This window comes from Amycolatopsis sp. NPDC051903, from assembly GCF_044452505.1.
GTDB lineage: Bacteria > Actinomycetota > Actinomycetes > Mycobacteriales > Pseudonocardiaceae > Amycolatopsis.
In genome coordinates this window covers 1-112742 of record NZ_JBITBT010000029.1, presented here as the reverse complement: position 1 = coordinate 112742, position 112742 = coordinate 1, and the positions used below count along the sequence as shown (strand labels likewise).

Annotated in this window: 111 protein-coding genes; 58 read left to right on the top strand and 53 right to left on the bottom strand. The window is 71.9% G+C overall.

Annotated features, from left to right (window positions below; translation table 11 throughout):
- Positions 1-180 precede the first annotated feature (180 nt).
- Positions 181-1086 carry an SDR family oxidoreductase gene (locus ACIA77_RS38770; protein ID WP_395891104.1) on the top strand — a complete coding sequence of 302 codons (906 nt, stop codon included), beginning with the start codon at positions 181-183 and terminating at the stop codon, positions 1084-1086.
- Here ACIA77_RS38770 and ACIA77_RS38765 read toward each other — a convergent pair.
- Positions 1053-1514 carry a winged helix-turn-helix transcriptional regulator gene (locus ACIA77_RS38765; protein WP_395891103.1) on the bottom strand — a complete coding sequence of 154 codons (462 nt, stop codon included), beginning with the start codon at positions 1512-1514 and terminating at the stop codon, positions 1053-1055. The two genes, ACIA77_RS38770 and ACIA77_RS38765, sit on opposite strands and share 34 nt — an antisense overlap.
- Positions 1515-1596: 82 nt before the next feature.
- Between ACIA77_RS38765 and ACIA77_RS38760 the strand changes: the two genes are divergently transcribed.
- Together ACIA77_RS38760 and ACIA77_RS38755 are read left to right on the top strand one after the other, a co-directional pair.
- On the top strand, positions 1597-2304 hold the full coding sequence (locus tag ACIA77_RS38760; protein ID WP_395891102.1) for an SDR family oxidoreductase: 708 nt from the start codon (positions 1597-1599) through the stop codon (positions 2302-2304).
- Between the two features lie 183 nt (positions 2305-2487).
- Entirely contained in the window at positions 2488-3516 is a 1029-nt protein-coding gene (locus ACIA77_RS38755) for a phenylacetaldoxime dehydratase family protein (RefSeq protein ID WP_395891101.1), read from the top strand.
- Between the two features lie 49 nt (positions 3517-3565).
- Here ACIA77_RS38755 and ACIA77_RS38750 read toward each other — a convergent pair whose 3' ends face one another.
- Genes ACIA77_RS38750 through ACIA77_RS38740 form a run of 3 tightly spaced genes read right to left on the bottom strand, consistent with a single transcriptional unit; the run spans position 3566 to position 6488 of the window.
- A complete protein-coding gene (locus ACIA77_RS38750; RefSeq protein WP_395891099.1) occupies positions 3566-4795 on the bottom strand; it encodes an amidohydrolase family protein in 1230 nt (409 codons plus the stop codon).
- A 31-nt stretch (positions 4796-4826) separates the two neighbouring features.
- Positions 4827-5588, bottom strand: a complete 762-nt coding sequence (locus tag ACIA77_RS38745; RefSeq protein WP_395891098.1) for an alpha/beta fold hydrolase — start codon at positions 5586-5588, stop codon at positions 4827-4829.
- 21 nt (positions 5589-5609) lie between these two features.
- Entirely contained in the window at positions 5610-6488 is an 879-nt protein-coding gene (locus ACIA77_RS38740; RefSeq protein WP_395891096.1) for a fumarylacetoacetate hydrolase family protein, read from the bottom strand.
- Positions 6489-6636: 148 nt separating this feature from the next.
- Here ACIA77_RS38740 and ACIA77_RS38735 point away from each other — a divergent pair, with 148 nt between their 5' ends.
- From ACIA77_RS38735 to ACIA77_RS38725, 3 genes are all read left to right on the top strand, one after another.
- Positions 6637-7299, top strand: coding sequence for a FadR/GntR family transcriptional regulator (locus ACIA77_RS38735; RefSeq protein WP_395891095.1), 663 nt, complete (start codon positions 6637-6639; stop codon positions 7297-7299).
- Between the two features lie 78 nt (positions 7300-7377).
- Positions 7378-8901 (top strand): catalase, encoded by a 1524-nt coding sequence (locus ACIA77_RS38730; RefSeq protein WP_395891094.1) that lies wholly within the window; start codon positions 7378-7380, stop codon positions 8899-8901.
- A 68-nt stretch (positions 8902-8969) separates the two neighbouring features.
- On the top strand, positions 8970-10589 hold the full coding sequence (locus ACIA77_RS38725; protein ID WP_395891093.1) for an ABC-F family ATP-binding cassette domain-containing protein: 1620 nt from the start codon (positions 8970-8972) through the stop codon (positions 10587-10589).
- A 143-nt stretch (positions 10590-10732) separates the two neighbouring features.
- On the opposite strand, the gene ACIA77_RS38720 is transcribed toward ACIA77_RS38725, so the two are convergent.
- On the bottom strand, positions 10733-11122 hold the full coding sequence (locus ACIA77_RS38720) for a hypothetical protein (protein WP_395891092.1): 390 nt from the start codon (positions 11120-11122) through the stop codon (positions 10733-10735).
- Between the two features lie 37 nt (positions 11123-11159).
- Between ACIA77_RS38720 and ACIA77_RS38715 the strand changes: the two genes are divergently transcribed.
- Both ACIA77_RS38715 and ACIA77_RS38710 read left to right on the top strand, forming a co-directional pair.
- A complete protein-coding gene (locus ACIA77_RS38715) occupies positions 11160-11600 on the top strand; it encodes a hypothetical protein (RefSeq protein WP_395891091.1) in 441 nt (146 codons plus the stop codon).
- 173 nt (positions 11601-11773) lie between these two features.
- Positions 11774-12322, top strand: coding sequence for a TetR/AcrR family transcriptional regulator (locus ACIA77_RS38710; protein WP_395891090.1), 549 nt, complete (start codon positions 11774-11776; stop codon positions 12320-12322).
- A gap of 142 nt (positions 12323-12464) precedes the next feature.
- On the opposite strand, the gene ACIA77_RS38705 is transcribed toward ACIA77_RS38710, so the two are convergent.
- The 7 genes from ACIA77_RS38705 to ACIA77_RS38675 are packed head-to-tail and all read right to left on the bottom strand — an operon-like array spanning position 12465 to position 21353.
- Positions 12465-13697 (bottom strand): amidase, encoded by a 1233-nt coding sequence (locus tag ACIA77_RS38705; protein ID WP_395891089.1) that lies wholly within the window; start codon positions 13695-13697, stop codon positions 12465-12467.
- A gap of 5 nt (positions 13698-13702) precedes the next feature.
- Positions 13703-15517 (bottom strand): hydantoinase B/oxoprolinase family protein, encoded by a 1815-nt coding sequence (locus tag ACIA77_RS38700; protein ID WP_395891088.1) that lies wholly within the window; start codon positions 15515-15517, stop codon positions 13703-13705.
- Entirely contained in the window at positions 15514-17625 is a 2112-nt protein-coding gene (locus tag ACIA77_RS38695) for a hydantoinase/oxoprolinase family protein (protein WP_395891087.1), read from the bottom strand. Before ACIA77_RS38695 ends, ACIA77_RS38700 begins: the two co-directional genes overlap by 4 nt.
- Positions 17622-18443, bottom strand: a complete 822-nt coding sequence (locus ACIA77_RS38690) for an aldolase/citrate lyase family protein (RefSeq protein WP_395891086.1) — start codon at positions 18441-18443, stop codon at positions 17622-17624. Before ACIA77_RS38690 ends, ACIA77_RS38695 begins: the two co-directional genes overlap by 4 nt.
- Entirely contained in the window at positions 18440-19606 is a 1167-nt protein-coding gene (locus ACIA77_RS38685) for an acyl-CoA dehydrogenase family protein (protein WP_395891085.1), read from the bottom strand. The genes ACIA77_RS38690 and ACIA77_RS38685 overlap by 4 nt, the downstream gene beginning before the upstream one ends.
- The gene (locus ACIA77_RS38680) at positions 19591-20823 is read right to left on the bottom strand and encodes a CaiB/BaiF CoA transferase family protein (protein ID WP_395891084.1); all 1233 of its coding nucleotides are present in this window, start codon (positions 20821-20823) and stop codon (positions 19591-19593) included. Before ACIA77_RS38680 ends, ACIA77_RS38685 begins: the two co-directional genes overlap by 16 nt.
- Complete coding sequence (locus tag ACIA77_RS38675; RefSeq protein ID WP_395891083.1) at positions 20820-21353, bottom strand: MaoC family dehydratase; 534 nt, start codon at positions 21351-21353, stop codon at positions 20820-20822. The genes ACIA77_RS38680 and ACIA77_RS38675 overlap by 4 nt, the downstream gene beginning before the upstream one ends.
- Before the next feature lie 164 nt (positions 21354-21517).
- Here ACIA77_RS38675 and ACIA77_RS38670 point away from each other — a divergent pair, with 164 nt between their 5' ends.
- Both ACIA77_RS38670 and ACIA77_RS38665 read left to right on the top strand, forming a co-directional pair.
- Positions 21518-22237: a FadR/GntR family transcriptional regulator gene (locus ACIA77_RS38670; RefSeq protein ID WP_395891082.1), complete on the top strand. Its 720-nt coding sequence runs from the start codon at positions 21518-21520 to the stop codon at positions 22235-22237.
- A gap of 52 nt (positions 22238-22289) precedes the next feature.
- The gene (locus tag ACIA77_RS38665) at positions 22290-23675 is read left to right on the top strand and encodes an MmgE/PrpD family protein (protein WP_395891081.1); all 1386 of its coding nucleotides are present in this window, start codon (positions 22290-22292) and stop codon (positions 23673-23675) included.
- A gap of 44 nt (positions 23676-23719) precedes the next feature.
- Here the strand turns inward: ACIA77_RS38665 and ACIA77_RS38660 are convergent, their stop codons facing one another.
- A complete protein-coding gene (locus ACIA77_RS38660; RefSeq protein WP_395891079.1) occupies positions 23720-24013 on the bottom strand; it encodes a hypothetical protein in 294 nt (97 codons plus the stop codon).
- Positions 24014-24063: 50 nt separating this feature from the next.
- On the opposite strand from ACIA77_RS38660, the gene ACIA77_RS38655 reads away from it, so the two are divergent.
- Positions 24064-25236: a cysteine desulfurase family protein gene (locus tag ACIA77_RS38655; RefSeq protein ID WP_395891078.1), complete on the top strand. Its 1173-nt coding sequence runs from the start codon at positions 24064-24066 to the stop codon at positions 25234-25236.
- Here the strand turns inward: ACIA77_RS38655 and ACIA77_RS38650 are convergent.
- Complete coding sequence (locus ACIA77_RS38650) at positions 25200-26144, bottom strand: NAD-dependent epimerase/dehydratase family protein (protein WP_395891077.1); 945 nt, start codon at positions 26142-26144, stop codon at positions 25200-25202. The genes ACIA77_RS38655 and ACIA77_RS38650 overlap by 37 nt on opposite strands.
- 64 nt (positions 26145-26208) lie before the next feature.
- On the opposite strand from ACIA77_RS38650, the gene ACIA77_RS38645 reads away from it, so the two are divergent.
- The 4 genes from ACIA77_RS38645 (at position 26209) to infA (ending at position 29136) form a co-directional block, all read left to right on the top strand.
- A complete protein-coding gene (locus tag ACIA77_RS38645) occupies positions 26209-26658 on the top strand; it encodes a MarR family winged helix-turn-helix transcriptional regulator (protein ID WP_395891076.1) in 450 nt (149 codons plus the stop codon).
- Between the two features lie 254 nt (positions 26659-26912).
- Positions 26913-28037, top strand: coding sequence for a hypothetical protein (locus tag ACIA77_RS38640; protein ID WP_395891075.1), 1125 nt, complete (start codon positions 26913-26915; stop codon positions 28035-28037).
- Between the two features lie 176 nt (positions 28038-28213).
- Entirely contained in the window at positions 28214-28918 is a 705-nt protein-coding gene (locus ACIA77_RS38635) for a GNAT family N-acetyltransferase (RefSeq protein ID WP_395891074.1), read from the top strand.
- A complete protein-coding gene (gene infA / locus ACIA77_RS38630) occupies positions 28918-29136 on the top strand; it encodes a translation initiation factor IF-1 (protein ID WP_395891073.1) in 219 nt (72 codons plus the stop codon). Before ACIA77_RS38635 ends, infA begins: the two co-directional genes overlap by 1 nt.
- Before the next feature lie 56 nt (positions 29137-29192).
- Here infA and ACIA77_RS38625 read toward each other — a convergent pair whose 3' ends face one another.
- Positions 29193-32489: an error-prone DNA polymerase gene (locus ACIA77_RS38625; RefSeq protein WP_395891109.1), complete on the bottom strand. Its 3297-nt coding sequence runs from the start codon at positions 32487-32489 to the stop codon at positions 29193-29195.
- A gap of 214 nt (positions 32490-32703) precedes the next feature.
- Between ACIA77_RS38625 and ACIA77_RS38620 the strand changes: the two genes are divergently transcribed.
- Complete coding sequence (locus ACIA77_RS38620) at positions 32704-33192, top strand: hypothetical protein (RefSeq protein WP_395891072.1); 489 nt, start codon at positions 32704-32706, stop codon at positions 33190-33192.
- Positions 33193-33214: 22 nt separating this feature from the next.
- Here the strand turns inward: ACIA77_RS38620 and ACIA77_RS38615 are convergent, their stop codons facing one another.
- The 3 genes from ACIA77_RS38615 to ACIA77_RS38605 are packed head-to-tail and all read right to left on the bottom strand — an operon-like array spanning position 33215 to position 35012.
- Positions 33215-33577 (bottom strand): DUF3037 domain-containing protein, encoded by a 363-nt coding sequence (locus ACIA77_RS38615; protein ID WP_395891071.1) that lies wholly within the window; start codon positions 33575-33577, stop codon positions 33215-33217.
- Complete coding sequence (locus tag ACIA77_RS38610; protein WP_395891070.1) at positions 33574-34362, bottom strand: HipA family kinase; 789 nt, start codon at positions 34360-34362, stop codon at positions 33574-33576. The genes ACIA77_RS38615 and ACIA77_RS38610 overlap by 4 nt, the downstream gene beginning before the upstream one ends.
- Complete coding sequence (locus tag ACIA77_RS38605; RefSeq protein ID WP_395891069.1) at positions 34359-35012, bottom strand: TetR/AcrR family transcriptional regulator; 654 nt, start codon at positions 35010-35012, stop codon at positions 34359-34361. Before ACIA77_RS38605 ends, ACIA77_RS38610 begins: the two co-directional genes overlap by 4 nt.
- Before the next feature lie 105 nt (positions 35013-35117).
- On the opposite strand from ACIA77_RS38605, the gene ACIA77_RS38600 reads away from it, so the two are divergent.
- Together ACIA77_RS38600 and ACIA77_RS38595 are read left to right on the top strand one after the other, a co-directional pair.
- A complete protein-coding gene (locus ACIA77_RS38600; RefSeq protein ID WP_395891067.1) occupies positions 35118-35705 on the top strand; it encodes a TetR/AcrR family transcriptional regulator in 588 nt (195 codons plus the stop codon).
- Complete coding sequence (locus ACIA77_RS38595; RefSeq protein WP_395891066.1) at positions 35702-35995, top strand: putative quinol monooxygenase; 294 nt, start codon at positions 35702-35704, stop codon at positions 35993-35995. Before ACIA77_RS38600 ends, ACIA77_RS38595 begins: the two co-directional genes overlap by 4 nt.
- Before the next feature lie 60 nt (positions 35996-36055).
- Here the strand turns inward: ACIA77_RS38595 and ACIA77_RS38590 are convergent, their stop codons facing one another.
- A complete protein-coding gene (locus tag ACIA77_RS38590; protein WP_395891065.1) occupies positions 36056-37600 on the bottom strand; it encodes a UbiD family decarboxylase in 1545 nt (514 codons plus the stop codon).
- Between the two features lie 343 nt (positions 37601-37943).
- On the opposite strand from ACIA77_RS38590, the gene ACIA77_RS38585 reads away from it, so the two are divergent.
- The 5 genes from ACIA77_RS38585 to ACIA77_RS38565 are packed head-to-tail and all read left to right on the top strand — an operon-like array spanning position 37944 to position 42086.
- Complete coding sequence (locus tag ACIA77_RS38585; protein WP_395891064.1) at positions 37944-39302, top strand: MFS transporter; 1359 nt, start codon at positions 37944-37946, stop codon at positions 39300-39302.
- A gap of 32 nt (positions 39303-39334) precedes the next feature.
- Complete coding sequence (locus ACIA77_RS38580) at positions 39335-40270, top strand: ABC transporter substrate-binding protein (protein ID WP_395891063.1); 936 nt, start codon at positions 39335-39337, stop codon at positions 40268-40270.
- Positions 40267-41076, top strand: a complete 810-nt coding sequence (locus ACIA77_RS38575) for a carbon-nitrogen family hydrolase (protein WP_395891062.1) — start codon at positions 40267-40269, stop codon at positions 41074-41076. The genes ACIA77_RS38580 and ACIA77_RS38575 overlap by 4 nt, the downstream gene beginning before the upstream one ends.
- Entirely contained in the window at positions 41073-41711 is a 639-nt protein-coding gene (locus ACIA77_RS38570; RefSeq protein WP_395891061.1) for a DUF2848 family protein, read from the top strand. Before ACIA77_RS38575 ends, ACIA77_RS38570 begins: the two co-directional genes overlap by 4 nt.
- Before the next feature lie 27 nt (positions 41712-41738).
- The gene (locus ACIA77_RS38565) at positions 41739-42086 is read left to right on the top strand and encodes a cupin domain-containing protein (protein ID WP_204089790.1); all 348 of its coding nucleotides are present in this window, start codon (positions 41739-41741) and stop codon (positions 42084-42086) included.
- A 152-nt stretch (positions 42087-42238) separates the two neighbouring features.
- Here the strand turns inward: ACIA77_RS38565 and ACIA77_RS38560 are convergent, their stop codons facing one another.
- Together ACIA77_RS38560 and ACIA77_RS38555 are read right to left on the bottom strand one after the other, a co-directional pair.
- Positions 42239-43717 (bottom strand): 4-hydroxyphenylacetate 3-hydroxylase family protein, encoded by a 1479-nt coding sequence (locus ACIA77_RS38560; protein ID WP_395891060.1) that lies wholly within the window; start codon positions 43715-43717, stop codon positions 42239-42241.
- Positions 43714-44277 carry a flavin reductase family protein gene (locus tag ACIA77_RS38555; RefSeq protein ID WP_395891059.1) on the bottom strand — a complete coding sequence of 188 codons (564 nt, stop codon included), beginning with the start codon at positions 44275-44277 and terminating at the stop codon, positions 43714-43716. The genes ACIA77_RS38560 and ACIA77_RS38555 overlap by 4 nt, the downstream gene beginning before the upstream one ends.
- Before the next feature lie 121 nt (positions 44278-44398).
- Between ACIA77_RS38555 and ACIA77_RS38550 the strand changes: the two genes are divergently transcribed.
- Positions 44399-44935, top strand: coding sequence for a MarR family winged helix-turn-helix transcriptional regulator (locus tag ACIA77_RS38550; RefSeq protein ID WP_395891058.1), 537 nt, complete (start codon positions 44399-44401; stop codon positions 44933-44935).
- A gap of 65 nt (positions 44936-45000) precedes the next feature.
- Positions 45001-45546, top strand: coding sequence for a MarR family winged helix-turn-helix transcriptional regulator (locus tag ACIA77_RS38545; RefSeq protein ID WP_395891057.1), 546 nt, complete (start codon positions 45001-45003; stop codon positions 45544-45546).
- A gap of 88 nt (positions 45547-45634) precedes the next feature.
- Here the strand turns inward: ACIA77_RS38545 and ACIA77_RS38540 are convergent, their stop codons facing one another.
- The 3 genes from ACIA77_RS38540 to ACIA77_RS38530 are packed head-to-tail and all read right to left on the bottom strand — an operon-like array spanning position 45635 to position 47992.
- The gene (locus tag ACIA77_RS38540) at positions 45635-46399 is read right to left on the bottom strand and encodes an ABC transporter permease (protein ID WP_395891056.1); all 765 of its coding nucleotides are present in this window, start codon (positions 46397-46399) and stop codon (positions 45635-45637) included.
- Positions 46389-47165, bottom strand: coding sequence for an ABC transporter permease (locus ACIA77_RS38535; protein ID WP_395891055.1), 777 nt, complete (start codon positions 47163-47165; stop codon positions 46389-46391). The genes ACIA77_RS38540 and ACIA77_RS38535 overlap by 11 nt, the downstream gene beginning before the upstream one ends.
- A complete protein-coding gene (locus tag ACIA77_RS38530) occupies positions 47162-47992 on the bottom strand; it encodes an ABC transporter ATP-binding protein (protein WP_395891054.1) in 831 nt (276 codons plus the stop codon). The genes ACIA77_RS38535 and ACIA77_RS38530 overlap by 4 nt, the downstream gene beginning before the upstream one ends.
- 234 nt (positions 47993-48226) lie before the next feature.
- Between ACIA77_RS38530 and ACIA77_RS38525 the strand changes: the two genes are divergently transcribed.
- From ACIA77_RS38525 to ACIA77_RS38515, 3 genes are read left to right on the top strand one after another with little or no spacing between them, the layout of a single operon-like run.
- A complete protein-coding gene (locus ACIA77_RS38525) occupies positions 48227-49189 on the top strand; it encodes an ABC transporter substrate-binding protein (RefSeq protein WP_395891053.1) in 963 nt (320 codons plus the stop codon).
- Positions 49190-49203: 14 nt separating this feature from the next.
- Positions 49204-50139, top strand: a complete 936-nt coding sequence (locus ACIA77_RS38520; protein WP_395891052.1) for an alpha/beta fold hydrolase — start codon at positions 49204-49206, stop codon at positions 50137-50139.
- Between the two features lie 17 nt (positions 50140-50156).
- Positions 50157-51344, top strand: a complete 1188-nt coding sequence (locus tag ACIA77_RS38515) for an FAD-dependent oxidoreductase (protein WP_395891051.1) — start codon at positions 50157-50159, stop codon at positions 51342-51344.
- 136 nt (positions 51345-51480) lie between these two features.
- On the opposite strand, the gene ACIA77_RS38510 is transcribed toward ACIA77_RS38515, so the two are convergent.
- The 6 genes from ACIA77_RS38510 to ACIA77_RS38485 all read right to left on the bottom strand — a co-directional run bounded on the left by ACIA77_RS38510 (position 51481) and on the right by ACIA77_RS38485 (position 57440).
- Positions 51481-52287, bottom strand: a complete 807-nt coding sequence (locus ACIA77_RS38510) for a thioesterase family protein (RefSeq protein WP_395891050.1) — start codon at positions 52285-52287, stop codon at positions 51481-51483.
- Positions 52288-52374: 87 nt separating this feature from the next.
- Positions 52375-53217, bottom strand: a complete 843-nt coding sequence (locus ACIA77_RS38505; RefSeq protein ID WP_395891049.1) for an amidohydrolase family protein — start codon at positions 53215-53217, stop codon at positions 52375-52377.
- On the bottom strand, positions 53214-54251 hold the full coding sequence (locus ACIA77_RS38500) for an Ldh family oxidoreductase (RefSeq protein ID WP_395891048.1): 1038 nt from the start codon (positions 54249-54251) through the stop codon (positions 53214-53216). The genes ACIA77_RS38505 and ACIA77_RS38500 overlap by 4 nt, the downstream gene beginning before the upstream one ends.
- Positions 54248-54994, bottom strand: coding sequence for an MBL fold metallo-hydrolase (locus ACIA77_RS38495; protein ID WP_395891047.1), 747 nt, complete (start codon positions 54992-54994; stop codon positions 54248-54250). The genes ACIA77_RS38500 and ACIA77_RS38495 overlap by 4 nt, the downstream gene beginning before the upstream one ends.
- On the bottom strand, positions 54991-56346 hold the full coding sequence (locus tag ACIA77_RS38490) for an MFS transporter (RefSeq protein ID WP_395891046.1): 1356 nt from the start codon (positions 56344-56346) through the stop codon (positions 54991-54993). The genes ACIA77_RS38495 and ACIA77_RS38490 overlap by 4 nt, the downstream gene beginning before the upstream one ends.
- A gap of 14 nt (positions 56347-56360) precedes the next feature.
- Positions 56361-57440 carry an isocitrate/isopropylmalate dehydrogenase family protein gene (locus ACIA77_RS38485; protein WP_395891045.1) on the bottom strand — a complete coding sequence of 360 codons (1080 nt, stop codon included), beginning with the start codon at positions 57438-57440 and terminating at the stop codon, positions 56361-56363.
- Between the two features lie 180 nt (positions 57441-57620).
- Between ACIA77_RS38485 and ACIA77_RS38480 the strand changes: the two genes are divergently transcribed.
- Positions 57621-58793: a citrate/2-methylcitrate synthase gene (locus ACIA77_RS38480; protein ID WP_395891044.1), complete on the top strand. Its 1173-nt coding sequence runs from the start codon at positions 57621-57623 to the stop codon at positions 58791-58793.
- Positions 58794-58803: 10 nt separating this feature from the next.
- On the opposite strand, the gene ACIA77_RS38475 is transcribed toward ACIA77_RS38480, so the two are convergent.
- Both ACIA77_RS38475 and ACIA77_RS38470 read right to left on the bottom strand, forming a co-directional pair.
- Complete coding sequence (locus ACIA77_RS38475) at positions 58804-60642, bottom strand: bifunctional sugar phosphate isomerase/epimerase/4-hydroxyphenylpyruvate dioxygenase family protein (RefSeq protein ID WP_395891042.1); 1839 nt, start codon at positions 60640-60642, stop codon at positions 58804-58806.
- Positions 60629-61501, bottom strand: coding sequence for a shikimate dehydrogenase (locus tag ACIA77_RS38470; RefSeq protein WP_395891108.1), 873 nt, complete (start codon positions 61499-61501; stop codon positions 60629-60631). The genes ACIA77_RS38475 and ACIA77_RS38470 overlap by 14 nt, the downstream gene beginning before the upstream one ends.
- Positions 61502-61649: 148 nt before the next feature.
- Here ACIA77_RS38470 and ACIA77_RS38465 point away from each other — a divergent pair, with 148 nt between their 5' ends.
- Complete coding sequence (locus ACIA77_RS38465; protein ID WP_395891041.1) at positions 61650-62312, top strand: TetR/AcrR family transcriptional regulator; 663 nt, start codon at positions 61650-61652, stop codon at positions 62310-62312.
- A gap of 5 nt (positions 62313-62317) precedes the next feature.
- Here the strand turns inward: ACIA77_RS38465 and ACIA77_RS38460 are convergent, their stop codons facing one another.
- From ACIA77_RS38460 to ACIA77_RS38435, 6 genes are all read right to left on the bottom strand, one after another.
- The gene (locus ACIA77_RS38460) at positions 62318-63085 is read right to left on the bottom strand and encodes an N-acyl homoserine lactonase family protein (protein ID WP_395891040.1); all 768 of its coding nucleotides are present in this window, start codon (positions 63083-63085) and stop codon (positions 62318-62320) included.
- Complete coding sequence (locus tag ACIA77_RS38455) at positions 63082-64440, bottom strand: MFS transporter (RefSeq protein WP_395891039.1); 1359 nt, start codon at positions 64438-64440, stop codon at positions 63082-63084. Before ACIA77_RS38455 ends, ACIA77_RS38460 begins: the two co-directional genes overlap by 4 nt.
- Before the next feature lie 174 nt (positions 64441-64614).
- Positions 64615-66543 (bottom strand): S9 family peptidase, encoded by a 1929-nt coding sequence (locus tag ACIA77_RS38450; protein WP_395891038.1) that lies wholly within the window; start codon positions 66541-66543, stop codon positions 64615-64617.
- A 10-nt stretch (positions 66544-66553) separates the two neighbouring features.
- Positions 66554-68008, bottom strand: a complete 1455-nt coding sequence (locus ACIA77_RS38445) for an amidase family protein (protein WP_395891037.1) — start codon at positions 68006-68008, stop codon at positions 66554-66556.
- Positions 68005-68769 (bottom strand): putative hydro-lyase, encoded by a 765-nt coding sequence (locus tag ACIA77_RS38440; RefSeq protein ID WP_395891107.1) that lies wholly within the window; start codon positions 68767-68769, stop codon positions 68005-68007. Before ACIA77_RS38440 ends, ACIA77_RS38445 begins: the two co-directional genes overlap by 4 nt.
- A 28-nt stretch (positions 68770-68797) precedes the next feature.
- Complete coding sequence (locus tag ACIA77_RS38435) at positions 68798-70030, bottom strand: NRAMP family divalent metal transporter (RefSeq protein ID WP_395891036.1); 1233 nt, start codon at positions 70028-70030, stop codon at positions 68798-68800.
- 92 nt (positions 70031-70122) lie between these two features.
- On the opposite strand from ACIA77_RS38435, the gene ACIA77_RS38430 reads away from it, so the two are divergent.
- From ACIA77_RS38430 to ACIA77_RS38415, 4 genes are read left to right on the top strand one after another with little or no spacing between them, the layout of a single operon-like run.
- On the top strand, positions 70123-70947 hold the full coding sequence (locus tag ACIA77_RS38430) for a creatininase family protein (RefSeq protein ID WP_395891035.1): 825 nt from the start codon (positions 70123-70125) through the stop codon (positions 70945-70947).
- A gap of 3 nt (positions 70948-70950) precedes the next feature.
- Positions 70951-71736: a GntR family transcriptional regulator gene (locus ACIA77_RS38425; protein ID WP_395891034.1), complete on the top strand. Its 786-nt coding sequence runs from the start codon at positions 70951-70953 to the stop codon at positions 71734-71736.
- Positions 71737-71746: 10 nt separating this feature from the next.
- Positions 71747-72991 carry an MFS transporter gene (locus tag ACIA77_RS38420; RefSeq protein WP_395891033.1) on the top strand — a complete coding sequence of 415 codons (1245 nt, stop codon included), beginning with the start codon at positions 71747-71749 and terminating at the stop codon, positions 72989-72991.
- Between the two features lie 22 nt (positions 72992-73013).
- Complete coding sequence (locus ACIA77_RS38415) at positions 73014-74006, top strand: LLM class flavin-dependent oxidoreductase (protein ID WP_395891032.1); 993 nt, start codon at positions 73014-73016, stop codon at positions 74004-74006.
- Here ACIA77_RS38415 and ACIA77_RS38410 read toward each other — a convergent pair.
- From ACIA77_RS38410 to ACIA77_RS38400, 3 genes are all read right to left on the bottom strand, one after another.
- Complete coding sequence (locus tag ACIA77_RS38410) at positions 74003-74434, bottom strand: nuclear transport factor 2 family protein (protein WP_395891031.1); 432 nt, start codon at positions 74432-74434, stop codon at positions 74003-74005. The two genes, ACIA77_RS38415 and ACIA77_RS38410, sit on opposite strands and share 4 nt — an antisense overlap.
- Positions 74435-74566: 132 nt before the next feature.
- A complete protein-coding gene (locus ACIA77_RS38405) occupies positions 74567-75394 on the bottom strand; it encodes an NAD(P)-dependent oxidoreductase (protein ID WP_395891030.1) in 828 nt (275 codons plus the stop codon).
- 68 nt (positions 75395-75462) lie between these two features.
- On the bottom strand, positions 75463-76263 hold the full coding sequence (locus tag ACIA77_RS38400; RefSeq protein ID WP_395891029.1) for a helix-turn-helix transcriptional regulator: 801 nt from the start codon (positions 76261-76263) through the stop codon (positions 75463-75465).
- Between the two features lie 145 nt (positions 76264-76408).
- On the opposite strand from ACIA77_RS38400, the gene ACIA77_RS38395 reads away from it, so the two are divergent.
- The 5 genes from ACIA77_RS38395 to ACIA77_RS38375 all read left to right on the top strand — a co-directional run bounded on the left by ACIA77_RS38395 (position 76409) and on the right by ACIA77_RS38375 (position 79962).
- Positions 76409-77275, top strand: coding sequence for an oxidoreductase (locus ACIA77_RS38395; RefSeq protein ID WP_395891028.1), 867 nt, complete (start codon positions 76409-76411; stop codon positions 77273-77275).
- 60 nt (positions 77276-77335) lie between these two features.
- Positions 77336-77830 carry a DUF664 domain-containing protein gene (locus tag ACIA77_RS38390; RefSeq protein WP_395891027.1) on the top strand — a complete coding sequence of 165 codons (495 nt, stop codon included), beginning with the start codon at positions 77336-77338 and terminating at the stop codon, positions 77828-77830.
- 41 nt (positions 77831-77871) lie between these two features.
- A complete protein-coding gene (locus ACIA77_RS38385; protein ID WP_395891026.1) occupies positions 77872-78267 on the top strand; it encodes a YciI family protein in 396 nt (131 codons plus the stop codon).
- Positions 78267-79481 carry an RNA polymerase sigma factor gene (locus tag ACIA77_RS38380; RefSeq protein WP_395891025.1) on the top strand — a complete coding sequence of 405 codons (1215 nt, stop codon included), beginning with the start codon at positions 78267-78269 and terminating at the stop codon, positions 79479-79481. The genes ACIA77_RS38385 and ACIA77_RS38380 overlap by 1 nt, the downstream gene beginning before the upstream one ends.
- 94 nt (positions 79482-79575) lie before the next feature.
- Positions 79576-79962: an Imm1 family immunity protein gene (locus tag ACIA77_RS38375; RefSeq protein ID WP_395891024.1), complete on the top strand. Its 387-nt coding sequence runs from the start codon at positions 79576-79578 to the stop codon at positions 79960-79962.
- Between the two features lie 351 nt (positions 79963-80313).
- On the opposite strand, the gene ACIA77_RS38370 is transcribed toward ACIA77_RS38375, so the two are convergent.
- Positions 80314-80712 (bottom strand): YybH family protein, encoded by a 399-nt coding sequence (locus ACIA77_RS38370; RefSeq protein WP_395891023.1) that lies wholly within the window; start codon positions 80710-80712, stop codon positions 80314-80316.
- Positions 80713-80729: 17 nt separating this feature from the next.
- Positions 80730-81749 (bottom strand): alcohol dehydrogenase catalytic domain-containing protein, encoded by a 1020-nt coding sequence (locus tag ACIA77_RS38365; RefSeq protein ID WP_395891022.1) that lies wholly within the window; start codon positions 81747-81749, stop codon positions 80730-80732.
- Between the two features lie 313 nt (positions 81750-82062).
- On the opposite strand from ACIA77_RS38365, the gene ACIA77_RS38360 reads away from it, so the two are divergent.
- On the top strand, positions 82063-82788 hold the full coding sequence (locus ACIA77_RS38360; protein ID WP_395891021.1) for a hypothetical protein: 726 nt from the start codon (positions 82063-82065) through the stop codon (positions 82786-82788).
- Between the two features lie 50 nt (positions 82789-82838).
- On the opposite strand, the gene ACIA77_RS38355 is transcribed toward ACIA77_RS38360, so the two are convergent.
- Together ACIA77_RS38355 and ACIA77_RS38350 are read right to left on the bottom strand one after the other, a co-directional pair.
- Entirely contained in the window at positions 82839-83195 is a 357-nt protein-coding gene (locus tag ACIA77_RS38355; RefSeq protein WP_395891020.1) for a DUF2568 domain-containing protein, read from the bottom strand.
- A 65-nt stretch (positions 83196-83260) separates the two neighbouring features.
- On the bottom strand, positions 83261-84424 hold the full coding sequence (locus ACIA77_RS38350; RefSeq protein ID WP_395891019.1) for an MFS transporter: 1164 nt from the start codon (positions 84422-84424) through the stop codon (positions 83261-83263).
- Positions 84425-85243: 819 nt separating this feature from the next.
- On the opposite strand from ACIA77_RS38350, the gene ACIA77_RS38345 reads away from it, so the two are divergent.
- Entirely contained in the window at positions 85244-85438 is a 195-nt protein-coding gene (locus ACIA77_RS38345) for a hypothetical protein (RefSeq protein ID WP_395891017.1), read from the top strand.
- A gap of 32 nt (positions 85439-85470) precedes the next feature.
- On the opposite strand, the gene ACIA77_RS38340 is transcribed toward ACIA77_RS38345, so the two are convergent.
- The 4 genes from ACIA77_RS38340 to ACIA77_RS38325 are packed head-to-tail and all read right to left on the bottom strand — an operon-like array spanning position 85471 to position 91199.
- On the bottom strand, positions 85471-87303 hold the full coding sequence (locus tag ACIA77_RS38340) for an ABC transporter substrate-binding protein (protein ID WP_395891016.1): 1833 nt from the start codon (positions 87301-87303) through the stop codon (positions 85471-85473).
- Positions 87300-89369 (bottom strand): dipeptide ABC transporter ATP-binding protein, encoded by a 2070-nt coding sequence (locus ACIA77_RS38335; protein ID WP_395891015.1) that lies wholly within the window; start codon positions 89367-89369, stop codon positions 87300-87302. Before ACIA77_RS38335 ends, ACIA77_RS38340 begins: the two co-directional genes overlap by 4 nt.
- A gap of 4 nt (positions 89370-89373) precedes the next feature.
- The gene (locus tag ACIA77_RS38330; protein ID WP_395891014.1) at positions 89374-90255 is read right to left on the bottom strand and encodes an ABC transporter permease; all 882 of its coding nucleotides are present in this window, start codon (positions 90253-90255) and stop codon (positions 89374-89376) included.
- Positions 90255-91199 carry an ABC transporter permease gene (locus ACIA77_RS38325; protein WP_395891013.1) on the bottom strand — a complete coding sequence of 315 codons (945 nt, stop codon included), beginning with the start codon at positions 91197-91199 and terminating at the stop codon, positions 90255-90257. Before ACIA77_RS38325 ends, ACIA77_RS38330 begins: the two co-directional genes overlap by 1 nt.
- Positions 91200-91489: 290 nt before the next feature.
- Here ACIA77_RS38325 and ACIA77_RS38320 point away from each other — a divergent pair, with 290 nt between their 5' ends.
- From ACIA77_RS38320 to ACIA77_RS38310, 3 genes are all read left to right on the top strand, one after another.
- Positions 91490-92740, top strand: a complete 1251-nt coding sequence (locus ACIA77_RS38320) for a hypothetical protein (protein WP_395891106.1) — start codon at positions 91490-91492, stop codon at positions 92738-92740.
- A gap of 147 nt (positions 92741-92887) precedes the next feature.
- A complete protein-coding gene (locus tag ACIA77_RS38315) occupies positions 92888-93658 on the top strand; it encodes a S1 family peptidase (RefSeq protein WP_395891011.1) in 771 nt (256 codons plus the stop codon).
- A gap of 98 nt (positions 93659-93756) precedes the next feature.
- Positions 93757-93951, top strand: a complete 195-nt coding sequence (locus ACIA77_RS38310) for a ferredoxin (protein ID WP_395891010.1) — start codon at positions 93757-93759, stop codon at positions 93949-93951.
- Between the two features lie 6 nt (positions 93952-93957).
- Here ACIA77_RS38310 and ACIA77_RS38305 read toward each other — a convergent pair whose 3' ends face one another.
- The 3 genes from ACIA77_RS38305 to eno form a co-directional block, all read right to left on the bottom strand.
- Positions 93958-94857 carry a LysR family transcriptional regulator gene (locus ACIA77_RS38305; RefSeq protein WP_395891009.1) on the bottom strand — a complete coding sequence of 300 codons (900 nt, stop codon included), beginning with the start codon at positions 94855-94857 and terminating at the stop codon, positions 93958-93960.
- Between the two features lie 6 nt (positions 94858-94863).
- Positions 94864-95418, bottom strand: coding sequence for a PadR family transcriptional regulator (locus ACIA77_RS38300; RefSeq protein ID WP_395891008.1), 555 nt, complete (start codon positions 95416-95418; stop codon positions 94864-94866).
- Positions 95419-95495: 77 nt separating this feature from the next.
- Positions 95496-96770, bottom strand: a complete 1275-nt coding sequence (gene eno / locus ACIA77_RS38295; protein ID WP_395891007.1) for a phosphopyruvate hydratase — start codon at positions 96768-96770, stop codon at positions 95496-95498.
- A 575-nt stretch (positions 96771-97345) separates the two neighbouring features.
- Between eno and ACIA77_RS38290 the strand changes: the two genes are divergently transcribed.
- The 14 genes from ACIA77_RS38290 (at position 97346) to ACIA77_RS38225 (ending at position 112114) form a co-directional block, all read left to right on the top strand.
- Entirely contained in the window at positions 97346-98305 is a 960-nt protein-coding gene (locus ACIA77_RS38290; RefSeq protein ID WP_395891006.1) for a phosphate/phosphite/phosphonate ABC transporter substrate-binding protein, read from the top strand.
- On the top strand, positions 98302-99102 hold the full coding sequence (gene phnC / locus ACIA77_RS38285; RefSeq protein ID WP_395891005.1) for a phosphonate ABC transporter ATP-binding protein: 801 nt from the start codon (positions 98302-98304) through the stop codon (positions 99100-99102). The genes ACIA77_RS38290 and phnC overlap by 4 nt, the downstream gene beginning before the upstream one ends.
- Positions 99099-100745, top strand: a complete 1647-nt coding sequence (gene phnE, locus ACIA77_RS38280) for a phosphonate ABC transporter, permease protein PhnE (RefSeq protein WP_395891004.1) — start codon at positions 99099-99101, stop codon at positions 100743-100745. Before phnC ends, phnE begins: the two co-directional genes overlap by 4 nt.
- A 97-nt stretch (positions 100746-100842) precedes the next feature.
- Positions 100843-101592 carry a GntR family transcriptional regulator gene (locus tag ACIA77_RS38275; RefSeq protein WP_395891002.1) on the top strand — a complete coding sequence of 250 codons (750 nt, stop codon included), beginning with the start codon at positions 100843-100845 and terminating at the stop codon, positions 101590-101592.
- Positions 101585-102019 carry a phosphonate C-P lyase system protein PhnG gene (phnG, locus tag ACIA77_RS38270; protein WP_395891001.1) on the top strand — a complete coding sequence of 145 codons (435 nt, stop codon included), beginning with the start codon at positions 101585-101587 and terminating at the stop codon, positions 102017-102019. Before ACIA77_RS38275 ends, phnG begins: the two co-directional genes overlap by 8 nt.
- Positions 102016-102606, top strand: coding sequence for a phosphonate C-P lyase system protein PhnH (gene phnH / locus ACIA77_RS38265; protein ID WP_395891000.1), 591 nt, complete (start codon positions 102016-102018; stop codon positions 102604-102606). Before phnG ends, phnH begins: the two co-directional genes overlap by 4 nt.
- Positions 102606-103721 carry a carbon-phosphorus lyase complex subunit PhnI gene (locus ACIA77_RS38260; protein ID WP_395890999.1) on the top strand — a complete coding sequence of 372 codons (1116 nt, stop codon included), beginning with the start codon at positions 102606-102608 and terminating at the stop codon, positions 103719-103721. The genes phnH and ACIA77_RS38260 overlap by 1 nt, the downstream gene beginning before the upstream one ends.
- A complete protein-coding gene (locus tag ACIA77_RS38255) occupies positions 103721-105538 on the top strand; it encodes an alpha-D-ribose 1-methylphosphonate 5-phosphate C-P-lyase PhnJ (protein WP_395890998.1) in 1818 nt (605 codons plus the stop codon). Before ACIA77_RS38260 ends, ACIA77_RS38255 begins: the two co-directional genes overlap by 1 nt.
- Before the next feature lie 5 nt (positions 105539-105543).
- Complete coding sequence (locus ACIA77_RS38250; protein WP_395890997.1) at positions 105544-106281, top strand: ATP-binding cassette domain-containing protein; 738 nt, start codon at positions 105544-105546, stop codon at positions 106279-106281.
- A gap of 34 nt (positions 106282-106315) precedes the next feature.
- Positions 106316-107521 (top strand): alpha-D-ribose 1-methylphosphonate 5-triphosphate diphosphatase, encoded by a 1206-nt coding sequence (locus tag ACIA77_RS38245; RefSeq protein ID WP_395890996.1) that lies wholly within the window; start codon positions 106316-106318, stop codon positions 107519-107521.
- Positions 107518-108339, top strand: a complete 822-nt coding sequence (locus tag ACIA77_RS38240) for an inositol monophosphatase family protein (protein WP_395890995.1) — start codon at positions 107518-107520, stop codon at positions 108337-108339. The genes ACIA77_RS38245 and ACIA77_RS38240 overlap by 4 nt, the downstream gene beginning before the upstream one ends.
- Positions 108336-108872 (top strand): HD domain-containing protein, encoded by a 537-nt coding sequence (locus tag ACIA77_RS38235; protein ID WP_395890994.1) that lies wholly within the window; start codon positions 108336-108338, stop codon positions 108870-108872. Before ACIA77_RS38240 ends, ACIA77_RS38235 begins: the two co-directional genes overlap by 4 nt.
- Before the next feature lie 242 nt (positions 108873-109114).
- Positions 109115-110674 (top strand): purple acid phosphatase family protein, encoded by a 1560-nt coding sequence (locus ACIA77_RS38230; protein WP_395890993.1) that lies wholly within the window; start codon positions 109115-109117, stop codon positions 110672-110674.
- Between the two features lie 219 nt (positions 110675-110893).
- Positions 110894-112114 (top strand): cytochrome P450, encoded by a 1221-nt coding sequence (locus tag ACIA77_RS38225; RefSeq protein WP_395890992.1) that lies wholly within the window; start codon positions 110894-110896, stop codon positions 112112-112114.
- Here ACIA77_RS38225 and ACIA77_RS38220 read toward each other — a convergent pair.
- Positions 112095-112490, bottom strand: a complete 396-nt coding sequence (locus tag ACIA77_RS38220) for a TIGR03618 family F420-dependent PPOX class oxidoreductase (protein ID WP_395890991.1) — start codon at positions 112488-112490, stop codon at positions 112095-112097. The two genes, ACIA77_RS38225 and ACIA77_RS38220, sit on opposite strands and share 20 nt — an antisense overlap.
- Positions 112491-112742: the final 252 nt, after the last annotated feature.

Here is a 112742-nt window from a genome sequence, read left to right as displayed (position 1 = left end):
CGGTGGTCGATCTCGGCCACGTCCTGGTCGGGTTCGGTCGTGTGGTGGTGGTTGTGGTCGGGGCGTGGCAGGGGTGGTGCTGGCGTGGGCGGGCGCGTGATTGTGCGGACTAGGGGTGTCGGATCGAGAACGCCGGGCGTGCGTCAACTCACCATGTAGTCGTTGACTACTATCTAGACGATGACTACATTGGTCGTCATGAAAACGTGGTTCATCACCGGCGCTTCCGCCGGTATCGGGTTTGAAGTCGCCAGGCAGTTGCTCGGGGAGGGGCACCGGGTGGCGGCCACGGCGCGGGCGGGCGGTGGGAAGTGGGAGGTGTTGCGAAAGGACCATGGTGATCGGCTGTGGACGGCCGATCTGGATGTCGGACGGGCGGGGGCGGTCCGGGACGTGGCGGACAGGGCGTTCGGGGAACTCGGGCGGATTGATGTCGTGTTTTCGAACGCCGGGTTCGGGACACTCGGGGCGGTCGAGGAGCTCAGTGAGGAGCACGTCGCGCGGCAGTTGGGCGTCAACCTCGCCGGGCCGATTCACCTGGTGCGCGCGGTGGTGCCGTGGCTGCGGAAGCAGGGTGGGGGCCGGATCATCCAGATGTCGAGTTCGGGTGGGAGTGTGCCCGACCCGGGGATGAGCGTGTACAACGCGTCGAAGTTCGGGGTGGAAGGGTTCTTCGAGGCGGCGGCGATCGAGCTGGCCGCGTTCGGGATCGAGGTCACAATCGTGGCGCCCGGAGGGACGCGGACGGGGTTCACCACGAACCTCACGCAAGCCGATCCGCTCCCCGTGTATGAAGCCGGCATTCTCGGCCAGGTCCGGCGTGCGCTGAACGGGGGCATGGACGCCGAAACCCTTCGGCACGCAGTCGCCGGGGATCCGGTGAAGATCGCGCGGGAGATCATCACCTCGGCCGGCACCGTGCCGGCCCCGCGGAAGCTGGTGTTCGGCGCGGCGGCGTACGACAGCATCGCCGCCGCCCTGAGAGGACGGCTCGGTGAGCTCGAAGCGCAGCGGGAACTCGCGCTGAGCACCGACGCCGACGACGTGCGGGCTCAGTCGCCGATGTCGCCCGGGCCGCGGCGGTAGGCGACGTTCTCCGGGTCGACGACGGTGCCGTCCGCGTCGACGAACGCGAGGTGGACCGGGCGCTCGTCGGTGGTGTCGACGTAGACCGTCGAGGGTTCGTGGCCGGTGGGGAGGTGCTCATCGCCCCACTCGGACAGAGCGGCGAGCACCGGGAGGAGGTCCTCCCCCACCGGCGTGAGCACGTACTCGACGCGCGTGCGCTGCCCGGGCTGCTGGTACGGCCGCCGCGTGAGGACGCCGGCGTCGACGAGCGCCTCGAGGCGCGACGCGAGGAGGTCCGTCGGCACACCGATCTTCTGGAACTCGGCGAAGCGCGTGCGCCCGCGGAACGCCTCGCGGACGATCAGCAGGCTCCACTTCTGCCCGAGCACCTCGAGGCTGCGCGCGATCGAACAGCGGTTGTTCGCCGGGAGCTCCATGGCCTTCATGCAATCCATCATACGTCACACTTGGCAATCCGGAGTCAGCTTGCTAACTTGGTTATTCCAAGCAAGAGAGCTGGAGGTTGTCATGACTTCACTGCAGAACGCCGTCGTCCTGGTCACCGGAGCCAACGGCGGACTCGGCCTCGAGTTCGTCGACCAGGCGCTCGCCCGCGGGGCGAAGCGCGTGTACGCCACCGCACGCACCCCGCGCGAGTGGGACGACGAGCGAGTGGTACCCCTCGCCCTGGACGTCACCGACGAGGTGTCGGTCAAGGCCGCCGCCGCGGCGGCCGCCGACACCACCGTGGTGGTGAACAACGCCGGCGTGAGCGGGCGTCACAGCCTGCTGACCGCGCCGCTGGCCGAGGTGCGCGCGCTGTACGAGACGAACGTCTTCGGCGCGCTCGCCGTGGCGCAGGCCTTCGCGCCCGTGCTCGCGGCCAACGGCGGCGGCGCGCTCGTGGACATCCACTCGGCGCTGAGCTGGCTCGCCAAGTCGGGCGCGTACTCGTCGAGCAAGGCGGCGCTGTGGCAGATCACCAACTCGCTGCGCCTCGACCTCGCCGGCCAGGGCACGCAGGTGCTCGGCGCCCACCTCGGCTACACGGACACGCCCATGACCAAGGCCCTGACCGTCGACAAGGAGGACCCGCGCGACATCGTCGCCGCGATCTACGACGGCCTGGAGGCGGGCGCCCACGAGGTGCTGGCCGACAAGACGTCGCGCGAGATCAAGGAAAACCTGTCCGGCCCGCTCGAGGCGCTCTACCCCGAGCTCGCCGCCACGGTCTGACGCCGGACCACTGTGGACCGTGCACTCTGCAGCAATCCCCGGTGCACGGTGGAGCAAGTCGGCGATCGCCTGCGCGGTTACGTTCGCCCGAACCGGCCGGCCCCGCGGCACCGGAGCCGGCCGCCGTCGGTACGACTGCCCCGGAGGCCACCATGACCCACCACGAACCGGCGGTGTGACGCCGTGGAATCCGCGATCGCCGAGCACCTGCGCGTCGAACGGGTCCACCCGCGCCGCAAGCCGGACACCTTCCACCCGCCGTACCCGTCGTTCTCCGCGCGGTTCGACCCCGCCGTCGAGCAAGTCGTGATGGCCTACCTCGGCGTGCAGTACCGCGCGGCGCAGCCGCCGCCGGTCGTGGCCGAAGCCCTCGCCGAACTCGACGCCGCGGTCGACCACGCGCCGGACCACCACGACCGGGCCCGCTACGTCGACGAAGCCGGGTACACGACGGTACTCACCATCCTCTACTGGACGGACCCGGCCGAGTACGACCGCTGGACCCGGGCCCGCGGCGCGTGGACCGGCCCGCACCACCGGACGCCCGACGCGGGCTTCTTCAGCGAGGTCGTGCGCCCGACCGTGCGGCGGTTCGAAACGCTCTTCTCCAGCGACCGCACCGAAGGCGTGTCCGTCGCCGCCGGGAAGCTCAGCGGCGAGATCCACGAGCACGGCTACTGGGGCGGCGCCCGCGACCGGTTGCCGCTGGGGCAGACCGACCGCCTCGAACCGTCCGGCGAGCTCGCCGCCGAGACGGATCCGGAGACCGGCGTCGTCACGGTGCGGCCGCAGGGCAACCTGTGCCTCATCCGCTCCGGTCAGGAGTGGACGGAAACCGAGGGTGACGAACGCGCCCTGTACCTCGGCGACGTCGAGCCCGTGCTGCGCGCCGGCATGGACTTCCTGCGTGACGAAGGCCGCGCCATCGGCTGCTACGCCAACCGGTACGTGCGCGTGACCGACGAAACCGGCGCCGAGACGGACAAGAGCTTCGGCCTGAGCTGGTGGCACAGCCTGGCCGACCTCGAAGCGTGGGCCGAATCGCACCCGACGCACGTCGCCATCTTCCGGGCCGCCATGAAGTACCTGTCCACCATGGGTCCGGCCGCGAAGGTGCGGCTGTACCACGAGATCACGGTGACCGACGCCGGCCAGCAGGAGTTCCGCTACCTCGGCTGCCACGACCGGACGGGCCTGCTGCGCGCCGGGTGAGCGGTGCGCCTCGCCGAACGGGAGGCGCACCGCCATCCACCCGGCAGGATCAGGCGGGATCCTTGTGGAACCGCCCGTCCTTCATGATGCCGTTGAGCTTTTCCTTGTCCTGCAACACCGTGATGTCCGCGAGCGGGTCGCCGTCGACGAGGAGCAGATCGGCGAGGTAACCGGGCTGGACCTTGCCCAGTTCGCCGTCGCGCAGCATGATCTCGCCGCCCTGCGCGGTGGCCGCGAGGATGGCCTCCATGGGCGTGAACTCGAAGCGCTCGACGAAGTGCTGCAGGTCGCGTGCGTAGGTGCCGTGCGGGGTCCAGGCGAACCCGTAGTCGCCGCCGGGCAGCACCCGGATGCCGCGCTTGTGCATCTCGATCATCGCGGCCGTGGCCTTTTCCAGTTCGCGCTTGTAGCCCACGGCTTCGGCCGCCTCCTGCGGGAAGCCGAAGTCGGCGGCTTCGTACAGCGTCGCGACGAGCCAGTTCACGCCGGGCGCCACGAAGACCCAGTCCTTCGCCTGCTCCAGCAGGTCCATGCCCTCCTCGTCGGTGAAGCTCGCGTGGTAGACGATGTCGACGCCGTGGCGCACGCACATCTTCACGCTCTCGGCGCTGCGCGCGTGGGCGCACACGCGCTTCCCGCGCCGGTGCGCCTCGGTGACGGCCATCGCCACCTCTTCGTCGGACATGTAGGTGTCCTCGGCGCGCTGCGTGCCCGTGATCTCCTCGCCGGTCATCGACAGCTTGATCTGGTCGACGCCGATCTCGATGAGCCGCCGCACGGTTTTGCGCATCTCGTCGGGCCCGTCGGCGAACCAGGTGATGCCCTTCACGAGCTCGCCGCCGGTCACGGCGATCTCCGGCCCGTTGGCGAGGTACCGCGGCCCGGGGATCCGGCCGGCGTTGATGGCGTCGCGGCAGACGACGTCGAGCCGGTCCTTCGCCGACGCGGCGCCCAGGCACATCGTGTACCCGGAGTCCAAATAGGACCGGGCGCTTTCGACGGCGAACAGCAGGTGTTCCTCCACGGGCAAAGCGGCGAGCCCGTCGAGGTCGGCACTGTTGTTCCAGGTGAAGTGGGTGTGGGCGTCGCACAGGCCCGACATCAGGGTGCGGCCCCGGCCCTCGACCACGCGGGCGCCTTCGGCGGCGGCCGCGTCGACGGTGCCGACGGCGGCGATGTGGTCGTGGTCCACCAGCACGTCGCCGGGATACGGCTGCGCACCCGTGGAGTCCAAGATGGACACGTTCTGGAACAGGGTCCGGTCGGCGGTGAGCGGCACGGTGGTTCCTCTCGTCGTTGAGGGAAAGCGGTTACAGGAACTTCAGCAGCAGCGAGGTGACCTCGGCGGAAGCCTCCAGCGCGGTCCAGTGCCCGACCCCGGGCAGGATTTCGAGGTTCGCCTTGCCGTGCGCGGCCGCGAGCGCCTCGCTCACGGCGGGCGCCCCGACCTTGTCGTCGGCCCCCGTGACCAGCAGCAGCGGCAACGCGGGGTCGACGGGCCCGGGATCCGTTGCGGCGGCAAGGGCTTCGCAGTTGCGCGCGTAACCCTCGGGGTCTTGGCGCATCACCAGCTCGCGCACGAACGCCGCCACCTCGGGCCGATCGCGCCGGGTCTCCTCCGACACGGCGTTGGCGACCACGCCGGGTGCGACCGCCGCCGTGCCCTCGCTGCGCAGGACGGCGGCGCGGTCGTGTTGCGCTTTGCGCCCGGCTTCGGCGGGTTCCGCGACGGCGCCGAGCAACGCCAGCGCCGTGACCTTCGCCGGGTACCGGGCCGCGAAGCTGCGCACGACGAGCGTGCCCATCGAATGCCCGACCACCGCCGCGGACGCGACGCCGAGTTCGTCGAGCACCGCAGCCAGGTCGTCGGCGTGCGATTCGACGGTGATGCCGTCGCGCAGGCCCGATCGCCCGGCCCCCGCCGAGTCGACGCGGATGACCTGGTGGCCGGAAGCCAGTGCGTCGGCCTGGATCTGGTAGAAGTTGCCGGTGCCGCCGAGGCCGTGCACGAGCAGCACGGCGGGACCGCTGCCCTCGACCTCGACGGCGAGGTCCGTTCCGTTGATCTTCATGCGGGCTCCTTTCCGGACGGTTCAGGCGATGCGGTTGCGCAGCACGCCGAGGCCGGTGATCGCGATCTCGACGACGTCGCCGCTCGCGAGGAACTTCGGCGGGTCGAAGCCGATGCCGACGCCGGCGGGGGTGCCGGTGGCGATCACGTCGCCGGGCAGCAGCGTGATGCCGGCCGAGAGCGTCGCGATGAGCTCCGGGATGTCGAAGATGAGGTCCTTCACGCGGGCGTGCTGGCGCTGTTCGCCGTTGACGGTGGTTTCGACCTCGAGCGCCGTCACGTCCGGGACCTCGTCGGCCGTCACCGCGTACGGGCCCATCGGGCAGTGGGTGTCGAGCGATTTGCCGAGCAGCCACTGGCGGTGGTCGCGCTGCAGATCGCGGGCGGTGACGTCGTTGAGGATCGTGTAGCCCCAGACGTGGGCGAACGCGTCTTCCCGGCGGATGCCGCGGCCACCGGGCCCGATGATCACGGCGAGCTCGCCCTCGTAGTCGAGTTCGGCGGTGAGGCCGGGGTGCGGGTCGACGTCGGCGCCCGGCCCGACGACGGCGGTGGTGGCCTTGGAGAACAGGATCGGGCGCGTCGGCAGGTCCTCCGAGCGGTCCGGGCTGTCGTACCCGCTGCGGCCGAACTCGGCGGCGTGCTCTCTGTAGTTCTTGCCGACGCAGAACACGTTGCGCCGGGGCGCGGGGAACGGCGCGCGGAGCCGCACGTCGGTGAGGGGAACCGGCGTACGGCCCGCGGCCTGGTCGGTGAGGACGGGACCGACCTCGGTCCAGTCCTCCACGGCACCGAGCAGCGTCCCGCCCGGTACGAGATCGGTGACGTCGAGAACGGCGTCCCCCTCGGTCACGAGGCCGACCCGATCACCGCCGCCGGTCGAGAAGGTCACCAGCTTCATACGAGACCAATCTGAACCAATGTGCACCAATACGGACTCGCCTGACCGTACGCGCGTTGGTCACCGTTGTCGACACGCAGCGGAAACTCTGGTCACGACCACAGTGATTGGTTTCGATTGGTCCGAAGTTGTGCGGTAGAGTGCGGCCATGACGACGGTGGAACACGCCCTGCGCGCGCTGCTCGACGAAGGCGCGGCCGACGGCACGCTCGGCCCGGGCGCGAAGCTGCCCACCGAGCGCGACCTCGTGGAGCGGCTCGCCGCGCCCCGCAGCGCCGTGCGCCGCGCTCTGGATTCGCTTGAACGCGACGGGCTCGTGGTGCGTCACGTCGGACGCGGCACGTTCCTCACCGACGTCGCGGCGCAGCGCGTGGAACCCGCCCCCGCCGACACGAGCCCGGCCGAGATCATGCAGGTGCGCCAGTTGCTCGAACCACAGGTCGCGACACTCGCGGCGCGCGTGGCGACCCAGGCCGACCTCGACCGCATCGGCCTCGCGCTGAGCGCCGGCGGCACCGCGCACGACTTCGAGGGCTTCGAACGCGCCGACGCGGGGCTGCACCGCGCCATCGCCGTGGCGGCCCACAACGGGTTGCTGATGAACATGTTCGACGTGATGAACACCGCGCGCTCGCTGCCGGTGTGGGGCAGCCTCAAGCGCCGCACGTCCACTCCCGAACTGCGCACCTGTTACCACGACGAGCACACGCTGATCGTCGAAGCCCTGCGCGACCGCGATCCCGTGAACGCCGGCGACCACATGCGCCGCCACCTCCAGCACGTCGCCGACACGCTGCTGGGCCGCGACTGAAAGATCACGCGTGTAAGCCCTTTCCCGCCGGGTATCCGTCGCGAGCGACGTGACACCCCACCACGAGGAGATGGCGACATGACGCACCCGCGGCCGGAGCCCACCACGACCGACGCCGGTATCCCGGTGGAGAGCGACGAGCACTCGCTCACCGTCGGCCCGGACGGTCCGATCCCGCTGCAGGACCACTACCTCATCGAGCAGATGGCCCAGTTCAACCGGGAACGCGTGCCGGAGCGCCAGCCGCACGCCAAGGGCAGCGGCGCGTTCGGCCGGTTCGAGGTGACCGGTGACGTCAGCCGGTACACCAAGGCCGCGGTGTTCCAGCCCGGCGCGAAAACCGAGATGGTGGCGCGGTTTTCGACCGTGGCCGGCGAGCGCGGCAGCCCCGACACGTGGCGCGATCCGCGCGGGTTCGCGCTGAAGTTCTACACCACCGAAGGTGTGTACGACATGGTCGGCAACAACACACCGGTGTTCTTCGTGAAGGATCCGTTGAAGTTCCAACACTTCATCCGCTCGCAGAAGCGCCGGGCGGACAACAACCTGCGCGACCACGACATGCAGTGGGACTTCTGGACCCTGTCCCCCGAGTCGGCGCACCAGGTGACGTGGCTGATGGGCGACCGTGGGATCCCGCGCACGTGGCGGCACATGAACGGGTACAGCTCGCACACGTACCTGTGGGTCACCGCGTCCGGCGAGCGGTTCTGGGTGAAGTACCACTTCAAGACCGATCAGCGCATCGAATTCTTCACCCAGCACGAAGCCGACCAGATGGCCAGCGCGGACACCGACTACCACACTCGCGACCTGTTCGAGGCCATCGAGCGCGGCGACTTCCCGAGCTGGACACTGCACGTCCAGGTGATGCCGTTCGAAGACGCACAGGATTACCGTTTCAACCCGTTCGACCTCACCAAGGTGTGGCCGCACGGCGACTACCCGCTGATCGAAGTCGGACGCATGACGCTCGATCGCAACCCGACCGATCACCACGCCGAAATCGAACAGGCGGCGTTCGAGCCGAACAACATGGTGCCTGGCATCGGTCCAAGCCCGGACCGCATGCTGCTGGGCCGGTTGTTCGCCTACGCCGACGCGCACCGCCACCGCATCGGGGCGAACTACAAGCAGCTGCCGGTGAACGCCTCGCACTCCCCCGTGCACAGCTACAGCAAGGACGGCGCGATGCGCTACACCAAGGTGTCGGACCCGGTGTACGCGCCGAACTCGAAGGGCGGCCCGAGCGCGGACACCGACCGCTACGGCACGCCCGCGGGCTGGCACACCGCCGGGGACCTGGTGCGGTCGGCCTACGTCGACCACAAACAGGACGACGACTGGGGCCAGGCGGGCACGATGGTGCGCGAGGTCCTCGACGACGCGGCCCGCGAGCGGCTGGTGGACAACATCGTCGGCCACTTGCTGGGCGGCGTGAGCGAACCCGTGCTGCAGCGCGCGTTCGAGTACTGGCGCAACGTGGACAAGGACCTCGGCGACCGCGTCGAGACCGGCGTGCGCGCGAAGGCCGGCGAGAAGGACCCGAAGGCGGCCGAGCAGGGCAACCCGGCGAGGCGGGACATGCAGCGGAAGGCCTGATCGTCCACTTCGGACGTTCCGGTAAATCAGGCGAACCCCGGCGGGTGCGTCACCTAGACTCCCCGCCCATGGGTCACCTGGAGGTCGCGCACCTCGACTACTCGCTGCCCGACGGGCGGCCGCTGCTCGGCGACGTGTCGTTCCGCGTGGGTGACGGCGCGGTCGTCGCGCTGGTGGGGCCGAACGGCGCGGGGAAGACGACGTTGCTGCGGCTGCTCTCGGGTGAGCTGAAGCCGCACGGCGGCACGGTAACCGTGTCGGGCGGGCTCGGCGTGATGGGGCAGTTCGTCGGCTCGGTCCGCGACGAGCGCACGGTGCGCGACCTCCTGGCGGCGGTGGCACCCGAGCGGATCCGCGCCGCCGCGGCGGCCGTCGACGCGGCGGAGGAGCTGATCCTGACAGTCGACGACGAGGCCGCGCAGATGAAGTACGCGCAGGCGCTGAGCGACTGGGCCGAGGTCCGGGGCTACGAGGCCGAGACGACCTGGGATGTGTGCACCACCGCCGCGCTCGGTGTGCCGTACGAGAAGGCGCGGTGGCGGCTCGTGCGCACGCTGAGCGGCGGTGAGCAGAAGCGGCTCGTGCTGGAGGCGCTGCTGCGCGGGCCGGACGAGGTGCTGCTGCTCGACGAGCCGGACAACTACCTCGACGTGCCGGGCAAGCGGTGGCTCGAGGGCCGGCTGGCCGAAACTCGCAAGACGGTGCTGTTCGTGTCGCACGACCGGGAGCTGCTCGCGCGGGCGGCGGAGAAGATCGTGAGCGTGGAGCCCGGCCCGGCCGGCGGCGACGCGTGGGTGCACGGCGGCGGGTTCGCCACGTACCACGAAGCGCGCCAGGAGCGGTTCGCGCGCTACGAGGAGCTCAAGCGGCGGTGGGCCGAGAAGCACGCGCAGCTCAAGAAGCTCGTGCTGGACCTGCAGCAGTACGCGGCCCGCAGCGACGAGTTGGCGTCGCGCTACAAGGCCGCGAAGACCCGGCTGCGCAAGTTCGAGGAGGCCGGCCCGCCGCCGGAACCGCCGCGGCAGCAGGACATCCGCATGCGGCTGCGCGGCGGACGCACCGGCCTGCGCGCGGTGACCTGCGAGGACCTGGAGCTCACGGGGCTGATGAAACCGTTCTCACTGGAGGTGTTCTTCGGCGAACGCGTCGCGGTGCTCGGCTCCAACGGCTCGGGCAAGTCCCACTTCCTGCGCCTGCTGGCCGGCGGCGCCGTCGCCCACACCGGCGCGTGGAAGCTGGGCGCCCGCGTCGTGCCGGGGCACTTCGCGCAGACGCACGCGCACCCAGAGCTGGCGAGCCAGTCGCTCGTCGACCTCCTCTGGACCGAACACGCGAAGGACCGTGGCGCCGCGATGGCCGTGCTGCGCCGGTACGAACTGGAACGCCAGGGCGACCAGGCCTTCGACCGCCTCTCCGGCGGGCAGCAGGCGCGGTTCCAGATCCTGCTGCTCGAACTCGGCGGCGCCACCGCCCTGCTCCTCGACGAACCGACGGACAACCTCGACCTCGAATCGGCCGAAGCCCTGCGGGCGGGCCTCGAAGCGTACGAAGGCACCGTCCTCGCGGTCACCCACGACCGCTGGTTCGCCCGCACCTTCGACCGCTACCTCGTCTTCGGCGCCGACGGCGCGGTGCGCGAAACCCCCCAACCGGTGTGGGACGAGCGGCGGGTGGAGCGCGCCCGCTAGCGGGTCGAGAGCGGGGCTGTGTGGTGGGCGGCCTTCTACCTGGCCGCCGCTGCGGAACACGCCTGGCGTCTTTCACTCGCCCGCGGCTGCCCGTCCCGGTGACCGGGCAGCCATCGTGGTCGAGCGACGCCCGACAGCGTCCGCTAGCGGGTCGGCAGCGTGAGTTCCGCGCGGGTCACCGAGATGTCGCCCAGGGTGTGGGACCACCAGGTGGACGCGAGGTCCTCCAGGAGGAACCGGCCTTCGACGCGGTCGGGGGAGAGCGCGGTGGCCGCCGGGGTTTCGGGTTCGTCGCGTTCCACGTCGATGCGGAGGCGGGGCGGGGACGGCACCAGGCCGAGCCGGAGGCCGCGGAACGTGGCGCCGTCGCGTCCGGCGTCGGTGACGAGTTCGTCCATGAGCTGCACTGCGTCGCCGACGATGGCTTCGGGTACGTGGGCCAGCATGGCCCGCAACGTGACCCGCGCGGCCGCCGCGGTGTCCGGCCCGCTGAACACGGCTGTGGCGCCGGGTGGGTTCGGCTCCTCGGTCATGGCTGTGCCCTCCCCTGTCAGGCGATGATCGAGCTCAGTGCTGGTACCCAGCGCGGTCGATCTTCAACCGTTCGGGTTACCGTTCGACCACATGGTGAGAACCCTCAGCCTCGGGGTGTTCTTGATGTTCCACGAACTGGGCGGTTCAGGACAGCGAAACGCCCGTCAGCGCCGTGCTCAGACCCACCAGCCGCTCGGCCGCCGGGTCCACCGAGTACGGCCGGACGCCGCAGGCGAACGCACCGGCCGGCCGCTCGCGACGAAGCCGCGCGTGAACACGTCGATCGAAGCGGGGTCCGGCAGGTCGAGCGCGGCGAGCTCCACCCCGTCGAGCCCGGCCAGCGCGGACCGTCTCGACGCCGATGCCCGAGTAGCCACCGGTCACGACAGCGGTCGGGCCGGTCAGGTCGACGCCCGCGAGCGCGACGGCCGCGGTCGCCGCAGCCGTGAAACCGGATCCGAGGAGATGCTGAAGTGAGGTCATGACAGGGACCTTCGTGCCTGCGGACCGTCCACTACGGACACCCGGAGACGGTGCACCCGACCGGCGGCACACCCAGGGCTATCCCTGTGGTTTACTGAAACGGAGAATTCTCCGCCGAGAGCTCCGGAGAGCTCTCCGCACGGCAATCGCGCACCCCGAGAGGTCCCATGCCCGACCGCACCGACGCGCAGCACAACCACGCGCGCATCCTAGAGACCGCCGCGGCCGCGCTGGCCGAGGACGGCGACGTGTCGTTGAACTCGATCGCGAAACGCGCGGGCGTCGGCCCGGGCACGCTCTACCGGCACTTCCCCACCCGCGAAGCGCTCGTGCTCGCCGTCTACCGCACCGAGGTGGGCAAGGTCGTCGACTGGGCGCCCGAACTGCTCGCCGAGGAGCCGCCCCCGGTCGCGCTGCGCCGGTGGTTCCTCAGGCTCGCGCACTACGTCGTGCTCAAACGCGGGCTCGGTGATGCGCTCACCAAGGCCGGGCACGCGGCCGCGATCGAACAGACCCGCGACCCCGTGCTCGGCGCGATCTCCCTGATCCTGCGCGCGGGCGAAGCCGACGGCACGCTGCGCCGCGGCCTCGACCCCGACGACGTGCTGCTCATGATGAGCTGCCTGTGGCGCGTACCGCCCGGATCCGGCGGCGAACAGCAGGCCGAGCGCCTGCTCGACATCCTCGTCCCCGGTTTCGCGCCGCCGGCCCCCTGACGAGCGCGGCCCCGCCGGCTGGCGTGCTCAACCGACGGGACCTGGGGCTCGGCGGCCGGGCCCGGCCTCCGATGCCATACCGGGCGGATAGACGCGGTCTCCGGGGCGTAAACATCCACCGGACACAGTGGACGCCGCCGGCTCAGCGCAACGGGCCCCGTGCCTGCTCGAACACCTCCGCTGCCAGCAGCAGCACGTCGTCGCGCCACGGCGCCGCGCTCAGCTGCACGCCCACGGGCAGGCTCGATTCCGGGTGCACCCCGCCCGGCACGCTCAGCGACGGCCCGCCGTAGCTGGACCACGTGTACGTGAACCGCGCGATCTCCCGCGTCGAGGCGGCGAGGTCCACACCTTCGGCGAGCGGGACGTCGACGGGGATCGTCGGCGTCACGATCACGTCCACGTGCGCGAACAACGCGTCGACGGCGGCGCGGAAGTCCCGGTGCCACGCCCGCGCCGCCGCGGTCCGCTCCGGCGGCACGGCCAGGCCGAGCCGCAGGCGCCGCCGCACGTCGGGATCGATCGTCTCCGGCGCGTCCCGCAACCGCGCAGCGTGCACGGCCGCGGCCTCCGGGTACATGACGTCGAGCATCCGCGCCTGCGCCCCGGCCGCCGACGGCACCTCGACCGGCACCACCTGCGCCCCGAGCCCGGAGAACACGCGGGCCGCCGCGCGGACCACGTGCGCCACACCCGCGTCCACCTCCTCGGCGAAGAACCCGCCCGCGATCCCGATCCGCGGCAGCGTGCCCGACCCGAGCAGCCCGTCGACGGGTGTGCGCGGCCCGTCGACCGACGTCGGATCCGCCGGGTCCCAGCGGTCGAGCGCGGCCAGCGCGGCCGCCACCGTGCGCACGTCGCGCGCCATCGGGGTCACGGTGTCGAACGACCGGCTCACGGGCAGCACCCCGCGGTTCGAGACCCGGCCGAGCGTGGGCCGAAGACCGACGATCCCGTTGACGGACGCGGGAATCCGCCCCGAACCACCGGTATCGGTGCCGAGCGACACGTCCGACAGGCCCGCCGCGACGGCCACCGCCGACCCGCTGCTGGACCCGCCGGGGATGCGCGCCGGGTCCCACGCGTTGAGGCAGTCGCCGTACGTGGCGTTGCGGCCGGTCGCACCCATCGCGAACTCGGCCATGTTGTTCTTGCCCACCACCGCGAACCCGGCTTCGCGCAGCAAGCGCGTGACTTCCGCGTCGGCCTCGGCCGGGCCGGTGGCGTGCGACGGCGAGCCCGCGGTGGTCGGCACGCCCGCGACGTCGATGTTGTCCTTCAGCGTCGCGGTCGCGCCGTCCTCCGGGACGGCGAGCACCGTGATCAGGGCGTTGAGCCGGGCGTTGCCCCGCACGAGCTCGAACCGGGTCCCCACCTTCGTCACCCTCCTGCCCGCGAGCCCCGCAGCCGGGCCGTCGCCGCCTCGTCCAGCGCCAGCGTCCGCTCGTCGAGCACCACGCCGTAGTGCTCGCGGGCGTCGGCGACCGAGACGTGGTCGTCGAGCACATCTTCGCGCACCGCCTGAGGATCGCGGTCGAACGGATCCCCGTAGCCGCCGCCGGACGGCAGCTTGATCTCCAGGGTGTCGCCGGCGGCGCACCTCTCCTGCGTGACCTTCGAGTGCAGCAGCTCCTCGCGAGCGGTGCCCGCGTTGCGCACGAACGACCCGGCGATGCCGTCGTGGCCACCCGCCAGTCCCTTCGGCGGATCGGTGCGGTTGTCCGCTTCCGAGCCGATGAAGGTGTCGGTCAGCATGCGCCACTTGCGCACGCTGCCGATGCCACCGCGGTACCGGCCGGGCGCCGGCGCTTCGTCACGCAGCTCGTAGCGTTCGGCGAGCATCGCGTGGTTGAGCTCCAGCTCCTCGATGGGGTTGTTGCGCGTGTTGGCCATCAGCGCGTCGACGCAGTCGAGGCCGTCCTTGCCGTTGCGCGCGCCGTAGGAGCCCTCGTTGATCTCGATGTACACCCAGTACGACTGGCCGTCGGCCGCCAGGCCCGAGTACGCGATCGCGCACAGCGCCGCCGACGAACCCGCGACCGCCCGATCGGGCAGCACGTCGGCCAGTGCCAGGTTGATCGAGTCGAAGATCCGGTTGATCTGGGAGAACCGCGCGAAGCACGACGCCGGGAAGTCCGGGTTGAACAGCGTGCCCTCCGGCGCGTACGCCTTGGCCGGGCGGAAGCAGCCGTCGTTCTGCGGCACGAATTCCTCGGTCAGCGCCTCGTCGAGCAGCAGCGTGCGCACCGCCGACGCGACCGTCGGCAGCACCGAACCTTCGAACGGTACGTTGAACGCCGTCGGCACCTGCGCGTGCGAGCCGGTGAGGTCCACGACGATGTCGCCGCCCTCGACCTTCACGGTCACCGCGACCTTCAGCGGGACGTCACGGTTCTTGCCGTCGTCGTCCAGGAACGACACCGGGGCTTCGTAGCTGCCGTCGGGGATTTCCCGGATCCGGCGGCGCAGCATGTCCTCGGAGTAGTCCATCCACTTGTCCGCGGCCGACATCACCACGTCGTGGCCGTAGCGCCGCAGCAGATCGGTGAAGCGCTGCTCCCCCAGCCGCGCGCACGCGATGAGCGCCTCGAGGTCACCGGCGTTCTGCTCCGGAGTGCGCACGTTGTCCAGGATGTGCTGGATCAGCGCCTCGTTGCGGGTGCCGGCGTCGTAGATCTTCACCGCGTCCATGAGCTTGCCCTCGGCCCAGACGTCGACGACGTCCATGCACAGGCCGGGGAAGTTGCCGCCGATGTCGGACACGTGCCCGGTGCAGCCGGCGAAGCCGATGTGCCGGCCGCCGAAGAAGATCGGGATCATGATCCCGTAGTCCGGCGAGTGCGCCGCGCCGTGGTACGGGTGGTTGTGCAGGATCACGTCGCCCGGCCGGTAGGTGCCGGCGAGTTTGCGGTTGATGCCGCGGATGTAGGCGGGGATCGACCCGCAGTGCATCGGCGTGGAGTCCGATTCGCACAGCTCGCGCCCGTTGGCGTCGAAGATGCCGGCGCCGAGGTCCTCCGATTCGCGGATGAGGCTGGAATAGGCCATCCGGTAGAGGATCTGGGCCATCTCCTTCGCGATCGAGTTGAGCGCGCCGCCGATCACGCGCAGGGTGATCGGGTCGACGTCGACGGTCGTGAAGTCGCCGGGGGCTTGCCCGGCGAGCGAAACCCCCGCGGGGTCGAGAACGGTCACCGCTGGTCTCCTTCGAAGGCTCGGCCGGGCTGGGCCCCGGCGGTCTCGATGACGAGGTGGCCGACGCGGTCGATCGTGGCGCGCTGACCGGGGCCGATGATGGTCGTGGAATCGAACTGCTCGACGATCGCGGGACCTTCGAGCACGTTGCCCGCCTTGAGCCGGGCGCGGTCGTAAACCTTGGTGGGGAACGGAACGCTCTCGTTTTCCTCGGTCCAGAAGATCCCGTCGGTGGTGGTCTTCACCGCGCCCGACGGATCGGGTCCGCCCGCTTCGACCTCGGCGAGCGGCACGTGCCCGACCTTGCCGACGGCGGTCACGCGCACGTTGACCAGGTGCACGGGTTTGTCGTCGAAGCGCTGCAGGTAGGTGCGTTCGTGCACTTCGTGGAACGCCTCGGCCGCGCGGGCGACCCAGCCGGCGTCGATCTCACCTGGCGGCGCGGGCACGCGCAGCTCGTAACCCTGGCCGATGTAGCGGCAGTCCAGGCTGCGCTCGATGACCACGTCCTCGGGCTCGAGCCCGTCGGCACCGAGCTGTTCGACGGCGTGCGCGGTGAGCCGGTCGAACTCCGCGGCGATCCGCTCGAGGTCCGGGTCGGCCGAAGAGGTCCAGACCGTCGCCGGGGTTTCGGAGCGGACGTCGGTGGCCAGCAGGCCCATGGCCGACGCGATGCCGGGGTGGTGCGGCACGATCACGCGCGGGATGCCGAGCTGCTCGGCGATGTGCCACGCGTACAGCGGCCCGGCCCCGCCCTCGGCGACGAGCGAGAAATCGCGCGGGTCGTAGCCCTTGCGCACCGAGTGCAGGCTGATCGCCTCGGTCATCGCGTGGGCGGCGATCTGGAAGATGCCGATCGCGGCCTGGTTCACCGACGTGCCCAGCTTCTCGGCGATGTGCTCGTCGATCGCCTTCACCGCCAGCTGCGGCTCGACCTCCATCGTGCCGGACAGGAAACTGTCGGCGCGCAGCCAGCCGAGCGCGACCATCGCGTCGGTGCTCGTCGGCTCCGTGCCGCCGCGGCCGTAACACGCGGGCCCGGGCGTCGCGCCGGCGCTGCGCGGCCCGACGCGGAACATGCCGCCCTCGTCGACGAACGCGATCGAACCGCCGCCCGCACCGATCGTGTCGACCTCCGCCATCGGGACCATCGCGTGGTAGTCGCCGATCCGCGTGTCCAGCAGGTGTTTCATGCGCAGCTTGCCGTCCGGCGCCACCCCGATGTCGGCCGACGTGCCGCCGACGTCGAGCGTGATCACGCTCGGGTAGCCCGAAGCCCGGCCGATCGCGCAGCCGCCGAGCAGCCCCGCGACGACGCCGCTCGTGAGCAGCAGCACCGGGTTGGCGACGGCGCCGCGCGCGGTGATCAGGCCGCCCGCCGACGTCATCAGGCCGACCTCGCCGCGCACCCCGGCCGCGCGGGTGGTCGTGGCCAGGTTGTCGACGTAGCGCGAAACCTTGGGGCCGACGAACGCGTTGAGCGCGGTGGTGGAGAAGCGCTCGTACTCGCGGTACTGCGGCGCGACTTCGCTGGAGAGCGAGACGAACACGTCCGGGCACTCCTGCTCGATGATCCGCTTCACGGCCTGCTCGTGCGCCGGGTTGCGGTAGGAGTGCAGGAAGCACACCGCGATCGCGGCCACGCCGTGGTCGCGCAGCACCCGGACCTGTTCGCGCACCGCGTCTTCGTCCAGCGGCACCAGGACGGCGCCGGAGGAGTCGACGCGCTCGGGCACCACCCGGCGGTTGCGCCGGCGCACGAGCTGCCACTTCTGCCACGGCAGGTCCTGGTAGGACGAGTAGTTGTACGGCCGCTTCTTGCGGGCGATGTGGAGGATGTCGCGGAACCCCTCGGTGGTGATGAGGCCGACGTCCGCGCCGTTGTGCTCCAGCACGATGTTCGTGGCCACGGTGGTGCCGTGCAGGAATTGGTCGAGGTCGGCGACCGAGATCCCGAGGCGGTCGGCGAGCTGCCGCACCCCGGCCATCGTCGCGACCGCGGGATCGTGCGGGGTGGACGGGACCTTGTGCACCGCGACGGCACCGTCCTCGTCCCAGTACATCAGGTCGGTGAACGTGCCACCGACGTCGACTCCGATGCGTTTCACTGCTGGTCCTCCTCGATCAGCTGCTCGGCGGTGGTGCGGGGTGTTCCGGCCGGTGCCAGGACGCGGCGGGCGCGGCGGACGACGGCTGCGTCGACCATCCGGCCGCCGGCGACGGCGACACCGGAGTTTTCGGCTGCGCGCAGGGCTTCCTCGGCCTGCGCGACCTCTTCGGCGCTCGGGACGAGCACCTCGTGCGTGAGCGCGACCTGCTTCGGGTGCACGCACATGCGCCCGAAGAACCCCGCGCGCTGCAGGGCGAGCGTGTCGGCGCGGAACCCGGCGAGATCCGCCAGCTCCGCGCTGACGGCGGCGGGCGGCGGCGCGAGGCCGGCCGCCGCCGCGGCCACGACGACCTGGGCGCGCGCCCAGGCGAGCGGGCCGTCGTTCCCGGTCAGTGCGGGCGGGGCGACGCCCAGCTCGGCGGCGAGGTCGTACTCGCCGAGCCCGACGGCCGTCACCGCGGGGTGGCGGGCCAGCTCCGGCAGTTCCTGCACGCCGGCGGCGGTTTCGACCAGCGCGAACACCGGGAAGTCCCCGCACGCGGCGACGCCGGCGAGCTCGGCCTTCGGCAGGACGACACCCGCGATCCCGTGTCCCGCCAGGGCTTCGAGGTCGGTGCTGTCGTTGATCCGCACCCACACGCGTGGCGCGAGGTCCGGGTGCCCGGCCAGCCACGCGGCGACGGCGGCCCGCGCGGCCGCCTTGTCGCCGGGGGCCACGGCGTCCTCGAGTTCGGCGACCACGACGTCGGCTGCCGCGGCCGCCCCGGTGAGGCGATCGGGCCGGGTGCCGGGGCAGAAGAGCCAGCTGCGGGTCACCAGCCGACCCGGCCTTTGCCCGCGATGAGCGATTTCGCGATGACGGTGCGCATGACGTCGCTCGTGCCCTCGCCGATCGTCATGAGGATCGAGTCGCGGTAGAGGCGTTCGATTTCGAACTCGGTCGAGTAGCTGTAGCCGCCGTGCACGCGCATGGCATCCTGTGCGGCCTGCAGCGCGACCTCGGAGGCGAACAGCTTCGCCATGCCCGTCTGCAGGTCGCAGCGCTCACCGCGGTCGAGCGACGAAGCCGACCAGTAGGTGAGCAGACGCGCGGCCTGCAGCTGCGTCGCCATTTCGGCGAGCCGGATCTGCGTGGCCTGGAACTCGGCGATCGGCTTGCCGAACGCCCGCCGCTGCCCGGCGTAGGACAGCGCTTCGTCGTACGCGCGCTGGGCGATCCCGAGGCTGCGGCCCGCGATGTTGAGCCGGCCGACCTCCAGCGCCGAGAGCACCTGCTGCAGGCCCCGGCCTTCGACGCCGCCGAGCAGGTTCGCCGCCGGCACGCGGACCTCGTCGAGGACGACCTCACACGACTCCGTGCCCTTGTAACCGAGCTTCGGGATGTCGCGCGTGACCTGCAGCCCCGGCGAATCCGCGTCGACGAGCAGCACGCTCATGCCCCGGTGCGCCGGCGTCGCGGTGCGGTCGGTTTTCACCAGCACCGGCAACGGGTCGGCGTGGCGGGCGTTGGTGATCCACATCTTGGTGCCGCTGACGACGTAACTGTCGCCGTCGCGGGTCGCGGTGGTGCGGATGCCCTGCAGGTCGGTGCCGGCGTCGGGCTCGGTCAGCGCGATGCCGGTGCGGCGCCGGCCCGTCGCGAGGTCGGGCAGGTGGCGGCGCTTCTGCTCTTCGGTGCCGTGGCGCGCGAGCATCCAGCACGACAGCGAATGGCTGCCGAGGATGCCGGCGATGCCCATCCAGCCGCGCGAGATCTCCTCGAACATCAGCGTGAACGACACGAAATCGGCCGCGCCGCCGCCGTACTCCTCGGGAACCAGCAGCCCGAACAGGCCCAGCTCCCCCAGCTGCTCGACGATCTCGCCCGGGTAGCGGCCCTCGTGCTCCCAATCGCGGGCGACCGGCACGATCTCCGCGTCGACGAAGTCGCGCAGGATGGCGCGGAACTGTTCCTGGTCCGGGCTCAGCGTGAAATCCACGGCGCGCTCCTGTCCGTTCCGAAAGCACCCCGGCGCGCGAGGTCGGAGTAGTCGTCTTCCGTCGTGCCGAGCAGTTCGCCGAGCACGGCGGCGGTGTGCTCGCCGAGCGACGGGGCGCGGTGGTGCGAGGCGCGCGGCTCGCCGGCGCGCACCGGCGACGCGACCTGGCGCACGGTGCCGAACCGCGGGTGCTCCGTCGCGACGACGAGCCCGCGCGCGGCCGTGTGCTCCTCCGCCAGCGCCTGGGGCACGGTGTTGATCGACGCGCACGGCACACCGGCGGGCTCCAGCACCGCGAGCCACTCCCCGGTGGTGCGGGCCGCGAGCTCCTTTTCCAGGTGCCCCAGGCATTCCGCCGAGTTCGCGTAGCGGCCGGCCGGGGTGGCGAACCGGTCATCGGCGGCCCACGCCGGGGAGCCGAGGGCCCCGATGAGCCGCTCCCAGAACTTCTGCTTCGCGCAGCCGATGACGATCCACGAATCGGCCGTTTCGAAGTTCTGGAACGGCACCAGGCTCGGGTGGGCCGAGTGGTGCGTGCGGGCGGGTTCGAAGCCGCGGTTGAGGTGCCAGGTCGCGAGGTAGGTGAGCATGCCGATCGCGGTGTCGTAGAGGCTCACGTCGCAGTCGGTGCCGACGCCGTCGCGCCGCGCCGCGTGGATCGCCGTGACCAGCGACAGGGCGGCGACGATCCCGCCGGTGTAGTCCACCATGGACAGACCCGACTTGGCGGGCGGGCCGTCGGGCTCCCCCGTCACGGACATCCAGCCCGCGAGGCCCTGCAGCAGGTAGTCGTACCCGGGCTGGGTGCTGCGGGGGCCGGTCATGCCGTAGCCCGACAGCGAGCAGCAGACGATGGCCGGGTTGAGGTGCTTGAGGTCGTCGTAGCGGATGCGCATCTTGGCCGGCACGTCGCCGCGCAGGTTGGAGTAGACGGCGTCGCTGACCTTGACGAGTTCCTCGAAGACCTCGCGGCCGGCGGGGTCGGTGAGGTCGAGGACCACGGAACGCTTGTTGCGGTTGAAGGCTTCGAAGAACAGCGAGTCGCCGTCCTCGGCGTAGGGCGGGGTGTGGCGCCCGACGTCGCCGCCGGTGGCGGGGTCCTCGATCTTCACGATCTCGGCGCCGAGGTCGGCCAGGTGCACCGACCCGAACGGGCCGGCGCCGTACTGCTCCACGGCGAGCACGCGCACGTCGGCCAGGGGCAGGGGGCGGCTCATGCGCGCCCGCCTTCGAGGGTCAACGGGCCCGTCTTCGCGTCGGGGAAGGAGTCGATCGTGTCCTGTTCGGACTGCTTGTACACCAGCACGGTGCGGTCGAAGGAGAGGCATTCGTCGCCGTCGCCGTTGAGGCCGCGCGTGTGCACGGACACCAGCCCCGCGTACGGCCGCGACGCCGATTCGCGCTTCGCGGTGCAGATCGACTCGCCGTAGAGCGTGTCGCCGACGAACACCGGGTGGGTGAGCCGGACGTCGGTCATCGCGACGTTCGCGATGGCCTTCTGGCTGATGTCGGTGACGCTCTGGCCCAGCAGCATCGCGATGGTCAGGCCGGAGTTCACGAGGATCCGGCCGAACGGCGTGCGCTGCGCGTAGTGCGCGTCGAAGTGCGCGGGATGGGTGTTCATGGTGAGCAAGGTGAACCACGTGTTGTCCGCTTCGCTGATCGTGCGACCCAGCGGGTGGCGGTAGACGTCGCCGACGGCGAAGTCCTCGTAGTAACGCCCTTGCCAGCCGACGTGCACGGTCACAACGGCACCTCCGGTGGGCTCGGCGGGTGGGAATCTGCGGGGAAGTATGCGCACCCGACCTGCCGAATGCAATACCTCAGACATTTAAATCCCTCAGCCGGTGCGGCCGGGGCTCCCGATGTCCTACGCTTCGGTGAGACAGTTCAGCGGACGAGGGGGACGGGATGAGTGACAGCGCCGGCCTGCGGGTGCGCCGGGTGCAGGCCGCCTACCGGCAGGTCGCCGACCAGCTGAAGGAGCAGATCCTCACCGGCGAGCTGACCGCGGGCACGCGGCTGCCGAACGAGGCCGAACTGGCCCGCCTGTTCGGGGTCAGCCGCAGCACCGTGCGCGAGGCCCTGCGACTGCTCGCCAGCCAGCACCTCGTGGACACCACGCGGGGCGCGACGGGCGGCACGTTCGTGTCGAGCCCGGACGCGCTGAGCGTCGCCGAAAACCTCGGCGGCGCCCTGGGGTTGCTGGTGAACGCGCAGAGCATGAGCGTGGCGAACCTGCTCGAGGCGCGGTTGCTCCTCGAGCCGCAAGCCGCCTGGCTGGCCGCGTCGCGCGCGGACGAAGCGGGGCTGGAGGCACTGGCGGCGGCGACCGCGAGCACGTCGGAACTGGCGCCGTCGCGCGGGTTCGTCGTGCACTGGGACTTCCACACGACGCTCGTGGCGATCACCGGCAACCCGCTGCTGCACCTGATGTGCCGCCCCATCAACGACGTGCTGCGGGGGCGGCTGCACCGCGACCGCGTCCCGCGCGACGTGTGGGACCAGGTCGACGCCGACCACGTCGACATCCAGCGCGCCGTGGCCGGCGGCGACGCCGACGCGGCTGAGCGGCTGACCCGTGAGCACCTGCACAGCCTGCGACCGCTGTACGAGAAGATGGAAGACTAAACGTCCGACATATGCTTGTGGCCGCTGGGGCCGAGGGTGCAGACTGCGGGACATGCACTCGATGACCCTCGCCGGCCGGCTCGGGGAGTTCGCCGCCGCCACCCGCTTCGAAGACCTGCCGCCCGCCGTCGTCGAGCAGGCGCGCCACCTCGCGCTCGACGCGGTGGGGCTGGCGTTCTGCGCGGCGGACGAGCCGTTCGCCCGGCGGGCCCGGGAGGCGGTCGCGGCGCTCGGCGCCGGTGACCAGCCCGTGCTGGCGCTCCCCGACCGCCTGCCGGCGCGGGATGCCGCGCTGCTCAACGGGGTTCTGGTGCACGGGCACGACTTCGACGACACGCACATCGGGTCGATCGTGCACGTTTCCGCGTCGGCGCTGCCCGCGTCGATCGCCGCCGCGATCGCGGCCGGCCGCTCGGCGCGGGAACTGCTGGTGGCTTACGCGCTGGCGATCGAGGTGAGCGCGCGCGTCGGATTGGCCGCGCACGGCGGGTTCCACGACGCGGGCTTCCACCCGACCGGGGTGGCGGGCGCGTTCGGGGCCGCGGTGGCGGCGGCGAAGCTCGCCGGCCTCGACGCGGCGGGGATCGCGGGCGCGCAGCAGATCGTGGGGTCGATGGCGTCGGGGATCCTGGAGTTCCTCGAGGACGGCGCGTGGACGAAACGCCTGCACCCGGGCTGGGCGGCGTCGTCGGCCCTGACGGCGGCCGCGTTCGCCCGGGTGAACTGGCCGGGGCCGGCGAAGGTCTACGAAGGACGGTACGGCCTGTACGCCACGCATTTGGCGGACCGTTCCTGGGATCCCGACGCGCTCGTCGCGGACCTCGGCACCCGCTGGGAACTCCTCACGACGGGCGTGAAGCCCTACCCGAGCTGCCACTTCAGCCACGGTTTCGCCGACGCGCTGCTCGACCTGCGGGCCTCGGTGGGCTTCACCGCCGACGACGTCGAGCACATCCGCTGCCTCATCCACCCCACCGCCGCCGCGGCCGTGTTCGAGCCGCTGGAACGCAAACGCCGCCCGCGCGACCTGTACGACGCGAAGTTCTCCGTGCCGTACATCGCGGGCGCGTGCCTGACCCGCGGCCGCCTCACCCTGGCCGAATTCACGGACGCCGCGCTCGCCGACCCGGCCATCCACGCCGTCGCCGCCCGCGTCGATTACGCCGACGACCCCGATTCGCGCTTCCCGGACGCCTACTCGGCCGCCGTCGAAGTCACCCTCCGCGACGGCCGCCGGTTCACCCGTCGCGAACCCGTGAACCGCGGCCACGCCGAACGCCCCCTGTCCGCCGCGGACGTCGAGGCGAAGTTCGCCGGGAACATGGCCCTCGTCGTGGACACCGCGACGGCCGCCCGGGTTCGGTCGGCCGTGCTGGGACTGGGTGCGGACGAGCGATCGGCGCTGGAGTTCGCGGAGGCTTGCACGCGACCTTCGTGACAGCTGTGGCCGGGGTGGCTACTACGCCGGCCGGCGAAATCAGCTCACGTGCGTGAGGCGGGCCCGGACCTGGTGGCCGGTGTCGTCGTGGGCGAGGACCGTACCCGTGACGCGCGCCCCGAGCCGCGGCGACTCGCCCGGGACGGGCAGGTAGGGAGCTCGGCCAGGGCGACGGCGTCGGGGACGTCGTCGACCGTGAAGAAGACGCCGAAGGGCTGGCGGGCGAGGACGGTGCCGCTGAGTGCGGCGCCGATGGGCAGCCGGGCGACGGTGGCGGCCCACGCGAGCCCGGCTCGCCGGTCGAGGCCGGGGTCTTCGGGCCAGGAGAACTCGCTCACGGAGCAAGTATCGCCAGCCGCGAGCGCCGGTGCGGCGTAGCCTCGGCGCCGTGAGTTCTCGGGACAACGCCACGCACCCCGGCCTGGCCGGCGGGCCCGTCTACCTGGACTACAACGCCACCACGCCCGTCGATCCGCGGGTGGTGGAGGTGGTGGCGCCGTTCTGGACGCGGGCGTTCGGCAATCCGTCGAGTGAGCACGCGTACGGCGCCGAGCCGCGGCGGGCGCTGGCGGGGGCGCGGGCGCAAGTGGCGGAGTTCCTCGGCGCGCGGGAGGACGAGGTGGTGTTCACCGCTTCCGGGTCGGAGGCGAACCTGCTGGCGCTGCGCGGCGCGGTGCTCGCCGCCGGGGCCCGGCTCGTGGTGCAGGCGACCGAGCACCCGGCGGTTCTCGAGACGGCGCAGGCGCTGGCGCGCCTGCACGGCACGCGGGTGACGGTCCTGCCCGTCGACCACAGTGGACTTGTCGACCCGGAGTCCCTTGAGGACGCTCTGCGCGCGGATGACGGCCCGGCCGTCGTGTCGATCATGGCGGCCAACAACGAAACCGGGGCGCTGCAGCCGGTCGCGGAGCTGGCCGCGATCGCGCACGAGCGCGGCGCGGTGGTGCACTGCGACGCCGCCCAGGCGTGCGGGAAGATCCCCGTGGACGTGACGCGGCTGGGGGTCGACCTGCTCACCGTGGTCGGGCACAAGATGTACGCGCCGCGCGGGGCGGCCGCGTTGTTCGTGCGGCGGGGTGTGCCGCTCGAGCCCGTGGTGTACGGCGGTGGCCAGGAACGCGGACTGCGCGCCGGCACGGAGAACGTCGCCCTCGCCGTCGCGCTCGGCAAGGCGGCGCAGCTGGCGAAGGAACTCGGCGCGGAGCGGATCTCGGCGCTGCGCGACGACCTGCACCACCGCCTCGCCGCGGTCTTGCCCGTCCGCGTGAACGGGCCCGCCGAGCGCCTGCCGAACACGCTCAACCTCAGCATCGACGGCGTCCGCGGCCACGAACTCCTCGCGGCGTGCCCGGAGATCGCCGCGTCCACGGGCTCGGCCTGCCACAGCGGCGTCCACTCCCCCTCGCCGGTGCTGACCGCGATGGGGGTGCCGCCCGAGCGCGCGCTCGGGGCCATCCGGCTGTCGCTCGGCCGGTTCACGACCGCCGGGGACGTCGACGTGGCCGCGGCCGCGCTGATCGCGGCTCACCGGTCGTTGCCGGCCTCCAGCCAGGCCAGGTAGTCGGCCGTCGCGGTTTCGACGTCGTACTCCGGGGTGTAGCCGGTGTCCTGCCGGAGCCGGGTGATGTCGAGGTGGATCGGCGCGGTCGTGCCGCCCGCCGGGAGCTCGAACCCGGTGCCCGGCAAGGCTTTCTCGATCGCGGCGAGCACCTCGGCGTTGGTGGTGGCGCGGCCGGAGGCGACGTTGTACGTGCGGTGACGGAGCTCGTCCGCGAGCTGCAGCAGCGCGATCGCGCGGCCGCAGTCCTTCACGTAGCACAGATCGATGCCATCCTCGGCGTACGCCGGCGCGCGCAGGTCCGGTTCGGTGCCGCGTGCGGCGGCGTGCACGAACTGCGGTGCGGGGAAAAACGGGTCCACCGGCCGGCCGAGCGGGCCCCAGATCGCGCCGATGCGGTAGGTGACGACGTCGAGGCCGGTCTCACCCGCGAGGTGGCCGGTGAGCAACTCGCCGATCTTCTTGAACGCCGGGATCGGATGCGGCGACGTCATCGGCAACGGCAGGTCTTCGGCGAGCGCACCGTCGGCCGGGACACCCGCGTAGACGCCGATCGTGCTCGCGACCCCGACCCGCCGCACCCCCCACGCCTGCGCGGCCTCGAGGACGTTGAACAGCGTGCCGAGCGCTTGCCGCGCGGCTTCGACGGGCCGGTCACCGCCGGGTGGCCACGGCATCGACCCCGCGAGGTGCACGATCCCGGTGATCTCGTGCCGCTCACCGAGCTCCAGCACCGACGGCAGGTCGGCGAGGTCGGCCTGCTCCAGCGCCACCTGTGCACCTTCGAACATCGCCGGCAGCTCGGGTGTGCGGCGCTGGACCAGCACACACCCCTCACCCCGGTCGAGCAGCGCGCGCACGGTGTGCGAGCCGATGAACCCCAGACCCCCGGTCACCAAGATCATGGTCATCCCCTCCTGTTGCCGAGCTGATTATCAGCACCGCTGACGATTAGCTTAACGATAGGATCGGCACGTGTCGAGGAACGAGGGACCCGAGGTCGGTTCGCGGCTGGGCTACCTGCTCAAGCACGCGCAGCTGCGGATGGCCGAGCTGAACACGAAGGCGCTGGCGCCGTACGGCATCGACGGGCGCGAGCTGGGTGTCCTGCTCGTCCTCGCCGGCGGCGAACCGAAGTCCCAGCAGCAGGCGGCACAGCGCCTGTCCGTCGACCGCACGACGATGGTCGCCCTCCTCGACACCCTCGAGGACAAGGGACTGGTCTCCCGCCACCCCGACGCCGCCGACCGGCGCCGCAACGTCGTCGAGCTCACCCCGCGGGGCCACGACCTCGTCCGCCGCGCCACGAAAGCCAGCGACGACGCCGAACGGGCGCTGCTGGCACCACTCAGTCCGCAAGCGGCGAAGCAGTTGCGCAACGCCCTGCAGGAGATCGTCAGCAGTGCTGACGATGAGCAGGCCTGAAGCTCGAACACCTTGTCCCCCAACGGTGTTCGGCGACGAACGCGAAAATGGCTCGGCCCCGTCTGTTGCGCCGGTTACGCTGGTGACGTGGCCGTCGCAGTGATCGCTCGCCGATTTACCGGCCCCCTGGCTCCCGAAGGGCGCCGCAGGGGCCGGGCTGAGTCGCGTCTGACGGACTGAGCCGCGCCGGCGGGCAGGCCCAGGGGCCAGGGGGTGTCAGGAACCCCTCACACCCCGAAGCCAGGAGGCCCGTCATGCCCGTGCACCTTTCCGCACCCCAGCTCGCCCGTGCTCTGTCCCTTCGCGACCTCACCGATCCCGCCGCGGGTCCGCACGCCCTGCAGCTCGTCGTCGACCGTGCCGTCGGGGCGGTGGCGGAGCGGTGGGGGTGTGAAGTCCGGTGGTGGCGCGGCGAGCGGATCGTCACCGTCGAGGACAACTACGACAACCTGGGCTACGGCCCCGGCGACGTCACGCGCGACAGCCGCTACACCCGGTACGTCGACGACCGCCGGATGCTGCGCAGCCACACCTCCGCCCTGGTCCCCGCCGCACTCCGCGCGCTCGCCGCCGACCCGGCCGACGACGTGCTCCTCGTCTGCCCCGGCATTGTCCACCGCCGCGACAGCATCGACCGGCTGCACACCGGCACGCCCCACCAGCTCGACCTGTGGCGCGTCACCCGCCGCGCGCGGATGACCACCACCGACCTGGACGAACTGGTCGAAGTCCTCGCCGGAGCCCTGCTGCCGGGTGTGGAGTACCGGCACGAACACCGCGTCCACCCCTACACGCTCGAGGGCCGCCAGGTCGACGTCGCCCGCGACGGCGGGTGGCTCGAGGTCGCGGAGTGCGGGCTGGCGCACCCGCGGGTGCTGAGCCGCGCGGGCCTGGGCGGCGAGTGGAGCGGCCTCGCGCTCGGCCTCGGACTCGACCGGATGCTGATGCGGCTCAAGGACATCCCGGACATCCGGGTCCTGCGTTCGCCCGACCCGTCCGTCGCCGCCCAGCTCGCCGACCTGGCGCCCTACCGCCCCGTCTCGGCGATGCCGGCGATCCGCCGCGACCTCTCCGTCGCCGTCGACGGCAGCGACCGCGCCGAGGACCTCGGCGACCGCGTCCGCGAAGCGCTGGGCCCGGACGCCGACTGCGTCGAGACCGTCGAAATCCTGGCCCAGACCCCGGTCGCCGACCTGCCGCCCCAGGCCCGCGCCCGGCTCGGCGCGCGGCCGAACCAGAAGAACGTGCTCGTCAAGGTCGTCCTGCGCCGCCTCGACCGGACCCTCACCGACCGCGAAGCCAACGCGCTCCGGGACCGCGTCCACGCCGCCGTCCACCAGGGCACGCCCGGTCCGCCGGAAATCCGGTGGACGCGGTGACGGGGCGCCGGTAACCTGCTCGTCGACCGTGGCATCGAGCCCAGGAGGTGAGGACCCATGAACGCTGTTTCGATGTGGGTGCTCCCCTCGTCGTCACGGTCGGGCGGCTAGGGGTCCGCCCGGGAGCGCCTTCGGTGAACACATCCCGAAGGGTGACTACCTTGGATTCTTTGTGTGTGACCCGGGTGTCGCGCGGCTGCTGGCACGCGCTGGACGACGACCGGGTGATCGGCCGCGGAGAAGTTTTCGTGCGGCCTGATGGAAGACCGTTCCTGAGCATCGACGTCTGGCGCGACGACGCGTTCGGCCGCCTGGCCGAAGCGATGCTGCCGGAATTGCCGAAACCGCTGTACACAGTGGTCGACGAACGTGAGACCCACGTGACCGCCCACTGGCGTGCGGCCGGCTTCTCGGTCCGCCGGCGGGAATGGGACTGCCTGATCCCCACCGGCCCGGCGGAGCCGTCCGACGTGCCGGTGATTTCCCCCGAAGAAGAACCATTGTCCGAACTGGACCGCGCGATCCGAGAGGAGGTCGAGGCGAGGATCGGCTGGCGGGAAATGCCCGCCGAACTGCTGGGCCCGGGTGTGGTGGACCCGTCGAAGTACGCGGTGGCGGCGAAGTCCGGCCGCTACGTCGGGCTGATCCGCGTGACGCAGGTGCAGCGCCTGCCGCGGATCGGCCTGATCGCGGTCCGCGCCGACGAGCAGCGCCGCGGTGTCGGGCGCGCGTTGCTCGGCCACGCGTTGGGTTCGCTGCACGACCGGGGCATCGCAACGGCGTCGGCCGAGCTGAACGAATCGAACACCGCCGCGCTGGCGTTGTTCGAAGGATTCGGTGCGCGACGCGTGGGCAGCAACCTGGAACTGGTGCTGCCCTGATGGCCAAGACGGGGATAGAAGTGGAAGGCACCGTCGTGGAGTGCCTGCGCGACGCGACCTTCCGCGTGGAACTGGCCAACGGGCACCTGGTGCTCGCCCACATCAGCGGGAAGATCCGGCGCAACTACATCAAGATCATGCCGTTCGACCGGGTCCTGCTCGAGCTGAGCCCGTACGACCTCGACCGCGGCCGGATCCTCTTCCGCTACCGGGCCTAGTGCGGCGCCGGGCTCTTCCGGGTCACCACCGGCCCGGAAGAGCCCGGCCCAGTTCGTCACCGGAAGTCCCGTGACTTCAGGGCCAGGTTCTTGAGGTCCAGCGGCTCGATCCGATCGGCCACGATGGACACCGTGCCCTCACCGACCTGCGCGATCCCGCGCACCACGACCGCGCTGTGGTTCTGCAGCACGCGCCGGCTGCGGCGCCACACGCCGACGGACACGATGACGTTCGCCATGCCCGTTTCGTCTTCCAGGTTCAGGAACGTGATCCCGCCGGCCGTGGCGGGCCGTTGTTTGTGCGTGACGGCGCCGCCGACGTGGACGCGCGTACCGTCCGGCACCGCGAGCAGCTCGCCGGCCGGGACGGCGCCGAGGGTGTCGAGGTGCCCGCGCAGGAAGGAGACCGGGTGGCGGTCCGGGGTGATGCCCGTGGCCCACAGGTCCGCGGTCGCCAGTTCGAACGCCGTCATGCCCGGCAGGGCCGGGGCGTGGTGGCCGAGCGCCAGGCCGGGCAGGTGCTCGGCCCGGATGCTCGACGCGGGGCCGGCCGCCCACAGCGCCGAACGGCGGTCGACCGAGCCGAACACCCCCGCGGTGGCGAGGGATTCGACGACCGGGCGGGCGAGCTGCACGCGTTCGGTCAGCTCGCCGATCGACGCGAACGGGCCGCCCGCGTCTCGTTCCGCGACGATGCGCTCGGCGACGTCCTGGCCGACGGACCGGATCCCGGCCAGCCCGAGGCGGATCGCGACGCCGCCGGTGCTGTCCGGACAGGACTCGAGCGTCGCGTGCGGCAACGACCGGTTCAGGTCCGGTGAGCGGGTCACGACACCGTGGTGGCGGGCGTCGGCGACCAGCGACTGAGGACTGTAGAACCCCATCGGCTGCGCGCGCAGCAGCCCGGCGCAGAACGCGCCCGGGTAGTAGCGCTTGAACCACGCCGACGCGTACACCAGCAGCGCGAACGACATCGAGTGCGCCTCGGGGAACCCGTAACCGGAGAAGGCGTGGATCTGTTCGAAGATCCGGGCCGCCAGCTCGGGCGGCACGCCGTTGGCCGCGGCGCCCTCGAAGAACCGCCCCGCCAGCCGGCGCATCTTGGCGCTGGACCTCTTGGCCCCCATGGCTCGCCGCAGCTGGTCGGCTTCGGCGGCGGTGAACGAGGCGACGTCACGCGCCATCTGCATCACCTGCTCCTGGAACAGGGGCACGCCGAGCGTTCGCTCCAAAGCGGACGCCAGCAGCGGGTGCGCGTGCGCCCACTTCTCCTCCCCGCGGCGGCGCCGGATGTACGGGTGCACGGAACCGCCCTGGATGGGGCCGGGCCGGATGAGCGCGACCTCCACCACGAGGTCGTAGAACTTCCGCGGCCGCAGGCGGGGCAGCGTGCCGAGCTGCGCGCGGGACTCCACTTGGAACACGCCCACGGCGTCGGCTTCGCAGAGCATGTCGTACACCGAAGGATCCGCGAGATCGAGGTCGTGGAGTCCGATGTGGACGTCGTGGTGCTCGGCGACGAGGTCGATCGTGTAGTGCAGCGCCGAAAGCATGCCCAGCCCGAGCAGGTCGAACTTCGTCAGGCCGATCGCGGCGCAGTCGTCCTTGTCCCACTGCAGCACCGACCGGTCGGCGGCCGTCGCCCACTCGACGGGCACGATCTCGCTCACGGGCGTCTTCGCGATCACCATGCCGCCCGAGTGCACCCCGAGGTGGCGAGGCGTGTCCTCGAGCCAGGCGGCGCACTCCAGCACGTCTTCGGGGATGTCGTGGGCTTCCCGCTCCGCCGGCGCCGAGCCGGTCGCGACGGACGACCAGCGGTCCACCTGCTTGCCGAACGCGTCCTGCTGCCCCTGCGAGTAGCCGAGCGCCTTCGCCGCGTCGCGGATCGCCGAGCGCGAGCGGTAGGTGATCACGTTCGCGACCTGCGCGGCGTGGAACCGGCCGTGCTTCTCGTAGACGTACTGGATCACCTCCTCGCGCCGGTCGGACTCGATGTCGACGTCGATGTCCGGCGGCCCGTCGCGCTCGGGGGCGAGGAAGCGTTCGAACAGCAGGTTCCACTTCACCGGATCGGCGTGGCTGATCTGCAGCGCGAAGCAGACGGCGGAGTTGGCGGCCGAGCCGCGGCCCTGCGCGAGGATGTGCTCCTGGCGGCAGAACCGCACGATGTCCCACACCACCAGGAAGTAGCCGGGGAACCCGAGCCGGCGGATCACGTCGAGCTCGTGGTCGAGCTGCGCGTAGGCCTTCGGGTTGTCCGCGCGGCCGCCGTACCGCCGCGCGGCGCCCTCGAACGTGAGGTGGCGCAGGTAGTCGTCCTCGTCGGCGAACGCGGCGGGCACGTCGAACGGCGGCAGCTCCGGCGCGACGAGCGCGAGGTCGAACGCGCACTCCACACCCAGCAGCGCCGCCCGCTGCACCGCGCCCGGGTAGCGCGCGAAGCGGCCGGCCTGTTCGGCGCCGCTGCGCAGGAACGCCGTGCCGTCGGCCGGCAGCCAGCCCTCCAGGTCGTCGACGGAGCGCCGCGCCCGGATCGCCGCCACGGCGGCCGCGTGGCGCGCCTGCTCGGGACGCGCGTAGTGGACGTTGTTGGTCGCGACGGTCGGCAGCTTCAACTCGCGGGCGAGCTCGGCGAGACGGTCGTTGTGGAAGTCGTCTAGCGGCAGGCCCTGCTCCAGCAGCTCGACGGCCACGTGGTCCCGGCCGAACCGGTCGGCCAGCGTCTTCAGCGCGGCCGCCGCGCCGGCGTCGTCGCCGCGGGCGAGCGCGCTGCGGACGGCGGCTTTGCGGCAGCCGCTGAGCACGAGGACGTGGCCGCGTAGCTCTTCGGCGACGTCGTCGAGCGCGAGCACCGGACGGCCCTTCTCCCCCGCCAGCTGTCCGCGCGAGATGACCGAGCACAGGCGCCGGTACCCGTCGATGTCCCGCGCGATGACCTGCAGGTGCGTGCCGGCCGGATCGGGCACGCCGCCCTGCGGCGCGGGCAGGCCGAGCGACAGCTCCGCGCCGTACCCCGTGCGGACGCCGATCTCCCGCGCCGCTTCGGCGAAGCGGACCGCGCCGTACATGCCGTCGCGGTCGGTGAGCACGAGCGCGTCGAGCCCCAGCCGCACGGCCTCCTCCACCAGCCCCTCGGGCGACGCGACGCCGTCGAGGAACGAGAAGTACGAGTGCAGGTGCAGCTCCGCGTACGGCACCCGCGGTCCGTCGGCCTCGATGTCGGCCTGCGGCCGCAGCCGCTCGGGCGGCCGGTAGCCCTCCCGCTTGCGCGACCACGCGGGCGAGTCCCCGCCGTCGCCGCGCACGGGCGCGCGCCCCGCCGCGATCCGCTCCAGCTCAGCCCACCGCATGAGCGGGTTGTTGAAGCCGCCTCGCCGGTCCTGCTGGTCCACCGCACCGTCCTCGCTCGCGTGGAGTTGCGCCGCGGGGAAGACAGCGTGTTCCGGCCTGCACCCCGACCAGGGGAACAGGTGTTCGAAAACCCAGCTTACCTCCTCGCGCCACCGGGACCGGTCCCCCGGGGGTCGCCCTAGGTTCCGGCGGACGCGGAACGAGGAGGACGTGGTGACACAACAGCAGGTCGAGGTGCTCCGGCGGCCGCCGGCCGGCGCGGTGCTGGCGATCGTGTTCGGGTTGGCGGCGGCGGTCCGGGAGGTGCTGTTCCTGGCGCTGTCACCGGCCGGGTTCGACGCCGAAGGCTGGGGCGGCTTCGACGCGTGGGCCCTGCTCTCGACGTTCCGCCCGACGCTGGACGGGACGCTGTCCCTCAGCGCCCTCGGCGGCCTGGTGAGCCAGGTGCTGTGCGCCGTCTGCTGCTTCGCCGGGGCGGTGTTCACCGTCGGCCGCTTCCGGCTCGGCCGCCGGCTGATCATCGCGGGCGCGGGGTTGCGGCTGTTCGTCGTGCTGGTCACCGTGGTCATCGGCGCGATCCCCCTCGACGGCGCTCGGGTCCTCACCGAGCCCATCGCCCTGCTGCTGTACGGGGATTGGCTGTTCCCGTTGCTGGCACTGGGGCTGGCGAGCGGGCGGCGGACGAAGGCCTGGGTTTCGTGACCACGAACCGGTTTCGGCGAGTTCAGCCGAGCGGGCGCACCAGCAGTGTCAGCAGCCGGTCCAGCTCCACGGCCGGATCGTCGGCGAAGCCGGTGTGGACGGGGCCCGGCCGGACCACCGTGCTGCGGGGCGCGGTGAGCCAGCGGAAGTGGCGGCCGGGGTCCGGGGCGGTGGCGCAGCCGTCGGCGACGGCGGACAGCAGCGCGAGCACGGTCTCGACGTCGGCGGTGGGGTCGAGTGCGCGCAGGCGGTGTTCGTCCAGCTCGACGCCGGCGGCGAGGAACTTCCGGTCGCGGCAGTAGAGGAGCACGCCGCCGTTGAGGGACTCCTCGCGGTCGGCCCGGGGGACCACGCGCAGCACCGCGTACTCGTACACGGTGCTCACGCGCGGACCCCGGAAACGGCTTCACGCAACGGCGCCAGCCACGCGTCCCGCGCGCGCAGCCGCGCCGAAAGCTGGGTCACGTACGCCTCCCGCAAGTCCTGGGCGCTGCCGAACCCCGCCTCCGGCTCCAGCCAGGCGTCGGGCACCGCGGCGGCCGCGGTACGCAATGCGTCCTCGTCCAGCAACGGCGCCAGCGCGGCGTCGGCGGTGTCCACAGTGTCCACACCGGAGGCGAAACCCAGCAGCACGTGGTCATCGGCAGCGTACGGCCTCGTCGCGAACGCGCCGGCGCCCGCCCAGTTGTAGTGGAACGTGAGCGCCGCACCGTGGTCGATGAGCACCGGTTTCCGGTGCCACCACAGCAGGTTCGGGTTGCGCCAGGACCGGTCGACGTTGTTCGTCAGCGCGTCGAACCACAGCACCCGGCTCGCGAACACCGGATCGACCGGGAACGCGCGCGCCGAGAAGTCGAGCGCGCCCGGCAGGAAGTCGACGCCGAGGTTCGGTCCCGTGCTCGCGCGCAGCAGGTCCTGGATCTCGGGGTCGGCCTCGAGCCGGCCGAACGCCGCGTCCAGGCCGGCCTCGACGAGCCGCGGCACGGGCAGCCCGAGGACCCCGGCGAGCCCGGCGCACAGCACCTCGGCCACGAGCACCTTGGGACCCTGCCCGGCCCCGCGGAACTTGACCACGTAGCTGCCGAGGTCGTCGGCCTCCATCAGGCCGGGCAGCGACCCGCCCTCGCGAAACGGCGAGACGTAGCGGGTCAGCCGCACGCGCTCCATCATTCGTCCTCCCCGGAATCGGCCCGGACGGCGTACTCCAGCACGCGGTCGCCGAGCAGGTCTTCGACGGCGTCGAGCAGATCTTCGGCCGCGGCGGCGATGTCGTCCGCGGACTCCCCCGCGACCGTCCGCGCGCCGATCTCGGCGAACACCAGCGAGTGGACCCACCCGAGCTGGCTCGCGACCAGCCGCGGCCGCCGGTCCCCCGCCGCCGCGCCCGCCTCTGCCACGAGCAGCTCGGCGAGCTCGTCCACCATCCGGCCGGCGAGGTCACCCAGCCGCGCGGCGAGCGTCGGCGTCGCGAGCATCATCGCCAGCACGCGCCCGAACCCCGGGGTCAGCCCGACGGTCCGCTCCCGGCCGCGCACCTCCGCCCGCAGGTGGGCGAGCACGGCGCGGGCCGCCGACTGGCCGGCGGACCGCCCGGCCACCACGTCGGCCAGCCGCCGGGGCGACGCCTCGTGCGGCGGCAGCACCAGGTCCTCCTTGGTGCGGAAGTAGTTGTAGACCGTGCCCTCCGAGACGTCCGCGGCCTCGGCGACCTCCGCGATCGTCACGTCGTCGAAGCCCCGTTCGGCGAACAGGCCGATGGCGACGTCGGAGATCCGGCGCAGCGTCTGCCGCTTCTTGCGCTCCCTCAGTCCCTCGGCCACGTCCGACATTGTGGCATGCTCCAAATTTGGAGTCGACTTTATTTTCACAGTGGGCGACCACAAGACCGGGCCCGCCAGGCCCACTCCTCGACTACAGTCGCGCTCGTGCACGCGCCCAGGCTGACCCCGAAGGGACAGGCGACACGGGCGCGCATCGTCGAAGCGGCGGCGGAGCTGGTGGCCGAGCGCGGGGCGCACGGCACCAGCAACGAGCAGCTGCGGGCCAGGGCCGGCGTCAGCGGTTCGCAGCTCACGCACTACTTCCCGGACAAGGCCGGGTGGGTGCGGGCCGCGCTGGCGTGGCGGGCCGGCCCGGCGCTGGCGGCGCACCGCCGGGCCCAGCCAGGACAGCCTCGACCGGCTGCGGAGCTGGGCCGAGCACGTCCGGCCCGGCGAGTTCGGCGCGCTCGCGGCGAACTCGCCAAGTCGGAACTCGACGGGCACGACGAAGGGCGAGCCGGCTTCGACCGGTGGACCGAGCTGTTCCGCGGTGGCTTCCAGGCGATGCGCGACCGCGGCGAGCTGGCCCCCGGAGCGGATCCCGGTCACCTCGCGCGCGTGCTGCTCGCCGCGGACCAGAGCGCTTCGCTGCTCGCCCGCGCCACCGGCGACGCCACCCTCCACGGCGCCCTCACCCAGCTCACGACGTTCGCCGAACCCCGAGAAGAACCCCGAGGAGAAGGAGAAGCATGACCCAGCTGCAGGTGATCGCCCGCTACACCGTGTCCGCCGGCCAGGAGGACGCGGTCGGGGCGCTGGTGCCCGAGCTCGCCAAGGCCGCGCGCACGGAGCCGGGCAACGTGTCGTTCGACGTGTACCGCTCGTTCGACGACCCGCGCTCGCTCGTGCTGCTCGAGCGCTACGTCTCGCGGGAGGCGTTCGCCGAGCACCGCGAGACGGAGCACTTCAAGCGGCTCGTCCTCGACGGCATCGTGCCGCTGCTGGACGAGCGGACGGTGGAGCTCTACGACGTCACCGCCTGAGCCCACCGTGTCCACTGTGTCCACTGTGTCCACCCGGTCCGTCAGGACCACGGTGGACGGTCACGAACCGGCGTAGCGCCCCCGTGCGGCGTCGGCCGCCGCCTGGCGGTCGGCGTCGGACCAGGCGCCCAGCTCGTACCCGAACCACGGTTCGGCGAGCGTGAGCTCCGGCAGCCCCAGCTCCTGCCACAGGTCCTGCGCGCGTTCCATGAATTCCTTGGCGGGCAAGGAAGTCGGCGGGTAAGGCCGCTTGCGCGTGGCGTCGATCAGCAGCGCCGAGGACAGGCTGCCGTCCTCGGCCGCCGACGGGTCGAGCCGCGGCAGCTTGCCCGGCAGGATGGTGACGTCGCGCGCGGGCTGCATGCGGAAGCTCATCGCCCACGCGACCGCGTTGAGGTCTTCGGGGTCGACGTCGTCGTCCACGGCGATGATCGTCTTGCCCATCGACGCCTCGTACCCGGACGCCGCGTAGAGCGCCTGGCGCGCCTGGCCGGGGGTCGGGTTCTTCAGCTGGATCACGAAGAACATGTTGCAGGTGCCGCTCTCGTGCGTGACGAAGCGCTGCACCGCGTTGATGTTGCACGCCTGCTTGAGGAACCGCAGGTACACGTTCTCGAACGCGATCTTGCGCATCAGCGTCGACTCGCTCGGCGGGAACTCGCTGATGAACGCCTGCACGACCGGCGCCGTGCGGTGCGTGATGCAGCGGACGCGGAACACCGGCGAACTCGTCTGCGGCCCCATGTACCCGCTCGCCTCACCGAAGGGGCCCTCCGGTTCGAGGTGCTCCGGGTCGATCTCGCCTTCGAGCACGATCTCGGCGTGCGCGGGCACCTCGAGGTCCACGGTCTCGCAGCGCACCACCTCGAGCGGGCGGCCCATCAGCCCGCCGGCCACGGCGTACTCGCTGACGCCGAACGGGATCTTCTGCGCACCGGCGAACCCGACCGCGGGCACCGCGCCGAGGACGATCGCGGCTTCGAGCTTCTTGCCGAGGCGGCGGGCCTTGGCGAGGTGGATCGCGATGTGCTGCGTGGGCGTGTCCATCTGCAGGCCGATGCGGTCCGGCCCCTTGACCATGCCGCGGTAGATGCCGACGTTGTACGTGCCGTCTTCCGGGTCCTTCGTGATCCAGTACGGCGCGGTGAGGAACGGCGCCGGGTCGAAGCCGGGCGTGGAGATCGGGTGCGGGAAGCCGTCGACGCCGCGGAAGTCCAGGAGGGACTGTCCGCTGAGGACGTTCTCCTTGCACGGTCCCGTCTCGACCACGACGGGTTCGATCGGGTTGGCGAACGCGGCCGCCCAGCGGCCGGCGACCTCGTCGGGCTTGGCGGCCAGCGCCGTCGTGTACACCGCGCGCGACGAAGCGAAGGCGCCCATCACCACGGTGCCCTCGAAGCTGCGCCCCGACCCGTCCGTCACGTTCTCGAAGAGGAACGCCTTGCGCTCGGCCTCCGGCAGCCCGCGGAACTGCAGGCGCACCAACGGAACCAGCTCCGTGTCCTTGTCGACGGGCCGGGTCACCCGCACCAGCAGCCCCCGGCGGTCCAGTTCGGCCAGGTACTCCCGGAGGTCACCGTAGGGGTACTCGTTCGCGCTCGTCACCGTTCCTCTTTCGTCAGCGGGAAAAACTCACGGACTCCGTGTTACCGGAGCCGTTAACAAACGTGCGAAGGGCCTCGAAACCGGCTCCGCCACACCGGGACCGCAGTACGGTTTTCTTTGCCGGCAACGGGGTTCCGTGCGTCTCGGTTCCGCATCATCCGGGCGGCTCCCCTGTTCGGCGTTGACACCCGGCCGGGCTCGACCTATCGTCTCCCGCATCATTTATGGCTGTCAAGTCAGGTACTAAAGTTAAATAAATCCTGTCCACTCGCGGCACCCGTTCCCCCACCGGCGACACCGTGATGTGTCGCGTGCTGGGTGCCGCCCGGGCCGAGGAGCGCGGATGCGACCCGCTGCCACGTTCGACCACTGTCTCACCGAGACCCCACTGACGTCCCGGGTCCTCGCGATCGCCGCGATCGGCGGCGCCGCGGTGATCTTCGACGGCTACGACCTGCAGGCCCTGGCCTACGCGCTGCCCAAGATCGTCGCCGAGTGGCACATCTCCCCCGTGCAGGCGGGACTGCTCGCCTCGTTCACGTTCGTCGGCCTGTTCATCGGCGCCGTCGGGCTCGGCGCGCTCGGCGACCGCTTCGGGCGAAAGCGCATGCTCGTACTGGGCGTGTCCGTGTTCGCCGTCTTCATGGGCACGGCCGGGTTCGCCGGCGACTACACCCAGTTCGCGATCCTGCGGTTCTGCGCCGCCATCGGCATGGGCGGCGTGCTGCCCGCGACGATCGCGATGCTCGGCGAATACGTGCCCGTCCGCCGGCGCGGGCGCATGATCGCCGTGTCGGCCGGCTGCTTCACGTTCGGCTTCGTGCTCGCCGCCGTCGCGGCCACGCTGCTGGTGCCGAACTTCGGCTGGCGGCCGCTGTTCCACCTCTCCTACGCGGCGCTGATCGTCGCGGCCCTGATCGCCTGGTTCGTCCCGGAAACCCCGCAGTTCCTCGCCACGCGCAGCCGGTACGACGAAGCCCTCGCCACCGTCAAGAAGGTCTACCCGGCGATCTGGCCGGCCGCGCAGGCCGCCGACCCCGCCGAGTTCTTCACCGGTCCGCGCACCAAGGACGGCCAGATCCAGCTGCGCACCCTGTGGACGGCGCGCTACCGCAACTCCACCCTCACGATCTCGCTGCTGTACCTCTTCCTGCAGTTCGTGGTCTACGCGCTCGACTTCTGGATGGTGTCGCTGCTCGTGAAGCACGGCCTGAGCCTGGTCGGCAGCTACTCCTACGCGATCGAGCAGGCCGCGGCGGCCACCCTCGGCGGGTTCGTGCTCGGCTGGGTGCTCGACCGCATGAACCAGTACGCCGCGCTCGCCATCGCGTTCGCCGCCGGCGGCGTGTGCCTGGTGCTGTTCGGGTTCGCCACGTCCGTGGTCGCCCTGTACCTGCTCAACGCGCTGGCCGGCGCGTTCATCATCGGCGGCCAGAACGTGGTCCACACGCTCGTCATGGCGACCTACGGCCCGGAGGCCCGCGCGACCGGGCTCGGCTGGGCACTGGGCATCGGCCGGCTCGGCGGCCTGCTCGGGCCGCTCATCGGCGGGTACCTGCTCGCCGCCTCGCTGCCCTTCCCGGTGTACTTCCTGGTCTTCGCCGTGCCGGCTGTGCTGTGCTCGGTCACGGTGGTGGTGCTGAGGGCCGTTCGGGCACCCGAGCCGGCCGCCGTGACGCGCCAGCTTGACCCTAAATACTAAGCTAAGTACATTACTTGAGTACTGTTAATTTCTTGACCAGGAAGGCCGCCATGCGCCTTGCCGTGCCCGACCTCGTCTCGAACTCCTACTTCCCCGCGATCGCCGCGGTGGAGCTGGGATTCCTTCGCGACGAGGGACTCGACGTGGAGCTCGAACTCCTCTTCCCCGTCACCGACGCCGCGGTTGCTCTTCGCGACGGGCAGATCGACTTCCTCGCCGGTTGCGCCCACGCCCCGCTCTACGCGGACCCCGCGTGGGGCGACCAGAAGCTGCTGGCCGCGCTCGCGCAGAACATGTACTGGTTCCTCGTGGTGCGGCCCGACCTCGACGTGACCCGCGAAAACCTCGGGAAGCTGCGGGACATCCGGATCGGCGCCGCGCCCGGCCCCGACCTCGGCCTGCGCCGGCTGCTCGAGGCGGCGGGCACGGACCTCACCGGTGCGGGCGTCACCATCGCGCCCGTGGCCGGGGTCGCCGGTGACGTCTCCTTCGGCGTCACCGCCGCCCAAGCCCTGGCCGACGGCAAGATCGACGCCTTCTGGGCCAACGGGATGGGCACCGAGGTCGCGGTGCGGCGCGGAGTCGGCAAGGTCGTGGTGGACGCCCGCCGCGACGGTGGCGAAGCCGCGCTGTACACCTTCCCGGCGCTGATGACGACGGGCCGGACGGCGGCCGAGCGGCCGGACGAGACCGCCGCCGTCACCCGCGGCGTGCTGCGGGCGCAGCGCGAGCTGCGGCGCGACCCGTCGCTGGCCACCAAGGTCGGCACCGCGCTGTTCCCGGAGATGGAAGCCGGGCTCATCGCGGGCCTGATCGAGCGTGACGGGCCGTTCTACGAGCCCGCCATCTCGCCCGAGGCCGCGGCCGGGCTCGCCGGGTTCGCCCGCGCGACCGGGCTGACCGAGCGCGAACTCACGTACGACGACATGGTCGCCGCGGCCGCGCGGGACCTGTGGCAGGCCTCGTGAGGATCGCGCTCGTCCAGATCGCGAGCCCGCAGGACGAGCCCGTCGCCGCCCGGTTCGACCGGGTGGCCGGGCTCGTCCGCTCGGCCGCCGGGGCGGATCTGATCGTCCTGCCCGAGCTGTGGGCGACCGGCTACTTCGCCTTCGACGACTACGCCCGCGACGCCGAACCGGCCGACGGGCCGTCGCTCGCCCGCCTCGGCGCGCTCGCGCGCGAGACGGGCGCGTACCTGCACGGCGGCAGCTTCGTCGAGCGGCTGCCCGACGGCGCGCTGCGCAACACCGCCGTGCTGTTCGACCCGGCCGGGAAGCTCGTGCACAGCTACAGCAAGGTGCACGTGTTCGGCTACCAGTCGAAGGAAGCGCAGCTGCTCAAGCCCGGTGACCAGGTGTCCGCCGTGGCCACGCCGTTCGGCGCCGTCGCCGGCACCACGTGCTACGACCTGCGCTTCCCCGAGCTGTGGCGCTGCCTCGTCGACGCCGGCGCCGAGCTCGTGATCGTGCCCGCCGCGTGGCCCGCGGCGCGCCTGGCGCACTGGCAGCTGTTCACCACGGCCCGCGCCGTGGAGGAGCAGGTGCTCGTGGTGGCGTGCAACGCCACCGGCAGCCAAGGTGGGGTGGAACTCGGCGGGCACAGCCGCGTGGTCGACCCGTGGGGCACCGTGCTCGCCGAAGCCGGCACCGACGAGGGCATCACGTGGTGCGACGCCGACCCGGGCGTCGTCCCGGCCACGCGCGAGCAGTTCCCCGTGCTCGACGACCGGCTGCCCAGCTACCAGGAACTGACCCGACGAGGAGCGCACGCATGACCGCACTCACCTTCACCGTGGCCCGGACGGGCGAAACCGTCACGGTCACCGACTTCGACCTCGTGGTCGCCGGGTACACCGGCCGCGACGAGGCCGCCGTGAAGCACCACATCGACGAGCTCGCCGCCATCGGCGTGCCGCCGCCCGATTCCGTCCCGGCGTTCTACGAGCTCGAGGCCGCGCTCGCGACGCAGGCCGCCACGATCTCCGTGTCGGGCACCAACACCTCCGGCGAAGTCGAGCCCGTGCTCGTGCGCGCCGGCGGCAAGCTGTACCTCACGGTGGGCTCCGACCACACCGACCGCGACATCGAGACCTCCAGCGTCAAGGACTCGAAGGCCGCGTGCCCCAAGCCGCTCGGCGCCACCGTGGTGCCCATCGAGAACCCCGACTGGGACGCGATCGTCGCGGAATCCACTGTGGACGGCGTGCGCTACCAGCACGGCCCGCTGAGCGCCTTGCGCATCCCGACCGACGTGCTCGCCCTGCACCGGGGTTCGGACTCGCGCGACCTGGTGATGTTCTGCGGCACCCTGACCCTGATCGAGGGCAAGTTCGTGCCGGGCCGCGACTGGACGCTGTCGCTGACGCTGCCCGGCGGTCCCGAGCTCACGCACACCTACTCGGTGTCCTGACCCCGAACCGGAGAGAGAGAAACCCCCATGGCCAAGCCGGAACACGAGTTCTTCCCCACCAAGACGGTCGAGTTCACCCCCTGCGCGGGTGTCGTGCCGCAGCTGACCGAGCGCATCCTCGCCGCCGACGGCGACACCGGCGTCGCCACCCGCATGCTGCGCTTCGAGCCCGGCACCGACACCACCCCGAACGGCGTGCAGGTGCACGACTTCTGGGAAGAAGTCTACATCCTCGAGGGCTCCTTCACCGACACGCGGCTCGGTGAGACCTTCTCCGCCGGTGACTACGCCTGCCGCCCGCCGGGCATGGAGCACGGCCCGTGGACCAGCGAGGAAGGCTGCCTCACGTTCGAGGTGCGCTACCGCACGAGCTGAACCGTCCACAGCGGACACGAGAAAGGGCGCCCGGTCCCGGCCGGGCGCCCTTTCTCGTGTCCGCACGCGAAATCCGGCACGCGCACGTGGAAACGGGGCACCCGGCGTTCGCCGGGCGCCCCGCGGTCTGTGTGCCCCTCGCGGGGCCCCGCTCAGGCCTGCACGGTCTCCGTGCGGCCGTCGAGGTCGTAGCCGGCGAGCGCGCCGTCCACGAGCGCCTCGGCGCGGGAGAAGTCGTAGATCTGGCTCATGCGCGACTTCACCAGGAACGGCGCCCCGGCGTAGAACATCTCGTACTGCTGGTGCCGGCTCGCGAACTCCGAGCCGATGAGGTCCCACACCAACTTCAGCAGCTTCACGCGTTCGACGGTCGGGTGCCCGGGCGACTGCACGTACCGCTCGAAGTCGGCGCGCGCCTCGGGGTTGGCGAAGTCAGCGGCCGAGGACGGCAGCTGGATCACGCCGCCGCCCACGAGGTCGCGGACGAGGTGCAGCAGCTTCGGGTAGAAGTCCGACTGCAGCGTCATCGTCGCGTAGCACTCCTCGCGACCGGGCCAGGCCACGCCCTTCTCGTCGACCTCGCAGTGCTGCTCCTGCGCGTACACGAGCCCCGCCACCATCGCCGCGTGGGCGGCGAGTTCGCCGAGCACCCCGCGCACGGGCGGGAACTTGTCCGAGCCGTTCATGCGCGCGACGCGCAGGGCGAGACCCGCCAGCAGGTCCAGCTTCACGGAGAAGCGGATCTGGGCCTGGTTGTTGCCCAGCAGGTGCGCCGGCGTGCGGCTCCACTGGTCGCTCGTGATCTGCCGGTCGCGGAACACGAACACGTGCTCCCACGGCACGAAGACGTCGTCGAACACGATCAGCGAGTCGGTCTCGTCGAAGCGGCTGGCGAGCGGGTAGTCGTACACGCTCGTGGCGGCTTCGGCGTAGCTGCGCCGCGAGTAGATCTTCAGCCCCTCGGCACCGATCGGGACGGCGACGGAGATCGCCTGGTCCTCGTCACCCGGCTGCAGCGGCACGATGCAGCTGAGCACCAGGTAGTCGGAGATCGCGGCACCGGTGCCGAGCATCTGCGCGCCGGCGATCACGATGCCGTCTTCGCGCTCCTCCTTGACCCCCGCGTACAGGTGCGGGTCGGCCTGCTGGTGCGCGGGCTTGCTGCGGTCGATCTGCGGCGGCACGATCGCGTACGAGCAGTAGAGGTCGTTGTCGCGCACGTATTCGTAGAACTTCACGACGTTGTCGGCGAACCGCTGCCCGCCGGCCGCGAACACGTCGGAGCGGCCCGCCCAGCCGGCGAGGAACCCGGCGACGTGCTCCGGGCCGCGGCCCATGAGCCCGAACGTGGCCTCGGCCGTCTTCCGCAGCGCCACGCGGCGGCGGCGCAGGTCGTCCTCCCCGCGCGGGATGAGGTACGACAGGTTCACCGGCGCCCCCGTGACGGGCGACGGGAACGTCATCTCCACCGCGTTGGCGGGGTCGTGCGCCACGTCGTACACGCGCGCGATGGACTCGACGGCCCCCTTGAACGCGGGGTGCGAAGCGACATCGGAGACGTATTCGCCGTCGACGAACACCCGCCGGTTGTCGCGCAGTCCTTCGACGTAGTCCTTGCCGGAACGCGTCACGCCGATTCCTCCAGTGCGATCGGTAGCGGCCGGGGCCGCGGGTGGTGGATCCCCGCCTGCAACTGCCGGTAACTGCCCCGGAAGTGCACGAGCGGTTCGTGGTGCGGCAGCGCCGAGCTGAGCCCGATGCCGCCGACGGTGGCGATGAGCACGGCGTGCGTGCCCGCTTCGACGTCCTGGTCGATCTCGCAGTCCAGGAACGCCAGTGCCCCCGAAAGGGCGGGGCTGTGCCAGCCCTCTTGCCGGGTGAGCCACTCCGCCGGCAAGGCCTTGTCGGCGCCCGGCCGCGCGCAGTGGTCCGAGATCTCGCGGGCGGGCGAGCCGAGGATGTTCACGCCGAAGCGGCGCGTCTCGGCGATGCGCTCGTAGGTGCGGGTGGACCGGTTGACGCAGACCAGGATCAGCAGCGGATCGACCGACACCGAAGAAAAGGCGGTGGCCGTCATGCCGATCGGCCGGCCCGCCGCGTCCCAGAGGGTGATGACGTTGACGCTCGACGCGAAGGAGCCGAGAGCCGCCTTGAACCCGCTGGGATCACTGTCCGCGGAATGCAGAGCCATGGGGTGACCTCCTGGGCCAGAAGGCTAACAATAATACCTGACTTTAGTCAACTAAAACTGTGCCACGTATGATCGCCGCGTCCGCTCGCCGCCGCGCTCGTCCGAGAGGAAACTCAGTCCCATGAACGACGCAATGCGCGCCTACACCAAGTGGGCCGACATCGGCGACGCCAAGCGCAGCCGCGAGTTCCAGGCGTACGTGAAGAACATCGCCGACGCGCGCTACGTCACGCGTCGCGTGCTGCGGATCGTCGACGAGCAGGCGAAGCACCACGGCCTGGAACCCCTGCTGCACCAAGCGCTCCTGCAGGTGTACGGGTCCAACGAGGCGCGCGGCATCACCGTCAGCACGCTGGCGGCGCGGCTCGACGTGGCCGCGGCCTTCGCGTCGCGCATGGTGCGCCGCCTGGAGGAAATGGGCCTGGTGACGCGCGAGGCGTCCGAGAGCGATCGCCGCGCCACCAACGTCGTCGCCACCGAAGCCGGCGCGCAGAAGCTCGCCGAGATCGACGACGAGGTGCACCACAGCGTCGCGTTCCTGCAGCACCAGCTGCGCGAAGACGAGCGGCTGTCGGCGCTGTCGATCTTCGCCTTCTACGTGGGACTCGACCCCGACTCGGCCATCGCCGAAGCCATCCGCGCGGCCGCCGAATCCTGAGCTCTCCCCTGATATAGTGTCCTCAGGTCAATGACCTGAAGATGCCATCACGGAGGGGGATCACGGTGGAGGACGGGACCGCCGAGCTGCTCGCCTTGTGGGGGAAGGGCGCGCACGCGGCGAGCGACCTCGACTTCGCCAACCACGTCAAGGCCATCGCCCACGCGCGGTTCGTGCTACGCAAGATCCTGCGGCTGCTCGACGAGCAGGCGATCGCGGGCGGGCTGCAGCCGCTGCAGCACCAGGCGCTGCTGCAGATCTTCGGCGCCGAGGGCCCGCTGCCGGTGAACAAGGTCGCCGACCGGCTCGACATCGCGCCGGCGCTCGCGTCGCGGCTGGTGCGCCAGCTCGAGGAGAAGGGGCTCGTGCACCGCGCCCGCATCCCCGACGACCGCCGGGTGATCGCCGTGCACGCCTCGGAGGCCGGCATCGAAGCGCTGCGCAACATCGACAACGCGGTGCACCACCACGTGAACCACTTCCAGCGCCAGCTGTCCGACGAGGGCAAGTTCGGCGCGCTGGCCACGTTCTCCTTCTACCTCGGGCTGGACTCCGACCCGCGGCTCGCGCTGCTGCTCTCGGCCGCGGGCCGGCAGGCGCACCACCACTGAGGTTTCGTCCCCACCGCGGTGTTCCGCACCCGGCGAAGGGCCTTCGGCCGGGTGTGTCCACACCGGACCGAAGGCCCTTCGCCGGGCTTCAGTGCTGCGGGCGGTACCGCAGCAGGAAGCCTTCCACGGCCGACACCAGCATGTTGATCACGAGCGCCACGAGGCCGACCACGACGACGAGCCCGTAGACCTGCGCCGACTGGAAGTTCTGCTGCGCGGTCTCCATCAGCTTGCCCAGCCCGGACACCTGCGTGCTGATCTCGACCACGAGCACCAGCACCAGCGTGAGCGGCGCGGCGATCTTCACCCCGAGCAGCAGCCCGGGCACGATCGAGGGCAGGTGGATCTTGCGGAACGCCGCGAACTTCCCGAGCCGCAGGCTCGAGGCGACGTCGGAGAGGATGGTGTCGGCCTCCTTCGCCGACGCCCGCACCTGCAGCAGCACGGGCCACAGCGCGCCGAACACCACCACGTAGAGCTTCATCGACTCCGTGTAGCCCACGATCAGCACGGCCAGCGGCACGAGCGCGACACCCGGCAGGAACCGGAAGTACTCGAGGATCGGGCCGAGCAGCCGTTCCGCGATCGGCACGCGGCCGATCAGCAGGCCGAGCACCGCGCCGAGCGCGGTGGCGGCCAGCAGCGACAGCACGAACGTCTCGAGCGTGGCGAGCAACCCGGTCAGCAGCGCACCGCCGGAGGTGAGCTCCAGGGTCTGCGTGAACCACGCCGACGGCGGCGGGAAGAAGGTGCTCGAGCTGTCACCGACGACCTGCCACAGCACCAGCAGCAGCGCCAGCGGCAACAGCCCCCGCAGGGGCGCGACCCCGGACTTGCGGGTTTTACGCGGCATCGTCGCCTCCCCGGACGGCTTGACGGGCGCCCGGCACGAACCGCAGCGCCCACACGAGAACGAAGTTGAGCACGATGCCGAGCACCCCGGTCAGCAGGATGTAGGAGAACATCGCGGCCGGGCGCAGCGACTGCTGCTGCTCGACGAGCGCGTAGCCGATGCCCGCCGGGTCGCCGACGATCTCGGCGACGATGGCCAGCACGAGCGCCGCCGACAGGCTCAGCCGCAGCGCCACCACGATCTTCGGCAACGCCGTCGGCAGCGCGAACTTCACGATCTTGGCGACCGGCGAGAGACCGAGGGTGCGCGCGAGGTCCTGGTGCACCGGGTTCACGCCGCGCACGCCGTCGATCGTGCTGATGGCCACCGGCCAGATCGCGACCCAGGCGGCGATCACGATCTCCATCTCCACCGTCTGCGCCAGCAGGATCACCACGATCGGCACGAACGAGATCGCGGGCAGCGCGCGCAGGACCTCCACCGAAGCCATGCCGTAGGTCCACGCGGGACGGACGAGCCCGAGCAGCAAGCCGAGCAGCAGGCCCAGAACCGAGCCCAGCGCCCAGCCGCCGAGGCACGCGGCGAGCGTGTGCGCGGTGTCGGTGGCGAGCTCGCCGGAGGTGATCAGGTCCACTGTGGCCGACCAGATGTCCGACGGCGCCGGAATGTTGTCGTACGGCAGCAGTCCGGTCGATTTCACCAGCTGCCACAGCAGGATCGCGACGACCGGGACGACGAACCCGGCCAGCCGCCGGCCGGCCCTCACTGCGGCTCCGAAACGCGCGAGGCCTCGGACTCCGCGCGCAAGGCCTCGTACACGCGGTGGCGCGCGGCGAGGTAGGCCGGGAGTTCCTTCGTGGCCACCTGGTCGCGCGGGCGCGGCAGGTCGATGGCCAGCTCACGCCCGACCGTCGCGGGCCGGCCGGCGAGCACGAGCACGCGGTCGGACAGGTACACGGCTTCGTCGATGTCGTGGGTCACGAACACGACCGTGGCGCCGGTGACGGCGGCGACCTTGAGCAGCTCGTCCTGCAGCTGCGCCTTGGTCATCGCGTCGAGCGCGCCGAACGGCTCGTCCATCAGCAGCACTTCGGGGCGCATCACGAGCGCCCGCGCGATCTGCACGCGCTGCTGCATGCCACCGGAAAGCTGCCACGGGTAGTCCTTCCCGCGGTCGCCGAGGCCGACCAGCTCGAGCGCTTCGCGCACGCGCTCGTCGCGTTCGGCCTTGCTCGTGCGGCCTTCCAATCCCAGCGCGACGTTGCGTTCCACCGTGCGCCACTGCAACAGCGACGCGGCGTAGTTCTGGAACACGATGCCGACGCCGGAGGGCGGGCCGGTGATCTCTTCGCCGCGGAACCGCACGGACGAACCCTCACCCGGGGAGAGGAGACCGGCGAGGATCCGCAGCAGGGTCGTCTTCCCGGTGCCGGACGGACCGAGGATGCTCAGGAACTCCCCCTGCGCGCAGGAGAATCCGACGTCCTCGAGCACCCGCAGGACCCGGTCCCGGGTGCGGTACTCGACGAACAGCTTGCTGCACGAAAACGCATCCGCCGTCTCGGTGGCCGGTGCGCTGGCTTCTACGGTCACGGGCTCGGGACCTCCTTCAGGGCTGGCGTTGGCCATGATGGGCGTCTACCTTCCACACGTCAATGACTTGAGTAGTGCTTTTTGGTCTTCGATCCAGCCTTAACAGGGCTGTTACCAAGGGCCTGAGCTGGAGCATTGAGCAATTAGCTAACTTGAGTTACTGTCCCTGCTCAACTACTTCGGATAGTGAACCAGTACACGATCCCCAATCCACCCCCATCCCACGGAGGCGTCATGAGGGGCACCCGCATCACCGCGCTGGCCACCGCACTGCTCGCCGGCGCGCTCGCCGTTTCCGCGTGCAGCGGCTCCAGCGGCTCCACGTCCTCGAGCGACGGCACCATCCGCGTGGCGCTGAACAACACCAACGACTCGCTCGCCGTTCTCGTCGCGCAGCAACAGGGTTTCTTCGCCAAGCACGGCATCAAGGGCGTGAAGACGACGACGCTCAACGACATCACGCTGGTGCCCTCGCTGCTGGGCAAGCAGTACGACCTGGGCTTCAGCGTCGCGCCGATCATGCTGCGCGCGTCGTCGTCCGGAGTGCCGCTGGTGGCCGTGTCGGGCAACAACGGCGACTCGCCCGAGGACCAGAGCGTGCAGATCTTCGTGCGCCCGGACATCACCGACGTGAAGCAGTTGCGCGGCAAGCGGATCGGCTCGCCGACGCTGACCGGCAACATCAACATCTCGACCAAGGCGTGGCTGTCGAAGAACGGCGTGGACCCGGCCGCGGAGCAGTTCGTGCAGGTGCCGACGCCGAACATGATCGACGAACTGAAGGCCGGGCAGGTCGACGCCGTCGAGGTGATCAACCCGTTCATCACCGTCGGCAAGCAGGCCGGCATGCGCAGCCTCGGCGACCCGGAGCGCGCGCTGAGCCCCAATTACCTCGGCGGCACCTACTGGGTCGCGACGAAGGACTGGACGCAGGCGAACGGCAAGCTCGCCGACGGGTTCAAGGCGGCGATCCAGGACGCGGCGCAGTGGATCAAGGGCAACACCGACGGGGCGTACGCGGCGTCGGCCGCCTACACGAAGGTGACCGCCGAGCAGGCCAAGAAGTCGCCGCTGGGCGAGTTCACCACCGAGGTGTCGGAGGGCGACCTCAAGATCTGGGGCGACGCGATGAAGCAGTTCGGCGGGTTCGGCGGCACCGTCGACTACAGCAAGCTCGTCTACACCGGCTCGAAGTGACAGGAGCACCTGACTTGTCCACAACGGACTCCGTGGCCGCGGCGGTGACCTACCGTCCCGCCGAAGCGCCTTCGTCCCTGCACGACTTCCACGCCCCCGAAGGCGTTTCGCTGCAGTACTACGAGATCACCTCCCTCGACGGCCGCAGCGGGCCGGCCGCGCACCTGGTGCCGGCCGAGCCGCTGCCGGACGCGCCGCTCGTGCTGAGCGTGCACGGCAGCGGCGGCAGCATCGGCAGCCTGCCGGTGCGCACGCTGGCGCTCGGGCTGAGCGCCCGCGGCGTGCCGGTGCTGGCGATCAACACGCGCCAGTCGGGTGAGGCCGTGAACACGGACAACTACTACGCGACGGTGCGCGACATCGAGGCCGCGTACTGGACGGCACGCGCGCTCGGGTACTCGAAGATCGTGCTGCACGGCCACAGCCTCGGCACGTCGCAGGTGTCGCTGTTCGCCGCGACGCACTGGCACGAGACCACGGCCGGCGTCGTGCTGACGGGGATGTTCGCGGACCTGCCGTGGAAGTCGCGGCACCTGCTGATCAACGACGAGGCGACCTACCGCGCGCTCACCGAGGAAGCGGTGGCGGCCGTGCGGGCCGGCGACTTCGGGCGCACGCTCTCGACGGAGATGTCGTGGCTCGGCGGGCGCTCGGTTCCCGTGACGGCGCAGCACTTCCTGACCTACCGGCGCACCGGGATCGCGGGCGCGCGCAGCCTCGACTGGGTCGCGCGCGTGCCGAACCCGATCCTCATGGTGCGCGACGAGCACGACACCGTGATCCACGACTTCGAACCCGGCTGGCTGGAGGCGGCGCTCGAACACGGGCTCTCGCCATCGGTCACGTCGGTGTCGCTGCCGTCGCCGGAAGGCACGGAAGGGCACCGCTTCGACGGCTCCTCGGAGTCGCTTGTGGACACCGTGGCCGGCTGGCTCGCGAAACTCGCCTGAAAGGGGAAAGAACAGCAATGGGACAGCGTGTTGTGGTCGTGGGCGCGGGTCCGGTGGGCGCGGTGTTCGCGCTCGCGGCCGCCCGGCGGGGGTTCGACGTGACGCTGCTGGAAGCGGAGCAGGCGGTCGAGGACGCCCCGCGCGCGGCGACGGTGCACCCCTCGACCCTCGCGATGCTCGGTGAGCTGGGCCTGATGGACGAAGTGGTCCAGCGGGGGCTCGTCGCGCGGTACTTCGACTTCTGGGACCGGCCCGAGCGTTCGCTCATCACGCGGCTGGACCACGACGTGCTGCGCGACGTGACCCCCTATCCGTTCGTGGTCCAGATCGAGCAGCACAAGATCGTGAACATGGTGCTGGAGCGGCTGTCCGGAGTGGACGTCCGGTTCGGCGCCGGCGTCACGGGCGTGACGCAGACCGCGGACTCCGTCACGGTGCACACCGACGCCGGCCCGATCACCGCGGACTACGTCGTGGGCAGCGACGGCGGGCGCAGCACCGTGCGCAAGGCGCTCGGGATCGAGTTCGAGGGCTACACGTGGCCCGAGCGGTTCCTCGTGCTCACCACGCTGTTCGACTTCCAGTCCGAATTGGACTGCAGCTACCGCAACTACTGGGCCGACCCGCGCGAGTGGGTCAACCTCTTCAAGGTCGCCGGCGACGACGGCAAGGGCCGCTGGCGCGCGGTCTTCCCCACCACCGTCGGCGAAACCGACGAGGAAGCCGTCGGGGACGAAGGCGCGCGGTCGCGGCTCGAGGGCCTGGCGCTGTCGGCCAACCCCGCCGACCAGCTCGTGCACCGCAAGCTGTACAACGTGCACCAGCGCGTGGCGAAGGACTTCCGCTCCGGCCGCGTCTTCCTCGCCGGCGACGCCGCGCACGTGAACAACCCCATCGGCGGCCTCGGCCTCAACTGCGGCATCCACGACGCCGTCGAGCTGGCCGCTTCCCTGCACGAATTCGCCGGCAGCGGCGACGAAGCCGTGCTGGACCGCTACACCGTCCGCCGCCGCACGGTGAACATCGAGTTCGTCCAGCAGCAGACGGTGACCAACAAGCGCCGCCTCGAGGAGAAGGACCCCGTGCGGCGCAAGGAACGGCTGGCGGAACTCGCGGCGCTGGGCGACGATCCCGCGCTGGAGCTGAAGTTCCTGATGAACTCGTCGCTGCTCAACAGCGTCGCCCGCGCGGCGTCGCTCGGCTGAGCCGCAGGCGGGGGCGCTTCCCGGCGGGGAGCGCCCCCGCCTCCCTCGGCCCTGGGCCTTCTGCACCGTGCGCTGGAAGAACTCCTCGGCGATCTCCGGCGTGATCGTGCTGCCGTCGCACCGCCCGCCGGGCGCCTCAGCCGAGCCGGATGCCGGCGAGCTGGGTGCCCTGGGCGACCAGCGTGCCGGTGCTGTCCCAGAGGTGGCAGGACTCGTCGACGCGGCCGTCGGCGATGAGGTGGGCCCGGTGCAGGACGCGCAGCGGGCCCGGGGCCGGGGCCGGGCGGGCGCGGACGTAGGCCGTCAGTTCGAGGGTCGGGACCCAGCCCGTGGCGGCGATGTCGAAGGTGGCCGGTGGGAAGGCGTCGACGGCGAAGAGCAGGCTGACCGGGTCGAAGGGTTCGCCGCCGGGGAGGGTGAGGGTGCCGCGGAGTTCGCCGTGGCCGGACGGGCCGGCGGAGAAGACGCGGGCGCTCTCGGGATCGAAGCGGACGTCGATCTCTTCCATGATGGCGACGGGAACGCCGACCGGCGTGGTACTCGGGACGCGGAAGGTCGCCTCGGCGGCGAGCGGCGCCGGCGGGAGGCCGTCCTGCCAGTACGTGGCGCCGGGAACCAGGGTGCCGACGGTGAACAGCGCCTCCACGCACGTCTTGCCGTTCTGGACGAGCCGGCCGCGGACCTGGCTGGCGGCGCGGCCCGTGCGCAGGGTCTCGACCTCGACGTCGGCCGGGCCCGGGTCGGGTGAGCGCAGGTAGTGCGCGCTCGCGGCCAGGACGTCGGTGTGCTCGCGGTCGGCGACGGCCGCACGGCCGACGAGCGCGAGCAGGTACCCGCCGTTGGGCTTGCCCCCGATCGTCCACTGCGGGCTGATGTCCGCGTCGAACCCGCTGGGCGAGCGCCGCTTGACGGCGGACACCGCGGCGAAGGTCGTCGTGCTCACCGGCTCCTCCCGAGACTGGGTTGTTCCGCGCAACTTAGCTCGCAAACCGGACGAGCGCCCGCCGACTGAGACGGACGCCACCCGGTTTCAGAAGCCGTACAACCCGGCCGGGTTGTCCACGAGGATCCGCCGCCCCGCTTCCGGGCCGGTCCACTCCAGCAGCCGCGCCACGGCGCGCGCGTCGTCGATCGGCTCGAAGGGCTCGACCGTCAGGCGGTTCGCGGCCGTGCGCGGGCGGCCGCCGGTGTGCGGCCAGTCCGTGCCCCACAGCAGCCGGTCGCCCGCGGCGGCGACGAGGGCGGCGACCAGCGGTTCGACGTCGGTGTGGTCGGGCGCGGTGGAAATCCGGTGCGGCGCAGAGAGCTTGACGTACGCCGCACCGGATCGCAGGAGGTCGGTCAGCACGGACAGCCGACCGGGGCCCGCCGCGGCGGGTGCGAGGGCGAAGTGGTCGAGGACGACCGGCACGGGCAGCCGCGCGAGGTCGTCCGCCAGCGCCTCGACCACCGGCAACGACGTGAAGACCTGCAGGTGCCAGCCGAGGTCCGCGATCACCGCCGCGGTCGCACGCAGCGGCGCGACCGCCACCGCCGGGTCGTCGACCGCGAAGGTCGCCAGGTTCACGCGCGCGCCCCGCACCCCCAGCGCGTGCCACTGTTCGAGCGGCGGCGCGTCGGCCGGGTCGAACACCACGACCCCGCGGGCGCGGTCGCCGCGGCTGCGCAGCTGGTCGAGCAGGCACGAGTTGTCCGTGCCGTACGGGCTCGGCTGCACGAGCACGGCCCGGCTCACACCCAGCCGCCAGTGCAGCTCGTCCAGCTGCTCCCCGCTCGCCGCGCCGGGCGTGTAGGCCCGGTCGGCGGCGTACGGGAAGCGCGGGTCGAACACGTGCACGTGGCAGTCGCAGGCACCCGACGGCACGGCGGTCACCGCACAGTGCCCGCGAACTCGGACAGCCGCGCGAGCACCCCGTCCTCGACGGGCACGCCGTCGCGCAGCTGCCGGCGGTAGCGCGCGAGCTCGAGCTCACCCGGCAGCCGCACCGGCTGAGCCGGGTCGGCGGGCGGGGTGGTGTGCAGGATGCTCGCGAAATCGGCCATCCGCTCGCCCAGCTCGGGACCGGGCACGAGCTTCGTCGCGTCGATCAGGAAGAACACGTGGCCGAGGTTCTGCGGCTGCTCGGGGTCGGCGCTCCACGAGCTGATGCGCGTGAGGTACCCGGCGCCCGAGAGCACGCCGGCGAACAGGTCGACCATCACCGAGAGGCCGTACCCCTTGTGCCCGCCCAGCGGCTGCAGGAACCCCTCCAGCGCGGCGGCCGGGTCCGTCGTCGGCTTGCCGTCGCGGTCGGTGGCCCAGGTGTCCGGAATGGACTCCCCCGCCGCCGCGGCCGCGCGGATCTTGGCGCGCGCCGCCACGCTCATCGCGATGTCCAGCAGCACCGGGTCACCGCCCGGCGCCGGCACGCCGATGCCCAGCGGGTTGTTGCCCAGCCGCGCCTCGCGCCCGCCCCACGGCGCGATCGTCGTGGTCGCGTTGCTCGCGATGATCGCGGCGAACCCCTGCTCCGCGGCGCGGAACAGGTAGGGCATCACCGGGCCGAAGTGGTTGCTGCCGCGGACGAACGCCGCGCCGAGGCCGGTCGCGCGGGCGCCGGCCAGCGCCGCGTCGAGCGCGTGCGACCCGACGAGCGGGCCGATGCCGTTCGCACCGTCCACTCGCGACAGCGCGGGCGCGACCGGCTCCACGGTCACCTTCGCGTGCAGGTCGACCCCGCCCACGCGGGCGCGGTCGAGGTACTGCGGGATCCGCGCGACGCCGTGCGTGCGGATCCCGAAGAGGTCGGCGAGCACCAGTACGTCGGCGACCCGGGCGGAGTCCTCTTCGGACATCCCGTTCCCCGCCAGCGCGCGGGCCGCGAGGCCGCGCAGTTCCTCGGCGGTGATCTGGGTGTCGCCGGTCATCGGTTTCCTTCTCCTTCGGTGAGGTCGAACTCGGTGGTCGCGGCGAGGTCTTCGCCGAACCACGAACGGATCCCCGCCTTGCGGGTGTCCGTGTAGGACGGACGGCCGTCGTGCCAGCGCATCGGCACGTCGTGGCCGGGCACGAGCAGCGTGTCCGGGTGTTCCCGCCACAGGTCGAGGATCTTGCCCACGGACGCGCGGCTCGCGTCGCGGTCGAGCGTCATGTCGACGTCGCCGCTCAGCAGCTCCGCGCGGTTCTTCGCGGCGTCACCGCTGAACAGCACGGATCCGCCGACGCGGTAGACCGTCGAACCGGGGGTGTGCCCGGGCGTGGCGAACGCCTCGACGCCCGGCAGGATCTCTCCGTCACCCGCCACGCGGCGGGTCCGCGGGTTGCTCGCCAGGTCGGCCGCGTACAGCTCGGGCAGCGGGTCGAAGGCCGGTTCCCGGCTCGCCGCCCACTCCAGCTCGGCCGCGCCGACCCACACGGTGGCCCGCGGGAACAGCAGGTAGTTCGCGGCGTGGTCGTAGTGCGCGTGGGTGAGCAGGACGTCGGTGACCTCGTCCGGCGCCACGCCGTGGGCGGCGAGCCGCTGCGCGAGCAGCGACCGCATCCCGAACGAGCCGGTGTCGGCGAGGAGCAGCCGGTCGTCGTGGCGCACGAGCGTCACGCTGCTCCAGCCGAGGCCACCGTGCTGCGCGCTCTTGCCCGGGTAGCCCTGGGTCAGCGGGAGGATCTTCACCGCGCCTCCGGCGCCACCGCGCCGGTCACCGGGACCGCCGCCTCGTCGTGGTCGAACGTGCGCCGCGCGAAGAACGCGACGACCGCCGTGATCAGGCCGAGCGCGGCCAGGTACACCCCGAGGCCGTACGGGCCGCCGGTGACGTCGTTGAGCCACACGCCGATGATCGGGCCCGTGCCGCCGAACACGGCCTGCGCCACGTTGTAGGCGAGCGCGCCCGCGGTGACGCGCACGGCCGTAGGGAAGATCTGGCTGATCGCCAGCAGCGCCGGCAGCGCGAGCAGCCCCTTGCAGGCGCCGATCAGGGCACCGCCGGTGAACGCGCCCACCCCGCCGCCGGCCGCGAGCGCCAGCGACGGCACGGCGAGGATCGCGACCACCAGCCCGCACAGGCTCAGCGCCTTGCGCAGGCCGATCTTGTCCGCGACCGGGCCCATCACGAGCGAGCCGGCGATGACCAGCACGTTGCTCACGATGGTCGCGTTGTAGGCCTCGGTGCTGTCGAGCTTGCCGACGTTGATGAGGAACGTGGTCAGGAACGACGTGATGGTGGTGCTCAGCAGCGCGTAGCTGGCGGTGCAGACGATGAAGATGACGATGGGCACCCAGTGCAGGCGCAGGGCGTCGCGCAGCGGCGTGGCCGTCTCCTTCGCCTTCGCGCGCGCCTTGGCCAGCATCTCGAACTCCGGGCTCTCCTCGACCCGCGAGCGCAGGTACACGCCGAACGCGGCGAGCGGCAGCCCGACGAGGAACAGGATGCGCCAGCCGAACGTCTGGTACTCGTCCTTGGTCAGGAAGCTCGAGAACACCCGGGCCAGCAGCGAGCCGCACAGGATGCCGATGAACGTGGTGGCGATCAGCGAGCTGACGTTGCGGGCGCGCCGGCCCGCCGGGCTGTGCTCGAACACGAAGCTGATCGCGCTGGCGTACTCACCACCGGCGCCCATCGACTGAGCCAGCCGGCACACCAGCAGCAGCACCGGCGCCAGCAACCCGATCTGCGCGTAGGTCGGCAGCACGCCCATGAGCGCGGTGCCGAAGCAGGTGAACAGGATCGAGATCGACAGCGCGCGGCGGCGGCCGTACTTGTCGCCGATCCAGCCGAAGAAGATGCCGCCGATGGGGCGGGCGATGTAGCCGAGCGCGAACACGGCGTAGGTGTTGAGGAGCGCGACCGCGGGATCGTTGCCGGGGAAGAACTTCGCGGCGATGATCGTGGCGACGACGCCGTAGACGCCCCAGTCGTACCACTCGGCGAAGTTCCCGGCCGACGCCGCGATGATGATGCGGCGCCGGCGGGCGCCGGTGAACTCGAGCTCGGTGTTCATGTCGGGGGTTTCCGTTCTCTTCATCGGGACCGGTCTGTTCAGGAAGCCGGGGAGATGCGGCCCGCCACGGCTTCGGCGACGGCCCGGGGGCCGCCCGCCGCCGAACCGTCGGGCCGGAGCGTGATGTCGCCGCCCTCGAGGGCACCGGCGACGGCCGCGCGCACGAGGTCGCCCTCGGCGGTGTGGTGGAGGTGGTCGAGCATCATCGCCGCGGCGAGGATCTGCCCGATCGGGTTCGACAATCCCTTGCCGGCGATCGAGGGCGCGCTGCCGTGGATGGGCTCGAAGTACGCGCTGACGTCGCCGATGTTGCCGGAGCCGCACAGCGAGATCCCGCCGACGGTCGCGCCGCCGAGGTCGCTCAGCACGTCGCCGAGGAAGTTCTCCATCACCAGCACGTCGAAGTCGCCGGGCCGCAGCACGAGCGCCTGCGCGGCGGCGTCGGCGTAGAGCACCTCGGTCTCGATGTCCGGGTACTCGGCGGCGACCTCGAAGAAGATCTCGCGGAACAGCGCGTGGCTGCGCAGCACGTTGCTCTTGTCCACGCAGGTCACGCGGTGCTTGCCGTCGCTGGGCGCCCCGCCGCGTGCGGCCGCGAGCTCGAACGCGCGGCGGCAGATGCGCAGCGTGCCCTCGCGGGTGGCCATGAGCGTGTCTGAGACGGCCCAGCGGTTGCCGACGCCCTTGCCGCGCGAGGCGTACAGGCCTTCGGTGTTCTCGCGGACGATGACGTAGTCGATGCCGCCCGCCTGCACCCCGCCGAGCGCCGAGGTGACGCCGGGCAGCAGCAGCGCGGGGCGGACGTTGGCGTACGCATCGAGCCCGATGCGCAGGATGCCGCCGAGCAGGCCGGCTTCGGTGCCGTCCGGGAAGCGCACGTCGGGTAGCCCGACGGGGCCCTTGAGCGTGGCCGCGACGCCGGTGCGCAGGTACTCCAGGTCTTCGGGCGAGCAGGCCACGCCCGTGCGGCGGTAGGTGTCGGCGCCCGCGTCGACGTCGGTGTAGCGCAGCTCGAAGCCGGCCCGGCCGCTCACCGCGCCCAGCACGGTGAGCGCGGCGTCGACCAGCTCGGGGCCGATGCCGTCCCCGCGGATGACGGCGATGTCGTGAACCTGCACTGGCGCTCCACCTCGAAAATCAATATAATCAACATTGAGCATCAACATTGACGAGAACGACGAGACCGTAGTTGTGGTCCGAATCCCTTGTCAACCCGATGTTTCTGTTCCGTGACAAGGATTCGCGGTCACTAGACTTGCCGCGAGCCGAAGTTCGCGCAGGAGGAGGGGTCACCACACGTGAGCACCGACACGGAGGTGCTGTCCATCGCCGAGGCCGCCGACGTCCTCGGGGTCAAGCAGAGCACGGTCTACGCCTACATCAGCCGTGGCCTGCTGAAACGCCACCGCCTCCCCCGCGACCGGCGCAGCTGGCTCGCGCGCAGCGAGGTCGAGGGCTTCGGGCAGCGCAAGGGCACGCGGACGCTGCTGCGCGACGACGAGCCGACCGCGTTCACCGAGGTGAGCGAGGTCGCGCGGCTCGACGGCGACGCGCTGCTCTACCGCGAACGCGACGCCGTGGAGCTCGCCCGCACCGCGTCCTACGAAGAGGTGGCCGAGCTGCTGTGGGGCCAGGACGAAGCCGCGGCCCCGCGTGAGCTCGAACCGGAGCTGGTCACGGCCATCCGGCGGCTGCAGGACACGATGCCGGAGACGAGCCTGCCCCTCGACCGGCTGAAGGTCACGGCCACGCTGCTGGGCGCGCGCGATTCGTTCCGCTACGACCTGTCCGTGCCGTCGGTCCTGGCGGCGGCGCGCACGATGGCACCGGCGTTCGTGGAGGCGCTGCCGCAGCCGGGCGCGGAGTGCGAACGCGGCCGGCCCATCGCCGAACGGCTGTGGGGCCGGCTCACGGCCGAACCGGCGTTACCGGAACGGATCGCGGTGCTCTCGGCCGCGCTGGTGCTGCTCGCCGACCACGGGCTCGGCCCGTCGACGCGCGCGGTCCGCGAGGCCGCGGTCAGGGCGGCGGACCCGTACTCGGCGGTGCTCGCGGGCATGAGTGTCGCGAGTGGACTGTTGCTGGGCGGCGGTTCGTCCCTGGCCGTGCAGGCGTGGCTGGGCGACATCACGTCGCCCGCGTCCGTGTCCCGGGTGCTCGAACAGCGGCTGCTGCGCGGCGACCGGCTCTCCGGCTTCGGACAGCCCCGCTACCGCAGCCACGACCCGCGTGCTGCCGAGCTGCTGCGCCTGCTGGCCGAGGCGCCCGCCGACCCGGAACGGCTGGAGATCGTCGAAGCCGCCATCGACCTCGTCCGGCGCCGGCGCGACCTCGAGCCCAACGCCGAGTTCGCGCTCGGCGCCCTGTGCTTCGTGCACGGCATGGCCGAGGGCGCCGGCGAGGCGGTGTTCGTGATCGCCCGCACGGCCGGGTGGATCGCGCACTCCCTGGAGACCTACACCGTCCAGTGAGGACAGTGGCTCACCGCGCGGCCAGGCGGCTGCGGCGGTGGGCGGCCATCCGGACCGGGGCGTTGGCGGCACCGTAGCCCGCGTAGCCGTCGATGCGCTGCAGGACCTCGAAGAACACGCGTCCGCCGAGGACTTCGGTGAAGAAGTGCAGCAGCACGCCGTGTTCGTCGCGGTCGTAGAGGATCGAGTGCGCGCGAAGGGCGTCGAGCAGATCCGGTGGCGGGGCGGAGCGGGCGTCGAGGTCGTCGTAGTAGTTGTCCGGAATGGACAGCAGCGGCGCGCCCGCTTCGCGCGCGGCACGGGCGGCGGCGAGCGCGTCGTCCGTGGTGAACGCGATGTGCTGCGGTTCGCGCACGCCGGGCGCCCAGTCGCCGCGGCGCAGCAGCGCGGAGTCGAGCGCGATGCGCACCGCACCGTCCCCGCCGGAGACCGTACGGCTGCGGACGAGCCCGAACGGCGCCGCGAATTCCGTGACCGGATCCGGTTCGAGACCCAGGACCGCGCGGTAGAACAGCGCCGCCTCGTCGAAGTGGTCGAACGGCTGGGTCAGCGACACGTGGTCCACCCCCGTCAGCCCGGCTTCCGCGGTTTCGGCGGGCAGCACCGCGAAATCGTCGAGCCAGCTCTCGCCTGGACCGGTGCGGCAGAAGAACACCGACGTCCCGTCGGGCGCGGCGACCGCGGACAGGTCGGCTTCGCCCGCGCTGTGCTGCCGCGGCAGGACGGGCGCGAGCAGCCGCTGCGCCCGCTCCGCCGACGCGGGCGGGTCCGCGCTCTCCACCGCCAGCGCGGCCACCGACGCGGTCCCCTCCGCCGCACCGGCCCGCGAGTTCAGCAGGATCCGCGCCGAACCCTGCTGCCACAACGCGACGGGTTTCGTCCGGTGCTGCCCCACGTGCGCGAAGCCGAGCGCCCCCAACGCGTCGCGCACCTCGGCGCCCGCCGCGCCGTCGACGGCGAGCTCCGTGAACGCGTGCCCGCTCACGGCCGGCGCGGGCGGCAAGGCGGTGGCACCGAGCGATTCCTCCAGCGCCAGCAGGGATCGCATGGCGTCGACCGCGGCCGGACGCGGATCGGCCTGGCGGAACACGTCGTTGAACACTTCCAGCGACAGCGGCCCGCGGTACCCGGCGGCGCGCACGTGGCCGGTGAACGCCGCCAGGTCGAACGCGCCCTGCCCCGGGAAGAGCCGGTGGTGGCGGCTCCACTGCAGCACGTCCATCTCCAGCCGCGGCGCGTCGGCCAGCTGCAGGAAGAACAGCTTGTCGCCCGGGATCGTCCGGATCGCGGCGGGATCGCTGCCGCGGGAGAGGATGTGGAAGCTGTCGAGGCACAGCCCGAGCGCGGGGTGCGCGGCCCGGCGCACGATCCGCCACGAATGGTCGTACGTGTTCACGAAGCGGCCCCACGCCAGCGCCTCGTACGCGATCCGCAGCCCGCGCCCGGCCGCGTGCTCGGCCAGGGTGTGCAGCTGCTCGGCCGCGAGGTCGTCGTCGTCGACCGCGTCCGGCGACACCGACGAGCACACGAGCATCGTGTCCGCGCCGAGCTGCTCCATCACGTCGAACTTCCGCTCGGCGCGGCGCAAGTTCGCCGCCAGCACGGCCGGCGGCACCGCTTCGAAATCGCGGAAGGGCTGGTAGAGGTCGACCGACAGGCCGAGCTCGGCGCAGCGCTCGCGCACCTGCTTGGGCGACCACGGCGAGGCGATCAGGTCGTTCTCGAAGATCTCCACGCCGTCGAAACCGGCGGCCGCGGCGGCGGTGAGCTTGTCCTCGAGCGTGCCCGACAGGCACACGGTGGCGATCGCACGCCGGCTTTCGAGGGGCTGGGGGTCAGTCGAGGACATCGGCGGGTTCCCTTTCTCCGGGGTCGGCGAGCCGGTCGAAGTGGCGGCGCATGCGCGCGGCGTCGGGTTCGGCACCCGTGAACAGGGCGAGCGCCTCGGCGGCCTGGAACACGGCCATGCGCCCGCCGTCGAGCACGCGGCACCCGCGTTCGCCCGCGACGCGCACGAGCTCCGTCTCCAGCGGCCGGTACACCACCTCCGCGACCCACAGGCGCGGGTCCAGCAGGGCGGCGGGCACCGGCAGGCCGGGGTGCGCGGCCATCCCGACGGGGGTGGCGTGCACCAATCCGTCGGCCGCGGCGAGCGCTTCCTCGAGCGGGCCCCCGGCTGTCGCCCGTCCGGCACCGAAGCGGTCGCAGAGGGCGGCGGCGAGCACGCCGGCCCGCGCCGCGTCGAGATCGAGCACGCGGACGCGGCCCGCGCCGAGCGTCAGCAGGCCGTGCGCGACCGCCGCACCGGCGCCACCCGCGCCGAGCAGCACGACCGAGTCCAGCGGCACGCCCGGCAGCCCGGTTTCGAGGCCACGGGCGAAACCCGACCAATCCGTGTTGTGCCCGGCCGCCGCTCCGTCGCGGAACACCACCGTGTTCACGGCGGCGAGCGCGGCCGCGTCGGCCGACAGCTCATCGAGGTGTGCGAGCACGACCTGTTTGCACGGGTGCGTCACGTTGAGCCCGGCGTACCCCGCGGCGCGCGCGGCCGCCACGACGTCGCCGGCGGCGCTCGCGGGCAGGCCCCACTCGTCGAGGTCGAAGCGGGCGTAGGCGAGCCGCAGCCCGAGGCGCCGGGCCTCGGCCTCGTGCAGCGGCGGGCTCAGCGACGGGCCGATGCCCGAGCCGACGAGCCCGGCGAGCACCACACCGGGTCCGGTGCGGCGGGCGTGCTCGCGGACGGCGTCCACGACCGTGGCTGGGGACAACGGGGTTCCTTTCGACGTGGTGGCGGTGCCGCGCGGGTCGCGCGGCCTAGAGTGGGAGGAGATCCATCTGCCGGGAGAAGGGAAGTCCGTGGCCGCACCGTCGCCCGAAGACGCCACCGGGAAGGCTGCCGAGCGCCAGCGCGACGCCGAGCGGACCAAGGCCGAGATCCTCGACGTCGCCGCGGCGGAGTTCGCCGAGAAGGGCTACGACGGCGCCCGCGTGGAGGAGATCGCCGCGAAGACCCGCACCACCAAGCGGATGATCTACTACTACTTCACCAGCAAGGACCAGCTCTTCGTGACGGTGCTGGAGCGGGCCTACACGGTGATCCGGACCCTCGAGCAGAGCCTCGACGTCGACCACCTCGACGCGGTGGACGCGATCCGCCAGCTCGCCGAGCTCACCTTCGACCACCACGAGTCCCACCCGGACTTCGTGCGGCTCGTGAGCATCGAGAACATCCACCGCGCCGAGCACATCGCCCGGTCGAGCACGCTCTCGACGCTCGCGAACCCGGCGCTGGACGTGCTCACCCGCATCCTCGAACGCGGCCGCGCCGCCGGGCTCTTCCGCGCCGACGTCGACGCGCTCGACGTGCACATGGCGATCAGCGCGTTCTGCGTGTTCCGCACCGCCAACCGCTACACGTTCAACGCGATCTTCGGCCGCGACATGCTCGACCCGGCCACGCGCGAGCACCACCGGCGCATGCTGGGCGACCTGCTCGTGAGCTACCTGACCGCGCGCTGACCCGCTCACGCGATCCTCGCGATCCGGCCGGAGGAGTCCGTCGGGTACCGCTCCAGCACCCGCGGATCGTGGCCGGGCAGGAAGATCCCGGACGGCCCGGCCAGCTCGCGGATGCGGTCGAACCCGCCGTACACGCCCGTCGTGGAGTGCAGCAGCGGCGCCGGGTGGTCGGCTTCGAGGTTCTCGTAGAAGTGGCTGGCGTCCGACGCGACGACGACCGGGCCGGCCGCGGTCGCGATCCGCACCACCTGCGTGCCGGCGGTGTGCCCGCCGACGAGGTGCACGGTCACGCCGGGCACGACCTCGGCGTCGCCGTCGACGAGCCGCAGCCGCTCGCCCGCGGCTTCGAGCCGGCGGAGCTCCACTTCGTCGCAGAGCCAGTGCTCGCGCGTGATCCGCTTGGCCCACGGGCCCGTCCAGTAGTCCACTTCGGACTGCTGGACGGTGCGGACCGCGCGGGGGAAAGCGCTCGCCGTGCCGGCGTGGTCGTAGTGCAGGTGCGTCAGCACGACGTGGTCCACCGCCTCCGCGCCGACCCCGAACCCGGCCAGCAGGCGCACCGGGTCGGTGTAGTCGAGGCCGGGCACCCGCGCCGCGCGCTCGGGCCGCAGGCCGGCGTCGACGAGCACCGTGTGCTCCGGCGACCTCGCGAGCCACACGTAGTACGCGGTGGGGTGCGGCTCGGCGGAATCCGGTGCGTGGCCGAGGAAGTGGTCACCGCGGACACCGTCGCGCCGGGCGTAGCACAGGGCGTGGACCTCGAACTCGCTCACGGCCGGACGCCGACCTCGCTCCCCCGGGTCTGCCGGGCCGACGGCTGCTTGAGCCCGAGCAGCGCGGTCGGCACGCGGTAGGTCTCGCGGCCGGTCGCCACGGCGATGGCGTTGACCACGCACAGCCCGGCGGTGAAGATCGCGACCCCGAGCCACGCGCCTTTGCCGGCACCGGCGACCGCGGCCGCCACGCTGGGCAGGAACCCGCTGATGGCGAACCCGATCTGCGTGCCGATCGCCGTGCCCGACAGCCGCACGCGGGCCGGGAACATCTCGCCGTAGAACGAGGGCCAGATCGCGCTCGTCGCCGTGTAGACGACGCCGAACATGCCGATGCCGAGCACGAAGATCCACACGTAGCTGCCCGCGGCGATCGCGCCGAGGTACCCGAAGATGAGCACCGCGCAGCCGAGCGAGCCCGCGATGAAGATGCGCTTGCGGCCCTTGCGGTCGGAAAGCTTGGCCCACAACGGGATCGAGATCACCGCGGCGACGTTGGCGAGCACGCCGACCCACAGCATCGGTGTCTTGCTCAGCCCCACCGTGTTGACCGCGTAGCTGAGCGCGTAGACGGTGAAGATCGTGCTGACCGAAGCGATCAGCGCGGCGACGATCACGCGCAGGACGTCGGCCCAGTGGTCGCGCAGCAGCACCGCCAGCGGCAGCCGGACGACCTCGCCCGCCGCGACCTCCTCGCGGAACACCGGCGTCTCCTCCACCGAGCGGCGGATGAAGTAGCCGACCGCGACCATCACGGCACTGAGCCAGAACGGCACGCGCCAGCCCCACGAGAGCAACGCGTCCTGCGGCAGCGCGGCCACGGGCAGGAACACCGCCGTGGCCACGATCTGCCCGGCCTGCGTGCCGCTGAGGGTGAAGGACGTGTAGTAAGCGCGGCGGTTCTCCGGCGCGTGCTCCAGGCTCATCGAGTTCGCGCTCGCCTGCTCACCGCCGGCGGACAGGCCTTGCAGCAGCCGCAGCGCGACGAGCAGGATCGGCGACGCGACGCCCATCGCCGCGTAGCTCGGCAGGCAGCCGACGAGGACCGTCGAGAGGCCCATGAGCAGCAGCGTCGCGATGAGCACGCGCTTGCGGCCGAACCGGTCGCCCAGGTGGCCGAGCAGCAGCGCCCCGAGCGGCCGCGTCACGTACCCGACGCCGAACGTCGAGAGTGCCAGCAACGTCCCGGCAGCGGGCGAGGACGACGGGAAGAAGATCTTGCCGAAGACCAGCGCTGCCGCGGTGCCGTAGATGAAGAAGTCGTAGTACTCGAGCGCGCTGCCGATCCAGGCGGCCAGTGCCGCCTTGGCAGGCCGGCCCGCGGCGGGGCCCGCCCGATCCGGACGACCGTTCACTGTTTTCTCCTCTGCGGTGCGCCGTTGCCTCGCCCGTCGGCTAATGTACCGAACGGTTAATTGAAGAGGGTGAAGGGTGGGCCGGGGGTTGTCAAGGACGAGTTTCGCCGCGGAGCCCGACTCGTGGCGCGGACACGGGAAAGCCCTGCCGGAGCGGGGCTTTCCCTTGGCCGGCTAGAGGTTCTCGATCTCGACGGGCTCGATGTCCTCGCCTTCGGGCAGCGGGAAGCCGAGGAGCTGGCCGTAGAAACCGAGTTCCGCGTCGAGGGCGCGGCGCAGGGTCTCGGCCTTGCGGAAGCCGTGCTGCTCCTCTGCGAACAGGAGGTAGGCGACCGGGACCTTGCGGGCGCGCAGGGCATCGACGATCAGCTCGGACTGGCGCGGCGTGACCACGGGGTCGTCGGCACCCTGCAGCACGAGCAGGGGCCGGCTGAAGGCGTCGACGTGGTGCAGCGGCGAGCGTTCGACGTACACGTCGCGCTTCTCGGGGTACGGGCCGATCAGCCGGTCGAGGTAGCGGCTCTCGAACTTGTGCGTCTCGGCGGCCAGCACCTCCAGGTCGGCGACGCCGAACAGGTCCGTGCCCGCGGCGAACGGCGTGTCCTCGCGGGCGAGCGCGACCAGCACGGTGTAGCCGCCGGCCGAACCACCGCGGATGAGCAGCTTGCCGCCGTCGACGCGGCCTTCGGCGGCGAGGTGGCGGACGGCGGCGATGCAGTCGGCGACGTCGAGCAGGCCCCACGTGCCGTGCAGCTGCTCGCGGTAGGCGCGGCCGAAGCCGGTGGAGCCCGCGTAGTTCACGTCCACGACGCCGAAGCCGCGGCTGGTCCAGTACTGGATCCCCAGTGCCAGCACGGGAACCGCGTGTGACGTCGGTCCACCGTGGACGAACACGAGCACCGGCGGCTTCGAGCCCTCGGGACCCGTGAAGCCGGGGTTCGCGGGCGGGTAGAACAGCGCGTGCGAGGTTCGTTCGCCCGAGGGGAAGTCGATGGCCTCGGGGGTCGCCACGAAGGCGGTGTCGAAGCCGGGGTCGTGGGGCTCGCGCACGGTCCGCACGGTGCCGTCGGCGGAGATCGTGGACACGCTCGGCTCGGCTTTCGGCGTTCCGGCGAGCACGAGCACGTCTTCGCCGGCCGGGCGGAGCGCGCTGATCGCGGTGAACGGCGTGGCCAGGTCGGTGATCGTACCGTCGGCCGTCGCGAGCGCGAGCCCGTCGAAGCCGCCGGACCAGCGGGCGAAGACCACGCGGTGGTCGGCCAGCACCACGTAGCGGCCCGTGCCGAGAGCCCAGCCCGGTACACCGATCTCGGCGTCGAGCAGGACCGCGGGCTCGACGGTGCGGCCGGGCCGCAGCCGGTAGAGGTTCCACCAGCCGGTGCGGTCGGACAGGAAGTACAGCGTGCCGTCGGCGTGCCAGCGCGGCTCGGAGACCGATTCGCCCGCGCCGCCGGCGACCACGGTCTCCTCCCCCGTCGCCAGGTCGCGCACGCGCAGCTCGGTCGAATCCCACGGCATGTCCGGGTGGTTCCACGCAACCCACGCGAGCCGGCTCGCGTCGGGCGAGAACCGCGGGCTCGCCACGAAGTCGGGGCCGGTCACGACGACCTCGGGCTCGGCGCCGCCGGTGAGCACCACGAGCTCGTTGCGCACGTCGACCGCGCCGCGGCCGTCCTTCGGGTGGTGCTCGCGGACGACGACCAGGCGCGTGCCGTCGGCGGTGAGGTCGCCGTCGGCGTACCGGTCCCCGCGGGGGACTTCGGGCTCCGGCGTCAGCGGTTCCGGCGCACCACCGGGCGCGAGCCGGTACAGCCGCTGGTCGGCCCAGTTGGCGAACCAGACGACCCCGTCGCGCACCCACCAGTCCGCCCCGCCGTACTCGTGGACCGAAGTGCGCGCCCCGAAACCGTCCGGCAGGAGGTCCTCGGTGGTCCCGTCGGGCGCCCGCCGCACCAGCTGCACGCGGCCGCCTTCCGACGGCCGAGCTTCCGACCACACGACGGCCTCGCCGTCCGCCCGCACGTCCGTCAGCCGGACAGCGGTCTTCGTGATCAGGTCGGCGGTGATCGGCGTGGCCCAGGAACCGAATTCGGAGATCTGCACGGCCGCCACGCTAGCCGATTCCCGCCGGGACCATCGCCGGGTTGACCTCCGAAGGCGGCCGGCGCAGCCGGGTTGCCCGCTCGTACGCGTAGGCGCACCCGACGAGCACCGGCTCGCTCCACGCCGGACCCAGGAACGTGATCCCGAACGGACGCCGTCCCGTGGCGCGATAGCCCGCCGGGACGCAGATCGACGGGTAGCCCGCCCGAGCACCGAGGTCGGCGCCCGAGTGGCCGGGGAAGAGCAGCGCCGTGAGATCACCTTCGCGCAGCACCCGGTCGACGCGATCCCGGCTGTCGGCGAGGTCGCGCGCGCGGTCGGCGAGGTACTGCCGCGTGTCGGCGCTGCCCGGGTCGAGGTCCATGGCCTGAGCAGCCGAGGCCCGCGTTTGCCCGAACTTCAGCGCGAGAGCCGCGTGCGCTTCGTTGTACGCGATGACGTCCGCGAGCGACCGGCACGGCGCGCCGCCGGGCAGAGCGGCCAGATAGGCGTCGAGGTCGCGTTTGAACTCGTAGGTCAGCACCGAGGAAGCGGCGCACTCCGGGTCGAGGGGTATCTCGGACACCATCGCGCCGCACGCTTCCAGAGCGGCCAGGGCCGCGTCCCAGAGCGCGCGATCGTCGTCGGGCACCTGGGCCGGCACGGCGCCGATGCGCGCCCCGCGCAGCGCGGTGGCCTCGAGATCGCCGGTGAAGTCGTGGCCGGTCAGCGGGTTCCCGGCCGTCGCCGGATCGCGGTGGTCGCGGCCGACGAGCACAGTCAGGAGCGCGGCCGCGTCGGCGACGGTACGGGCGATCGGGCCCGCGGTGTCCTGGCTCGCCGCGATCGGCACCAGACCCGTGCGCGGCACCAGGCCCACCGTCGGTTTGATCCCCACGACCGAATTCGCGCACGCCGGCCCGAGGATCGAGCCCGACGTCTCCGACCCCACCGCGAGCGGCGCGTACCCGGCCGCCACCGCGACGGCCGACCCGGAACTCGATCCGCTGGGCGGCTGGGACGTGTCGTACGGGTTGAGGACCTGGCCGCCGAGCGAGCTGTACCCGCCCGGCATCCCGCCGGTGAGGAAGTTGGCGAGCTCGGTGAGGTTTGTCTTGCCGAGGACCACCGCGCCCGCCCGGCGCAACGCGGTCACCAACGGTGCGTCGCCGGCCGGGCGCGACGAGGCGAGCGCGACTGAACCCGCGGTGGTGGGCAGGCCCTCGACGTCGACGTTGTCCTTCACGAGCACCGGAATCCCCAGCAGCCCGCCGCGCTCGCCCGCGCGCAGGCGCCGGTCGGCGTCCGCGGCGTCGGCGAGGGCGTGCGGGTTGATCAGCCGCACGGCGTGCAGGCCGGGGCCCCGGTCGTCGAGAGCGGCGATGCGGTCGAGGCACGCTCGCGCGAGCGAAACCGCCGAAAGCGAACCCGCGGCGAGCAGCTTCGCGAGCTGCTCGACCGTCACCGTCTCCAGGGCGGGGTTCACACGGCGAGCGTGTAGTCCGGCACGTCCGTGATGAACATGTACCCCGGCGCGTGCGTGATCGCGAAGGGCGGCTTCGACGTCATGATCGCGGCCTGCGGCGTGACGCCGCACGCCCAGAACACCGGCACCTCGCCCTCGCGGATGTCGACCGGGTCACCGAAATCCGGTTTGGACAGATCGGTGATCCCGAGCGCTTCCGGCGCTCCGATGTGGACGGGCGCGCCGTGCACGGACGGGAACTGGCCCGAGATCCGCGCGGCGTCGGCGACGCGGTCGGCGGCGATCGGGCGCATCGAGACGACCATGGGCCCGCTGAGCCGGCCCGCCGGGGCGCACTCGCGGTTGGTCTTGTACATCGAGACGTTGCGGCCCTCGGTGATGTGCCGGATCTCGATGCCGGCGGCGAGCATCGGCGTCTCGAACGTGAAGCTGCAGCCGATGAGGAAGGTGACGAGGTCGTCGTTCCAGTACTTCGTGACGTCGTCGGGTTCGTCGACCAGCTCGCCGTCACGCCAGACGCGGTAGGCGCCGACGTCGGTGCGCAGGTCGGCGCCCGCGGCGAGGTCCGTGTGGGGGCTGCCGGTGTCGGTGACGCCGATGATGGGGCACGGCTTGGGGTTGCGCTGGCCGAACAGCAGCGCGTCGTAGGCGTACTCGCGCGGCACGATGATCATGTTGGCCTGGGCGTAGCCGGGCGCCCAGCCGGCGGTCGGCACGCGAAGGCCGCCGCGGAACGCTTCGCGCGCTTCGGCCGGGTTCACAGCGGGGGTGACAGTCACAGAGAACTCCTCAGGAGAAGATCGAACCGAGTGAGGTCAGGGATTCGACGGCGGCGTACGCGGTGAACAGCCACGCCGCGAGGCCGACGCCGAGCAGCACCTTCGGGTAGCGGTAGCCCGCGATCAGGTCCCGGCGCCGCAGCGCGACCCACAGGATGATCGCCAGGCCGATGGGCAGCACCAGGCCGTTGATGGCGCCGGCGAACACGAGCATCGACTGCGGTGTCTGGCCGGCGGCGATGAAGATGATCGTCGCGATCCCGATCAGCACGATCACCGCGCGGTTGAAGTGCGTGCGCACCGGCTTCACGTACGACTGCAGGAACGTCGCCGTGGTGTAGGAGTTGCCGATCACGCTCGTCATCCCCGCGGCCCAGAACACCAGGCCGAACAGGTGCAGCCCGACCGTGCCGAACGCGGCGAGGAAGCTCGACCCGGCCGCGTCGTTCTTGTTCGCCAGCGTCGCACCCGTCGCGACGACGCCGAAGAAGCCGAGGAACAACACGATCCGCAGCACGCACGCCACCAGGATGCCCGTCCACGCACCGCGGTTGATGCGCTTGAGGTTCGAGACGCCGGTCAAGCCCGCGTCGATCAGCCGGTGCGCGCCGGAGTAGGTGATGAAGCCGCCGACCGTGCCGCCGATGAGCGTGAGGATCGGCAGGAACGGCAGGCCCTTCGGGTCGACGGTGCCCACCGCGGCCTGTCCGACCGGCGGCGCCGTCGCCACGACCAGCGTGATGATGAGCGCGATCTTCACGAAGCCCAGCACCACCATTACGCGGTCGACCGCGGTGAGCACCGAGTGGACCAGGAAGATCCCGATCGTGAGGATGCCGCTGATGGCGGCGCCGAGCCGCGGGTCGACGCCCAGCAGGTTGTGCAGGCCGAGCCCGGTGCCGGCGATGTTGCCGATGTTGAACACGACCGCGCCGAGCACCACGAACGCCGTGAGCACCTGGCCCGCGCCGGGGAACACCTTGCTCGCCAGGTCCTGCGCCCGCTGCCCGCTGATGCCGAGGATGCGCCACACGTTGAGCTGCACGGCGACGTCGATGATCATCGACACCACGACCGCGCACGCGAACGACGCTCCGTAGAGCACGGTGAACGAGGCGGTCTGGGTGATGAACCCCGGACCCGCCGCGCTCATGGCCATGAGCAGGGCCGCGCCGAACAGCGGCGGCACCCGCAGCCGGCCTGGCCGGGCCTGCCGGTCCTCGGTTCTGGTCACGCCGTCCATCCCACTCCTTGGTCGCGATTGGCGGGGGTTGCCCGGCAGCTTAAGTTAGACGTCTGACGTCTTACGACCTGTTTCACCATTTGGGAGGCGACGTGACGGAAGCCCTGCCGTCGGTCTGGATCCAGGATCTGACCTGGGAAGAAGTGAGCTCCTACCTGGAGCGCGAGCGGATCGTCATCGTGCCGATCGGCAGCACCGAGCAGCACGGCCCGGCCGGCGTGCTCGGGGTCGACTCGTACGTGGCGATCACGCTGGCCGAGGACGTGGCCGAGCGCAAGGGCGTGCTGGTCGCGCCGCCGATCTGGTACGGCGACTCGTCGCACCACGGCGCGTTCCCCGGCACCATCACCGTGCGCCCGGACACGCTGACGCTGCTGATCCGCGACGTGGCCCGCAGCCTCGCGCGCCACGGGTTCGACCGGATCATCCTGCTCAACGGGCACAAGGGCTCGAACCTGCCCGCGCTCAACAGCGCCGTGCGCGTGCTGCACGACGAAGAGCTGCCCGAGGTGCTGTTCGCCGTCGCGGACCCGCTGCACCTGGCGCGTTCGGCCTCGCCGACGATCAAGGAGACCAACGAGCACCACGCCGGTGAGCTCGAGCTCTCCCACGTGCACTACCGCTACCCCGGCAAGATCCGCACCGACCGCCTCACCGACGCCTCCGTCGACTTCGACGCGGTCTTCGGCGGCTTCGTCGGCAACGACCTGTTCGGCCCGGCGCCCGACGGCGTCGAGATCATCTGGTCCGGCGACGAGCAGCGCGCGTTCACCCCGACCGGCTCGTTCAGCTCGTCGAAGGGGCTGTCGGAGGACAAGGGCAAGCGCTACCACGACCACATCGTCGGGCGCCTGGGCGAGCTCGTCGACTGGCTGCGCACCTACGACGGCCCGATCGGGCACCGCGGCGAAGGCTGATCCGTGGTCACCCGGATCCACCCCGAGCCCGCGCAGCCGGCGCTGCCCGCCGACCTGTCGGCCGTCACCACCGACGCGTACCGGCAGGTCAAGGACCGGCTGCGCGAGGTGATCACGCGCCTGGGCGAGGAGGGCCGGCTGCGGCTGCCCTCGGAGGCCGAGCTGTCGAGCGCACTGGGCGTGAGCCGGGCGACGCTGCGGTCGGCGCTGCAGTCGCTGCAGAAGGAAGGCCGCATCCGCCGCCTGCACGGCCACGGCACGTTCATCAACCGCCACGCGCTCGGCCTCGGCGCGAACCTCGCCGAGGCGGGCGCGTTCGTGAACCTGCTGACCGAGGCCGGGCACGTGGCGTCGGTGCGCACGGCCGACCAGCGCGTGGTGCCGCTCGAGGCGGGCGTGGCCGCGTCGCTGGAGATCCCGGCCGGCGAGCAGGCGCTGCGGATCGAGCGCGTGTTCGCGGCGTCGGGTGAGCCGGCCGTGCACAGCGTGGACCACTTCCCCGTCCGGCTGCTCGGGGCCGATCCGCGGGCGCTGGACCCGGCGCAGTCGACGTTCGAGTTCGTGGAGCGCCACATCGGCCCGCCGGTGTGCTACTCGGTGGCCGAGGTCCGGCCGGTGCTGCCGCCGGCCGACGTGGCCGCGGCGCTGAAGATCCCGGCGACGCGGCCGCTGCTGCGGCTGCGCCACACCCACATCCAGGCGGACGAGCAGCCCGTGGCCGTCACGGTCGTGCACGTCAACGACGAGTACCTGCGGTTCTCGGTGATCCGGACCTACCTCGACGAATGACGAGTGAGACATGACCACACTGGCGAACGCGCCGCGGCTGGACCGCAAGGCGTGGGGTGTGCTGGCCCTGACCCTGGTGTTCTGGGTCGCCGACGGCTACGACACGTTCGTGCTGCTGATCACGGCGCGGCCGACGCTCACCGAACTGCTGCCCCACGACCAGCTGCCGCACCTGACGACGTACCAGGGTTACCTGGTCGCCATCACGCTCGCGGGCTGGGCGACCGGCGGGATCGTCGGCGGGGTGGTCGGCGACCGGCTCGGCCGGCGCCGCACCATGATCGCCGCGGTCGCGGTGTACAGCGTGTTCACGGCGTGTTCGGCGCTGTCCGGGAACTGGTGGGTCTTCGGGCTCACGCGGTTCCTCACCGGGATCGGGATCGGCGCCGAGTGGGGCGTGGGCACCTCGCTGCTGCAGGAGGTGTGGCCGGAGAAGTGGCGCGCGAAGGGCGCGGGCCTGCTGCAGAGCGGGTTCTCCGTCGGCGGGGTGCTCGTGTCGGGCCTGTGGGTGCTGCTCGGTTCGACGCTCGGGTTGTCGTGGCGCTGGATGTACCTGTTCGGCGTGCTCCCGCTCGTCGTGGTGCTGCTGGTGCGCCGCAGCATCCCGGAGTCGCAGCGGTGGGCGGCGCAGCGGCGCGACCGCGTCGGTGCGGGGCGACTGCTCGCGCCGGACGTGCGGCGCAATTTCCTGGGTGCGCTGGCGGTGTCCATCGCCATCACCGGCGGGTGGTGGGCCGTGAGCTCGTTCCTGCCGAGCTTCGTCGGCAGCCTCGTCGACGATCCGAAGCGGACCGCGTTCTACACCGGCTGGGCCGGCGCGCTCTACAACCTCGGTGAGATCGCGGGCTGCATCCTGCTCGGGTTCCTCGCCGAGAGCTGGGGCCGCAAGCTCTCGATCCAGGTCTACTTCGTCGGCTGCCTGGCGATCGTGCCGATCGTGTTCCTCACCGTGCACGACGCGGCGACGGCGACGTGGCTGCAGCTGATCGCCGGGTTCCTGACCGGCGGCGTCTACAGCTGGTACACGGTGCACACGCCGGAGCTGTTCCCCACGTCGATCCGGGCGACGGCCATCAGCGTGGTGTTCAGCGGATCGCGTTACCTCGCGATGGCGGGCGCGGTGCTCATCGGCCCGCTCGCGTCGGCGGTCGGCGGGTTCGGCCACGCCGCCGCGATCTTCACCCCGATCTACCTGCTCGGCGTGCTCGCCGTGCTGTTCCTGCCGGAGACCAAGGGCAAGCCGCTGCCCGCCTGAGTTCCCACAGAGAGGACCGCAAATGACCGTGAAGGTCGACATCCGGGTTCCCGTCGGCCGCCCGCTGCCCGAGCTGACGAAGTTCATCGTGTCGTGCGAGGAGGCCGGGTTCAACGGCGTCGGCGTGCACGACCACCACCACTCGGGCCGTGACGTCTACTCCGCGCTGACCCTGGCCGCGGCTGCGACGTCGAAGCTGGAGCTGTACCCGGCCACCACCAACACGGTGACGCGCCACCCGCTCGTGCTCGCGGCGATCGCGAACTCGCTCGTCGAGATCGCCCCGGGCCGCGTGCTGCTCACGCTCGCGCCCGGGTTCCTGTCCGTGGAGAAGGCGGGCCGGCCGCAGGGGCAGCGACAGCAACTGGGCGAGGCGGTCACGGCCATCCGCCGGCTCGTGGCCGACGAAACGGCCACTGTGGACGGTCACGAGCTGAAGATGAACAACGTCGCCAAGCCGGCGCCGGGCATCTTCGTGCTCGCGGCGGGCCCGAAGATGCTGGAGCTGGCCGGTGAGGTCGCCGACGGCGTGGTGATGCTCGCCGGGCTGCACCCGGACAGCATCGAGGCGGCGCGGTCGCACGTGCGCGCGGGCGCGGCCCGGGCCGGGCGCGCGCCGGAGTCGGTGCAGGAGATCCTGATCGTGCCGACGGCGATCGAGCCGTTCGAGACCGCGCACGAGTGGGTGCGGCGCGACTTCCGGCCGGGCAAGGCGTTCCTCAACTACCCGAGCACGGCGAACCTCCGCTGGCTGCGCGCGGCGGGCCTCGACATCCCCGAGGACCACGACCCCAGGGCGTTCTCCGCCGCCGAAGCCAAGCGGATCAGCGAGGCGTTCGGGTTGTTCGGACCGCCGGAGTACTGCGCGGACCGGCTGCTGCAGGCGCGTGAGGAGTCCGGGGTGGAGCACGTGTTCTTCTTCCCCTCGCACACCGCCGAGTCCGGCTACGACCTGCCGGAGGCCGACGTCGCGGCGTTCAAGGACGTGATCGGCCCCCGGCTGGCTCGCGGCTAACCCGCGATCCCCAGCGCTTCGACGGCGGCGAAGGAGTCGAGGTAGTCCCGCCAGTGCGTCACCTTGCCGCCGTGGACGGTGACGATGGAGACGAAGCGGTTCTGGTACGGCCGGCCCGTCGCGACGAGCCGGCCGTGCACCGAGTACTCGAGCACCACCACGGACCGCTCGCGGTCGTGGTGCACGGCCAGGTCGCCGGCGCCGTCGAGCACGATGGCGTCGCCGTAACCGCGGTAGAGCTCCGCCAGCGCGGCGCGGCCGTCGACGCGCCGCGGGTAGCCGGGCACCGTGACGACGAATTCCGTGACCACGTCGTCGGCGAGCAGGTCGAAGAAGTGCTCGCCCTCGACGTGGCCCGCGAGGCCTTGCCTGATGACGCCGAAGAACGGTTCCAGTGCGGCGAAATCTTCGAGGTCGTCCACGGACATGCGGTGGGTTTCCTTGTTCTCGAGCGGGGATTTCCGGGGTGTCGCCGAGAACGGTAGGAGCCGGGCACGACAATTTCCGGGGTGCGGGACTCACTCGAACCGGTGAACGTCACCAGAATCCGAAGCTCGCAGCTATTTCTCCAGCCGGCGCACGAGGTCCACCAAACCCTCGGCGCCGGCGATCGCGCGGGCGGTCACGGCAGCGGCCGGGGCGTGGCGTTCGGCCATGGCCGCGGCGAACAGGTCCATGTCCACGAGCTCCACCCGGCTCAGGTGCTCGACGTTCCCGGCGGTGATCGCGTCACCGAGCGCGGACAACGTGAAGCTTCCCGCGCTGCCGTTCTTGAGCACCGCGACGAGCCCGGGCAGGTCGACGTCCAGCGCGGCCGCGACGGCGAGGACCTCTTCGACGTTGGCCTGGTTCATCATCATGAGCGTGTTGTTGAACAGCTTCGCCAGCTGACCGCTGCCGACCTCGCCGAGGTGGTGGACGTGGGCGGAGAAGCTCGCGAACACGGGCGCGCAGCGATCGGCGAGTTCGGCGGGCCCGCCGATCATCGCCGTCAGGGTGCGGGTGACGGCGCCGGCGTGGCCGCCGCTGACGGGGACGTCGAGGAAGCCGGCCTCGTGCTCGGCGCACAGCTCGGCCATGCGCGTCGCGGCGCTCGGGACGCCAGTGCCGTGGTTGACCACGACGGAGCCCGGGCGCAGTCCGGCCAGCAGGCCGCCGTCGAGCAGGCCCAGCACGTCCTGGTCCTCGCTGACGCACAGCGCGGCCACGTCGACCGCGGCGGCCAGTTCGGCGACCGTGTCGTGAGCGGTGTGCGGGACGTCCGCGACGGCGGTGAGCGAGGCCGGCCGGCGGGCCCAGACGTGCAGCGGGAAACCGGCTTCGGCGATGGCGGTGGCCATGGGGGCGCCCTGGTCGCCCAGGCCGATGAATCCGATTTCGAGGGTCATGTCCCCAGTCTCGGCAGCACGAGCCGGCCCTGCCTACACCGCCGTTTTCCTGGTAGTGGCGGGGCTACTCAGCTCAGGCTCGCCAGCAGCGCCATCGATTCGGCGCTGCGGCTGCCCGGTTCGGCCTGGAACACCACGAGTGTCACGGCGTCGGTGCCGTCGACCGTCAGCTTCGTCGACCGCAGCTCCAGATCGCCCAGCGCGGGGTGCCTCAGCCGGTGGACGCGGCTGGTGCGCGGGCGCACGTCGTGGCGGCCCCACAGCCGCCGGAAGCGGTCGCTGCGCACGGACAGCTCGCCGACGAGCTCGACGAGGCGCGGATCGCCGACGTCCGGGCCCACGCGGGCGCGCAGCGTCGCCACGCCCTCCTCCGTCGCTTCGGTCCAGTCGCGGCGCAGCGCGCGCTCGGCCGGGTCCAGGAACACCGCGCGCAGCAGGTTCACCCCCGGCCGGTAGCTCGGCGACAGCGCGGTCGCCGGCGCGTTGGCCGCGAGCACGTTCGTGAGCTTGTCCTGCACGTACGCGGGTGTCACCACGCAGTCGACCAGCCGCTCGACGCCCGGCGGCAGCCGGCGCGGGGCCGCGCGTTTGCGCGCAGGCCGCGCCAGCGTCAGGAGGTGCGCGGTCGCGTCGGCGTCGAGCCGCAGCACGCCGGCGAGCGCGCGTAGCACCTGTTCCGACGGGTTGCGGTCGCGGCCCTGTTCGAGCCGCAAGTAGTAGTCGGAGCTGATGCCCGCGAGGATCGCGACCTCCTCGCGGCGCAGCCCGCTCACCCGGCGCCCGGTCCCGCCGGGCAGCCCCGCGGCCTCGGGCCGCACCTGCTCGCGGCGGGCGCGCAGGAAGTCGCCGAGTGCGTTGGAGCTGTCCACACCGGCGACGGTAACCGCGGGCCACGGGCGCGTGCCTAGCCCTGCCACTCCCAGGAAAACAGGGGCCGTCCCAGCCCGGCGCGAGCGGCCGCATCGTGGCAAACGGGCGGAGCAACCGCCTCCACGACCACGAAAGGCACAGACCATGGCCGACACCGTTCCCGGCGGCGCACTCACCCTCGCCGGCGACCTCACCCTCAGCCGCATGGGCTACGGCGCGATGCAGCTGGCCGGCCCGAACGTCTTCGGCCCGCCGAAGGACCACGACGAGGCGATCGCGGTGCTGCGGGAGGCGGTCGAACGCGGCATCACCCACATCGACACCAGCGACTTCTACGGCCCGGCCGTGACCAACGAGCTCATCAAGGAAGCGCTGCACCCCTACCCCGAGGACCTGCGCATCGTCACCAAGGTCGGCGCGCGCCGCGGGGCGGACGGGTCCTGGCTCCCGTCGCTCGACCCGGCCGACCTGCAGGACCAGGTTCGCGAGAACCTGCGCCACCTCGGCCTCGACGTGCTCGACGTGGTGAACCTGCGCGTCGGCGCCCACGAGGGCACGGACGACACCCCGCTCGGCGACCAGTTCGGCGCGCTGGCCGAGCTGCGCGAGCAGGGCCTGATCCGCCACCTCGGCCTCAGCGGGGTGTCCGGCGCGCAGCTCACCCAGGCGCAGGCCATCGCGCCCGTCGTGACCGTGCAGAACCTCTACAACCTGGTCACCCGCGCCGACGACGAGCTGGTCGCGCGCTGCGCCGAGGAGCACATCGCGTTCGCGTCGTTCTTCCCGCTCGGCGGCTTCAGCCCCCTGCAGTCGGAGACGCTGGCCAAGGTCGCCGCGAGCCTCGGCGCGTCGCCGCAGCAGGTCGCGCTGGCCTGGCTGCTGCAGCGCTCCGCCACCACCGTGCTGATCCCGGGCACCTCGTCGCGCGCGCACCTGCGCGAGAACATCGCCGCCGCCGACCTGGTGCTGCCCGCCGACGCCGTCGCCCAGCTCGACGCGATCGGTGCGTGACCTCGCCGCTCTGTCCACAAAGGACAATCGGCCGGGCCCGGGGTTGTTACGCTCACCGGCGTGCTCACCACGGACGGATACCTCTACCTCGTCGACCGCGCTCTCGACGGGATGGCCACCACCCTCACCGGCCTCGGCGACGAACTCGTGAACACCCGCCCCGGCCTGCCCGGCGCCAACTCGCCGTACGCGATCGTCACGCACTGTCTCGGCGTGATGACGTTCTGGGGCGGCCAGGTCGTGGCGGGCCGGGACGTCGACCGCGACCGCGAGGCCGAGTTCGAGGCCACCGGTCCCGTCGAACCACTGCTGGAGCGGCTGCGCGCCGCGCGCAAGCAGTTCGGCGCGGACGTCGAGGCGGCCGTGCCCGCGGATCCGCCCCGCGGCGTGGTCCCGCCGAAGTACCGCGGCACCCCGATCGGCGAGACGCAGGGCGTCGCGCTGCAGCACGTGTACGAGGAGCTCGCCCAGCACCGCGGCCACCTCGACGTGACGCGCGACCTGCTGCTCGCCCGCCGTGTCGAAGCCGGCGGGGCGGCTCCGTCCTTACAGTGAGCGTGCCGGATCGGGCACGCCGGACGGGCGGAGGAGCCACGATGACGAAGTACATGCTGCTGCAGACCTACTCGGCCGGCGAGGCCTGTGACGTCCCGATGACCGAGTGGTCCCCCGAGGACATCCGCGCGCACGTCGAGTTCCAGCGGGTGCTCAACGACGAGCTCACGGACAAGGGCGAGCTGGTCGACGCGCAGGGCCTGGCGGGCCCGGAGGCGGCGAAGAACGTGGTGTCGGGCGGCGCGGGCGGCACCGTGGTGACCGACGGGCCGTTCCCCGAGGGCAAGGAGCTGCTCGCGGGTTACCGGATCGTCGACGTCGACTCCGAGGACCGCGCGCTCGAGATCGCCGCGCGCATCTCGGCCGCGCCGGGGGCCGGCGGCACGCCGATCCGCCAGGCGATCGAGGTCCGCCAGGTGATGAGCGCCCCGGCCTGATGGCCGGTGACCGCTTCGAGGACCTGCTGCGCACGCTCGCGCCGCAGGTCCTCGGTGTGCTCGCGCGGCGCTCCGGCGATTTCGCCGCGGCCGAGGACGCCGTGCAGGAAGCGCTGCTGGCCGCCGCGCTGCACTGGCCCGGCGAGGGCGTGCCGGACAACCCGCACGGCTGGCTCGTGCAGGCCGCGGCGCGGCGGCTGACCGACCGGTTCCGCAGCGACGAGGCCCGCAAGCGGCGTGAGCTGGCGGTGTTCGCCGAACCGGCGGGCGCCGAAGTGCCGGACCAGGACGACACGCTGACCCTGCTGTTCCTGTGCTGCCACCCGGCGCTCACGCCCGCGTCGGCCATCGCGCTCACGCTGCGCGCCGTCGGCGGCCTGACCACAGCGGAGATCGCGGGCGCGTTCCTCGTGCCCGAGGCGACGATGGCGCAGCGGATCAGCCGGGCGAAGGCGAAGATCAAGGCCTCCGGGGTCCCGTTCCGGCTGCCGGGCGACGACGAGCGCGCCGACCGGCTCCGCTCCGTGCTGCGGGTGCTGTACCTCCTGTTCAGCGAGGGGTACACGAGCACGGCGGGCACGAGCCTGCACCGCGCCGAGCTCTCGGGTGAGGCGATCCGGCTCACGCGCCTGCTCCACGCCGTGCTGCCCGGCGAGCGCGAGGTCACGGGACTGCTGGCGCTGGAGCTGCTCACCGACGCCCGGCGGCCCGCCCGCACCGGCCCCGGTGGTGAGCTCGTGCCGCTGGAGGAGCAGAACCGGGCGCGGTGGGACCGGGCGCTGATCCGCGAAGGCGTCGAGCTGGCCACCGCCGCGCTGTCGGTGCACCCGGCCGGCGAGTACGCGCTGCAGGCGGCGATCGCGGCCACGCACGACCTCGCGCTGCGCGCCGAAGACACGGACTGGCCACGCGTCCTGGCGCTCTACGAGCGGCTGGAAGCGCTTGCGGACAACCCGATGGTCACCCTCAACCGCGCGGTCGCCGCGGCGATGGTCCACGGCCCGCGCGCAGGTCTGGACCTGTGCGACACGCTCGAGGCGCGGCTCGCCGGCCACCACCGCCTCGCCGCCGTCCGCGCGCACCTGCTGGAGCGCGCGGGCGAACCGGCGGCGGCGATCCGCCACTACGAAGCCGCCGCCGGCCGCACCGTGAGCACCCCGGAACGCCACTACCTCACGGTTCGCGCCGCCCGGCTTCGGGATTCCCGCGCTTGAGGTCCTTTAAGGACGGTTCGTCGGGGTTCCACACTTCGCACCCTGATCGCGAACCAGTAGGATCAACGGCGATTCCTTGAGAGCGGAGCGGACCATGGCCACGACCGGCGACCGGCGGACGGGGTACGACGTGACGGGCGTGCCCGCCGAAACGGTGATCGCCGCGCTGCGCGCCGCCGTGCCACCGTCACCCTCCGCGGGCGTGGTCTGGTGGATCTACGCCGGACAGGGCTCCGGCATCCCCCACTTGGTCGCGGGCCTCCGCGGCGACCGCGGCGCGCTGGTGTGGCGCGAGAACGGCTCGACCCACCTCCCGGCCGACGGCGCCGGCCCCGCGTCCGCCGACTACTTCAGCCTCCAGGGCGGCCACTTCCCGCAGCCCGCGGGCAGCGACGTCCCGGCCGAACTCGTGCTGCGGGCCGTGCAGGAGTTCGCGTCGACCCGGGTTCGCCCGGAGTGCGTGGCCTGGAAGCTCGCGTAGGCCGCGTCCTTTTCCGGTCGGACAATTGAGATTCCGCGCGGGTGTCGCGATTTCGGCAGTTGCCGGATGATCAGTGAATCCTGGCTTTTCGAGTAGCGCCGGAAGTCGGCACATTCGGCGCCACGCCATCCGATAACCCGCTCGCTTTCCGATATACGCCACGCGCCCGATTGCGAAAGGTCCGGTGCCGAGTCCACGTCACGGCCACGAGCCTGCCCGCGGGCGACGTCCTGCGCGGGGTTTCCTTTACCCGGCACCACTCGCTGACCGGGACGGCGCGGCGGGCGTGGGCGCGGCACCACGCCCGCCGCACTCTTGCTCGACCACGGATCGGCGCCGGCCGTCAGGGGTTCACGTACGGACCCGGGTGCCGAACGGGTTGTCGATCAGGTAGCGCCAGAAGCCGTCGGGGCCGCGGCGCGCGATGTCGCTGGCGGTGCCCTCGAGGTGCACGTGTGCGCCGTCGGGGCCGGGGCCGTCGATCGACCAGTCGAGCACGATCTGCACCACGTCGCCGGCGACGAAGAGGTGCCGGGCGGTGGCGGCCATCGGCAGGCCGTAGCCGAGGAACGCCTCCAGTTCCCGCGCGATCCGGCCGGGTTCGGTGAGGGTCTCCCCCGCCGCGGTGACGAACACGGCGCCGGGCTCGTAGAGGCCCATCATCGCGCTGACCTCACCGGAGTTGAACCGGGCGAGCAGCGACGCGGTGATGCCGCCGGGTTCGGTGGCCAGCGGGTGGGAATCGGTCATGTCGGGCTCCTTCGGGTTCAGGCGTAGCTGACGACGGCGCGGAACCGGGCCTTGCCCTCGGCCGCGCGGCGGTAGGCGTCCGCGATCCGGTCCTTGCCGTAGACCTCGACCATCGGGATCACCTTGCCCGCGGCGGCCAGCTCGAGCGCCTCGACGAGGTACTGCGTGCCGTTGTGCGCCGAGCCGAGGATCTTCAGGCTGTTCATCACCACGGGCATGGTGGTGACGGTGAACTCGTCGAACGCGATGCCCATCAGCACGACCCGGCCGCGCGGGTTCACACCTTGCATCGCGTCGACGACCGCGGCGTTGGAGTTGTTCGTGGCCAGCAGGACGTCGGCGCCCCCGGCGGCGCGGAGTTCTTCGCCGGAGCCGACGACGACGTTTGCACCGAGGTCGAGGGCCAGGCGCCGCTTGTCCTCGGACCGGGTGATCGCGACCGTCTTGAAGCCCGCCGCTTTGGCGTACTGCACGGCCAGGTGGCCCAGCCCGCCGATGCCCGACACCGCGATGCGGTCACCCGGTCGCGGGTCCGCGCGGCGGAGGCCGGCCCACGCCGTGTAGCCGACGCACAGGACGGGCGCGGCGAGCTCGTAGGACAGTCCGTCCGGCAGGAGCACCGTGGCGGAATCGGGCACGGCGAGGTAGTCGGCGTGCGCGCCGCGGGCGGTCATGCCGGTGACCACCGCGTTCGGGCAGTTGGCCGCGGTGACGAAGTCGAGGGGCTCGGCGCGGGTGCACCACGCGCAGTGGCCGCACCCCCGCTGCAACGTGCAGATGCCGACCCGGTCACCCACGGCCCGGGACGTGACTCCGGCGCCGACGGCCACGACCTCACCGACCCCTTCGTGCCCGGGGAAGAGCGGGAACGGTCCGAAGGAGAGCTTCGCCTCGGTGAGCCAGACGTCCGTGCCGCAGATCCCGCAGGCGTGAACCCGGATCAGCACCTGTCCCGGACCCGGTTCCGGCACCTCGGTGTCCCGGAGTTCCCAGTCGGCGTCGGCCGAGGGAACGACGACTTCCTGCATCACGGTCATCCGGAGTCTCCTGTGGTCGATGCTTTTTCAATGCACAGTGGTGTTCGATGAATACGACCACCTTAAGCACCTCGCGACGAGCCGGTCAAGGGTTCATCGTACGGAGTCGTGCAGTGAAATTCACCCGTTCGGATCGCCCTGCGCCAGCCACTCGCCAACCGGAAATCATTGCACCGCAAGGGAAATCGACTTCGCCGGGGTCGCCGGTGCATGTCGCACGTTCTTGACGACCGTCTCAGACATGGCATATGGTGAACGCCGCTCGAACCCGCCAGCGTCCGCCGTCGGCGGCGGCCCCCCTGATAGGACAATGATGTCAACGTCAACGAAGATTCCGCAGACGCTCACGGTCATGGAAGCGTGCTTCACGCTCAACCCGGGCGTCGACGACGAGTTCTGGGCGGCTCAGGACAAGTTCGGCCCGATCGCGGCCGCCGCGCCCGGCTTCCGCGCGGTGATCGGCGGCCCGATCGCCGGCTCGCCGTGGCTGTACTTCTCCGGCAAGTGGGCCACCCCCGACTTGATGGACGAGTGGTACCACACCCGCGCGCACACGGCGGTGCAGAACAAGGCGCACGAGAAGTGGTTCAAGTCGGTGTACCTGCGCAAGTGGCGCCTGCCGGCCGAGGGCGAAGAAGTGCGCGGGCGGGTCTTCTCCGAGATCGCGATCGCCCGCGAAACGCCGCTGCCGGAGGCCGAACACGCGGCGATCCTGGCGTCGCTGAACGAATCACTGCCGTCGTTCAACGTCCGGCCGTTCGAGACCGTGATCGGCGAGTTCGAACCCCACCCGTACCAGTTCGTCGGCCCGCTGCAGGAGTTCCCCGAGGTCGCGCCGGCGCGGTACCTGCTGCTGACGCACTGGGATTCCCCGGCGGACCTGCAGGCGTGGCTCGACTCCCCCGCCGTCGCCGAACTCGAGAAGGCCGGCGACTTCTCCGCCGAACACTACGTGCCGATCTTCCACGAGCAGGGCGAGCGCGAACGCCTGACCCCGGACGGGTTCCAGCGGGGCTGGGGCGGCGAAGCCACTTCTTGACGTGCGGCCGGGCCGCGTTCGACGGCGAACGCGGCCCGGCCGGCGGGACTTCAGGCCGTGGCCGCGTCGAGGTGCGTGAAGCGGACGACGGCGAGGTTCGCGGCGAAGAGCGCGGGCAGCAGGAGCCCCAGCGCGCGGTGGCCGCTCAGCCACAGTCCGGCCCCCGCCCCGCCGACCACCACCACGACGGTCAGGGCGTAGAGCAACGGCGTGCGCAACGAGGCGGTCGGTGCGGCGAACAGGGCCCAGAGGCCGATCGCCACCGCCGGGGCGCCGAGGCCGAGCAAGAACTTGCCCGCGGTGGACCCGCCGGCGTGGAAGCCCCAGTAGCCGAGCGCGGCGATCGCGGCCAGTTCCAGGAGGAACGCGAGCGCCAGGTTGCCGATGCGCCAGACGGTTTCGATCACGGTCTCCTCCAAGCGAGAGCACTGCTCTTTGTTGGAATCAGTGTTCTCTCTGCCGGTGTGTGTTGTCAAGAGCAGTGCTCTCGGTTCCGGCTCACGGCGAGGGCGGCGGCGGTCAGGAGCGCGGCGAGCCACACCGGCGCCCGGTAGCCGAGGTCCGCCCCGAGGGCCACCGCGGCGAGCCAGGGCCCGGTGGCGGCCCCGACGTTGAAGGCAGCGGTGGCGAAGGCGCCCCGCAGCGTCGGCGCGTCGGGGGCGGCGCGGAGCACCTGCGCGACGGCGGTGGAGCCGACGGCGAACGCCAGCGTCGCCTGCACCGCGACGAGCCCGAGCAGCACGACCGCGTTGCCCGCCCCGAGCGCGAACGCGACCCACCCCGCGGCGAGCGCCACGCCGGCCGGCAGCGTGGCCGGGCGACGGCCGGCCAGCGCGACACCGGCGGACGCGCCGAGCCCGAAGAGCGCGAGGACGGCGGGCAGCCAGACGACGCCCGCCACGAGCGGCGCGAGGTAGGTGAAGACGGCGAACGTGGCGGCGTTGACGAGCGCCCCGCGCCCAAGCGCGGCGGCGACAGCCGGGCGCCGCAGGACGGCGAACTCCGCGCGAACGCTCATCCGGGGCGGCTCCCGGCGGGCGCTCCTCCGGGCGGCCTCCCCCGCCGGCACCCGACCAGCGCTCGTCCGGCCCGACTCCCCCACCGGCACCCAGCGAGCGATCGCCGCGAACGCGGGCACCGACACCACCGCGACGGCGACGAACGCCGAGCGCCAGCCCCACACCTGACCGAGCACCGCACCCGCGGGCACGCCGGCCACACAGGCGAGCGTCGTGCCCGTGAGCACGATCGCCGTCGCGCGCTTTTCGGCGCCCGGCGCCACGTCGGCGGCCACCCCGAGCGCGACGGCCAGGAACCCGGCGTTCGCCAGCGCCGCCACGAACCGCGTCACGAGCAAGAAGCCGAACCCCGGCGCGAGCGCACCCGCCACGTGCGCCGCGATGAACACCCCCAGGAACACCAGCAACGCGATCCGCCGCGACCACCGCCGCGCGACCACCGCCAGCACCGGCGCCCCGGCCACCATCCCGGCGGCGAACACCGCCGTCACCGACCCGGCCGCGGCCACCGACACCCCGAGGCCGGCCGCCAGCCCGGGCACCAGGCCCGACACCATGAACTCCGACGTCCCCTGCGCGAACACCGCCAGGGCGAGAAGATACGGCAAAGCAGACAAGACAGACTCCTGCGAAGATCGACTTCACCATCCACTTCGGACGGGTGCGCACAGGCACGGTCGATCGGAGCCGCCCCGGTCTCAGCCGGTCAGCCGCAAGCCCCGCAACGCCACCGCTCGACCGGTGGCAGCAGTCTGTTCGCCTCGGGACTCGTCACGGCGCGCACAGTAGCAGCGCACTGCGCCACCGCCGAACGAATTTCCGGCCGCGCCCGCGGGCCCCTCAGCCCGAGGCAGCGACACCGGACAGCACGCAACGAATCCGCCCGACGCAGCACGGAAGCGGGAGTGCAGAGCAGAAACGCCGCCGCGCCACAACACTCAGACCCGTGGGCCACGCACCGTGGTACTACCGGGCACTGGTGCGGACGTCGGCGCCGAACCGCGAAGTCCTGCTTCTCGCGCGGCCCCGGGCCGTCAGGCCGAAGGCACCGAACCCGGATCGCGGCACCCCGGTCGGAGGTGGCGCGGCGCAGAGACACCGCCGCACCACCACAGCCACACCCAAGAAGGCACCCGCCGTGGTACTTCCGGGTCGTGGTTTCCGGGCCATGGTGCGGATGTCGGGAGCCGAACCGCGAAGTCCCGGTCCTCACGCGGCGTGGAAGCGTGCGCCGGACGAGTCGCGTGCACCCCGGAGCAGGGATGGCGCAGCGCAGAAGCGCCGCCACCCCAACACAATCAGGCCCGGCGGACACGCACCGTGGTACTTCCGGGCAATGGTCACGATGGGTAGTGCCCGAACGGCCTAGCAGGGCAAGTTCGTGTCCTTCGTTCGGCGGCGCCGCTCTACCGTGGGTCTCAGTAACCTAACCCGCCATGAACGACCGAAGGACCGGGGTTCGCACGGTCCAGATGGCGGGCCTGGGCATCATCGCCGGGCTCGGGTTCCTGGTGGGCAGCCTGTGGTGGGCGGCGGCGACGTGGTGGACGTGGCTCGGGGGCAGCCTGCTGGTGGGGCTGCTGACGTGGATCTTCGTGTTCGAGCTGATCCGGTTGTCGCGCAAGGAGTAGGGGCCGCCCCGACCACGAGCGGCCCCGGGGCCTCACTTCGTGAAGTACCACTCCTCCGGGCTGCGCGCGATCTGCACGGCCGGGAACGCCACGCCCCCGAGGTTCTTCGCGACCACTTCCGTCGCGCCGCGCAGGGGCATGTTGACCTGGCCCGGCAGGGTCTTCGCGGCGTAGTCCTCGTAGGCGGCGAACGCGTTCTTGTCATCGCTGTGGAGGGTGGCGTCGATGAGCTTGTCCAGCTGCGGGTCGTCGTAGTTGCCGATGTTCCCGACCGAGCCGGGCAGCAGCAGCTGGTCGCCGGTGGGCACGGCGTTGTACTGCTGGTAGCCGAAGTAGCCCAGCTGCCACTCGCACGCGGGCCCGGAACCGTGGCAGCCGCTGAGGTCGTTCAGGAGCGCGTTGAACTCCTGGCCCTTGAGGTCGAACACGATGCCCGCCTCGGCGGCGTCGGACTTCCACTGCTGCATGATCCGCCCGTAGGCCGGGTTCCCGGTGGAGTACTGCAGCGACAGCTCCAGCCGCGTGCCCGCCGCGACACCCGCGCCGCACTGGTTGGGCGCGGTGCCCGGCGAAGTGCACGTCATGGCGCCGTTCTGCAGCGTCCAGCCGTGTGAGGTCAGCAGGCTCTTCGCCTTCGCCTTGTCGAACGGGTACGGTCCCGCGCCGCGTTCGGCGTCGGTGACGTACTGGTTGTCCGGGTTGATCGGCACCGGCCCGGTGGTCACCGTGGCGTAGCCGCGGTAGGCGACGTTCACGTCGGTCACCTGGTCCAGCGTCTGCTGCAGGGCCTGGCGCACGTAGAGCTGCTTGAACGCGGGCCCGAACTTCGGGTTGTCCATGTTCAGCAACGTCGAGCTCCAGCCCCACGACGCCGCGGGGACGAGGTTGTAGTCGGCCTGCAACGGGTTCGTCGCCGGCACCTTCTCGTTCGCCTTCTTGGCCGGCAGGTCCGCGCCCTGCACCGAACCGACGGAGATGGTCTTGCCGCTGCGCAGCGTGTTGAACTCCGCGCTGGTGCTCGTGAACGGTTGCATCTTGTAGTGCGCCAGGTGCGGTTTGTCCGGACCGCTGTACTTCGGGTTCGGGTCGTAGGCGATGTTGCCCTCGGCGTCGAACGACGTGAGGTGCCACGGCCCGTCCACGACCTGCCACAGTGGATCGGTGGCGTACTTCGAGAGGTCCTTGCTCTTGTCGTAGAGGTACTTGTAGACGGCGTCGCACTTGGCCCGGTCCTGGGTACAGCCGCCGCTGCCGGCCGCGGCGGAGTCGGCCGTCTTGTCCCACGCCATCGGCAGCGGCGCGATCTGCGTGAGCTCCTGGCCGGTGAACCACGTCGGCGAGTAGGAGTCCGTGAGCTGCAACGTCACCTGCTGCGGCCCGGTCTCGGTCACGGACTTCACGTTGTCCGGGAACTGCCCCGGCACGTACTGGAACCAGTTCGCCTTCTCCGCGAACATCAGGTTCATCCAGAAGACGACGTCCTTGGCGTTCACCGTTTCGCCGTTGGACCACTTGTACGGCTTGACGGTGATGACGACCTTGGTGTTGTTCTCACTGAACACCGGCGGGTCGGCGAGGCTCTTGCGCGGGTTGAGCGCGGTGCTGCCGCTGTTGTCGCCGAACCAGTACAGCTCGCGGTACATCAGCTGCTGCAGATCACCCGTCGCGTACCCGCTGTTGTGGGCCGAGTCGACGAACGGGAAGATCCAGTTCGGCTGGGTGCCCGGCGATTCGGCGAACACGGCCGTGCCGCCATCGGTCGGGGTTCCGCCGCCCGAGCCGGAGCCGCCGCCGCTGCACGCCGTGGCGAGCGCGGCCGCGGCGAGCAGCACCACCGGCGCCACGAGGGCCTTGCGCAGTCTCATCCGTTCCCTCCTTGGTAGACCTTCGTCGCGTCGTGCTCACGAGCGGCGTCGAGCGGAAAGTGGCAGGCGGCCTCGTGCCCGCCGCCGAAGGACCGCAGCACGGGTTCCTCGGCCGCGCAGATGTCCTGCGCGAACGGGCACCGGGTGCGGAACCGGCAGCCCGACGGCGGCGCGATCGCCGAGGGCAGCTCACCGGAAACCCCGCCGCCGCGCCGGTGCGCCCACGGGTCGGCGACCGGGACGGTGTCGATCAGCCCGCGCGTGTACGGGTGGCGCGGGCGGGCGTGCACCTCGGCCGCCGGCCCGGTCTCGACCAGCTTGCCGAGGTACATCACGCCGATGCGCTGCGCGAGGTAGCGCACCACCGACAGGTCGTGGGAGATGAACACGTACGTGAGCCCGTGGCGCTCGCGCAGGTCGTTCATCAGGTTCAGGATCTGCGCCTGCACGGACACGTCGAGGGCCGACACGGGCTCGTCGGCCACGATCAGCTTCGGTTCCAGCGCCAGTGCCCGCGCGAGGCCGACGCGCTGGCGCTGGCCGCCGGAGAACTCGTGCGGGTAGCGCTGCGCCGCGTCTGCCGGCAAACCCACCTCACCGAGCAGCTCGCGCACGCGCCGGGTCCGCTGCGCCCGCGTGCCGGCGCCGTGGATCTCCAGCGGCTCGGCGAGGATCGCGCCGACGCGCATGCGCGGGTCGAGCGAGGCGTACGGGTCCTGGAACACCAGGTGCGTGTCGCGCCGGCGCCGGCGCAGCTGCGCGCCCCGCAGGGAACTCAGCTCGGTGCCGCCGATGCGGATCCGCCCGGCCGTCGGCTCGTCCAGCCCCACCACCGCCCGGCCGACGGTCGTCTTGCCGCAGCCGGATTCGCCCACGAGGCCGAAGGTCTCCCCCGCCGCCACGGTGAAACTCACGCCCGCGACCGCCGACACGGTCCCCGTCCGCCGCTGCAACACGCCCTTCGTGACGGGGAAGTCCTTGACGAGGCCTTCGACCTCGAGCAGCGGTGCGCCGGCCACCGTACTGGTGTCGTCCGCGGGAGCGACGCCGGGTTCGTGCACCCGCACGACCCGTGCCGGCTCGTCGCCGTCCACCTCGCCGACAGGGTGGAAACACGCGTACTCGTGCCCGGGCGCGTCCGCGCGCAGCTCGGGTTCGGTCTCGACGCACTCAGGGCTCGCGTAGCGGCAGCGCGGCGCGAAGCGGCAGCCCCGCGGTGGCTCGCGCAGGTCCGGCGGCAGGCCGGGAATGCTGTAGAGCTTCTCCCCCGATTCCGCCGAGTTCTCCGGCAGCGCCTCGAACAGCGCTTCCGTGTACGGGTGGCGCGGGTTGCCGAACAGCCGCCGCGTGCCGGTGAGCTCGACGATCTTCCCCGCGTACATCACGGCGACCCGGTCGGCACGGCCCGCGACCACCCCGAGGTCGTGCGTCACGAGGATCACGGCCATGCCGAGTCGGCGGCGCAGGTCGTCGATGAGCTCCAGGATCTGGTGCTGCACGGTCACGTCGAGCGCCGTCGTCGGCTCGTCGGCGATGAGCAGCTCCGGTTCGCACACGAGCGCGCGGGCGATCATCACGCGCTGGCGCATCCCGCCGGAGAGCTGGTGCGGGTAGTCCCCGGCGCGCTTGCGCGCGTCCGGCAGGCCGACGAGTTCGAGCATCGCGACGGCCCGCTCGTGCAGCTCGCGCCGCGACAGCGCCGAGTGCAGCTCCAGCGGTTCGCTCACCTGGCGGCCGATCGGGATCGCCGGGTTGAGCGAGGTCATCGGGTCCTGGAACACGGTGCCGACGCGCTTGCCGCGCACTTCCCGTAGCCCGGCGGGGCCCATGGCCGCGACGTCGTCGCCGCCCAGCAGGATCCGGCCCGACGCGACGCGCCCGCCGGGCGGGAGCAGCCGCAGGATCGACAGCGCCGTCATCGTCTTGCCGGAACCCGATTCGCCGACGAGCCCGAGCAGCTCGCCGCGCCCGAGCTCCAGCGTCACGCCGTCGACGGGCCGCACGACGCCGTCGCGCACGTCGATCGTGGTGTGCAGGTCTTCCAGCCGCAGCACGGAACCGGTCATCGTCTCAGCGCCTCCGCAGCCGCACTTCGAGCGCGTCGCGCAGGGCGTCGCCGAGCAGGTTGAACGCGACGACCACGAGCATGATCGCCAGGCCGGGCGGCAGGATCATCCACCAGTAGCCGTTCTGCACGAACTCCGTGCCGTTGGACAGCATGTTGCCCCAGTCGGCGTGCGGCGGGGCGATGCCCAGGCCGAGGTAGCTCAGCGCCGCGACGAGCAGGATCGCGTCGGCCACCTGGAACGTCGCGTTGACGACGATGGTGCCGATCGCGTTGGGCACGAGGTGGCGCAGCACCACGCGTTTCCCGTCGCCGCCCATCATCCGCACGGCCTGGACGTATTCGCGGGTGCGCAGCGAGAGCGTCTCGCCGCGCACGAGCCGGGCCGGGCTCAGCCACGCGCCGAACGACACCACGACGATGAGCAGCCCGAGCGTCGGGGTGAAGATCGCGGACAGGATCAGCACCAGGAACAGCGTGGGGATGGCGAGGAACGTGTCCACGATCCGCATCAGGACGGCGTCGACGAATCCGCCCGCGTAGCCCGCGATGGCGCCCCACAGGGTGCCGAACACCGTCGCGAGCACCGCGGCGGCCACCCCGATCTCGAGTGACGCCTGGCCGCCGACCATCAGGCGGCCGAGTTCGTCGTAACCCACGTCGTCGGTGCCGAGCGGGTGCCCCGCGCCCGGCGGCTGGTTGGCGCCCGCGAGGTTCGTCGCGATCTGCTCGGTGTGGTAGACGAGCGGGCCGAAGAAGCAAAAGAGCACGAACAGGACGATCAGCACCAGCCCGGCCACGGCGAGGCGGTTCTCCAGGAACGCCCGCAAGGTCGCGCGGGCCGCGGAGCGTGGGGGTGCCGCGGTGGTCGCCGCGCTCTCGGTCATCAGTACTTCACCCTCGGGTCGAGCACGGCGTAACCCAGGTCCGCGAGCAGGGAACCGGCCACGGTCGCGAGCGCGACGACGAGGCCGATCCCGAGCAGCACCGGGTAGTCGTGCACCTGGGCACCCTGGATGAACGTGAAGCCCATGCCCGGGTAGTTGAACACCTGCTCGGTGATGAGCGCGCCCGCGAACAGCTGCGGCAGCGAGAGCCCGAGCAGGGTGACGATCGGGATCAGCGAGTTGCGCAGCACGTGGCGCGTCAGCACCCGGCCGTCGCTCGCACCACCGGCCAGCGCGGTGCGCACGTAGTCCTGGCTCAGGTTCTCCATCACCGACGAGCGCGCGTAGCGGCTGAACGTGGCGATGGTGATCAGCGCCAGCGTGAGCACCGGCAGGATCAGCGCCGGCGCCTGGGACAGGATCTCGCCGAGCGAGTCGCCGCTCGGGCCGAGCGGGGAGAACCACTGCAGCTGCACGGCGAACAGCAGCACGAGGACCTCACCGAGGAAGAAGCTCGGCATCGAGTAGAACGCGAACGACAGCCCGGTCGCCACGTAGTCGCCGAAGGTGTTGCGCTTGCGCGCCTGGTACACCCCCAGCGGTACCGCGACCACCAGGGCGACCAAAGTGGACAGTGTCATGAGGAGGAGCGTCTTGGGCAGGTGGCCGGCGATCACGTCGGTCACCGGCTGGTTGAGCTTGTACGAGTAGCCGAGGTCGCCCTGCAGCACGTGCCCCGCCCACGTGAGGAACTGCGCGGGCAGCGGGCGGTCGTAGCCGTTTTCGCGCAGGAAGGTCTGGACCTGCAGCGCCGTGGCCTTCGGGCCGAGGATCGCGCGGGCCGGGCCGCCCGGCAGCAGGTGCAGCAGCACGAAGGTGAGCACCGCGACGAGCACGACCACCACCGCCGACTGCAGGACGCGGCGCGCCAGGTACCCCGCCATCACCGTCCCCAGGAATCGTTCCAGTACTTGCCCGGTGCATAGACCTACACCGGCAACGCCTCACCTGTCCACGGCGTCCACGGAAACTGACTCGCCGTTGTCCCACCTGGTGATCTTCCTACTTTCGACGCTACCGCTGCCCCAGTGTCCGATGTAGATCGTCGGCAAACCGGACAATCCGGGGCACAACGCGGTACACGGTCCCGCGCCCGCGTTGTACGGATCGTGTACGGATCGCACACAGACTCCTCACCGTTCGCGACGGACGAGTGAAGGAGCTGGGTGTCGTGCTGGGGAAGACAGTGGGGAAGACAACGGTCCGCCGCACCGTGGCGGCGCTGCTGGCCGCGGGCGCGGTCACCACGAGCGGGGTGGCGCTGGCGGCGCCCGCGGGTGCCGCGACGGGCGGCACCTGGCGCGCCGACCTGGCCCACGTCGACGGTGACGACGTCAACGTCGAGGCGGTGGGTTCGGCGCTGACGCTGAAGGATTCCGCCTGGCACAGAACGGATCTGCTCACCGCGGGCAGCCAGGGCTACCTGATCTCCGCGGCCCGTCAGCTGGCTTCGCCGGTGAACCGCGTGACGACGAACGTCGTGGCGGACCTGCCGAAGGGCACCGACGTGCAGGTCGAGGTGCGCGGGCGCACCGGCGCCGACGACTGGACGGAGTGGACCCCGGCCGGCGCCCAGGCCGCGGCGTTCGCGCACCCGGTCAGCGTGGTCCAGACCAGAATCTCGCTGTCGAGCACGACCGACGGCGTGCGCCCGACCGTGCGCGAGGTCGACCTCAGCGCCACCACGGCCGCCGACGCCCGCGCGAACGCGGCCGCGGCCACGACCCCGCTGACGTACACGATCTACGCCACGCGCGAGGGCCTCACCGGGCACACGACCGCCAACGGCCACGTGATCGCTTCGAACGACCACTTCGTCGCGCTGCCCTCGGGCAAGGCGCTCTCGCCCAAGGGCACCGGCAACTACACCGTGCGCGTGTGCAAGACGGACGGCAGCCGTTGCGAGTACGCCCCGGTGTGGGACGTCGGCCCGTGGAACACCAAGGACGATTACTGGAACCCGGCCTCGATCCGCTCCGAGTACAAGGACCTGCCGCAGGGCCAGCCCGAGGCGTACGCGGCTTACCACAACGGGTACAACGGCGGTAAGGACGACCTCGGCTACACCGTGGGCAACCCGGCCGGCATCGACCTCGCCGACGGTGTGTTCAACTCCGGCCTGGGCCTGGCCGACAACGGCAACGTCAAGGTGACCTACCTGTGGACCGGTTCGGCCGCCGCCACCGGGATCGTGACCACGGCGGGCGACCCGATGAACGTGCGCGCGAGCGGCAGCACCAGCGCCGCCGTCAAGGGCCTCGCGGCGAACTACGCCAAGGTGAACATCGAGTGCTACGTCAACGGCGACCCGGTCACCGGAACCTTCGGCACCAGCACGATCTGGGACCGCATCGGCCCGGACAACTTCATCTCCGACGCCTACGTGAAGACCGGCTCCGACGACCCCGTCGCCCCGCTCTGCTGAGGTACTCGCGGTGATCGGCCCGGCGGACCACCTCCGCCGGGCCGTTCGCGTTTTCCCGCAACGGTTTTCCACCCGGTCCGGTGACACCCTTTTCGCGGCGCCCGGGCTATGGTGACTGCGTTCTTTTCTTTCACGGAGGGGGTTTTCGTGCCGGGATCACGACGTGGTGCGCTCTTCGGCGCGGGAGTTCTCACGGCAGCCGCCCTCCTCGGGAGTGCGCCGGGCGCGGCCGCGCAGGGGTCGATCGTCGGCGGGGAACGGGCTTCCCTGGCCGACTTCCCGTACGCGGTGTACCTCGTGGACGGTGCCGGGACGCAGTTCTGCGGTGGCGTGATCGTGAGTTCCTCGGCGGTCGCGACCGCGGCGCACTGCGCGGAAGCGGTGTCCACGAAGGACATCCGCGTGGTCGCCGGCCGCGAGGACAAGCGCACGGACGACGGGGCGGCGTATGCGGTGTCGAAAGCGTGGGTGCACCCAGACTTCACGAAGGCGGAAAACGGTGCCGACATCGCGGTGCTGACCGTGCGCGGACGGCTGCCGGCCCGCGCCGCGAAGCTCGCCCGTGACGCCGGCGGGTACGAACCGGGCACGAAGGCGACCGTGGCCGGCTGGGGCCGCGTCGCCGACGGCGGCGACCGCTCGGACTACCTGCGCAGCGCTGTCGTGCCGATGGTGGCCGACTCGGCGTGCCAGTCGGCGTACGCGAGCTTCGACGCGGCGAGCATGGTGTGCGCGGGTTACGAAGCAGGTGGCGTCGACGCGTGCCAGGGCGACTCCGGCGGCCCGCTCGTCGTCGGCGGCACGCTCGTGGGGATCGTGTCCTTCGGTGACGGGTGCGCGAAAGCCGGCAAGCCGGGCGTCTACACGCGCGTGACCGAGTTCGCTGACGTGATCGCCGGCCAAGCCCGCCTCACCTGACATCCATCGCTTCTTCTTGACGGTCGTCGCGAGCGTGACATACAGTGAGGCGGCCCGGCGCCCCGCGGCGCCACCCAGTGCAGGCGAAAGGCAGAACCGTGGTCCGAACCGTCCGCGTCCACGACAGCTGCATCGGCGTCGGCCTCTGCGAATCGCTCGCCCCGGAGGTGTTCAGCCTCGGCGAGGGCACCCAGGCGAAGGTCCTCTCCGCCGAGCTGCCCGACGACCTCCTCGAAGGCGCCACGGAGGCCGCCGAATCCTGTCCCATGGCCGCCATCGAGATCGACGGCTGACGCCCCCTAGCCGCCTCCAGCCGACGAGCGCAGGACGTCGAGGAAATCGGCGATCGGTTTGGCGCGCTGCGCTTCCGGCAGGGTCACCGCGGTGACGCGGCGCGCGAACCCGCGACCGGCCAGCGGCCGGTCGGCGAGGTCTTTGCGGTGCGCGGCGAGCGAAAGGCGCGGCACGAGGCTCACGCCCATGCCCGCGGCGACGAGCCCCTGCAGCGACTGGTAATCCGCGGCGCGGAAGGTGATCCGCGGTTCGAACCCGGCGATCCGGCACATCGTTTCGTAGGCCTGGTCGTAGGGCGGCCGGTGCGTGCGCGTGACCCACTGCTCGCCGGACAGGTCGGCCAGCGCGACTTCCTCCGCGTCGACCAGCGGGTGGTCCAGCGGCAGCACCACGTGCAGCGGGTCGTCGGGCAGGGGGACGTGGTGCAGGTCGCGGTCGACGGGCTGGGGAGCGAAGTCGTAGCCCCACACGAGAACGACGTGGGCGGCGCCCTCGCGCAGCCGCGTGAACGCGTCGTCCCCGTGGGTCGCGGACAGGCGCAGCCGCACGTGCGGGTGGTGTTCGCGGAACGCCTTCACGGCGGGCGGCAGCAGCTCGACGCCGGCCGTCGAGAACGCTTCGATCCGCAGCTCGGCGGGTTCGGCGCCGAGCGAGCGCACCTCCTGCTCGATGGCCGAGATCTCGCCGAAGAGGCTCTTCGCGTGCGCGGCCAGCACTTCACCGGCCGGGGTCAGTTCGACGCCGCGCGGCAGGCGTTTGAGCAGGGACATGCCGACCTCGCGTTCGATCACGGACATCTGCTGCGACACCGCCGATTGCGTGAGCTGCAACCGGTGCGCGGCCGCGGTGAACGACCCGCCTTCGACCACCGCGACGAGGATCCGCAGGCGCCTGACGTCGAGCACCGGCGCCTACTCGCCCGTGACGGCGTACTGCGGCGCCCGCCCGCCCAGGGTCGCGTCGACGAACGCGACGGCGGCGCGCGCGTTTTCGAGCCGGAAGGTCAGCAGCACGCTGTCGAACCCGCCGGAGGAGGCCAGCTGCTCCTCCAGCCCGTCGACGATGCGGTCCAGCACGCGCCGCTGGTCTTCGAGCAGCGGCGCCGGGTCGGCCCCGCGGCGCTCCAGCAACGCCAGCTTCACGAGCAGCTCCGAGCGCACGTCACGCACGTGCCGCGCCGGCTTCGCGAGCCACTCCCCCACGGCCGCGTGCCCCTCGGGCGTCGCCTGCACGAGCGCGCGCGGCGGGCCGGAGTCGCCGGGCTCGGTGCCCGCGCCCACGACGAACCCGCGCGCGGTCAGGCGGTCGACGGCCCGGTAGACGACGGGTTTGGGCAGCCGCCAGACGCGGCCGACCTCACCGGCCTCCGACGTGAGCCGGACCAGGGCGAAGCCGTGCGTCGGCGACTCCGCCACGAGGCACAGCACGATCCACTCGCTCAGCGACAACCCGGCACCGTCTTCCACGACCGCCACTCTAGCTCGTGACTAGTCTCAGTGATACTAGTCGGGGGAAGATCGGCCCGGGTGCCGCTCCGGACGGCTCAGCGCAGCGTGCCGCGCCCCGCGTAACGCGCCTCGGTGCCCAGCTCTTCCTCGATGCGCAGCAGCTGGTTGTACTTCGCCGTGCGGTCGGACCGCGAGAGCGAACCGGTCTTGATCTGGCCGCAGTTGGTGGCCACGGCGAGGTCGGCGATCGTGGTGTCCTCGGTTTCGCCCGAGCGGTGCGACATGACGACCGAGTAGCCGGCCTTGTGCGCGGTCTCGACGGCGGCCAGCGTTTCGGTGAGCGTGCCGATCTGGTTCACCTTGACGAGGATCGAGTTCGCGATGCCGCGCTCGATGCCGTCCTCGAGGATCGCCACGTTGGTGCAGAACAGGTCGTCGCCGACGAGCTGCACGCGGTCGCCGATGGCATCGGTGAGCTGTTTCCAGCCGGCGAAGTCGTCCTGCGCCAGACCGTCCTCGATGGACACGATCGGGAAGCGCCGCGTGAGGTCTTCCAGATACGCCACGTGTTCTTCGACGCTGCGCTTGCGCCCTTCGCCCGTGTAGTCGTAGACCTCGCCGGTGTAGAACTCCGACGCCGCCGGGTCGAGCAGCAGCGCGATGTCCTCGCCCGGCGTGTAGCCGGTCTGCTCGATCGCGCGCACGACGAACTCGAGCGCCTCGTCGGCCGAACCGAGCTGCGGCGCGAACCCGCCTTCGTCGCCGACGTTGGTGTTGTGGCCGGCTTCGTGCAGAGACTTGCGCAGCGTGTGGAAGACCTCGGAACCCATGCGCACGGCGTCGGCGAACGTCTCGGCGCCGACCGGGCCGATCATGAACTCCTGGAAGTCGATCGGGTTGTCGGCGTGGGCGCCGCCGTTGATGATGTTCATCATCGGCATCGGCAGCAGGTGCGCGTAGACCCCGCCGACGTAGCGGTAGAGCGGCAGGTGGTTCGCCGTCGCGGCGGCCTTCACCACGGCGAGCGAGACGCCGAGCGTCGCGTTCGCGCCCAGGCGGGCCTTGTTCTGCGTGCCGTCGAGCGCGATCAGCGCGCGGTCGACCTCGGCCTGCGCTTCGGCTTCGAGCCCGGTGATCGCCTCGGCGATCTCGGTGTTCACCGCGTCGACGGCCTTGCGCACCCCCTTGCCGTGGAAGCGCGACTTGTCGCCGTCGCGCAGCTCGACGGCCTCCCGCGTGCCCGTGGACGCGCCGGAGGGCACGGCCGCGCGCCCGCGTGAACCGTCGGCCAGTTCCACGTCGACCTCGACCGTCGGGTTCCCGCGGCTGTCCAGCACCTCGCGGCCCTTGACCCGGACGATGCTCGTCATCTCGCTCCTCGGAGGTTCGGGCCGGAGCGCTCGTCGACAACGACCGTGGGCACTGCGGCAACAGGCGGCACCACGGTGAGCCGCGAAACACGGCGAGGTTAGCAGAAACGACTGAATCGATCCTGAACATCCGGCGAAGGTCCGCGGCCGAGCCCCGCTGAGCGGGACGGAAGACGGTCACGAAGGTGCGCCGCGCCGAGACAGCAGCACCGCCGGTCTGCCGTGCCCCCCGAGTGCGCCGAGTGTCCACGCGGGACACGCCGGCACCGGCCGGTCCGCGTTTCCGGCCAGCGCCGCGAAAGCGCTCGCTCGAGCGGTGACTTCGCTCGCGTAACGTTCGTTCCCGAACGGCACATCACGAGGAAATCACGGCGCGACGCGCGCTCACCGGGACAAAGGGCACACGGTGCGAGGTCTCGATCACCGGGACGGCACTCCTGCGGGCGGGTTGAAGCAAGGGACTCGCGGAGTTCCCCCACGTGTAACCGCGCCTTCGCCTCGGCTGCATCGGCCGGAACAACCCTACGGGCATCCGACCAACGCCGCCCGAACCCGGGCGGGAAGGAGAGTCCCCGATGTCCCGTCTCCCCCGACGCACGGCCGCGGCCGTCCTCGGCGTGGCCGCCGCCTTCCTGATGGCCGCCTGCGGCCAGAGCGCGGCGACGAACACCGGCAACGCAGCCGATGGTGGCGGTCGCAACCCCGACGAGATCGTCCTCGCCGCGGTTCCGTCCGAGAACGCGCAGAGCCTCCAGCAGGCCTACCAGCCGATCATCGCGCTGCTGCAGAAGGAAACCGGCAAGAAGGTGCGCTTCCAGAGCGCCACCGACTACGCCGCCGTGATCGAGGCGCAGCGCACCGACAAGGTCGACATCGCGCAGTACGGCCCGCTGTCGTACGTGCTCGCGAAGAACAGCGGGGTGAAGGCGAGCCCGATCGCCGCCCAGACCGTGACCAAGGGCGCCGAGCCCGGCTACAAGTCCTACGGCATCACGAAGGCCGGCTCGCCGATCAAGAGCGTCGCCGACTTCAAGGGCAAGAAGATCTGCTTCGTCGACCCGAACTCCACCTCGGGTTACCTCTACCCGAAGGCCGCGCTGCTCAACGCCGGCATCGACCCGGCGAAGGACATCACCCCGGTGATGACCGGCGGCCACGACGCGTCCGTGCTCGCGGTCAAGAGCGGCCAGTGCGACGCCGGCTTCGCCGAGGACGCCATGGTCGACAAGATCCTGATCGACAAGGGCCAGCTCAAGCCCGGCGAGGTGAACACCGTCTGGAAGTCCGACATCATCGCCGGTTCGCCGGTCGCGGTCAGCGACGACCTCGCCCCCGACCTCAAGGCGAAGATCACCGACGTCTTCCAGAACAAGGCCAACGTCGACTACCTCAACGCCAACGGCTTCTGCGCCACCACCTGCAAGGCGGCCGACGACGCCGGCGACTGGGGCTATGCGAAGGTCGACGACGCGTTCTACGCGGGCGTCCGCAAGGTGTGCGCGACCACCAAGGACAAGCAGTGCACGGCGTCGTGACCGAGCACCCCGCCGGCCATCCGGCGATCGTCTTCGACGGCGTCAGCAAGCACTTCGGGCCGGAGGTCCACGCGCTCGACGAGGTGTCGCTGACCGTGCACCCCGGTGAGGTCGTGGTGCTGCTGGGCCTGTCGGGTTCGGGCAAGTCCACGCTGCTGCGCCACGTCGACGGCCTGCAGCGGCCGACCGCCGGCTCGGTCACGGTGCTCGGCACCGACGTCGGCCGGGCGCGCGGCGGCGAGCTGCGGCGGCTGCGCCGCCGGATCGGCTTCGTGTTCCAGCAGTTCCACCTGATCGGCAGCCTCACCGTGCTGGAGAACGTCTGCGCCGGCGCGCTCGGGCGGCTGCGCGGGCCCCGGCTGGGCCTGTTCACCTACCCGAAGTCCGTGCGGCTCGAAGCGCTCGGGCACCTCGACCGCGTCGGGCTGCTCGACCGGGCGTTCCAGCGGGCCGACACGCTCTCGGGCGGCCAGCAGCAGCGCGTCGCCGTGGCGCGGGCGCTGATGCAGCGGCCGGAGATCCTGCTCGCCGACGAGCCGGTGGCCTCGCTCGACCCCGAGTCGGCCGCGCAGGTCATGCGGCTGATCCGGGAGATCGGCGCGGAGCAGAAGCTCACGGTGCTGTGCAGCCTGCACCAGGTCGACCTCGCGCTGAGCTGGGGCGACCGGGTGATCGGCCTGCGCGGTGGCCAGGCGGTGCTCGACACGCCAACGGCCGGGCTGGACCGCGACGCCGCGATGGGCCTCTACGCGAGGGTGGGCGCGGCTCCGCTGCCGGTGCCCGCGTCCGTCGGATGACGGCCGCGCCGCCGCTGTCCGCCGGTGCCGCGCCGCAGCGGACCCTCGCCCGGCCGCGCCCCGGCGGCACGGCGGCGTGGCTCGTCCTCGCCGCGATCGTCGCCGTCGGCATCTGGGCCGTCACCAACCTGAAGATCAACGTCGCGACGTTCGTCGACAGCGCCCGCAACGCCGTCGACTTCGCGGGCCGCATGTTCCCGCTCGACTTCCCGCCCGTGGGCGAGCTGCTCGAGCTGTGCGCGAAGACCCTCGCGATCGTGGTGTCCGCGACGCTGCTGTCGGTGCTCATCAGCGTCCCGCTGGCGATCCTCGCGGCGGCCAACACCACCCCGCACCGCAGCGTGCGCTTCGGGGCCCGCACCCTCGTGGTGCTGGCCCGTGCGGTGCCCGACGTGGTGCTGGCCATCGTGTTCTTCCGCATCTTCGGCCTCGGCGCCATGACGGGGGTGCTGGCCATGGGCCTGCACTCCGTCGGCATGGTGGCGAAGCTCTACGCCGACGCGGTCGAACAGGTCGACGAGGGCGCCCGCTCGGCCGTGCGCGCGGGTGGCGCGGGCACCTTCCAGGAGCTCGTGACCGGCGTGCTCCCCCAGGTGCTGCCCGCGTTCGTCGCCACGGCGCTGCACCGGCTCGACATCAACCTGCGGATCTCGGTGGTGCTCGGGTTCGTCGGCGTCGACGGGCTCGGGTACGCGATCGCCACGGCGTTCCAGTCGCTGGACTACCCGCGGGGCATGGCGCTCGCGCTGGTGGTGCTGATCCTGTGCGTGGCGGTGGAGCTGCTGTCCGGGGCGATCCGCCGGGCGCTGCTGCGCGCGCAGGACGACCACAAGGCCGTGCGCATCCCGGTGCAACGCGGCAACCAGGTCAGTCCCGGGTGGACGTTCCACCGGGTCCGCCGGGCGGCCTACGCGCTGGTCACCGTGCTCGTGATCGCGGCCGGCGTGTGGGGTGCGGACCTGTCGCCGGTGCAGTTCTTCGGCGCGCTGGGCGACCTCGGGCACACAGCCGGGCTGTTCTGGCCGCCCGACACCGGCGGGATCTTCGGGCAGCTGCTCGAGGACCTGTGGGTGACCGTGCAGATCGCCCTCGGTGCCACCGTGCTCGGCGCGGTGCTCGCGGTGCCGATCGGGGCGCTGGCGGCGCGCAACGTCGCGCCGGTCGCGTGGGTGGCGCGCGCGTTCCGCCTGCTCGTGGTGCTCATCCGGGGCATCCCGGAACTGGTGCTGGCGATCGTGTTCGTGGTGATCACCGGGCTCGGCGCGGTCGCGGGCACGCTCGCGCTGGCCGTGGGCGCGATCGGGCTGCTGGGCAAGCTCGTGGCCGATTCGCTGGAGGAAGTCGACCCGGGCGTGGAACAGGCGATCCGCGCGACGGGCGCCGGTCCGTGGCAGGTGTTCTTCACCGGCACGCTGCCGCAGGCCGCTCCCGCGTTCGTGGCGCACGTGCTCTACCAGCTCGACGTGAACATCCGCTCGGCGACGCTGCTGGGCATCGTCGGGGCCGGCGGTATCGGGTTCGACCTGCTCAGCACGTCGCGGATCCTCGACTTCGGCATGGTCACGACCATCTTGCTGCTGGTGTTCGCCACGGTGTTGCTCGTCGAGCTGCTCGCGGGCTGGCTGCGGCACGTCGTGCGCTAGTGACTCGGAACAACTGTCGCTGATGTTCACCTTCGAGCGCTTTCGCGTTGGCCACGGCGCAGTTGTCCGGACAAGCCGGGCGAGCACCGTGGGGGACATGACCTCGACGAGGTACCTCGACATCGCCGACCAGCTGGCCACCGAGCTGGCGGCTTGCGAACCGGGTACGCGGGTGGCGAGCGAGCCGGAGCTCGCCACCCGCTTCGGCGTGGGCCGGGCGGCCGCCCGCTCCGCTCTGCAGGAGCTGGAGCGGCGGCTGCTCGTGCGCCGCGTGCAGGGCGCCGGCACCTTCGTGAACCGGCGCATCGACTACGTGATCTCGCGGCTGCGGCCACCCTCGTGGCACGCCACCGTGACCGCGGCCGGCGCCACGCCCCGGTCGCAGATCAAGGGGGTCGAGCGGATCGCGCTGCCCGAAGCGGCGGCCGGCCGGCTGGAGCGCCCGGCGGGCACGCTCGTGCACCGGGTGATCCGGCACTTCTACATCGACGACCTGCTCGCGTCGTGGACCGAGGAGCTGATCCCGGTCGACGTCGCCCCGGACCTCGACGTCGCGCTCCACAGCGTGGAGTCGGTGGACCTGGTGCTGCGGCAGCTGGGTGGCGCGCTGCCGGTGCGCGCGTGGTGCCGGGCGAGCGTGGACATCCCCCCGGCCGAGGTGCTCCGCGGCCTGCGGATCGAGGCCAGTGTGCCGGTGTGGCGCATCGACAGCGTCAACCGGGACGCCGAAACCGGCCGGGTGCTCATGACCAGCAGCGCGTGGACGCGGGCCGACGCCGTGCGCGTGGTGGTGGAGCTGGAGGACCCGGCATTTCCCGTGAAGCGTGAAGGAGAACAGGGTGACTGACCCCTTGGGCCGGGAGGAGCGCTGCGGCCTGCTGGCCGAAGCCGAACCCGGTGAACTGCGGGCGCTCGCGGACGCCTGCCTCGCCGACGGCGCCGAAGTGCGGGTGCTGCTCGCACCGGAGGTCGGCTGCGTGCAGACCCAAGTGCGCGAGCCCGTGGCGGGCGAGCGGTTCCTGCTCGGCGACGTGCTCGCGTGCCGCGCGGAGGTGGAGCTCGCCGGCCACCGCGGCTGGGCGATGCGCCTCGGCGACGACCGCGCAGCGGCGCTCGCCGCGGCGGTGCTCGACGCCGAGGTGCAGGCCGGCCGGCCGCGTGCGTCCGAAGTGGACGAACTCTGCCGGGAGGTCGCGCGCCGCCTGGTCGAGCGCGAGGAGCGCGAATGGGCCGAACTGGCCCCGACCGTCGTCGAGTTCGAGGAGCTGACGTGAGCGCCGTGACCGCCACCGCCGCGAGCGCGGTGCTGCGCCCCGCCGAGTCACAGCAGGTGTTCCGCACGGTCCTGGAAGCGCTTTCGCGACCGGGCACCGTGCAGCAGCTGCCCGCGGATCTGGTGCGGGCCACCGACTCCGCCGTGCTGCCGGTGCTCGCGCTCGCCGACCTCGGCACCGGCGTGTGCGTGCTGGAGGAAGGCACGCGGTGGGCCGACGCCGTCGCGCTGGCCACGTCCGCGCCGATCCGGCCACTGGAGCTGGCCCGCCTGGTCGCCGCCGTGCGGCCGGTGACGGCCGGGGAGATCACGAAGCTGTGCCGCGGCAGCGCCCCGGCACCGGAGGACGCCGCGCTGGCCGCGCTCGCCGTGTCCGATGTGGACGGCGGCGACCGGCGCTGGCGGCTCTCGGGCCCCGGCGTGCCCGGTGAGCTCACGCTCGCGCCGCGGGACCTGCCCGCCGGGTTCGCCGCCGCGCGCGCCGAGGCCGTGGCCGGCTACCCCGCGGGGGTCGACCTGCTGCTCGTCACCGAAGACGGCCGCGTGACCGGCCTGCCGCGCACCACCACGATCATCGAGGAGGACTGATGGGGTACTCGGGAGCCCGGGGCGGGCTCGAAGCCATCCTCGCGGCCGAAGACCTCGTGCGCCGCGCCCGCGACCACGCGCCGGTGCAGTGGGCGGACACCGAGCAGATCGTCGCGCGGTTCCGGCTCGCCGTCGACCGCGTGATGGGCGAGGCCGGCCTGTTCGACGAGGAGACGGCGGCGGCCGCGTTCCGCCAAGCCGAAGGCGATCCGCTGGAAGCTTCGCACCTGCTGCGCGCCTACCGCTCGACGCTGCCGCGCCTCGCTGTCGGCGAACCCGTGGACCCGGACGAGCTGCTGATCCTGCGCCGCATCGTGCCGGCGTTCCGCGAGCCCGACGGACCGCAGCTGCTGGGCCGCACCACCGACTACACGGGCCGGTTGCTGGAGAAGCCCGCCGGCGCGCCCGAAGCCGTCGAGCACGTGCCGGGCACGCCCAAGCCGCGCACCGACGAGCAGCGCCGGCCGCGCCGGTTCCTCGACCTCCTGCGCGAACTCGACCTGGCCGTGGACCACCGCGGTGAGCACGAAGACGCCGAGCCGTTCGACGTCACGCGCCGGCCCGCCCGGCCGCCGGCCCCGCGGTCGGCCGCGCTCGCCGCGATGGCCCGCGCGGAGACGGGTGCGCTCGTCGCCCTCTGGTACCGCTCGATCCTCGGGCCCGACGGCGACATCCACGAGGTCACGCTGGGCGAGGTGCGCCACGGCCGGCTGCCGCTGCGCGTCAAGCACCCGCACACCGGGAATCCCGTGACCGTCGGCCGGTTCCGCGTGACGGAAGCCGAGGCGATCGAGGACCTCGACGGCGCCGAGGAAGACCGCAGCCGCTTCGACGTGGGGTACGGCCTGTGCTTCGGCCACAACGAGCGCAAGGCGATCGCAATGGCCAACCTCGACATCGCCAACCGCCGCTTCGGCCGGACGGGCCCGCTCGAGCAGCTGCTGCTGCTCACGACCGACGGCCTCGACTCCGGCGGGTTCCTGGAGCACCTCAAGCTCCCGCACTACGTCACGTTCCGCTCGATGGTGGAACGCAAGCAGGCCCTGCAGGCCGCCGTGTCCACCGGTGAAGGACCGGCGCCCCGGCCGGCGGAGCCGTTCGGAGGGGAATGCTGATGACTTCGACCGAAGACCTGCTCGTCGACCTCGAAGCGCTGGCGGAACCCGCCGGGATCCTCGACGAGGGCGGCAAGCGCGAGGTCCGCCGCGCCGCTCTCACCGCGGTGTGCGTGCCCGGCTACCAGGTGCCGTTCGGCTCGCGCGAGATGCCGGTGGCCCGCGGCTGGGGTTCGGGCGGCCTGCAGGTGACGCTCGCCGTGATCGGGGCGCAGGACACCGTGAAGGTCATCGACCAGGGTGACGACGCCGGCGTGAACGCCACCAACCTGCGCCGCATGATCGCCGCCACCACGGGCGCGGCCGAAACCGCCGACACGCGCGAGGCGACGATCGTCCAAACGCGACACCGCGTGCCCGAGGAAGCCTTGTCGGAGGGCGATGTGCTCGTGTACCAGGTGCCCGTGCCGGAGCCGCTGCGCGGCGTGGAGAAGTCCGTGGTCGCGTGCGCGCGGATGCACGCCGAGGGCGACTACTCGGCGATGTGGGTGAGCCTGTACGAGGACATCGTGCGCAACGGCATGATCACCCGCACCACCGGTTACCCCGTGCTCGTCGGCGGCCGCTACGTGATGGCCACGACGCCGATCCCGCGCTGGGACGTGCCGCGGCTGCACCGGTCGCCGCACCTGAACCTCTTCGGCGCCGGCCGGGAGAAACGCATCTACGCCGTGCCGCCGAACACGGACGTGGCCCCGCTGACGTTCGACGACGTGCCGTTCGAGGTCGAGTACACGCCGGGCGCGGTGTGCAAGCTGTGCGGCCGCGACGACACGTTCCTGGTGGCGGCGGGCACCAGCGGCGGCTACGCCTGCAGCGACACCGAGTGGTGCGCCCGCGTACGCGCCGGCGACGCGGACGAGACGGCCCACCGCGACCGCGCGCCGCTGGCCCTGCTGCCCGACCCCCGCCGCCGCGCCCGGGCCACGGTCTCCGCCGGGGCGCGCGAGCTGCCGCGCCGCGAGATCGCCGCCGACGCACCGGAGTGGGCACTGCGGGTCGACGGCATCGGCAAGGTGCACGGCGCCGGTGGCGCGGACGCCGTACCGGGCACCGGGCCGGAACACGGCACCGCGGTCAGCCCCGCGACGGGCGCGATCGTGGCCGCGTGGGACGTCTCCTTCGACGTCGCGCCGGGCGAGGCGCTGGGCGTGATCGGCGAATCGGGGTCCGGCAAGTCGACCGTGCTCGCGTGCGTCATCGGCGAGGAGCGCGCGACGGCCGGCGAGGTCCGCGTGGCCACTGTGGACGGTGGCCGCACCGACCTGCTGACGCTCACCGACGCGCAGCGCCGCGCCCTGCGGGTCGACGCGATGGCCGTGGTGCACCAGAACCCGGCCGACGGGCTCGACCTGCGCGTGTCCGCGGGCGGCAACATCGCCGAGCGCCTCACGGCCGCGGGCTGGCGGGGGTACCACGACATCCGCCGGCGTGCGGCCGAACTGCTCGACCGCGTCGAGGTTCCGCTCTCGCGCATGGACGATCCCGTCGGGACGTTCTCCGGCGGCATGCGCCAGCGCGTGCAGATCGCGAAGGCGCTGGCCACCGAACCACCGGTGGTGCTGCTCGACGAGCCCACCACGGGACTCGACGCGTCGGTCGCCGCCGGGGTGCTCGACCTGCTGCGCGGCCTGCTGTCCGAACGCGACATCGCGGCCGTCGTGGTGAGCCACGACTTCTCCGTGATCGACGCGCTCACCGACCGCACGATCGTGATGCAGCTCGGCCGCGTGGTCGAGCGCGGCCTCACCGACCAGCTCTTCCACGACCCCCACCACCCCTACACCCAGCGGCTCGTCGCCGCGGCCCGGAGGTGACCCGAGTGTCCGCCGTCCTGTCCGTTCGCGGACTGCGCAAGTCCTTCACCCTGCACACGATCGACGGCCGGACCGTGCACTCGCTGCACGGGGTCGACCTCGACGTGCGCGCCGGTGAGCACGTCGCGCTCGCCGGACCGAGCGGCGCCGGCAAGTCGTCGCTGCTGCGCTGCGTGAACCGCACCTACCTGCCCGACGCCGGCTCCGTCGGGCTGCGCACCGGCGCCGGTGAGGAACTCGAGCTGACCGAGCTGCCCGACCGCGCGATGGCGCGCGTGCGCGGCCGCGAATTCGGGTACGTGTCGCAGTTCCTGGCCGCTCCCCCGCGTACCGGGCCGCTCGAGGTCGTCGCCGCGACCGCCCGCCGCCGCGGGATGGACCGGGCCGAGGCGCGTGAGGCCGGCGCCGAAGCGCTCAAGCGGCTCAACCTCGACGAAGCGCTGTGGGACGTCGACTGCTCGGTGCTCTCGGGCGGCGAACGCCAGCGCGTGAACCTCGCGGCGGGCACGGTCCGCCCGCCGCGGCTGCTGCTGCTCGACGAACCGGTGTCGGCGCTCGACCCGGCCAACCGCGAGGCCGCGCTGGACCTCATCGCTTCGCTCACCGCGCAGGGTGTGGCGGTGCTGGCCGTGTTCCACGACCTCGACGCCATGCGGCGCCTGGCTTCCCGCGTCGTGCTGATGAGCGAAGGCCGCATCGCTCGCGACGGCGCGCCCGAAGAGATCCTGGAGGAAGTGGCATGAGGACTGCTGACGAACTCACGACCGCGGAGGCAGCGTGACGACCGAGGTGTTCGAGTCGAGGATGGACCAGTGGACGCTCGGTGCGCCGCCCGCGAACTACGTGCTCGGGCACGTGCGCGCGGTGCTGCCGGACCGCGTGCTCGACGACGCCCTCGTGGCGGTGCGCGACGGGGTGGTGGCCGCGGTGGAGCCGCACGCGCCCGGAGTCGAGGCCGATGTGGACGGTCAGGGCCTGCTGTGCGTGCCCGGGCTCGTCGACGTGCACAGCGACGGACTGGAAAAGGAGCGGTTGCCGCGGCCCGGGGCGGAGCTGCCGATGGAGTTCGCGCTGCTGTCGTTCGAGGGCAAGCTGCGCGCCGCCGCCGTGACGACGGTGTTCCACGGCGCCGGGTTCGAGCAGAGCCACGGGCGCGGGCTCGCCCGCACCGTCGAGCGCGCCGGGCAGGTGTGCCGCGCGGTCGACGACCGCCCGGCCGGTCTGGTCGACCACCGGATCCTGTACCGGCTCGACGTCCGCTCGCCCGAAGGCCTGCAGGCGCTGCAGGACCGGCTCGCGGCCGCGCCCGGCACCGGCGTCGCGCCGCTCGTGTCGCACGAGGACCACACGCCGGGCCAGGGCCAGTACGCCGACCGCAGCTACTACGAGCGCTACCTCGTCGGCACCCGCGGGATGTCGCCGGAAGAAGCCGCCGAGCACGTGACCAGCCTGATCGCCGAACGCGACGGACGGCTGGGCGTGCGCGAGGACGCGATGGCGTGGCTGGGCGAACAGGCCCGCGCGGGCCGGATCCGCTTGCTGGGCCACGATCCCGCGTCGGCCACGGAGATCGGCGAGCTGGTGGCCCGCGGCGGGTCGGTGGCCGAGTTCCCGACCACCGTCGAGGCGGCCCGCGCGGCGCGCGAGCGCGGCCTGCCCGTGGTGATGGGCGCCCCCAACGTGCTGCGCGGCGGTTCGCACAACGGCAACGCGTCGGGCCGCGACCTCGTGGCCCTCGGGCTGGTGACGGCGCTCGCGTCGGACTACCTGCCCTCGGGCCTGCTCGCGGCGGCGTTCGCGCTCGCCGACGACGGCCTCGTCACGCTGGCCGAGGCGATCGGCCTCGTCACGGCCGGCCCCGCGGCCGTCGCCGGCCTCACCGACCGCGGCCGGCTCGAACCGGGCCTGCACGCCAACCTCGCCCTCATCGCGGCGGGGCCGCGCTGGCCGGTCGTCCACACCACCCTGGTGAGCGCGGCATGACCCACATCGGCTGGCCGGTGCCGGAACCCGTGATCCCCGAGGGCACGCACCCCGCACTGGCCGACGCCACCCGGGCGGCCGTCGCGGCGTTCGCGGCGGCGCGGGCGAAACACACCCGGGCGGAGCTGGCAGAGAAGGTGCAGATCGGCGCCGACGGGACGCCGACGATGCGGCTGGACATCCTCGTCGACACCGCCGTCGCCGAGGTCGTCGACCGGCACCGGGTGAACCTGCTCAGCGAAGAGATCGGCGTGATCGACCACGGGTCGGCCGTGACGCTCGTGGTCGACCCGGTCGACGGCACCGCCAACGCGGCCGCCGGCGTGCCGCTGTCGGCGTTCGCCGGGGTGGTCGCGGTCGACGGGGTCGCGCGGGAGGCGCTGACCTGCTGGCTCGACACCGGCCGCTGCTGGCACGCGGTCGCGGGCGAGCCCACGCCGTACCGGACCACGGGCCGCCGCGAGCTCGACGGCGCGGCCGTGAGCCTGCTGCGGCCCCACGGTGCCGACGACGACGCGTGGTGGCGGGTGGCCAAGCGCGCCGCGCGCGTGCGGATCCTGTCCACCAGCTGCCTGGAGGCGGCGCTGGTCGCCGAGGGCTCCACCGACGCGTTCGCCGACGCCGGCTCCGACACCCACCGGATCATGGACCTCGCCGCGGCGATGGTCATGGTCCCCGCCGCCGGCGGCGCCGTGCTCGACGTCCGCGGGCGGCCGCTGGAGATCGACCCCGACCTGACGCGCCGCTGGTCCGGCGTCGTCGCCGCCACGCGCGAGCTCGCGGAGGAGCTCGCCGCCACCATCGAGGAGAAGCCGTGACCCTCACCCGCGAAGACCTCGCCGGGCTCGTCGACGGGCTCGCCGGCCTGCCCTACGGCGGCGAGCCGGTGGACCAGCGCAGCCACGCGCTGCAGGCCGGCTGGTTCGCGGCGCAGCACGGCGCCGACGACGAACTGCTGCTCGCCGCGGTGCTGCACGACATCGGCCGCGCGCCAGCGGTGCGCACCGAGTGGCCCGACCTGCCCCACGAGCTGTCAGGCGCCGAGTTCGCGCGCCGGCACCTCGGCGAGCGGGCGGCGTGGATCATCGCGCAGCACGTGCCCGCCAAGCGCTACCTCGTGGCCACGGACGCGGTGTACCACGACCACCTCAGCCCGGCGTCCGTCGCGTCGTTGATCGTGCAGGGCGGGCCGATGACGGCCGAGGAGGCCGCCGAGTTCGCGGCCCACCCGAACGCCGAGGAGGCCGTGCTGGTGCGCCGCTGGGACGACGACGCCAAGGACCCGCGGGGCCTGATGCTGGAGACGGCCGACGTGCTCGCGGCCTACGACCGGTTCCTCGCGGCCCGCTGACCGGCACGAGGTCCCCGGAACGCGACGCACCTGGACGCCGACGACGGCGCTCAGGTGCGCCGCCCGCGCCGCCGCCGGTCAGGCCCGGATGCCCGAAAAGTTCCGCACGTCGGGTGTCCTGATGGGACCGTCCGGCCCAAGCCCGCGGCCGCGTGGGCACACTTCACGCGGCTGACAGGTTTCGTTCATCACGGCGTCGGCCGGCCCGCCTAAATTCTGCTCGCCGAAGCCGAGGAGGGTCCATGTCCGAGTCCAGCAAACACACCGTCAGCCGCCGGGGAGCGCTCGGCCTGCTGGGCGCCGGGGCGGCCGTGCCGCTGCTCGGCACCGGTGTGGCGAGCGCCGCCCCGCAGAGCGCCGCGTTCGTGCCGCAGGTGGGGTCCGGCACGACGCCCGTGCAGGGTCTGCACCTCACGTTCGGCCGCGACCCCTCGCGGCAGATGGTGGTCTCGTGGATCACCGAAGCGTCCGTGCGCAAGCCGCGCGTCCTCTACGGCACGCTCGACGGCGGGTTCGGCGCCGTGGCGCAGGCAGACACGCGCACGTACGTCGACGGCACGTCCGGCCGGACCGTGTGGGTGCACCACGCGCTGCTCGACCGGCTGCGCCCGGGCACCGAGTACATCTACGCCGCGCAGCACGACGGCGCGACTCCGGATGCGGCGACCTTCCGCACCGCGCCGAGCGGCCGGTCGGCGTTCACCTTCACGAGCTTCGGCGACCAGTCGGCGCCACAGGTCACCTGGAACGCCGCGGGCGCCGTGGGCCTCGACGCCAACTCGACCCCGGCCACGAAGGACATCGTGACGGGCATCGAGACCGTCGCCCCGCTGTTCCACTTGCTCAACGGCGACCTGTGCTACGCGAACCTCGACCTCGACCGCGTGCGCACCTGGAACAACTTCTTCACCAACAACACCCGCTCCGCGCGCTACCGCCCGTGGATGCCGGCCGCGGGCAACCACGAGATCGAGAAGCTCAACGGCGAGATCGGCCTGTCCGCGTACCAGGCCTACTTCGACCTGCCCTCCACGGAAACCGACGCCGAGCTGGCCGGCCTCTGGTACAGCTTCACGGCCGGTTCCGTGCGCGTGATCGTGCTGCAGAACGACGACAACTGCCTGCAGGACGGCGGCGACGTCTACATCAACGGCTACTCCGGCGGCCGCCAGCTCGCCTGGCTCAAGAAGGAGCTGGCCGCGGCGCGGGCGTCGCGCGACATCGACTGGATCGTCGTCGCGATGCACCAGGTCATGATCAGCACCTCCGACGCCAACGGCGCCGACCTCGGCCTGCGCGAGAAGTACGGGCCGCTGTTCGACCAGTACGGCGTGGACCTGGTGCTGTGCGGGCACGAGCACGACTACGAGCGTTCGCTGGCCGTGCACGGGGTCGTCTCCGGCAGCGAGACGCTCACGCCGAACCCGGTCTCGTCGGCCACCGACAACATCGACGCCACGCACGGCACCGTGCACATGGTCCTCGGTGGCGGCGGCGTGTCCGGCACGACCAACGGCAGCTTCTTCAAGGACGGCACCGGCAAGGTCATCACCGCCGTGTCCGCGAAGGCCGACCCGACGTCGGGCAAGCGGGTGGCGACCTACGTCAAGGAGCAGGCCGTGTGGAGCGCGGTCCGCGACGAGGAGCACCCGTACGGCTTCGCGGCCTTCACCGTGGACCCGGGCCGCCACCGCGGGGACACCACGACGATGCACGTGACGTACTACAACATCAACAAGCCGCACGGCGAGCTGTCCGTGTTCGAGAAGTTCTCGCTGCACCGCCGCCGCTCCGACGGCTGAGCCGCACGAGGGAGACGGGGCGCCATCCGGGTGGGCCGGGGTGGCGCCCTTTCCCTGCCCGCAGGTCAACCCCTGCCCGCTGGTTCACTCGGAACCGTCGCCCGCACCCCTTTTCGGGGTCTTCGCAACCGGTGTGCGCGCTACGGTTCTCGCCGGAGCCCGGTGCCCCGAGGACAACCGTCCTCTGTGGACACCCGGGTCAGCGAGGAGTGCCCGCCGATGGACCCCGTCACCACCCCGTTCGTGCTCGACCCCGCCGCTCGCGACGTGCACGGCGAAGGCGCGCGGCTGCGCGAACGCGGTCCGCTGACGCCCGTCGAGCTGCCGGGCGGGGTGTCGGCGTGGGCCGTCACGAGCCCGCCGCTGCTGAAGCAGCTGCTCACCGACCCGCGCGTGTCGAAGGACCCGCGCCGGCACTGGCCCGCCTACCGCGCGGGCGAGATCCCGGCCGAGTGGCCGCTGCACATCTGGGTTTCCGTGCAGAACATGTTCACCGCCTACGGCAGCGAGCACCGCCGCCTGCGGGCCCTGGTGTCGCAGGCGTTCACGCCCGCGCGCATCGAGGTGCTGCGGCCGCAGGTCGAGGAGATCACCGCGGGCCTGCTCGACACCCTCGCCGCCGGCCCCGCCGTGACGGATCTGCGCGAGACGTTCTGCTACCAGCTGCCGATCGAGGTCATCTGCCGCCTGGTCGGCGTTCCGGAGGACGCGCGCGCCGGCCTGCGCGAAGGCGTCGCCGGCCTGTTCGCGACGTCCGCCTCACCCGAGGAAGCGACGGCGAACGTCGCCCGCCTGTACGAACTCCTGGCCGGCCTCGTCCGCACGCGCCGCACCGACCCGGGCGACGACCTGGCCACGGCGCTGATCTCCGCCCGCGACGACGAGGGCACCGCCCTGACCGAAGCGGAACTGCTCGACTCCCTGATGCTCGTCATCACCGCCGGCCACGAGACGACGGTCAACCTGCTCGACCAGTCGGTCGCCGCGCTGCTCGCCCACCCCGCCCAGCTCCGCCTCGTGCTCGACGGCACGCGCACCTGGACGGACGTCATCGACGAAAGCCTGCGCTGGCAGTCGCCCGTCTCGCACCTGCCCCTGCGCTACGCCCTGGCCGACATCCCACTCGGCCCCGCCACCATCCGCGCCGGCGAGCCCATCCTGGCGTCCCTCGGCCCCGCCGGCCGCGACGAAGCCACCCACGGCCCCGACGCGCACGTGTTCGACGTGGCCCGCCCGGACAAGTCCTCCCTCGCCTTCGGCCACGGCGTGCACTACTGCCTGGGCGCTCCGCTGGCCCGCCTGGAAGCCGCCACCGCCTTACCCGCGCTCTTCACGCGCTTCCCGGACCTGTCCCTGGCAGGCGATTTGCACCCGTTGGCGTCCTTCATCACCAACGGGCACGCAGCGCTGCCCGTCCGCCTCAGGCGCCGACCGAGCTGATGTGCTCCGCCTCGATCTTCCACAGCACCCGCACCTTGTCGCGGCCGCCGTACCACGCGTAGGGGCGCCCGGTGTAGCGCTGGGCCAGCTTTTCGATGTGCTCGGCCCCGCCCTCGGTCGTGGCCTCCAGCACCCGCCCGCGCACGACGAAGTACCGGTACGGCCGCTCGGCGTCCACCACGTTCAACGCCACCCGCGGATCCCGCGCGACGTTGCGCACCTTGCGGAACCCCTCGACCGTGTTGACCAGCACGTGCTTCCCGTCCGTGTCCACCCACGTCTGCGTCAACTGCGGCGACCCGTCCGGCATCGACGTGGCGATGAAGCACAAACTCGGCTTCTCCAGCAACTCAAGCAACTCCGCAGGCAACTCCATGCCCCCACGCTAGTAGGCCACCGCCCCCACCCCGACCGCGCCCACACACCACCTACGCCACCGCCTCGGACACCCCCAACACCACCTGCACCCAGCCCCCACTCCGGACCAACCGCCACGGACACGCCCGACAAGACCCGCACCCAGACTCCGCCCCGCACCTCGATCCGAAGCCCCCACGCGGTCTGGATCACCTTGTCAAGGCACGCTTTCCAGCCTTGACAAGGTGATCCAGACCGTCGTTACCATCAT

Coding starts and splice junctions, on each gene's coding strand:
- ACIA77_RS38585 (WP_395891064.1), top strand. CDS start 37,944: ATGCGACCCGCTGCCACGTTCGACCACTGTCTCACCGAGACCCCACTG.
- ACIA77_RS38385 (WP_395891026.1), top strand. CDS start 77,872: ATGACGAAGTACATGCTGCTGCAGACCTACTCGGCCGGCGAGGCCTGT.
- ACIA77_RS38515 (WP_395891051.1), top strand. CDS start 50,157: ATGGGACAGCGTGTTGTGGTCGTGGGCGCGGGTCCGGTGGGCGCGGTG.
- phnE (WP_395891004.1), top strand. CDS start 99,099: ATGACGGCCGCGCCGCCGCTGTCCGCCGGTGCCGCGCCGCAGCGGACC.
- ACIA77_RS38500 (WP_395891048.1), bottom strand. CDS start 54,251: ATGACCGGCGACACCCAGATCACCGCCGAGGAACTGCGCGGCCTCGCG.
- ACIA77_RS38405 (WP_395891030.1), bottom strand. CDS start 75,394: ATGACCCTCGAAATCGGATTCATCGGCCTGGGCGACCAGGGCGCCCCC.
- ACIA77_RS38680 (WP_395891084.1), bottom strand. CDS start 20,823: ATGAGCCGCCCCCTGCCCCTGGCCGACGTGCGCGTGCTCGCCGTGGAG.
- ACIA77_RS38360 (WP_395891021.1), top strand. CDS start 82,063: ATGTCAACGTCAACGAAGATTCCGCAGACGCTCACGGTCATGGAAGCG.
- ACIA77_RS38335 (WP_395891015.1), bottom strand. CDS start 89,369: ATGACCGGTTCCGTGCTGCGGCTGGAAGACCTGCACACCACGATCGAC.
- ACIA77_RS38570 (WP_395891061.1), top strand. CDS start 41,073: ATGACCGCACTCACCTTCACCGTGGCCCGGACGGGCGAAACCGTCACG.
- infA (WP_395891073.1), top strand. CDS start 28,918: ATGGCCAAGACGGGGATAGAAGTGGAAGGCACCGTCGTGGAGTGCCTG.
- ACIA77_RS38380 (WP_395891025.1), top strand. CDS start 78,267: ATGGCCGGTGACCGCTTCGAGGACCTGCTGCGCACGCTCGCGCCGCAG.
- ACIA77_RS38565 (WP_204089790.1), top strand. CDS start 41,739: ATGGCCAAGCCGGAACACGAGTTCTTCCCCACCAAGACGGTCGAGTTC.
- ACIA77_RS38665 (WP_395891081.1), top strand. CDS start 22,290: ATGCACTCGATGACCCTCGCCGGCCGGCTCGGGGAGTTCGCCGCCGCC.
- ACIA77_RS38625 (WP_395891109.1), bottom strand. CDS start 32,489: ATGCGGTGGGCTGAGCTGGAGCGGATCGCGGCGGGGCGCGCGCCCGTG.
- ACIA77_RS38475 (WP_395891042.1), bottom strand. CDS start 60,642: ATGTCCTCGACTGACCCCCAGCCCCTCGAAAGCCGGCGTGCGATCGCC.
- ACIA77_RS38525 (WP_395891053.1), top strand. CDS start 48,227: ATGAGGGGCACCCGCATCACCGCGCTGGCCACCGCACTGCTCGCCGGC.
- ACIA77_RS38255 (WP_395890998.1), top strand. CDS start 103,721: ATGACTTCGACCGAAGACCTGCTCGTCGACCTCGAAGCGCTGGCGGAA.
- ACIA77_RS38640 (WP_395891075.1), top strand. CDS start 26,913: ATGCCCGTGCACCTTTCCGCACCCCAGCTCGCCCGTGCTCTGTCCCTT.
- ACIA77_RS38670 (WP_395891082.1), top strand. CDS start 21,518: ATGAGTGACAGCGCCGGCCTGCGGGTGCGCCGGGTGCAGGCCGCCTAC.
- ACIA77_RS38730 (WP_395891094.1), top strand. CDS start 7,378: ATGACGCACCCGCGGCCGGAGCCCACCACGACCGACGCCGGTATCCCG.
- ACIA77_RS38290 (WP_395891006.1), top strand. CDS start 97,346: ATGTCCCGTCTCCCCCGACGCACGGCCGCGGCCGTCCTCGGCGTGGCC.
- ACIA77_RS38395 (WP_395891028.1), top strand. CDS start 76,409: ATGGCCGACACCGTTCCCGGCGGCGCACTCACCCTCGCCGGCGACCTC.
- ACIA77_RS38650 (WP_395891077.1), bottom strand. CDS start 26,144: ATGACCATGATCTTGGTGACCGGGGGTCTGGGGTTCATCGGCTCGCAC.
- ACIA77_RS38340 (WP_395891016.1), bottom strand. CDS start 87,303: ATGAGACTGCGCAAGGCCCTCGTGGCGCCGGTGGTGCTGCTCGCCGCG.
- ACIA77_RS38420 (WP_395891033.1), top strand. CDS start 71,747: ATGACCACACTGGCGAACGCGCCGCGGCTGGACCGCAAGGCGTGGGGT.
- ACIA77_RS38370 (WP_395891023.1), bottom strand. CDS start 80,712: ATGACCGATTCCCACCCGCTGGCCACCGAACCCGGCGGCATCACCGCG.
- ACIA77_RS38540 (WP_395891056.1), bottom strand. CDS start 46,399: ATGCCGCGTAAAACCCGCAAGTCCGGGGTCGCGCCCCTGCGGGGGCTG.
- ACIA77_RS38550 (WP_395891058.1), top strand. CDS start 44,399: ATGAACGACGCAATGCGCGCCTACACCAAGTGGGCCGACATCGGCGAC.
- ACIA77_RS38710 (WP_395891090.1), top strand. CDS start 11,774: ATGCCCGACCGCACCGACGCGCAGCACAACCACGCGCGCATCCTAGAG.
- ACIA77_RS38595 (WP_395891066.1), top strand. CDS start 35,702: ATGACCCAGCTGCAGGTGATCGCCCGCTACACCGTGTCCGCCGGCCAG.
- ACIA77_RS38720 (WP_395891092.1), bottom strand. CDS start 11,122: ATGACCGAGGAGCCGAACCCACCCGGCGCCACAGCCGTGTTCAGCGGG.
- ACIA77_RS38555 (WP_395891059.1), bottom strand. CDS start 44,277: ATGGCTCTGCATTCCGCGGACAGTGATCCCAGCGGGTTCAAGGCGGCT.
- ACIA77_RS38275 (WP_395891002.1), top strand. CDS start 100,843: ATGACCTCGACGAGGTACCTCGACATCGCCGACCAGCTGGCCACCGAG.
- ACIA77_RS38415 (WP_395891032.1), top strand. CDS start 73,014: ATGACCGTGAAGGTCGACATCCGGGTTCCCGTCGGCCGCCCGCTGCCC.
- ACIA77_RS38765 (WP_395891103.1), bottom strand. CDS start 1,514: ATGAAGGCCATGGAGCTCCCGGCGAACAACCGCTGTTCGATCGCGCGC.
- ACIA77_RS38330 (WP_395891014.1), bottom strand. CDS start 90,255: ATGACCGAGAGCGCGGCGACCACCGCGGCACCCCCACGCTCCGCGGCC.
- ACIA77_RS38365 (WP_395891022.1), bottom strand. CDS start 81,749: ATGACCGTGATGCAGGAAGTCGTCGTTCCCTCGGCCGACGCCGACTGG.
- ACIA77_RS38220 (WP_395890991.1), bottom strand. CDS start 112,490: ATGGAGTTGCCTGCGGAGTTGCTTGAGTTGCTGGAGAAGCCGAGTTTG.
- ACIA77_RS38325 (WP_395891013.1), bottom strand. CDS start 91,199: ATGGCGGGGTACCTGGCGCGCCGCGTCCTGCAGTCGGCGGTGGTGGTC.
- ACIA77_RS38735 (WP_395891095.1), top strand. CDS start 6,637: ATGACGACGGTGGAACACGCCCTGCGCGCGCTGCTCGACGAAGGCGCG.
- ACIA77_RS38260 (WP_395890999.1), top strand. CDS start 102,606: ATGGGGTACTCGGGAGCCCGGGGCGGGCTCGAAGCCATCCTCGCGGCC.
- ACIA77_RS38740 (WP_395891096.1), bottom strand. CDS start 6,488: ATGAAGCTGGTGACCTTCTCGACCGGCGGCGGTGATCGGGTCGGCCTC.
- ACIA77_RS38435 (WP_395891036.1), bottom strand. CDS start 70,030: ATGGACGGCGTGACCAGAACCGAGGACCGGCAGGCCCGGCCAGGCCGG.
- ACIA77_RS38230 (WP_395890993.1), top strand. CDS start 109,115: ATGTCCGAGTCCAGCAAACACACCGTCAGCCGCCGGGGAGCGCTCGGC.
- ACIA77_RS38610 (WP_395891070.1), bottom strand. CDS start 34,362: ATGATGGAGCGCGTGCGGCTGACCCGCTACGTCTCGCCGTTTCGCGAG.
- ACIA77_RS38770 (WP_395891104.1), top strand. CDS start 181: ATGACTACATTGGTCGTCATGAAAACGTGGTTCATCACCGGCGCTTCC.
- ACIA77_RS38725 (WP_395891093.1), top strand. CDS start 8,970: ATGGGTCACCTGGAGGTCGCGCACCTCGACTACTCGCTGCCCGACGGG.
- ACIA77_RS38745 (WP_395891098.1), bottom strand. CDS start 5,588: ATGAAGATCAACGGAACGGACCTCGCCGTCGAGGTCGAGGGCAGCGGT.
- ACIA77_RS38760 (WP_395891102.1), top strand. CDS start 1,597: ATGACTTCACTGCAGAACGCCGTCGTCCTGGTCACCGGAGCCAACGGC.
- ACIA77_RS38240 (WP_395890995.1), top strand. CDS start 107,518: ATGACCCACATCGGCTGGCCGGTGCCGGAACCCGTGATCCCCGAGGGC.
- ACIA77_RS38410 (WP_395891031.1), bottom strand. CDS start 74,434: ATGTCCGTGGACGACCTCGAAGATTTCGCCGCACTGGAACCGTTCTTC.
- ACIA77_RS38225 (WP_395890992.1), top strand. CDS start 110,894: ATGGACCCCGTCACCACCCCGTTCGTGCTCGACCCCGCCGCTCGCGAC.
- eno (WP_395891007.1), bottom strand. CDS start 96,770: ATGACGAGCATCGTCCGGGTCAAGGGCCGCGAGGTGCTGGACAGCCGC.
- ACIA77_RS38345 (WP_395891017.1), top strand. CDS start 85,244: ATGAACGACCGAAGGACCGGGGTTCGCACGGTCCAGATGGCGGGCCTG.
- ACIA77_RS38490 (WP_395891046.1), bottom strand. CDS start 56,346: ATGAAGAGAACGGAAACCCCCGACATGAACACCGAGCTCGAGTTCACC.
- ACIA77_RS38375 (WP_395891024.1), top strand. CDS start 79,576: ATGGCCACGACCGGCGACCGGCGGACGGGGTACGACGTGACGGGCGTG.